Here is a 115,343-nt window from a genome sequence, read left to right as displayed (position 1 = left end):
ATTTTAATAGTGTTTAAATGAAATATTTTTCTTTCTGATGTAAAATTTAGTCGAACTAAAGAATGAGGAGGCGGATTTAATACTATGTCCCAACAAATGCTTAAAAAAGTTCTCAGAGAAAAAAAACAAAGAATGACAGCCCAAAGGGAATTAATTCTTAAGGTTTTTCTCGAATCCAATGGAAAATTAATGAGTCTTGATGATGTGTATATGCAAATTAGAAGAAGAAAAAATCACAAAACCAGTAAAATGACTATAAAACGTGGAATAGAACTTTTGGAAGAACTTGGAATAATAAGAAAAATAGATTTTGATGATGGTGTTGTTAGGTATGAATTAATTGATGATGTAACAGATGAAGTAAATGCAATTTTCATATGTGAAAATTGTGGGAAAGCAGTAAAAATGGAAGTAAGTAAAGAAGCAATAAAAAATCTTTTACCTAAAAAAGATATTGAAATCAAAGATTTTGAATTAAAGATTTATGGTATTTGTACAGAATGTCAGGTATAAAATAAAAGGAGGCCCGCGAAGGGCCTTTTATTTTTATGTTATTAATTAAGCGGATTTACGCATTTTTGCTCTAATTACACAATCATCTATTGTAACTTCGCCTTTTATAACTCCCTCTGCAAATAACTTACAATTTGCATAACCACAAGCACCACAATTCATATTTGGTAAATCATTTAATACTTCTTTTTCATTCCTATATACAATTTCTGTATTTTCAATTTCATTTAATATATCTTCACGTTTTACAAGTTTTTCCATTATATATCCCATAATAAATATTGCAGGAATTGTTAAAGCATATCTTGTTAAAGCGAAAGGCAATCCAAGGAAGCTTGATTCAACCATGAACATAACAACCTTAACTACTGCCCATGAACTAATAATTATAACTAAATTAGCAATACTTGCTCCTTTTAAGAATAAAGCCTGTGCAACTGGAAATGCTGCATATATAGGACCGGCTGAAATTGCACCTGTAAACATTGATAACAACTTTCCTTTAAATCCAGATTCTTCACCGAAATGTCTCATTATAACTTCTGATGGTACCCATACAGTAATCAATGAGGAGATTATAAGAATAGGTGGCATAACCTCAACCATTTCAATTAGAAATCCTTTTGTCATTTCTAACCCTTTAAAGAAAATTTCTGGTTTTACAAAAAATGCAATTCCATACAAAACGATACTTACAAAGATTAATTTATTATTTTTAATTAAATCCAATATCTTCTTCATAATATCACCGCCATTCCTGTAGCAATTAATATAGCAGCAACAAAACTAAGCCATAATCTATGCAATGTAAATTTCTTTCCAAAATATTTAATTTCAATTGGCATAGTAGCGAATCCAACCATAGTTAATGTTGTGATAAATGCTGCAATTGCTGTTAAATTTGCTCCACTTTGGTAGAGAGATTTAGAAAGCGGGAATGCAATAAATGCTGGTATTATAGTTAAAGCACCTATAACTGCACCATATATTGTGCTTAAAAACTCGTTTGAATTTCCCAATAACTGTTTAATTAATTCCGGTGGCAATATAGCCAATACTAAACCTACTAAAGCCATAACTCCAATAATTTCAATAAAAGTTTTTACCAACAAATTTTTTGATAATACTAAACTTTCCTTTGTTTTATCTTTACTCTTAAAAATAGACCAACCTAAAAATGAAACGGCTATTCCATATAATACAATGGTATTCACTGTATCAACCTCCTACTTCTTTGTTTTTTTTATTCATACCCTATTATAGACAATATAAAAAAATAAAACCGTGATTTTAAACACGGTTTTATTTTAGAGATTTAATATTCAACAACTTGACATGATTTCTATCAATAATTTTAATATAACCTTCATTTTCTAATTCTTTTATCTTTTTTGATACCACTTCACGAACACTGCCGATATCATTTGCTATTTGCTGCTTTGATTTAAAATAAATAATATCAGATTTTTGCTGTTTATGTAATAATAGGAAATATCGAATTAAACGCTCCTTTATTGATTTTATAATTAGAATATCCACAATATTAGAAAGATTTAATAATTTCTTGGAGATTTCATTTAAATACAATATAAGAAAAGTCTCATTTTCTTTAAATAACTTCAAAACACCTTCTTTTGATATTTCAAAGACTTCAGAATCCTTTTCCGCAACAATATATGATGGATAATTTTCATCAGAAAAAATTAGTCCCTCACCAAAACTTTCATTCTCTTTCAAGTATTTTAAAACCTGTTCATTACCGTCTGGAGCATATTTTACAACTTTCAATTTACCGGATAATATAATACTAATTTGTTCTAATTTTTCATTTGGTGAATGTAAAACGTGATTTTTTTTGATTTTAAGAGTACGACCGTACTTTTTTAATATCTCACTGTTTTCACCAAAAACATTTTGAAAAAATTCACTTCTCACTTTTTTCCTCCTATATAAAAATTTTATGCTTTAGAATCAAGAATTTTTCCCCAGGTTACACCACCTGTATAAACCAGATGTCCATTTGGATCATATGAAGTAAAATAGCGAACATACACCTGAGCCATCTTTCCTTTAAACATAGCTTCCTTAATAATTTCTCGTGCATGTTCTGATTCATGAGATTTTATAAATAAAAAAGAAGCATTTTCACTAACCGGTGTTGGGTATTGAAATGAAACAGCTGAATCAGGCGAATCATCCTGAAGATAAACAACAGATTCCGAAGTTTCTGGAAAATTATTTTTTGATATTTTATTATTAATATTCCTATTAACAACATGCTCATTTGAATTGGAAATACCCTTTTTATTTTTTTGAGATTTTATACCCTGCTCATTGATATTTCTGTCTATGCGTTCCAATTCTTTTTCGGCTTCTGAAATATTACCTATTTTTATCATTGAACTGATTTTTCCAAGTTTAAACAACAAAGCATTATCCTTATTGTTTATAGCTTCAATAAGGATTTTTCTTAACTTACTCTCAAGATATTTCTCTTTAAATTCAGTAGGAGAATAATAATTATTAACATTAATACGCATAAAATCACCTACATATTCATTATACACCTTTTTAAATTATTGAAAATTCTATCATTATATTTTTCCATTAGAATAATAATTTTCCTACCAAACTAAATTCTTATATTCTTAACCCTTTTTTAAAAAAATAATGTTTTAATTTATAGTGGAGGTGAAACTATGACAAAATTTGTTGATACCACATTACGTGACGGCCAGCAATCAATAATTGCGACTCGAATGAAAACCTCTGAATTTGAGCCTGTTTTAAAAGATTTTGATACAGTAGGTTTTCATTCAATGGAGGTATGGGGCGGTGCAACATACGACTCATGTATAAGATATCTAAACGAAGATCCATGGGAAAGACTAAAAACAATAAGAAAAAAGTTAAAAAACACGCAAATACAGATGTTATTAAGAGGACAAAATATTGTTGGATATAGAAATTATGCTGATGATGTAGTTGAATTATTTATAAACAAAGTAGCGGATTATGGTATGGACATAATAAGAGTATTTGATGCTTTAAATGATATAAGAAACTTAAAAAAGAGTATAGAAGTTGCTAAAAAGAGGAATATACATGTTCAGGGTGCAATATCTTATACAATAAGTCCTGTTCATAATCTTGAATTTTATTTAAACTATGCAAAAGAATTAATAGATCACGGTGTTGATTCAATAGTTATAAAAGATATGGCTGGATTATTAACTCCTAAAATGGCGTATGATTTAGTAAAAGAATTAAAGAGAAAATACAATGTACCAATAGAATTGCATTCTCATAATACGGCAGGTATGGCTTCTATTGCATATCAAGCAGCAATTGATGCTGGTGTTGATTTAATAGATACAGCATTAAGCCCATTTGCAAATGCAAGTTCTCAACCGGCAGTTGAACCATTTAACTTTGCATTAGGAGAACCGCTTGATTCCGATAAACTTTATGATCTCGCGCATTATTTCTGGAAAGTAAGGGAAAATCATATAGAAGACGATATGCGAATGGTATCAATTGACTCAAGAATATTAAAGGCACAAATTCCAGGCGGAATGTTTTCAAACCTTGTATCCCAATTAAAAGCTCAAAAAATGTTGCATTTATTAGATGAAGTATTAGAAGAAGTTCCAAGAGTGCGAAAAGATCTTGGATATCCACCACTTGTAACTCCTACAAGTCAAATAGTTGGTGTTCAGGCAGTTTTAAATGTTATGTATAAAGAACGATATAAGTCAATTACAAAAGAGGTTAAAAATTACCTAAAAGGAATGTATGGAAGACCACCTGCACCAGTAGATGAAGAACTTTTAAAGAAAGCACTTGGAAACGAAAAACCAATAGACTGCAGACCAGCAGATTTATTAAAACCTGAAATAGAAAAAGCAAGAAATGAAATATGTGTTTTAGCTGAAACAGATGAAGATTTATTGACATATATCCTATTTGGTGAAGTAGGAAAGAAATATCTAAAAGACAAATATGAAAAAGAAATACAGGTTGATTTCGAACTTGTTGAAGAAACAGAAGATTTTGTTGAAGATGAAAGTATATATCCTGTATGATATAATAAACTCCCGGATTTTTCCGGGAGTTTTGTTTAATTTACAGTAATACCTAAAGCTTCTATTTCTTCCTTTGGCATAGGATATATATCTTTTATTCTAATTTTTATAAATTTTCCTGATTTGGTTTTGTATAAAATAACATCACCTATTTTTAACCTATTATAATAATATTCTTGCATGTTTTGTATAGCTTTATTATAATCAGTAATAGATTCAAAGTCATAATATGAAGCAATATAAACTTCACTAACATCATTATTATTAGGATATATTTGATAATAGAGATTATTTCGTAAACTAATTCCTGCATAAAATCTCAGTTCTCTGGTGTTATTCATATCAAAATCAATTTCATTTATATCTATTAAATATGGATTATTATATTTTAATTTTTCTTTTAATGTTTGATCAGATATTGAATAAGAATAAATAGTATTTACTTTTAATTCCTTAATATCATTAGTGAAAATACCATTATCTGAAATTTCATAATCTAATTTTATTATTCTATTGATATGCATATTTACATTTAATTCAATTGTGTCTTTTGATAAATCTGTCAATAAACCATTAAATGCATCGTTTAAAGAAAAATAATTTTCATATGAATAAGCATCGATAAATAGATCTTTATGGACTTCTGGAAGTGCAGTTTCGATTTTTCCTATATTTTTTTCTGTTTCCTCAGAAGCGAATTCATGATAAGCTGTTTCATATTCAAATTCGTTATTTGAGATTTTAATATAATTTTTTACAATGGGATATATTGTACCTCCACTATAAGAGTTTGGATAAAAAAAGATTCCTCCGTAATTGGTAACCACAGATGTCTGTGTATCAATATCTATTTCGGGAATTATTTTAACCTTAAATTTTTTATATAAAATAGGTGTATTTTCCCATTGTCTTATTATTGTTTTAAATAAGTATTTTCCTGAATCTAGTTTTGTTACTTTAAAATGTTGATTTTCAAAAGGGTACCACTCGAATTTTCTTACAGACCAGAAATACCATGGATCTTTTGTACCAAATAATTGTCCGTATGTTCCATCTAATTGTTTAAATCTTAAATTATTACTATTATATAATTTTAATGAATAATAATCTTTTGGATAATATATCCATATACCAAATTTATTTACATCTGTATAAGGGCTTTTTTCTTTCTTTAATAATACATATGATTCAAATCTGTTATCTTCTTTGTTTTCCTCAGTTAAATCCATTTCCATTATTAAATATTGAATATCAGGAGGAGTAACCTTATTTAAAGTATAAATATCAAATTTTACCCAATCTCCATTAGCTGAAAAATCAGGCTCTTCATATGAATATTTAAATCCATCGGGTAAAGAAAATTCTATAAATTTATCTATAACATTTATTTTATACAATCCACTTTCTTTATTATCGTATATAGCATTAATATAATAAATAGGCATTTCTTTTGAAGGATTATTATCAACAAAAATTTTTTGAGTTGTTTTTCCAATGAATTTAAGGTTTTTTCCATCACCACTTTTGTAAATTTTATATATAGCATTTTTTGAGAATTCCCAGTACAAAGTGATTATATTTTTTTCTTCGTCATAACGAGCTGTAATATTGGAAATTTTTTCTAAATATGGTTTATCAAATAAAGAATTTATTTCTATTATTAATCCTAATTCAGATTTTTTTATAATAAACGTTATATCTTTTTCTGTTGAAGGTAATATTTCTAAACCAAAGGATCTTTTAATATTTTTAAGTTCTTGACCATTTGTTAATGTAGCATCAACAGTGATATCCCATACTCCAGGATACAAATCTTTTTCAATATGTTCAAAGTTTTCAAGATTCATAACAAAATTATTTATTGGTGAAGAATCTAAAGTTCCTGAAATTTCCATATTTTTTAAGATAAATTCGTCTGCAACGTCATTTTTGAAATTTATACTTAATTTACCCATTGCAAATTTTGTATTAATAACTACTTGATTTTCTCCATATTTTAAGAATATATTTTTTTCTCCATAAAAAATTATTTGTTCATTATCATAAGCTGTAATTTTTAAAGTGTAATTATCAGATTTTAGTTGTAAATTTTCAATTTTTATATCATTACTCAAGAAGTTTTGAGTATATAAAATATTTCCATCTTTAATTATATTAAATTTGATATTTGTTATATTTATATTTTCCTCAAATCCTTTTGTTGAAAGATTTAAATTTGAATTTATATGTACATATAAATTCATTGAGTTTTCTTGCATATTTTTTACACAGGAAGAAAATAATATTATGAATCCCAAAAGAATGGCGAATAGTATTCTTTTTTTCATTTATAATCCCTCCACTCGTTTTTAATATATTTTTATTCCTAAATTTTTTATTTCATCTATAGTCATAGGATAAAAATCTTCAAATTCAATTTTTATATATTTTCCTGAATAAGTTTTATACATTATAACTAATCCTTTTTCAACTGTAATAGAACTATAATTTTCCTTATTCATAGATAATGTAGATTCTGAAAAGTTAGTAATTGAATTTATACCAATGGTTTTAGAACTATAAATTTCCTCGATATCATCACTTGATGGGTTAAATTCAACAGTGTTATATAAAGGAAAATAGTATAAATATAATTCTTCAATCTTATTTTTATCAAAATCAATTAAATTTGGTTCTAGTAAATATTCATTATATTTTAATTTTTCCCTTAAGATATCATTTCTTATCCAAACAGTATTTGCTTTTATTTCTTTTATATCATTTTTAAATATTCCATCATCCGATATTTCATATTTTAGCTTTACTATTCTATTTATATACATAGGAACATGAAATTCAATAGTATTTTTAGAAAGTGTATTGACAATATTTTCTATTGTATAGTTTTGGGTAAAAAATTGATTAGGAGAAATTTCTACAAATAAATCTTTATTTATTGAGGGTAATAAATATTCTAAATTTCCTATAGCACTTTCTGTTTCTGGAGATGCAAAATCATAATATTCTATATTGTATTCAATAATATTTTTAGTATTTTGATAATTTGAATATTTAACAGAAGGAATGTTTCCACACCAACATGCTATTGAAGAATTAGGATTATCTTGAATAAATATACCGCCGAAATTTAGATTGACATCTGTAAAGGTGTTAATATTAAGCTCAGGTTCCAAAATAATCTTTATTTTTTTGTTTTTAATTTGACTGTCTTCCCATTGCCTAATTATAGTTTTGAATTTATATTTGTTTTTGTCTAATTGAACAACATTATTAAAATAAAAGGGCTTATTTTTTTCTTTCCAAATTGACCAAATCCATCCTGGATCTTTTGTTCCAAATAATTGAGCATAAATTCCATCAGCTCTTTTAATTCTAAAGTTGTTAATATTGGAATTTCTTTCTGCATAATAATTTTCAGGATAATATATCCAGGCATAATATAAAGTTACGTCATCAAAGTTATCATATCCTTTTTTTAAAACAATAGCAGATTCAAATCTCGAATCGTTAGAATTTTTATTGTTTAGATCTAAGGTGAGTATTAAATAATCACTTTTTGGAGTGATCTTATTTAAAGTGTATATTTCGAATTTCAACCAAATTCCTTTATCTGGCGGTAAAGGATTGTCATATGAAATTTTAAAACCTTCAGGTAAAATGTATTTTTTCAATAAAAGCGAAGCATCAAATTTGTATAGTCCACTTTCTTTATTATCGTATATTGCATTTATATAATAATAGACATTTTCTTTAGATGGGGAATGATCTATAAAAAAATTTTTTTTTGTTTTGCCAATAAAAGTAAGATTAGAATCTGTAGAACCTTTATAAATTTTAAAAATTGCATTGTCTGGAAAATCCCATGTAAGAATTAAGGTATTAGAAGTTGAATCATAAGTAGCTGATATATTTTTAATTTTTTTTAAATAAGGATTTGAATGAATGGATGCGAAAATATTAGAAGATTCAGGTTGAGAATTAACTTGAGGAGTAGTTTTTTTATTTTGATTAATACAAGAAGTGAAGAATAAAAGTAATGTTAAAAGAACTAGTAAAAATAGATACTTTTTATAAATCACCAAAATACCCCCTTTTTAAAATGTAGCATATCAATATTGTGAAAAATATCTTATTTTTTGATAACCTTTTTATATTTTATCATTGAAAAAAAATTATTTCAAGATTTGCAAAGTAAAAATATATATAATAATAAATTTTATTTATTTTAACAAAAATATAATGATAATGGTTATATAAAAAAAACCTCTCAGAATATCTGAGAGGTTAATATAATAATTTTTGAATTTTGTTAATTAATGTATTCTTTTTTCCATTTCTACCTGTTTTAAAAATACATTGAAGTTGAATTTTTTTAGTATTTTGTTTAAAGGATCATCTTCTGGAAGAGATACCATAGTTACGTCTTTGAATTTTAAATCAGCGAATCTATTTAAAAGGTCTTTTACAATATCCTCATATTTTGTTTCATCAACCAAAGGTGCAACATCTACAATAAACGCCCCTTTTGATGTCATTCCCCAAACAACATAACCAATTGAAAAGCCTTTTGAAGTGATTTTTTCCATTTGGTATCTATCATAGGAAAGATCTAAAGTTTTAGGCTCTCTTTGCCAATTTGGTTTTCTTCCAATATAATGCAAAGCTTCAACTGCCCTATCATGAATCCATTTATGATCAACAATAGAATATCCAAATTTAATCTCATCAGTTTTTTCTAAATAACGTATGAAGCTTTCCAAAACGCGTTTTTCTTTAAAACCATGTTTAGCATAAAACTTTTTTGCGCTTGTTTCAGTATCTACAACCTCAAGTGTAACTTTAGAAATGCCTTTCCATTTCATTTTTTCAAGTGTATAGTATAAAAGCTCAGAACCGTAGCCTTTTAATCTGTATTCCTTTAAAAAACCAAAAGCATCGATTCTTCCCCTTGCTCCTCTAATTGAAACCAATGAAAATCCAATGGGTTTTTCGTCCTCAAATACTATATAAGAGTCATCAAGAGAAATTGAATTTTCTCTTATATCAAGCTCAAATGAGGTTAATGTCCAATTGACAGGTACTTCATAATCTGCAAAAGTTTTATTTACAAGATCGACAATTATTCCTTTTGAAACTTCACTGGCTTTTTTGAAATCCATAAAGATCCCTCCTTCCCCTACATTATAATTATAGCACAATTTTTTAATCTAAAAAAGTAAAGGTATTTTATTTTAAAAAAGGTATTTAAATTATGATATAATACAATGTTATTAAAACTAACTAATTTAAGGAAAGGGTGAGATAATTGAAAAAACTGTTTTTGTTTATTTTCATTTTAATGATAGTATCTTTGTTTTCTTTTCCACAAAAATATATATTACTTTTTGGTAATCCACATTCGCATACTGCATTTTCTGATGGTGCAGTAAACACTACACCAGCAGATGCATATAAATATGCAAGAGATATTGCCAAACTTGATTTTCATGCTGTTACAGACCATGCTTATTATTTTGAAGCATTATATAATGGTGAAGATAAATTTTTAGTAATGAAAAGAATGGCGGAAGAAAATACGACAAAAAATTTTATTGCACTTGCTGGATTTGAGTGGACTGCTGGTAGTGGGCATATTAATGTATATGGGTCAAAAGAGTGGACAAGTAGAAATATTGATACCACAATAGAAGAATTTTATAAGTGGCTAATAAATGAAAAAGCTTTGGCCCAATTTAATCACCCAATATCGATGTTTGGTACATTTAAAAAATTTGAATATTATCCTGAAGCAGATAATTATTTAAATCTTGTTGAAGTTGGAAATGGAAATTGGTCAAAAAACGATACAATTACACCTGAAATGTTTTCAAATTATATTGTAGCCTTGAAAAAAGGCTGGCATCTTGGCGCTACAATTGGACAGGACAATCATAAAGCAAATTGGGGAACTGCTAATGATTCAAGAACAGGAGTATGGGTATTATCCAGAAGTAAAGACGGTTTATTAAAAGCAATGTGGAATAGGAAAACATATGGAACTGAAGATAAGAATGCAAAAATATGGGTAGAAACAGATAATGCTGAAATGGGAGATATATATTATTATGATAAAATGCCCGGGGAAATATCCTTGAAAATTGAATATGAAGATGAAAATTCTCTTTCAGAATTAAAGGTATATACTCCAGATAAAATTTATGAATTATCACCTAATGGGAATAAGATTAATGAAGTTGTAAAAATAAAGGTAACCTCACCATATTTCTGGCTTTTTGTATACTTTAAACAGATGGATGGTGATGAAATAGTATCATCGCCAATATGGTACGAACCAGAAAATAGAATTAGAATTTTCAATGTTCCTGATATAAAATTATATAGAAATTCGGAAAATACATTGAATCTTTATTTTTATAATACAGGAAATAATGTAGAAAATTCTCCGGTAAAAATAAAAATTAATGATAATATAGTTTTTGAAAAAGATTTAATTTTGAAACCATATGAAAAATCTTTGATTCCATTGTCTTTTAAAACACCTGATATATCAAACGCAAAAATGGAGATCTATATAAATAATTTATTATGGTACAGCAAGGAGGTAAATTTATTAAATCAAGATACAATTTCTGTAATAAATGTCGAGATAAGTAAGTTAGAAAATTCATATAAAGTAATAAACGAGATTAACGATTCATCAAAAGCAATAATTATAAATGCCAAAAGCATAAATAATGAAGAAATATTAAAAAGATTATCAGAAATCGCTACAAAGAGACGAATAGGTATTATTCTTGATGAAAAGAATAAATACGTTCTTTCATTAATTCCATCTCGTTTTACTGTAACTGATGAAAAAATAGAAAATATAAAGGTTAATTATATTTATTATAATGAAGCATGGAGAATTTTATATAAAAATAAAGAAAGAGGTTTTGTATTAAATAAAAATTTTGTGATATTTCCTGGTAATCCATTTTTAAATGATGAAAATCTAACTTTTGTAAAAAAGCTATTGAGAATCCAATAAAGAAAAACAACCCCGTTGTAAGGGGTTGTTTTTCTTTTATAATCGATATTTTAGAAACTTTTATATTATAATATTTTTATCCTGGACAAATCAATATAATAAAAAGAATATTTTTCTATATTCTCGAATAAAACGGATTTAACGACGTTATGTTTATTTAAGTTTAAAAAAGAAACTTTTTCTTTTTAAAACGAGTTATTAAAATAAGCCTAAAATAAGGTAAAATTTAATCTAGAGTTAAAAAATAATTCAATAGTATTTCGGGGGGATAATATATGAAAATAGTTGGAAAGGTTGCGAAAAGAATAGAAGCTCATGAAAAAGCATATGGCGAAGCCAAATATACACCTGATTTATATTTAGATAGAATGATTTATGCAGGTGTTGTTTATTCAAATGTTCCTCATGGTATCTTAAAAAGTATTGATATATCTGAGGCTGAAAACGTTTCCGGGATAATAAAAGTGGCAACATATAAAGATGTACCGGGAACAAACAAATTTGGAGTTTTAATAAAGGATATGTGGTTTTTGGTTCCTATTGGGGAGAAAATACGTTTTGAACATGATGCTATTGCATTAATTGCAGGTGAGACAAAAGAAGCTGTAGAAGAAGCTATTAAAAAAGTAAAGTTTGAAATTGAAGAATTACAGCCGGTACTTACTATAGAAGAATCCATAAAAGATGAAATAAAAGTACATGATCCTGAATCCAATATAGCATTTCATAAGAAAATAAGACGTGGAGAAATAGATAAAGCATTTGAAAATGCTGATCTTGTAATTGAAAGAGAATTCAGAACAGATTATCAGGAACAGGCATATCTTGAAACACAGGGAGCGGTAGCATATTATGATGGTGAAATAATGAAAATATATGCCTCGATGCAATGTCCTTTCTATGTTCAGGAAGACGTTTCTGAAATACTCGACATTCCATTTAATAAAGTAGATGTAATTCAAATGGAAACTGGCGGCGGTTTTGGTGGAAAAGAAGATGTTCCATCATATATTGCTTCGAAGGCAGCTTTGCTTTCATATTTAACAAAAAGGCCTGTGAAGTTAATATATTCCAGAGAACACGATATAAAAGAAACAAGTAAAAGACATCCATCAAAATCTCATTATAAAGTAGCGTTTAAGAAAGATGGAACTTTACTTGGAGTAAAGGTTGAATCTTATCTTGATATGGGAGCATATTCAACATTATCGCCAATAGTAATGTATCGAACGCTTACACATGCAGCTGGAGCATACAAAGTTCCAAATGTACATGTAGATGTTTATGGTGTATATACAAATAAAGTTCCATGTGGTGCATTTAGAGGATTTGGTTCACCACAGGTATTATTTGCTATAGAAAGAGTAATGGATGAAGCAGCGGAAAAATTAAATATAGATCCGTGGGAAATACGTTATAAAAATGCTCTTGAAGTTGGTGCGGAAACATCAACAGGTCATAAATTAGAATTTTCTGTTGGAGCTAAAAAAACACTGGAAAATATTAAAAAACTATCAAATTATGAAGAGCTAAAAAAGGAAGTTGAAGAATTTAATAAAACAAATAAAATAAAAAAACGTGGGTTGGGATGGTCTCATATTATATACGGGGTTAGTCTTGGTGCTGGCGGGCAACATCTTGATGCATCAAATTCAGAAGTTCATGTATTTCCAGACGGAACAATAAACATAATGTTTGGGGGTACTGAAATTGGTCAGGGTTCTAAAACGGCAATATCAATGATTGTTTCTGAGATATTAGGGCAAAAACTTGAAAAAATAAAAGTATTGCAGACAGATACATTTATTGTTCAGGATAGTGGTCCAACAGTTGCTTCAAGAACAACAATATTTAGTGGTAATGCAGCAAAAGATGCTGCAGAAAAGATTAAAAACAACATACTTGAGTTTTTATCTGATAAATTTGATGTTGAAAAATCTGATATAGAAATTAATCTTGGGTATTATAAAATAAAGGATAAAAACTTTACCTTTGATGAAATTGCTAAAATGGCCAATGATGCCAATGTAAAGCTCAATGAATCGGGCTGGTTTAAGTCACCTAAACTTCATTTTGATATGGAAAATGGAGTTGGCGAGGCATATGTTACTTATACTTATTCTACACAATTATCCCTTGTTGAAGTTGATACATTAACAGGAAAGATTGATGTAAAAAAGATGTGGATTTCCCACGATATAGGAAAAGCAATAAATTATGACGGAGTAATTGGACAGATTCAAGGCGGAGCTGTTCAGGGTATGGGGCATGCTATTATGGAAGAAATAAAGCAAAAAGAAGGAAAAATTATAACAGATAACTTTAATAATTATATAATTCCAACAATAAAGGATATACCTGAAATTGTTGCTGATGTTGTAGAAGAAGAATTTCCATATGGGCCGTTTGGGGCTAAAGGTATAGGAGAGCCTTCATTGATGACAGCACCACCTTCAATAGCAAATGCGGTTGCGCATGCAACAGGTAAAAAAATAACAAAAATTCCAATATCTATGGAAGATATAATATAAAACTCAGGGGGGTAATAGTATGAAAAAAGTGCCTATAGTAGGACCTACATATGAAGAAATGCTACATCCAGAAAAAATCGATCCAGAGATTAGACAGAGAGCTATTGAAATGAAAGAAAAGGATCCGCTTCATCCAATTAACCTTTTTAATATATCCTGGAAGGATGAAAACAATGAAATTAGATATTTTGTTATGCCAAAAGAATTAACAGGTGTTGAAGCAAATATTATAGTGCTATATGCAAAAGATTTTCCATCAGGAAGTCATAAGGTTGGAGCAACATATTCTGTATTGATGGAAAAAACAATTACACATGAAGTTGATCCATCAATACATAAATTGGTATGGCCATCAACAGGAAATTATGGAATAGGTGGAGCATTTGTAAGTTCAAGAATGAACTATGATTCTCTTGTATTATTGCCTGAAGAAATGAGTCAGGAAAGATTTGATATTATCAGAAAGTATGGTTCAGACGTTATTCCAACACCAGGTTGTGAATCAAACGTTAAAGAGATATATGATAAATCCAAAGAACTATACGAACAGGATCCAGAACATATTAGAATATTGAACCAGTTTGAAGCATTTGGGAACTACAGATTTCATTACTATGTAACAGGTAATACAATGATAGAAACAGTTAGAAGATATCATATAGGTAATGAAAGAATTGCAGCAATTGTATTGGGAGTAGGTTCTGCGGGAACAATTGCCAGTGGAGATAGAGTAAAACAGGAATTTCCTGAAGTTAAGGTTGTAGCTATGGAACCTGTACAATGTCCAACAATTTCATTAAATGGATATGGCGGACATGATATTCAGGGAATTGGGGATAAACACGTTACATGGATTCATAATGTAATGAATAATGATGCGGTAGTACTTGTTGACGATATAGACAGTAAAAAGATGCTTCAGGTATTAACAGATGAAGAAGGTAAAAAATTCCTTAAGGAATTTGTAGATCCAGAAATGGTTGAATATATTTCAGATAAATTTGGTATATCAGGTGTTGCTAATGTTATCGGTGCAATAAAAATGGCTAAATTCTATAATTTAAAATCAGATGATAATATCTTTGTTGTTGCAACAGATAATATAGATAGATATCATTCAGTTATGGAACAGATGACAAAAACATATGGAAAATTGGATAGAGCTGAAGCAAAATCAAGAGTGGAAAGAATATTCCTTTATCAGGAAACATCAGGTATCTTCGAAGGAGACAAGTATAACAGAGAAAGATGGCATAATCTAAAATACTATACATGGATAGAACAACAGGGAAAAACGCTTGAAGAATTAAATGCACAAAAGGAACAGGCATATTGGGAAGAACATCAGAGAAAAGTAAAAGAAATGGATAAAATGCTTGAACAATATAGGGAAGAACATAAAGCAACTTTAAGAAAGGTGTGGCTTGACGAATGAGAAAGTTATTCAAAAATATTTCATATCTTGCCACTTTTGATAATAAAGATACTGAAATTGAAAACGCCTATATTCTTGTTGAAGATAATGTGATAAAAGATATAGGTAGCGGGAACTTCGATGAGGAAGTTGATGAAATTATTGATTGTAAAGATATGCTTATAATGCCAGGTTTTGTAAATACGCATCATCACTTATATCAAACATTAACAAGAAATGTAAAAGGAGCACAAAATGCAAAACTTTTTGACTGGCTTGTATTTTTATATGAACGCTGGAAAAATATAGATAGAGAAGGATTCTACATCAGCTCAATAATTGGTAATTATGAAATGATGAAAACAGGTGTAACAACCACTACAGACCATTTATATCTTTATCCATATGGATTAAATGAGGCATTTGATGCTGAAGTGGAAGGGGCTATAAAAACTGGTATTAGGTTCCATCCTACAAGAGGAAGTATGTCAATGAGTAAAAAAGATGGTGGACTGCCACCTGATAGTGTTGTTCAAACAGAAAAAGAAATCATAAAAGAAAGCATTAGGGTAATAGAAAAATATCATGATTCATCAAAATACTCAATGTTACGAGTAGCACTTGCTCCATGTTCTCCATTTTCAGTAACAGCAGATTTAATGAGAGAAACAGTAAAAATTGCCGATGAATATGACGTATTAATCCATACACATGTTGCAGAAACACTTGATGAAGAGAATTATTGTATAGAACGTTTTGGTAAAAGACCAGTAGATTACATGGAAGAACTTGGATGGTTAAATCCAAGAGCATGGTTTGCACATCTTGTATGGTTAAACGAAAGCGATATAGATAAATTGGCAAAAAATGATGTTGGAATGGCTCATTGTCCATCATCAAATATGAGATTGGGTTCGGGCATTGCACCAGTTACAGAAATGAAAGATAAAATACGCATAGGGATTGCAGTAGACGGAAGCGCAAGTAATGATACAAATAATATGATAGCAGAGGTTAGAAATGCATTGTTGCTTCAAAGAGTAAAATATGGTGCGGATGCTTTAACAGTAAGAGAAGCGTTAAAGATGGGAACAATGGGCGGAGCAAGAGTGTTAAGAATGGATGATTATATAGGAAGTCTTGAAATCGGAAAAGCTGCCGACTTTATAGGTTTTAACCTTAATAGACTTGAGTTTGCAGGAGGCCTTGATGATCCACTTGGTGCAGTGTTAATGTGTGATGGAAAACAGGTAGATCTTTCAGTAATCAATGGTAAAATTAGAATAAAAGATGGAGAAATATTAGATGAAGAACTTCCGAAAATTATAGAAAAACATAACGAAATATCTAAAAGAGTTATAAATAGTCTTTGATAAAGAAAACCCCCGTTAGACGGGGGTTTTTCAATAATTTTTCATTTCTTTTAATACGTTAAGAAGAAATTCCCATACCCTTTGTGTTGAAGAAATACTCAATTTTTCTTCAGGTGTATGAGCACCATAAATATTTGGTCCAAATGAAATCATGTCCACATCTTTCATTTTTCCGGATAAAATACCGCATTCAAGTCCAGCATGAATAGCTGTTATTTCCGGTTCTTTTCCGTACATATCTTTATAAACCTTTTTCATTAATTCTCTAATTTTAGAATCTTTTTTATATTCCCATGCAGGATATGGAGCATTTGTTGTAATTTTAGAGCCATTTAACTTTGCTATAATTTCAGCTTTATTATGAATAAGATCTCTTAATGTCTCAACAGAACTTCTTGTGGCGCTTGTAAATTCAATTCTATTATCGAAAGTTTTAACAACGCCAAGATTACTTGAGCTTTCTACAAGACCTTCTATTGCTTTACTCATTGATTGAATTCCGTCATGAACAAGCATTAAAATATTTATAGCTTTCTCAAACGAATCTTTTGTCATAACTTTATTATAATGCTCAATTTCATTTACAGATAATTCAACATCAGGATCTGTAATAGAAAATTCATTTTTAAATACATTTTTCCAATAATCTATAATTTCAATTAATTTTGTTTTATCTTTTGCAAGAATTTTTGCAGTAGCTTCCCTTGGGATGGCATTGCTCTTATCTCCACCATCAATTGAAATACCATAAACTTCTATTTTTTTATTTAAATCATATAAAACTCTTCCAAGAAGTTTATTTGCATTTCCTCTTTGTTTTATTATTTCCATTCCTGAATGGCCACCCTGAAGACCAAAAACTTTTATTTCATATGATTTAAAACCTGATGGTGCATCCATAAATTCAATAGGTAATGTAATTATATCCCTTAAACCACCAGCACAGCTTACGTAAAAGATTCCTTCTTCTTCAGAATCGATATTTAATAATACCTTTCCTTTTAATAATTCTGGATCTAAAGCATTAGCTCCGCCCATTCCTGTTTCTTCTTCAGTTGTCATCAACACTTCAATATACGGATGTTCAATGTCGTCAGAATCAAGTATTGCAAGCGCATAAGCTACAGCAATTCCATTATCAGCACCTAAAGTGGTATTTGTAGCTTTTATGAAATCACCATCTATTTGAAGTTTTAAAGGATCCTTTGAGAAATCATGATTACTATCAGAAGTTTTTTCACATACCATATCTATATGTCCCTGTATAATAACTCCAGGAACATTTTCATAGCCAGGGGTTGCAGGTTTTTTAATAATTACATTTAATGCATCATCCTGAATATATTCAAGATTTCTTTCTTTTGCAAATTTAACAAGATAATCGCTAATGGCTTTTTCATTACCAGAACATCTTGGAATCATACTTATTTCTTCAAAAAATTTAAAAACTTTTTCAGGTTTTAATCCGTCTAAAACGCCCATTGTAATTCCCTCCTGTTTAAAAATTTGCCATTAAATATGCATAGATTTTTGTATCTGCAATTAGATGTTCTATCTTTATATATTCATTTGGTTGATGTGCAGTGTGATCCATGGTTCCCCATACAAGAGCAGGTAATCCTGCTTCTCTTAAAATGGCAGCACATGTTCCGCCACCGATTCCGCCAACTGTTGCATCAATATTTCTTAATTCTTTAATAGCTTCTTTTAATTTCAATACAGATGGATGATCCGCTGGAGTTGGATCAGGAGCCTTTTCCATTTGTGGTGTTTCAATATGAATCTTTACACCGAATTTTTCTTCGTATTTTTTCTTTATATTTTCCACATCTGCAAGTATTTCATTTAAATCGTATTGAGGTAAAATTCTGCAATCAAAATACATTATATCTGTTCCTGGAATAGTATTTATATTATCCACATTATGTTCTTTTTTGGTAGGTTCAAATGTTGAAAACGGAATATTAAATAAAGGATCTTTTGCGACATATTTTTCATGTAAAAATTCATCTAATTCTTTTGCAAAGTATATTGCAGCTCTATGAGCGTTTTTAGCAACAGTTGGTGCAGAAGCATGAGCCTGTTTTCCTTCTGTAACTATTTTTAACCATAATATGGATTTTTCTGCAATTTCTATAAAAGAACCTTCAGGATTACCTGAATCAGGTACGTAATACCAGTCATTTTTATCAAAAATTCCCTGTTTAACAAGATATTTTATACCATAATCGCTACCTGTTTCTTCATCTGAAACAAAAACAAGAGCAATATTGTTTTTAGGTCTAATATTTAAATCCATTAATGTTTTTAAACCGTGAAGAGTTGCAACAAGTGAGCTTCCGTTATCTTCTGCACCTCTTCCGTATATTTTTCCATCTTTAATTACTGGATCAAATGGATCATGATCCCACAATGAAAGATCCCCTTCAGGCACTTTATCCATATGTGTAATAAACCATATAGTTCTTTCTGGTGAAGTTCCCTTATAAATAGCTACAATATTAGGTCTGAAACCATATTCCACAATATCATCTGGTGCGTCATAACGTTTTATTTCATCAAATTTCATTGTTTTTAAATATGATTCAAGCCATTCAGCAACTTCTTTTTCCCCGGGGCCACCTGCACGGGGATTTACGGAATTTATAGATATAAAACGTTTTGAAGTTTCAATAATTTCATCTTTATTTTTTTCTACATGTTCAAGAATTTTCTCTTTCATAATGCTAACCTCCTTTAAGGATATATATGATAATTAAATTATATCATAAAAAATCAGGAAGTTAGCACACCGAATTTTATTATCTACTTGCACCAAAAAACATTCCACTTAAAAAGGGGATTAACTATTTTTGTTAAAATAATATTACATAATTAATATGATTACTGGATTTAGAAAATTATTCGGATTTTGGAATGTGTTTTTATTATATTGTCATTTATAAAAGTAATATTTATGTTATAATTCTTAGTGAGCTCATAATTAAGGAGGGAAAAATATAAACAAAGAATTACTTGGTGGATTATTTGAAAAATTTTTAAATAAAAGTGATGTTGGAATTGCAATTTTAAAAGATAAAAAGTACATATATGTAAATGAAAAAATGACGGAATTAGCAAAAAGATTCCAGGTAGATTTGCAGCAAATCCCTCCCATTTGCTCTCAAAATGCGTTTGATATGTTTATAGAAAAATTTCCTAATTTCAAAAAATTTATGCCGATTTTTCAGGTTTTAACATATTTTAAGGATAATAAGAACGAAATGGATTTTTCATATCTTGAAGAGATAGAGAATACTTTATATGAAATAGGTTTTCGTGGAATTATATATAATAATGAGGCCTATTCTGTTATATATGTTGCTGATATTACACGTGATATCATTTTGTATAATAAAAAATATCTTGAAGTTGCTGAGAAATTAAGACGAGAAACTTTATCGCTTTTTTCTCCACAAAGTTTTGATAGTATGAAATTATACAATAAGATTTTTGAAACATTAAGAGAAGAAGGAATTATTGATTCTCTTGTAATTGCAACATTAAAAGATAATAAAATATATATTGATTTTGGCTATATTGAAAATATTGAATATAGCAATAAAATATTTCCACGAGATAATAAGAGTTTGACTAATTTTGTAATTGATAAAGCCCAGAAGATATACATACCAAATTCTGTGAAATTTAAACTTCCTGAAGGATATGAAATTTATCATGTAACAGATCCAAAGGTATATAGCGTATATGGGGTTCCATTAAAAAAAGAAAATAAGGTTTTTGGAGCTATATTGTATGAAAAAGTGGGTGAAGATTCATTTACAAAAAATGAAATTCGTTTAATGGATGAAATAACTAATATAATAGATGCTATTATAATCTTTAAAGATTTATACAATCAATTAAATGAAGAGAGAAAAAAATATTATGAGGCATCTATCAGGGATTACTTAACAGGAGCATATAATAGAGCATTTTTTGAAGGGTATTTTAAAAAACTTTGTGAAAAATCAAAAAGATATAATGAAATATTTTCTATAGCATTTATTGATATAAATGATTTTAAATTGATTAATGATAGATATGGGCATAATGTTGGAGATTTAATATTAAAAGAATTTGCCAGAATTGTTCATGAAACCATTAGAGGATCTGATATTTTTGCAAGATATGGTGGTGATGAATTTGTAATAATATTTCCAAATACAAATAAAAAAGATGCCACTTTAATTATGAAAAGAATCGAAATGAAAACGTTAAAAATAAAAGAAAATATAAGTTTTTCGTATGGAATAATTGAAGTATCACATGAATTAAGTCCTGAGGAAAATTTGAAGCTGGTTGATGATTTAATGTATAAAATGAAAAGAAATAAAAAATCCTGCGATTAATTCGCAGGATTCATTTTTTCAATATATCTTTTGAATGTTTCTTCTAATTTTTCATGTGAAACACTTTCGACAATTTCACCGTTCACAAAAATTGCTCCACCTGTTTTTGTTCCGGCAATTCCTATATCAGCGTGTTTAGCTTCTCCCGGGCCATTTACTACACACCCCATTACAGCTATATTTATTTCTTTGTCTATATCTTTGGTCCATTCTTTAACTTTCAAAGCAAGTTCTTCAACGTTGATTTCTGTTCTTGCACATGTTGGACATGCAATTACTCTTGGTCCTTTTTTAAATCCCAATAATGTTAATAATTTTCTTGCAACACCGACTTCTTTTTCCGGATCGCCTGCAATTGAAATTCTTATTGTATCGCCAATATAATTTAATAACAAAGCACCAAGTCCAGCTGAAGAAAGAATTACAGCATCCTCATAAATTCCAGCTTCTGTAATACCTATATGAATAGGATATTGAACCTTTTCAGCAAGACATTTATTTGCTAAGAAATTTTCTTTTGCATCAGTAGATTTGATGGAAATAACAATATCATCAAAACCTATTTTTTCCAGTATTCTTACTTCTTCAAGAGCACTTTCTGCTAATGCCCTATATCTTGGGACAAGGTTTTCATATTTTTTCTTTATAGAACCTGAATTTGCACCAACTCTTATAGGAATTCCATATTCTTTTGCAACTTTTGCAACCTCTTTTACTTTCCATTCTGCGCCAATATTACCCGGGTTAATCCTTACTTTTGAAGCACCAGCTTTTATAGCTTCAATTGCTACTTTGTAATCGAAGTGAATATCTGCTACCAGAGGTACATTGGAATTTTCGCATAATTTTTTAAATGAAGGTATATCATCAAGTGTTCTTACAGAAACTCTTACTATTTCAGCTCCTGCATTTGATAATCTAATTATTTGTCTTAATGTGGATTCGAAATCTAAAGTGTCTGTATTTGTCATTGATTGTATAACAATGGGATTATCTCCACCTATTTTAACATTTCCAACAGTTACTACTTTTTTTGAAAACATAAAAACACCTCTCGTATTCAAAGATTCTTGTTTAATTTCACCATATTATGGCTAAAAATTAATTTATAAGTTTATTTGAAAAATCTTGATATGTCATTAAAAGTAATAAAAATAAATAATATCATTAAGAGTATAAAACCAATAGTGTGAATTGTAGCTTCCACCTTTGGATTTGTTCTTTTTCCGGTAATCATTTCATATATAGAAAATACTATCCTTCCGCCATCTAAGGCAGGTATAGGCAATAAATTAACAATACCAAGGTTCAAGGTGATTAATGCAATTAGAGAAATCAAAGCTTCAGGACCGGCTTTGGCAGCTTGACCAACAACTCCAGCTATTCCGACAGGCCCCATAACTTCACTGGTTTTAACCTTGCCAGTAAATAATTGTCCAATCATATCAACCATAGCCTTTAACAATGTATTTGCCCATTGAATTGAAGTAGTAATAACCTCAAAACCTTTTGGTCTCCATTTATCAAAATCAAATTTTAAAACCATTGGCTCCTGTAAAATCTGTATAAATGCATCTTTAGAAATTTTTATATTTGTTTTTTGATTGTTTCTTAATACAGTTATATTCAGGTCTTTATTTTCTTTTCCTGTGTAATTTTCTACTATTTTCCCATTTTTTATTCTGATTAATTCAGTTCCAGGTTCAAGAGTTATTTTAGAAAGTGCATCTATAAGATTAATACCATTTTTTATTTCAATGCCGTTTATACTTGTAATTCTATCTCCTGCTCTAAAAGGTTCAATATCTTTATTTATTTCATTTGAAAATGAGGCAAAGTATACACCTATAGCATATCTTTCAGGAATAATAGAATAAGTTACTATTTTTCCTTCTATAGTATTTCCATCATCTAATTTCAAAATTAAACGGTCATTTTTTTCCAGATTAGGCAAAATGTCCTTTATTTCATTTGCAGAATGTGTATTGAATTCCAGAATTTTTTTATTAGTTAATTCGATATTGTTTGTATCAGGTTTAAATGCGATAACATATTCAGGTATTGTTTTTTCAGGTTTTACAGTAATTTCTACAGGTATATTATTTCTCAAAACTTCAAGTTTTACAGGTTTTCCTTCTTTTATGGTAAAGCTTAAAATAGAACTGTCAAAAACAAGATTTCCATTTACTTTATGAATTACATCACCAGCTTCAAGACCGCTATAAAATGCCGGAGAATCAGGTATTACTTCTGCAATTTTAACTTCGTTAAATCCATATATCATTCCAGAAAAGGCTAAGATTATATATCCAAGTAATATTGAAAATGCCGGGCCAGCAAAAGCAATGAGAAATTTCTGCCATGGTTTTTTATTATAAAATAAAGATGGATCGTCAGAAATTTTATCAGTATCTTCCATTTCTTCACCGGCAATTTTTACATATCCGCCAAGAGGAATTAGATTAAATTTAAATTCTGTTTCTTTACCTTTTATACTAAATAACTTTGGTCCCATTCCTATTGCAAATTCTTCTACTTTGGTTTTGAACAATTTTGCAAATAAAAAATGTCCTAATTCATGAAAAAAGACTACAATTGTTATTACCACTAAAAACCAGAAAATAGTTGCCATTGAAACACCTCCGTCAATAAATCCTTTTATAAATATTTTACCATATGTATGTGTTAAATTATGAAGGTATATTGTTTCTAATATGTTATATTGTTTTTTTATAATTTTTGTCAATAATTATATATTTTTTGTATATCATAATATGATATAATAATAAAAGCGAAGTTTTTTGGAGGGAATATATGGACGAAAGAATTTTTGACCCACAGGAAAAGCCAGAAGAAAGTACAATAATAAATTTAAGACCACAATTTTTAGATGAATATATTGGTCAGGAAAAAGTAAAAGAAAAATTAAAAATAACCATTGATGCGGCTAAAGAAAGAAAAGAGCCGTTGGATCATATTTTACTTGCAGGGCCACCTGGTCTTGGTAAAACAACTCTTGCAAATGTAATAGCAAATGAAATGGGAGCTAATATACAGATAACAAGTGGTCCTGTTCTTGAACGCGCTGGCGATTTAGCAGCTATTTTAACCAATTTACAAAATGGAGATGTGTTATTTATAGATGAAATTCATAGAATAAACAGATCAGTTGAAGAAATCTTATATTCTGCTATGGAAGATTTTCAGCTTGATATTGTTATAGGCAAAGGACCAGGTGCCAGGTCAATAAGAATAGATTTAAATCATTTCACACTTATTGGTGCAACAACTCGAACAGGATTAATTGCTGCGCCATTAAGAAGTAGATTTGGAATAATTATGGAAATGAATTTTTATCCACCGCATGAATTAAAGGAAATAATCATAAGAAGTGCGAATTTATTAAATGTAAAGATTACCGATGATGCCGCCTTATTAATTGCGGAACGTTCGAGAGGAACACCAAGGATTGCAAATAGATTATTAAAGCGTGTTAGAGATTATGCTCAAATTAATAATGGTGGATTAATAGATGTCGATACTGCAGAAAAAACAATGACACTTCTTGAAATTGACAAAGAAGGTCTTGACGAAATGGATAGAAAGATATTAAATACCATTATTGATTTTTATAATGGTGGTCCGGTTGGATTGAAGGCGCTTGCAGCCTCGTTAGGAATAGAAGCTGATAGTATCAGTGAGGTATATGAGCCATATTTATTACAAAAAGGATTTTTGGTAAGAACACATAGAGGCAGGATGATAACAGAAAAAGCTTTAAAACATTTAGGAATTGAAAAGTCAAATAAAAATTTATATTCGTTATGGGGGAATTAATATGGAATTTATAAAATCAAATCTTGATTTTGTAAATGAAAAGATAAAAGAATCAGCTGAAAGATCAAATAGACAATTTGACGAAATTAGATTGGTGGCAGTTTCTAAAACATTTCCAGTTGATTATATTAAAGCAGCATATGAATATGGAATAAAGAATTTTGGAGAAAACAAAGCTCAGGAATTAAGAGCAAAACATCAGGAATTAGAGGGTTATGATATAACATGGCATTTTATAGGAAGAATTCAAACAAATAAAGTTAAATATATAGTTCCAATTGCTGAATATATACATTCTGTGTATCGTGAGAAGGAATTAAAGGAAATTGATAAAATAGCTAAAAAACACAATAAAATTCAAAAGATATTGATAGAGGTAAACGTTTCTGGAGAAGAAACAAAAGGTGGTATTGTTCCAGAAGAAGTTGAAGAATTTATAAAAATGGCGATGCATTATGAAAATTTAGAAGTTGTGGGTTTAATGACAATGGCACCATATACAGATGATAAAGGGCTCATAAAAAATATCTTCGATAAATTGAGAGAATTAAGAGATAAATTAAATGTAAAATATGAAAAAATTACTGAATTATCAATGGGTATGAGCAATGATTATGAAATTGCTGTAGAAAGTGGCACAACAATGGTGAGAATTGGATCTCTTATATTTGGAAAACGAAATTATACAACAGGAGGTTGATAAAATGTTCATATTAGGGAATCTTTTTTATGGTATAGCAAATGTTTTAAGAATAGTAATAAACTTTTTTGAAATATCTATAGTTATATCTTCTATTTTTTCATTTATATCCTTTAATTATCATAATCCTATTAGAAATTTTTTCGATCAGGTTTCTGAACTTATAAATAGACCTGTAAGAAGGTTATTTGGTGGGAGATTGGTTGTTGGAATGTTTGATTTTACACCATTTGTGTCAATATTAATTTTAATATTACTCGATAGCTTTTTGGTTAATACGCTTTTTGACCTTGCTCGAGTTTTGAGGTGATAATCTTGAAAGGAATTTTATTTTTTAATCCTATAAAAGCAAAAAAACAGGAAATAATAGACAATTATCTTCATGTTTTTGAAGAAAATGATATTGAAATTTTAAAGGTAATGCCAGCAGGTTCTGCACTTCCTGATAATACTCTTTATCAGGAATCTGATGTTTTTATTGTCTTGGGAGGAGATGGAACTGTTTTAAGAGTTGCAGAATTATCTGCTGAATATTCTGTACCTATAGTTGGGATAAATCTTGGAACATTGGGATTTTTAACTGCATATGATAGCACAGAAATGGAACAGGCTGCTAAAGACATAGCTTCTAACAATTTGCATTATTCAGATAGATTTTTGCTTGAATGCTATGTTGGAGGAAAGAAAATATTATCTTTAAACGATATAACCATTCAGAAAAGTCAGCCTATTGGAACAGTTGATCTTGAAATATTAATAAAAGGAGAAAGCGTTTTAAATTATTCTGGAGATGGAGTTATTATTTCAACTCCAACAGGTTCTACGGGTTATGCTTTGTCCATGGGCGGACCGGTAATTGAGCACTCATTAAATCTTATAACTATAAATCCTTTAGCTTCACATTCTTTAAATATAAGACCGTTGGTAATTTCTCCTGATAATTATGTTGAAATAATGATTCATCATATTGATGCGGGTAATGCATATGTAACTGTTGATGGCGATATAGTTCATAGAATTGAAAGTGGAATGGCTGTATTAGTTTCATCATCTGATAAGAAAGTAACTCTTGCACAGAAAAATGATTATTCATTTTTTAAAGTATTAATAAATAAATTAGGCTTTGGTAGGAGATTGATATGATAGATTTATTACCAGAAGAAACAAAGAATATAATAATTTCATATCATAACGAAATTTTAAAAATGGGCAGAATTGTCCAGGGAATGTTTTTAAAGTTCAAAGATGCTTTTTTTGAAAAAAATATGAAGTTATCAAAAGAAATTATAGAACAGGATGCGCGTGTTGATTTTGTAGAAGCACGCCTTGAATATAAGGCTATGGAGATTATAGCAACCAATAATCTTTATGGAAAATCATTAAAAATTGTTTTTTTAGGCAATAAAATAATAGGAATCCTTGAAAGCATGGCAGATATGTGTGAAACAATGGCTAAAAATAATGTGGATCTTTTAAAATTACCGAATTCTATAAATCCATATCAATTTGAAGATCTCTTTGAAATTTCTCAGGGAATGTTAGGTGATGCGTTAAAATTATTTTCAAATGTTATAGAAGACGGGAATGTTCTTGGAGAGTCATTTGAACTTGCTAAAGAAATTTGTAATACCGATAATGAAATAGATAGTTTGTATGAAGCGTTTAAAAGAAATTTAATGTTGAAAGTTTCAAAAGATAATTTTAGATCTATTATGGCACATATTGAAATACTTTCAAATATAGAAAAGTTTTCTGATTTAAGTGCTAACATTGCAGAGTATACAATATTTATATTGACCGGGGATAGATATAAATGTACAAAAGAAGGATTTGATATATTTTATTCAATGGGGGAATAGATAAATGACAAAATTGCTGAAATACATATCCAAAGAGTTTATATCCCCTTTTTTAATGGGACTTGTTGGATTTATCGTATTTGTAAGTGTTGAATTATTGTATCAATTATCAGATATAATTGTAAGAAATAAAGTTGGAATTGATAAATTGTTTATATTAATCTCTTTCCATATTCCATATTTTCTTGTGATGGGTATTCCCGTGGGAATACTTTTTTCTATATTCTGGGTTTTATCAAGGTTATCTAATGATAATGAAATTATAGCTTTACAGTCCTTGGGTATCCCATCAAAAAAGATAATATTACCTTTTCTGGTGTTATCGTTTATTCTTTCAATTTTTACTTTTGCGTTATACGATACAATAGTTCCAAAATCAAATATGAAAGCAAAAGAAGCTATTTCAAAGTATGTGTATAAAAGTGCTCAAGCAAACATAGAGATGAATAAATTCGTTGAGGTTGAAAGAAATAAAAAGTATTTATACGTAAGGAAAATAGATAAAGATAAGGGTATTTTGTATGGAATATTATTATATGAGGTGGATTATTCTAAAACAACGGTTTTTCATGCAGAAAAGGCATTTAAGGATAAAGATACCTGGTATATGGAAAATGGAAGAATTTTTAGATTAACAGATGATGGACTTTTAAAACTTGATATTACATTTAAAAAATTAAAATTGGATATATCAAAGGATGTTGAAGAATATCTGAGATTTTCAAAAAGTCCAAATGATATGACAACAAAAGAATTAAAGCACAAAATTGAAATAACCCAAAGACTTGGTGGAGATCCATCAGCTTTAATTGTTGGTTATCAGGAAAAATTTTCTAATTCAGTTGCGCCAATGGTTATAGCGCTTCTTGGAGTAGCGCTTTCATTATTTATAAACCTGAAAAGTAAATCGTGGAGTGTTATTTCAACATTTATACTTGTTGTATTATATCAGGGGTCTGGTGCATGGTTAAGTGCTTTGGGAAAGGAGAAGATTATAAATCCATATCTTGCACCGTGGCTGCCTAATATATTTTTTGGTATAGTTGGAATTGTATTATTTATATTACTTGATACAAGAGCAGCATATAAATTAATTGAACCTTTAAAAAGAATAATTGGTGTTGGTATTGTAGTGGTATTTCTTGCAAATTACGGATATTCTGAAAAGGTATTTATTGATTCCGAGAATATCACTATAGATGGAACAAAGATTACATTTGAAGGAAGTACAACTATAAAATACAAAGATTCAATTATTAAAGCTCCAAGAGGATATGGGTTTCTTAATGATAAAAATCAAATTCAAAACGCATATTTATTGGATAATGTTACATATATTCAGGGCAAAAGAACCATAGAAGCGTCTCAAATGGAAGTTAATTTTGAAAGTAAAGATGTAATTTTAAATCATACATATTCAATAGAATCATTTAAAAATGAAAAAAAAAAGAATGTAAAAATACGCGTATGGTCTGAAATTTCAAAAAAGAAAACAGATGATGATGTTGTATTTTCCGAAAGAGTAAAGATGACAACATGTAAGGAATGTATTACATATTACTTTAAATCTTCTCATGTAACAATCTATCCTGATCAATTTCTTATTGCGCGTGACGTTACACTTGAATTTTTTGGTATTCCAGTTTTTTATTTTCCTTTCTATTTTCAAAGTTTAGCTGAAGAACAGAAAGCTCCATTTTTGGCTGCTTTTGCATTTAAAAATGATTCAATTACTATTACAGTAAAAATTAATCACACATTTCCAGACAAATCTATACTATCTTATTCACAGGAATATTCAAGAAATACAAAAGAAAATACAGTTTCACAAAAAATGAGTTATACATATTCAATTCCTATGATTCTTGGAACACTTGCGTTTTCAAATAGTATTTCAAATTCAAGCATTTCAGATTTGAAATTTTCATTAACAAAAAAATTGGAAAACCTTACTTATTCTGCACAGGTTATTCATAGTTTTTCAAACAATTCAGATGCATTTTCTCTGTCTTTAAAGGATATAAAAACAGATTTAGGTAAGTTTTCATTATATTCAGCGTATTCATGGAGAAATAGAAATTTAAGTTCTGTAACTTTTTTAAAACTTACAACACCTTCACTGGAAAAAAAATATAAAAAAAGTTATTTTAAGTTAAATTCTACTCGTCTATATATTACTGGACCTGCAACTAAATTATCGGATTCGTGGGATAAAAAGAAAATAAGTATAAATACATCTACAAATTCAAAAATATACAATGGTTCTCTAAAAAATGAAATAAAAACATCTTTTTCAGCTCTATATGAAAGAGATAATTTAAGAAGTTTGAATTTATATTTAAAAGATGCAATATACAATAAAATTACACCTATAAAATATTCAAATGATTTTTTTTATAATAATTGGTTTTCAATAGACTCATCTCTTTCTCCTGAGATGAGAATGTCATTTAAACATATATATCCTGATAGAATATACAATTATTTTACCTATGGGACAAAAGGTAACTTTAAAATTAGAGCTTTTGTTTTTCAATATGGTGTTTCAGATTATCAATATTATAGAGTTTTAGTTAATGAACCGAAATGGATTTCCACTCCCGCTACGCATACAAACAAATTAACCGATTTTGTTGGTATCGATGCATCGTGGGATATATTAGATGTAAAAAACTCTTTTGATGGAAGATATAATAGAACTTTTGATTTTATGAAAGAAAATAGAGAAGATAGATTTATTGCGCATTTTTTTACAACAAAATATAATTTAAAATATAGTATTTTAGAATTTGAAAATAATACAAAAACATCTCTGGAAAAAGAAAATTTTGAATTTATTACGACAAATTTCAATGGTTTTTTAAAGATTGCAATTTTAAAGCATAAATATGAATTTGAATACAATCACAAAGATGAAGAATTACCTATAATAAAGATAGAAAATAACGATATAATAACCTTTGGTAAAAATAAAATAGAAATATTTTATGATTATTATTTTAAAAAAGAAGATTGGAAAGAAACAATTCCTCAAATAAAATCAAAATATCTTTTTTACGATAAATATGGTGGAAAATATAAAGGGAATTTAAATTTATTTAATGATTATAACAATATTCATTACGATTTGAGCTACAAAGCCAAAGATGCGTCTAAAAGTCTTACGACTTCAATAGATTATGATATTGAAAATCAATATTTAAAAACTGGAATAGGTTATGATACAGCGACTAAATATGATTGGGCGAAGATTTCGTTTACATATGATATAAAAAATAACGAATGGACATTTTCGCAGTTTGAAATTAATAAAAAGATCATATGTTGGTCAATATACTTAAAGGGAGATTTACAATTATTGCCAGAATTTTCATTTAAACAATTTGAATTAAAGTTCTTTATTGCAGATATACCTGAGAAATCATTTGGATATACCGAAGAAAAAGGTGTAGATATAAATATGTTCTAATTCTGGAGGGAAAACAATGGGAAAAATGGAAGATATGGATATAATTAGCGAAAAAATAAAAAAATGTAAAGGGTGTTCTTTAAGTTTATCAAGAAATAATGTAGTAGTAGGTGAAGGGAGTTTAGATACACCTATAATGTTTGTTGGTGAAGGTCCTGGTGCAAATGAAGATTTACAGGGAAGACCATTTGTAGGAAGAGCAGGGAATTTACTTGATAAATTGTTAAAAGAAGTGGCAAAGATAAATAGAGAAGATTTATATATTACCAATGTGGTAAAATGTAGGCCACCTAAAAACAGAGTGCCCACAGGCGAAGAAATGGAAAAATGCAGTCATTTTCTCCTTGCGCAGGTTATGACAATAAAACCAAAAATTATAGTTGCGTTAGGTTCTACAGCATTAAATTATTTTTTGAAGCAAACAGTTCCCATTACAAAACATAGAGGAAGATTCAAAGAATGGTATGGCGATATATATATATTCCCAACATTTCACCCAAGCTATCTTCTTAGAAATAGGAGTGAAAAAGAAGGATCTCCATTGTTTTATGCAAAAATTGATATGCAGGCGATAGGTTATATGTACAAACAGTTGAAAAATAATCCAGATTTAGATACAAAAAAGCTGGTAACAACGGTTGAAAAAGGCGTAATTGCAGCAGAAAATAAAATAAACAAAGGATGATAAAATGTATAAAAAACCAATAGGTTTTGTAGAAACACCTGAATTAATAGCAGAATTAATGGTTAAATTAACCGGCAAAAATAAAAACTCCCTTACCCTGGATACTGGATGCGGAAGGGGAGTTTTTTTAAAAAAATTACAGGAGTATGGATTTAATAATGTATATGGAATAGAGATGAATAAAGAATTTTATAAATTATGCAAAGAAAAATATCCACAATATGAAATATTAGCAGAAAATTTTCTTACAAAAAACTTTAAAGAAAGATTTGATCTTATTATGGGTAATCCACCTTATGTACATTATAGTGATTTACCAAAGAGATTATCCAAACAAATAAAAAAGATTGCAAAAAATGCTGAAGCGGATATTTATTATGCATTTATTATAAAATCAATAGAGTTATTAAAAGAAGAAGGAGAACTTATATATATAGTTCCATACCATTTCTTTTTTAACACACATGCGGCATATTTAAGAAATTTTATGATAAAAAACGGATCTTTTGAGATTATAATAGATCTTGGAGAAATAAGGTTATTTTCAAAAAATCCTGAAACAATTATATTTAAATATAAAAAAGGAATATTTGAAAAAAAAATAAAAGTATTAAATATCAAAAACCAGCAAATAAATGATATAAATAAAATTAGATCAGATATTGAAAAAGTTCTGGAAGAAAAAAAAAGCAGTGAGCTTTTTGAATATTATGAATTACCGCCATTTAAAAAAAATACTGTATGGTCAACATCAGAAATGCGAAAATGGGATATTCAAGAATATAAATTATTAAAAGATATAGCAAAAATAGGTGTAGGATTTGTATCTGGATATAAAAAAGCTTTCTATATTTCTGAAAATGAGTATCAAAAAATGGATAACTCATCAAAAGAACTCATAAAACCGTTTATAAAAGCTAAAAATTGCGATAGATATATAGTAAATGGTTTTCATAGATATATATTTATAGATAAAAGCATTGAAGAAAAAATTTTGAAAGAAAAGTATCCAGAAGTATACATAAGATTATTAAAACACAAAAAAGAAATGTCAGAAAGGTTTTTGCCAGGGAGAACAAAATGGTATCAATGGCAGGCGGCAAGAAACTATAAATTTTTAATGGAAAATCCAGGTAAAAGAATATATGTTCCAGCATTAGATAGAAAACCATATAATCGTTTTAGTTTTTCAGAAGAAAGTTATTTCCCTTCAGGAGATGTATTGTTTATTCAACCGTATTTAGAAAAAGATATATATTTTCTTTTAGGATATTTAAATTCGCTATTTTTTAGAGAGTATTATATATCCTATGGCGGGAAGCGTGGCGGAAGAATGTCTTTTACACAAAAATTGCTTGAAAATATAAAAATACCTGAATTTGATTTAACAATACAAGATGAAATTTCTCATATTACTAAAGAAATAATAAGATTGAAAAAACAGAAAAAGGAAACAAAAATATATGAAGAACAAATAGAAGAAGTTATAAAGAAGAATATAAAAAAGATATATGTATAAAAAAAATCCGGATCATAAGATCCGGATTTTTTGGCGGGGACGACGGGACTCGAACCCGCGGCCACCGGTGTGACAGACCGGCATGCTAACCAACTGCACCACGTCCCCAAGCTTTCCGGATATATTATACCGAAAGAAATATTACAAATCCAGTCCTGATTGGTTTCTAAATAGTGACATGTTTTTTAGTAATATTTTAATGATGAAAACCTTGAAAATAAATAATATTCATATAATAAGAAGAGAACTTTTAAAAATAAAGTCTTTTGTAATGTTTAAAATTAACATAGATGCTTGATTTTAACAAAAAAATGTGGTAAAATTGCCTTGAAATACGTTTATATCAATACATAGGGGGTGCATGTATGAACAAAAAGGAACTCGTTAGTGCATTAGCTGAAAAATTATCCGTTACAAAGAAAGAAGCAGCTTTATTTGTTGATTCATTTGTAGACGTTGTGTCAGAAGCTTTATCAAAAGGCGACAACGTAAAAATCGTTGGATTCGGTACTTTTGAAGTTGTAGAAAGAAAACCAAGAAAAGGTGTTAACCCACAAACAAAGGAAACTATTGAAATTCCTGGTGGAAAAGTACCTAAATTCAAAGCTGGTAAAGAATTAAAAGCAAAAGTAAAATAATTTAAACGGAGCCCATTCTGGCTCCGTTTAAATTTATGATAATAATCCATATTTATAAAATTAAGATACTGGAGGAATTGTATGAACTTGATTTATATTGGTATTGGAGGATTTTTAGGAGCAATATCGAGGTATCTTGTATCAAAATATGTAAATACAGCATTTCCATTTTCAAATATGCCTTATGGAACATTAATGGTAAATTTAATAGGTGCATTTGTTTTGAGTTTTTTAATGTCGCTGAGTATATACAGACTTGAACTACCTAAAAATTTTATGTTATTTTTCACCACAGGGTTTATAGGCTCTTTTACCACATTCTCAACATTTATGTATGAAACAATAGTTTTAAGTGAAGAAGGGTTTAATGTATATTCATTATTGTATCTATCAATAAGCGTGTTTTTAGGTCTTTTATTTGCATTTCTTGGCTATGCATTGGGGAGGTTGGGAACATGAAATTTTTAAGAATTTATCTTGGTGAAGGTGATCATTGCGATGGAACCCCTGTATATAAACATATAGTAAAATTATGTTATGACCATGGAATTAAAGGAGTTACTGTTTTAAAAGGGATAATGGGTTTTGGAGAAAAACATCATGTACATAGAGTTGATTTTTTTACATTAAGTGAAGATTTGCCAATAGTAGTTGAAATAGTAGATTCCAGCGATAAAATAGAAAAGATAATTGAAGAAGTAAAAAAATGTAATTTTGATGGGTTAGTTGTATATTGGGATGTTGAAAGCATAAGAATAGAAAAAAACAAGTAATAATATAAAATCAAAGCAGGAAGGGGATTTTAAATGTTAGCAGAAAAACTAACTAATAAAATAATATCAAATGTGAATGAAGTAATAAAAGGAAAAGATGAAAAAATAAAATATGTATTAGCAACGTTTTTTAGTGAAGGACATGTTTTATTAGAAGATGTTCCAGGAACAGGAAAAACAATACTTGCAAGAGCAATTGCAAAATCATTTAATCTTGATTTTAAAAGGGTTCAATTTACACCGGACTTACTTCCAAACGATTTAATAGGTTTATATATATTCGATAAAAATAAAAATGAATTTGTCTTAAAAAAAGGTCCTATTTTTACCAATATATTACTTGGTGATGAAATAAACAGAGCAACGCCAAGAACACAATCAGCATTGCTTGAATCACTTGCTGAAAATCAGGTGTCTATAGATGGAATAACCCACAAACTTGAAAAACATTTTTTTGTAATTGCCACGCAAAACCCAATTGAGTTCGAAGGAACATTTCCATTACCAGAAGCACAGGTAGATAGATTTATGATTAGATTATCCTTAGGATATCCTGATCCTCAATATGAAGTTGAAATGTTAAATTCGCAGGAAAAAGAACATCCTATAAATCATATAGAAAGTGTATCTTCTGCTGAAGAATTATCAGAAGTGAAAAAAGAAGTAAATAATGTACTTGTTTCCGATGAAATAAAAGAATATATTATTGAAATAGTTAATAGAACAAGAAATCACAAAGATATAAAGGTAGGTGCCAGTCCAAGAGGTTCTATTGCTTTAATGAAATTATCAAAAAGCGTTGCTGCAATAGAAGGAAGGGATTTTGTTATTCCAGATGATGTAAAAAACATAGCAAAATATGTTTTGGCACATAGAATAATTCTCAAAGCAGAAGCAAAAATAAAAAAAGTATCACCATATGACTTAATAAGCGATATATTAGAAGAAGTAAGAGTTATAAGGTGATATAAGTGAGATATAAAATAAAAGGTCTCGTCTGGTACTCTGTTATAGGGGTAACAATAAATATATTTTATTTTAGCAATTATACATTGCTATTGTTGGCATTATTGGGATATATCTGGTATGATTTTTTTAGAAAAAAAGCAATTATTGAGAATATAGAAATAGAATATAAATTAGAATATGAAAAGGCATTTATTGATGAAATCTTTGAATACAGAATATATTTAAAAAACAATTCTAATGATGGTATTTTATTACTTGTCTCACCATCGAACTTACTTCAGAGAATTCGACCATTAAATCAAAAGGTTTATCTTGAACCAGGTGAAAGAAAAAAACTGATTTTTAATATATCCTTTGGGACAAGAGGAATTAAAGATATAGGAAGAATTAGCATTAAATACAATACTTCATTGGGTTTTGAATTCTGGAAAACAAAAATCGTTGAAAAAAAGGTTGAAGTTTTGCCGGAATTTATATATTCTGAGTTTAACAAAGAAAGTTTGAAAAAGTTATTGCCAGCTCAAAAATCTAATATAAGAGTATTGGAAGACGTTACTTATGTTGAAAATATTGATGAATACAATAATGAACCATTAAATAGAATAAATTGGAAAATTTCGGCAAAATATGACAGGTTAATGGTAAAAAAATATGCACATACATCAACAGGACAGGTATATATGTTTGTTGATTTAAATTTGCCAGATGGTATTCCGAAAGAAAATATCTTCTGGAAAAATGAAAGGAAAGTATATGAAGAGTATGCATTAAAGGCGACCGCAAGTATTGTAAAATATCAAAAAGAAAAATATCAGGACCTTAACCTTGTTATATTGGGAAAAGAAATAAAAAAAATATCTTCAAACGATTGGGTTGAATATTTTGATACAATAGCTTCAGCATATGGGGATAATAATAGTGATATAAACCTTGAAAAAGTACTTGAATCAGAAATTCCGTATCTCACATTTGAAGATACAGTAATAATAATATCAATACATTTAACCGATGAAATAATTCCATATTTAATAAAAATGCGTTCAAAAGTTTCAAAAGTCATTGTGCTGGTTATGCCATATGGTTTTAGAGTTGAAACCGAAGGGAAACTGGATGTAAATAATCAGGAGATTTTCAGGGTTGAAGCTATTGAATTGGAGAAAAAAGCAATATTACTTGAAGAAAATCATATAATTGTTAGGTTAGTTTCGCCAGATGATTCATTAACAGAAGTCTTTTCAAGTATTTGAGGTGATGGGGTTGGATAAAAAAGTTCGCAATTTATTTGAGCAATTAGTTATAATTTCTCTTTTGCCGCTTAATGCAATAGACTTTATAGCCCTTTTTATAGTTACTCAAATTTATACATTATTATTTAAAAAGTTTAAAAAGATGAATATGCCGTATTACATAGCCTTTCTCGCATTATTTCTGGTATTTGGAACTGCATTTTCCATTGAAATGGCTTTAGATAGGAGCCCTTTTTTTGCATATAATGTTACATTGATAATTATAGTGAATTATTTTCTTCCAGAAGAAAGAAAGGATTTATTTAGATATATTTATGTATACATAATAGCAGCAGTAATTCTAAGAAATACAATTAATCATATTCTTGTGGGAGCTGTATTGTTGTATTTCTTATATGAACTATTAAAAGAAGAAAAAAACAAGAAATTATATATAACACTTTTTGCTATATTTTTTGTATTTTCATTTGTGTCCTTTCAAACAAGTATAAATCCATTTAAAGATTTTAGTCTCTTTATGGATAAAAAATATTATAAAACATATGAAAATGAGAATAATATAGAAAATAATAAAATAAATGTTGAAGATGAAAATACTGAAAAAAAAGAAAGGGTCAAAAGATTATTTAAAGAATCAGAAACAAATCCAATATACACAAGGGTATATAAACCACAGGAAACCATGACACAAAAGGAAAAATTATTTTTAGGAGTATTAGTGTTAGGGGTAATATCAAGTTTGGTAATTGCATATTATTCTTATAAATATATGACAAAAAAAGATAAAAAACGTTTATACATTTCTCTTGCTTTATTTTTTATTATTACATTTATGGGATTAAATACAATAGCGCATCTTAAACCTTTACAATATAAATTAGAAACACCAGAATTCTTTACATCAAATATTGAAAAACAAATTTCAAAAGAACCAACTGCAATAAATCGTGAAGATAATGCGATAGCAGCAAATTCAACACAAACTACATATAATGGAAAAGCAGAAATTTTAATACTAAAAATTGCATACCTAATAATAAAATTCTCAAGATATGTTTATTTAATAAATATATTAATACTGGCGTATTTTATTTATAAAATACTTAAAAAAGATAAAGATAGCAAGAAAGAAGATCTTAAATTTAAAGAATTAAAAAATGAGAAATTTAAGGAAGATAAATTTGATGAGAAAGATATACCCTATTTAATTGATAAAGGATATATATACATAAGAAAAAGATTCTTCGAAAAATTTCAGCATCTTACTCCATATGAATTGCTAAGAAAAGTAGATTCACCAGAAGAGTTCAAAAAATTAACAGATTTATTTATATTAAAAGAATATGGTAACAAAGATTATAATCTGTCTAAAAAAGAAATTATAAATCTTATAAATAGCTCTATAGAACACTTTAAAACCCAGGAGATTTAATCCTGGGTTTTAATTTATCATAATGCAATATAATATTACAATAACATAATAGTTCGGAAACCGAATTGCATAGATTTAGGAATAGAATAAAATTGAAAATATATTTAATACATTCTTTTTAAAGGAGAGGGAGAGTATGAAAATTATAAAAGGATATCTTGACAGAAGATTAAACAACATGTTTGAAAGAATTTCTGAAAACAACGTTGATAACTTAGTAGAAAACTTTAAAGAAGAAGCATTAGAGGTTTATACAAGAAACAATTATATTCTTTAAAAAAGAAGCCCGGAATTTCCGGGCTTCTTTTTTAAATTTAGATAGAGTGCTTTCCAGGAATTTTTGCAAAAAGTCTGGTTTTTTCAACATGATCAAGCGCTAAAATCCATCTTGTAAATCTTTCTATTCCAATTCCACATCCGGCAGAATGTTTTAACAAACCAGCTTTTGCAACTTCCAGATAATCCTGGAAAGCCTCTGGTGGAGTTCCCTTTAACTCCATTCTTTTTAGAATCTGTTTGTATTCATGCTCCCTCTCCCCACCGGATATAGCTTCTTCATAACCTTCAGGGTAAATCAAATCAAAATCCAATAAAACATCAGGTCTTTCAGGATCCTGTTTATCATAGAATTCTCTTTCTAAAAGTGGAATATCGATCATCCAGAATGGTTCAGTTGCTTCAAGAGAAGCTCTTTTCTCATAGTCCTCGCCATATTTTTCCTTTAATTCCTTTACGGTATAACGTTTAAAAGGTTTTTCAGGAACTTTCAAAGAAGGATGATACTTTTCAATAATTTCAGGATATTTTTCTTTTATTGTTTTTATTGTATGGATAATGGCATCTTCCATTACATCAAATACAACTTCTCTTGGTGTTTCTAACATTTCCATATCTATTTGTACAAAATCAAATAGATGCCTTCCCGAATCCATTTTGTCCTCTGTTTCCAATCTAACGTTTGGTGAAACAATATAAATCTTTTTGTGAACAAGAACAGCAACCTGCTTGTGTAAAATCATAGATTTTGTAACTGAATACTTTTGTCCATAATATTCAAATTCAGCTTCAAAATGTGGATGGTTTAGCGGATCGGTAATAGGTGAAACAGTTACAGGCAATAATTCCACAAATCCTTTTTCATCCAATACATGTCTAATTCCTTTTAAAATTTCGCTTTGAATAAGTGTAGCGTCTTTAAATACAGGATTTTCCATATATTCCTTTACCAATGATACCGTGTCAACCTTTCTTTCCATACTTTCTTTCATCATAATACCCTCTCCCTTCAAATGTAATTTTATAAAAATCTCTCCCTCTCATTAAATTTAAATAGATAATAAAAAACCGGCGCTGGTAAAATCCAGCGCCGGTGAATTGATAGCAAACGACAGCTTACCTCGCGTTCCACCAACGCTGGTTGATATTATTATTATTGAAATTATTAACTTTTATTATTATTGTTCTTATCGTCATACCTAACACCACCTGAAAAAAAAATATATATTAAATTTTTTCTTATTATACTACATTTTTTTTACAATGTCAACTACCTGGTTAATAAATGTATTCGGATTGTTCTTTTAAATAACGAGCAATTATATCTACTTCATAATTAACAAAATCATTCGTGTTTAAAAATTTCAAATTTGTATTTTGATATGTATGTTCTATTATTTGTATTTCAAAGGTATCTAATTCTTTTTTTGCAATTGTCAAACTTATTCCATTTATTGTAATAGCCCCTTTTGTTGCAATAGCCCATTTTTCTTGAGGAATTTTAAATTTCATCCAAAATGTATTTGAAGATTTTCTTAAACCTAAAAATTTTGTTATTCCATCAACGTGACCGGTAACAATATGTCCCCCAACAAAATCAGATAATCTTAAAGCTCTTTCAAGATTGACAATTTTATTATTATAATATCTTAGATTTGTTTTTCTATATGTTTCTTCCCCAATTGAAAAATAAAGCCTGTTATCATCTGTTTTTTCAACAGTTAAACATACACCGTTAATTGAAATGCTTTCCCCTAATTGAATATCTTTGAAAGGATTATTTATAATAAGTTTATTATTTATAATTTTCATTTTTGCTAAATGCTGTATTATTCCTGTAAACATGGTATCAGCTCCCAATAAAGGTTATTCTCAAAAATTTTATTTTCTACAGGTTTAAACCTGATGGAATTTTCTATTTTATCAATTTTTAAATTATTAAAAGGAGATATACCATTTCCAATAATTTTAGGTGCATAAAAAACATGAATTTTATCAACAAGATTATATTTTAGAAATAAAGATAAAATTGTTGCACCGCCTTCAACTAAAATACTATCAATTTTTCTTTCAAATAATATTTTTAAAATTTGATGTATGTTTGTTTCATTTACTATTTCTGTATTTTTGTATTTTATTTCTTTTTTTGAATTTGAGAATATTATATTTTGCCCTTTTTCCATAAAAATATTTAATTTTTTACCATAAAATTTTCCCTCTTTATCCAGAATAATTCTTATGGGATTTCTTCCTTTTTTTATTCTACAGGTTAATTTTGGATTATCCTTTATTAAAGTATTAGCTCCAATTAAAATTGATGAATAGTAAATTCTTAATTTATGTACAAAATTTCTTGACATATTATTTGATATCCATTTTGAATCAAATTTTTCTGAAGCAATGAAACCATCCATTGTCATAGCAAATTTTAAAGCAATAAAAGGTCTTTTTTTAGTTATATATGTAATAAAAATTTCATTTAATTTTTTGATTTCACTTTCTAAAATGCCATATTTAACTTTTATGCCGTGTTCTTTTAATATTTTTATTCCATTTCCATTTACCATTGGATTTGGATCAAGCATACCTATATAAACCTCTTTAAATCCTTCCTTTACCAGTCTGTTTGCACAGGGAGGAGTTTTTCCAAAATGAGAACATGGTTCAAGAGTTACATACATTGTGGCTCCTTTTAAATCGATATTTCTTTTTTTAGCATTTTCAATAGCTACAACTTCTGCATGTCTTCCGCCATAATATTCATGATAACCTTTTGATATAATTTTTCCGTTTTTTACTATAATAGCTCCCACCAAGGGATTTGGATTCACCTTTCCTATTCCTTTTTTTGCTTCATTTATAGCCAGTTGCATAAAATATTCATGATTCATATTTTTACACCTTCAATTTCTTGTTGAGATTTGCCATTTCCAAAGCAGCCATTGCGGCTTCAAAACCTTTATTTCCAGCTTTTGCACCTGATCTATCCATACTCTGTTCCAGAGTTTCTGAAGTTATTATTCCAAAGGTAATTGGTATATCTGATATTAAATTTAAATGAGCAATTCCTTTTGAAACTTCATTGGCAACAACTTCGAAATGATATGTTTCTCCTCTAATTACAACCCCTAAAGCTATAATAGCATCATAATTTTTGTTTGTTAGTTTTTTTGCAATAAATGGAATTTCAAAAGAACCCGGGGCTTTGAAAATATCTATATTGCTTTCTTTTACATTATGCCTTTTTAATGCGTCCAGAGCCCCCTCTAATAATCTTTCAGAAAAAAATGAGTTAAACCTTGAAATTACAATAGCAATTTTTAAATCTTTTCCATCAAAAATACCTTCAAAAATTTTCATAGTTATATTACCTCCTCAATTGAAAGATTATGATTCATTTTTATTTTCTTGATTTTTAAATAGAATTTATTTTCTGGCGTTACTTCGCCTAAATGTTGTATTGTATTTATCACATTGATACCATATTTTTTTAATTGATTGACTTTATCAGGATTATTTGTCATTAAAATAATGTTTTTAATGTTTAATGATTTTAAAATTTGTGCTGCTATTGCATAATCTCTATTATCTGCTGGCATACCAATTTTTTCATTTGCTTCTACTGTATCCATACCCTTATCCTGTAATTCATAAGCTTTTATTTTATTTGTGATTCCTATATTTCTACCTTCCTGTCTTAAATAAATTATTAAACCAGAGCCGTTTTCCTGTATTTTTTTCATTGCAAGATGCAATTGACTTCCACAATCGCATTTTCTTGAAGTTAACACATCACCAGTAACGCATTCGGAATGTATTCTGACTAATAAAGGTGTGTTTTTTAAATTACCTGTATATATTGCAAAATGTTCTTTTTCATCAAAATTATTTTTAAAACCTATAATTTTAAAAGAGCCAAATTGTGTAGGAAGATTTGCTTCAGAAATTGGAGTTACATATAAATTGCTTTTAAATACTTCAACGGCTATATCTTCTACAGAAATTATGGGGATTTTAAACTTTTGAGATAATGATTTTATATAATTAAAATTATGGGAATTTCCATTTTCATCTAAAATTTCAATTAATATAGAAAAAGGTTTAAAACCCAATAATTTCATTAATTCAATAGAACTTTCTGTATGTCCTTTTCTCTTATTTAATCCGATACTTCCTAATAACTGAATATGACCTGGATATTTATAATCGTTTATTGTGGTATTTTCAGAGATAGATTTTATAGTTTTTGCACGTTCTTTTGAAGAAATACCGGTTATTGTTTTTTTATGATCAATACTAATAAAATAATTGGTATTAAGTATATCAGCATTATTAGAAGGAAGTTTAAAAAAACCTCTTTGTAAAAGCTCTTTTTCTTCAGCTGCTAAACATAATAATCCTCTACCATTGGATATTAAAAAATTAATAATATCCTTGTTTGCCATTTCTGCTGGAAATACAAAATCAGCTTCATTTTCCTTTTTTTTATCCCAGAGGATTATAGGTTTGTTTGAAAAAAATGTTTTTGTAAGAATTTCCTTATCCATGTAAAAACCTCCTTATAATAAAATAAAAGCCCTGGATATCTCCAGGGCCTGATTTTATATATATTACATATATAAACATAAACGCAAATTTATGCATTTATGTCTATATAAATATATTGTTCTCTCCTCCCATCCAGACTTTCACTGTCGGCTCCGGAATTTCACCGGATCAGTCCGAAGACTCGCGGGCTTTAACCGCCGGTCGGGAATTTCACCCTGCCCCGGAGAGTATTAACTTTTCTTAATTATATCACATTTTTATAAAAAAATAACAAAAAAATAAAAACGTATTCCCAACAAATGAATCATTGATAATAAAAGCAATATATTTTGCAGCAATGAGAATAACAGAAAAATGAACTACTAATAGCTTATAACCAACTATAATTATTTTAAGCTCAGTGATGAGGAAACGAGACTTTTTGATGTGTTTTTAAGAAATTGCGTTCAATCGATATTAATTAATATATTTTCTTTAGGGGACTAAAACTATTTTTCCACCAATTGGACTACAAAATTTACAAAACTTACAGAAGTTTGGTTCTTCAATATTATAACTACCGATTTCTAATATTTTAATTTTTTTATTCTTATTTTTCATCAATTTCACCTCCTTATCAAAATATTTTTTCTAAAATATATATATCTTTTAATTTTTTATTTATATAAAATATTAGCCATAATGAAATAATAATTATTATTCCATAAGAATACTTTGAGGAGAAAATTATATAGCTTTCATTTAATCCCACTCTTAATATATTCAATATATGAGTAATTGGATTCAAAAATAGTAAACTTTTTACTATTATATTTTGAGTTTTTATTTGGTAATAAATAGGGGAAATTATTATTAAAATATAACTCACAAGAGGCATTATCCCCATTAATGTATAATAATTTCTCACTTTTAATCCAATTGTTATGGAGATTAGAATTAAAAAGATATTTCCTATTAATAACGGTACCAAGGTACTTAAAAATTTTTCTGTATTATTTGATATCATGAAAATATAAGATATTCCAAAAATTGGTAGCGTTAACAAAAAATATGTTATCCCCATCGATATTACTATTACAGTCTTTGAAACAGAAAAAATTGTATATAATTCAATAACTTCAGTTTGCATTAAGTTTGAAACTCTCAAAGAAAGTATTCCAAAATATGTTCCTATCATCATTGAAACCATAAATCCGCTAATTAAATAATCTATATTTGAATTCTTATTTAATAAAACAATTATTAAATAAGAAAAAGGTATTAATATCATACTTACAAATATTTGAAATTTAAACATTCTCATTCCTTTAAATTCTAATTCTATTCCTGTTTTTATTTGATTAAATATTTTTAACAAGTTCATACACTCCTTTTTCAAAGGATGGGTATTCAATTTTTAAATATTTTATATAATTATCTTTTTTTATTTTTTCAAGAAAACTCAAAGCTTCTGATAACTCAGAAAAGAATAAAGAATAATTATGTTCATTTGAATTATATACAATATTTTCTCTTCTAATAAGATTTTCTATTTTTTCTATATTTTTAACTGATATATTTAATTCAACAGGTGTTTTTACTTTTGTATTTATTTCTTCAATCTTACCTTTATATATAATTTCACCATTTGTGATTATAATTACTTTATCAGCCAAATTTTTTATTTCATTCATATCATGACTTGCTAGTAATATTCCTTTTCCCTTTCTGTATTTTTTTATTAAATCCCATATTTTTTCTTTGTTTATTATATCAACCATTGAAGTGGGTTCATCCAATATTACCACATCAGGTTCCTGTGAAAAAGCTAATGCAATCATAATTAGTTTTTTTTGACCACCTGAAAGTGTATAATTGTATTCTTTTTTTATTTTATCTAATCCTGTTTCATAAAGTATTTTTTCTACTTTATAACTTACTTCATGCGAATTTAACCCTTCTAATTTTAAAGGTATTTTTATACTTTCTTCAACTGTAAGTGATGGAAAGAAAATCGGTAATTGCGGTACATATGCAATTTTTTTCACTCTATCATTTATAATAATGTTTCCTGAAGTTGGTTTCAATAATTTTAAAATCTGTCTTATTAATGTTGTTTTTCCTGCTCCATTTGGACCAATTAATCCAATAATTTCATTTGTTTTTAAACTAAAATTTATATTATTATTTGCTCTTACTCCATTTGGATATGTTTTGCTTATTTTTTCTACTTTTAATAATTCTTCCATTTGTTATACCTCCAGAGGATAATTGCTTATAACATAAGCTTTTATCAGCGTTTGAATATTTTTATCTAGATAGGCTTTTTTACAAACACCTTTTTTATTATTTCCACCCATCCATCTACATCCTCCATAACAAATTGGTGCATAATTGCAATTTTCTATGCATTCAGGTTCATAACTTATATTTTCATACCACTTAGAATTATTAATTTTTAAATTACTATTTTCATCTATATATCCTTCTTTAACTTCGTAAAAAGTTCCAGGACATGAATATATATTTAAATTTTCATCAACAGCGAAAGATAAATCAAGAGACACAGAACATGGGCCTCCAACAAATTCTTTATCTATTTTAAAGCCGAATTTTGCCGCTTGAAGATATAAATTCGCAATTTTGCTTTCTAATTCTAAATTTATTTTTCTTTCATGTCCATACCTTCTTATTTCTTTTTGGGATGAAAATATAGGTGAAAATGATAAACTTGATATTTTTTTATTGATTTTTTCTTTTTTTAAATATTTTAAAAATTCTTTTGCATTATTTATATTATTTTCATTTATATTCATTCTAAGAGTTATTTCACCTTCAAAGTATTTAGTTAATAATACAAAATTATTAAAAACAATATCAAAACTTCCCGTATCATTTAATAATCTCAACTTATCATGAGATTTTTTGTTGCCATCAATAGTTACTTGAATTCCGTCAATCCTTTTATTTAAGTAAATTATTCTTTCTTTTGTTAATAATGAACCATTTGTTATAAGTTGAATGTAAACTTTTAATTTTTTATTTTTTTCTAAATTTCTTAAATCATCAATAATTAAAGGAATAATCTCATAATTTAAAAGAGGTTCTCCACCAAACAAAACTATTGCCATTGAAGATACGTTATTTTTCTCAATTGTATTTGTTAAATATTTGTATAGAATTTTCCATTTTTCTTTTGTTAAATAAGAAAATTCCTTTTTATTATTTATATCTTGATAACAATATGTACATTCAAAATTACATCTTTCAGTTAATGATATAAAAACAGAAAATAAATCTTTTGTATATTTATTTTTTTGAAGTACATATTTCATACGTTTTTTTTCAATTTGTTTGTCTTTTATTAGAAAATCTAATTTATATAATTCATTTTTTTCATCTACTAAGATATTATTAGATTTTTCATTTGAAATAAAAATTTTTTCATATAAATCTTTTTCTAAAGAAATCAAATTTCTTGTTAATGTATTAAAAATGACTATATTATCATTTATTGGAGTATATATATTATAAAATGATGTGTAATATTTTATTATAATCACCTCCTAATATTTTTATCTTTTTTAAACAATTAAAATCTATATATTTTGGGGATATCTTTTAAACCTGGATCCAGGTAAAAGAAATTATTTAGTTAATACTTTTTTACCCCATATTGGACTACAAAATGAACAAAATCCACAAAAATTAGGTTCTTCAACATTGTATGTTCCTATTTCTAAAATTTTAAATTTTTTAATGGTTTTCATTTTATAACCTCCTTGCTCTTTTATATTTAATAAGTTATAATAGTAATTAAGTTTCTGGCACCAGAATAATCCAGCCGGCTGAAAAGATTTAAAGTTTTGATATAATATCTATGCAGATATAAAAAGAGAAAAATAGATTGTTTATTATTTAAAAAATTCAATTTGAGGATTTAAAGAACGAGTTGAATATTTTTTATCCACCTCATCTCCAGAAAAGATTATTGAATTTAAAATTATCATTATGCCTATTATTAAAATGATTTTTTTCACTATTTCACCTCCGGTGAAAAATTATACCAGTTTCCATTTGACTTTCAAGTGTTTTTTTTAAAATAAAAATCCGCTATTTATCAGTGTTTCAGAAGTTGATTTTCGTTACAGTTTAATTAATTCATGTAACACATGATTTTCTCACAAACTTACCAAATTTTTTTAAAATTTTTTATATTCAGGATTCTGGCGATTTTTTATTTATGTGTTTATGTTACAAACAAATGTTAAGAACAAAGTCCCCGGGTTTTAAAAATTCGATAGTAACAACATAATTAAAACACAGTGTCCTGGAGGTTAAAAATGGATTTTTCTATAAAAGATATTCTGAATATAGTTGAATATGGTTATTTTTCAAGAACGGTTATTAATTACATTTATCCATATATTATTGATGAATCTTTGAAATTCTATCTGCTATTATTAAAATCAATATGGAATGAAGATTTAGACAAAGCTTTATTTTATGCAAATAAAGTTATTTCAACAACAACAACAACAACAACAATGTTAAAAGAATTAGCAAGATTTGAAAAAATAGATATATTATTAAAACAAAATAAATTTGAGGAATCAAAAAAAGAATATATGAAATTAAAAAAAGGTATTAAAAATCTTTCTGAAAATGCAAGAAATATAATTTTTCCAGGATTAAAATATCTTGTTTCAATATATGAAGAAAATTATGATTGTATACGATTATGGAGTAAAAATTACGAAGAAAGTTACGTTGAAAAATCAATAATAAAATATTCAAAAGCGCGAAAAGAAATAAAAAAAGAAAATTATAATAAAGCATATAAATTATTTATAGAAGGATATAATCTTGCAAAGAAATTTCCACATCCAACAATGATATGTTCTGGTTTAAATAATGCAGCATGGTGGATAATGAATGAAGGTAAAGAGAAAGATTTGATTGCAGCTAATTTACTTGAATATTATATTGGCTATTATTTCGAAGATTTAAATTATACCTATAACTGGTTTGATACTATTTTTGAAGTAAAAAAGATTAATAATGATATGCGTATTTCTGAAATATGTAATATAGTAAATGAACTAAAAAAGATTTTTCCTGAAGTAAATCTCGATAAGAAATTTAATAGAAGCTTTTATTCAAAAGAATTTGAAAAAGAAATAAAGAAGAATTTTAAAGAAAATACTATTAAATTTAGAAAACAAAAAGAAGTAAATATTCCAATATTATTCTTTTCAACATATACAGCATTAATAGAAAAACCATTTTTTACAAAGAGTCATATTTTAAAATTGATTTTTGAAGGTAATAAAGATAAAATCATTAAATTCTTCTCTGCTAATTATGAAAAGATGTATTTCTTTAACGTCATGATGAGTGATTTTGATTTGAAGAAAGCCGAAAGAAGATTATTGAATTCTGAAGATGTTGAAGATGCGGAATATAATATTTCACCATTTTATTTAGCAAGAAAAAAACTCATCACTGAGCTTTTTAAGAAAACAAAGAACTTTAAGGAATTTGTTTTTAATTATTTTAAGCTCAGTGATGAGGAAATGAGAATATTTGATGTGTTTTTAAGAAATTGCGTTCGATACGATATTAAATGGCCCGTTACTCCTTATCCAAAAGGTAAGGTTCGTGATTTTGCTCTTAAATATGGTTTAGGTTATAAGCGTGTTGCTCTTGGTTATTACTCTTTTGAAGATGATGAAAGAGTTTTGATTGATGATATTATTGAAAGGTTTTTAAAATAACCCTTCCAGAAATCTGGAAGGGTTATTTTAATTCACTTTCGATGGACTTTCAAAGTTCGTTTTTATAAACCATACATTGATTTTTACTCCATCTATTTCTTCTATTTCATGTTTGAAATCCTCTATTGCTTCTGAATATATCACAAGCCAGCCTTCTTTTAAGCCACTTCTTTTTAAATATTCTACTAATTGTTTTTTTGCCAGTTGAAATTTTCTCGGACCAGGATTCCTTTTTATTTCTATTAAATATTTTTCTTCTTTATATCTTACCAATAAGTCTATTCTTCCTCCTCCTACTTCTACCTCCGTTAATACTTCTCCTCCCAATTCTTCCATATATGTGCTCAAGAATATATCAAGATTATATTGATATACTCCTTCATATAGTTTCTTTCCTTTGAACATTACCGCTCCTCTTTTGTTTATGTATTCTATGTATTTTTTCATTAATTCGTTTATTTTTAATTTTCCTTCTTTTGTAAAGTATTTTGATAGATTTTCATATATGTTTATTATGTAATCTTTTTCTCCGTTTATTTTTGGCTTAAAATGATTATATAATTTTTTGTAGTATAACGGTACTTTTACACAACATTTCCCTTCACAATCATCTATTACTCCATGTAAATACAGAAATTTTATTCTTTCATCACTTATATCAAATTCAACGCTTTCTGGTTCAAATAGTATCTGCATTACTATTTCTTTTTCTTCGTGTGCTTTTGATATTATATTTTCCATATTTTTGTCTATGTATTTTTTTATATAGTCATATAATGTTTTTTCAAAATGCTTTTCTGTTATTATCTTTTTTCCTTTTGCTTTTTTTACCACTAAATCATATGCAAGACCATTGGTTAGTCCAGGTTGCCCTGCTGCGTTATGCCATATTAATTCTTTTACCTTTTCATCAAATAATTGTCCTGTTTCTTTTTCGTGTTGTGAGAGTAAGTCATATACCTGTTCTTTTGTAAAGTATGGTACTTCCATATGTTCTGCTATATTAAATGGACTGGCGTTGTCTTCTAATACTCCGCTTAAATAGCTTACACTGATTAATATTACACTTCTGAGTTTATATATTTCCTTTTTATGATATACACTTCTTATTACATGTAAAAATTCATTTATTATCTCCTCATTTAATCTTTCAAATTCATCTATCATTAAAATTATCTCTCTTCCAAATTTTTTATATAATTCTTTTAGTAATATTCTTATATTATCTATATTTTTGGGGATTTGTAATTCTATTTTTTCATTATATCTATATTCAATATCATCAATTATATCCATCACTAATGTTTCAAGAAAATCTTCTTTATCTTTTTCTCCATAACTTTCAAATGAAATAAATATTGTTAAATACTCATCTTTTATTTTTTCTACAATATCTCTTAATAATGTGGTTTTCCCGCTCTGTCTCGGTGCAGACACTGTAAAATATCTCCAGTTTTCTATATGATTAAGCGCTTCTTCCATTATATCCGGTCTTTCCACATAATAGCATGTTTTCTTATCAACTGGTCCTGACGTACAAAATGTTCTCATCGTTCCACCTCCTATTCTTCAATTATACCATATCAAAATAAAATGAGGCTTTCGCCTCATTTGATTAATTCCAGCAATTTTCTTTACTTATTCAAACATAGAAACTTCTTCAATGTTTTTTAATTTTATTATTTTATCTCCTATCTCATCAAAACTATCTTCGTGAGTTATTATAAAACATATTTTATCTTTTAATTCCTCTTTTATTATCCTTTTTATTGTTTCTTTTGTTTCTTTATCTATATGCACTGTTGCTTCATCGAATATGAATATATCTGCTCCTTTTGCCAGTGCTCGAGCTATTGCAATTAATTGTTTCTGTCCTCCTGATAAATTTTGCCCATTATTTGTTATCATATGATTATCCTTCAATGGAAATTTTTCTATTAATTTTTCCAAATTGCTTTTCTTCAATATTTCTTTGTATTTTTCTTCTTTTATCTCTTTTGATGAATACATTATGTTATTCTTTATTGTATCGTTAAATAGGAATATTTTCTGCGATACTATTCCAAACCTTTCTCTCAATGATTTTATATCTATTTCTTTTTGATTTTTTTCATTTATTATTATTCTTCCTTTATATCCATCATATATCCCCAATAGCAATTTCATCAATGTTGTTTTTCCTGACCCATTTGGTCCTTTTATTATTATTTTTTCCCCTTTTTTTACTTCCAGATTTATACCTTTCAATACTTTTGTTTTTCCATCATATGAAAATTCTATATCTTCCATCTTTATTTTTTTTATCTCTTCTGTCAATTCTTCACCATTTATATTTTTTTCTTCTTCTGTTAATTCCTCCATTATTTCCTTTACTCTTTTTAATGAATTCACTGCCGGCTGTATTGTTAATGTTGTTGTTCCTAGCTGTATTACAGGTGCATATAATTTTCCTATATAGTTTGCAAAGGCTATATATCCTCCTATTGTAAATCCTGAAAAAATTATGTCTTTTCCAGCATATAATAGTACTATTACACCTGCTATTGCACTTATTAATGTTAACAATTCCATTCCTATTGAGTATAATATTCCCTGTTTTATCGCTGTTTTTACAAATTCTTTGTTATAATCTATATTCTTTTTGGTTTCTTTCTCTTCTATATTTAAATTTTTAACTTCTTCTATTCCACTTATACTTTCCTCTAATTTCCCACTCATTTTTGCGCCTTTTTCCATCAATTCCATTGAAATTTTTGATATATTTCCCATAAATTTACTTGTTACTATATAATATAACGGCATTATTGCCAGCGCGATTAATGTCAGTTTTATATTATATTTCATCAATATATATAACACTATTATAAATTCTATTATACTTATCAATATTTTAAATGTTTGTTGTGAAAATAATATCTGTAATTTATCAGTTTCTCCAACTCTTGCCATTATATATCCCGTTTCTTTTCCTTCAAAAAAAGTCATTGGTAATTTTAATACCCTTTTTAATAGATCCTTTTTTATTTCAAATATTATACTCTGACTGCTGATTATAAATATTTTTGAGGTTATATAATTCAATATACTCTTTAATACGTATATCACTATTAATGTCATACAAACCTTTTTTAAATATTCATAATCACCTGTCAGTATCCCATTATCCATCGCTTCTTTGTAGTATTTTGCTGGCATTATTGATACATACGATAATATTATCATCATTATCATCGATATCATCAATCTTCCTCTATGTCCTTTTGTGTATTTATAGAGAAATTTTATGTTTTCCATTTCTTTCCTCCTGATTATCAAATTCATTTCTAAATTTTTTCTTTGTTAAGAATAAGTGGTGTTAAGTATATTATTCCTATTATTAGTAATATTCCCAATAGTATGTAATACCATTCAGACATTATAAGTACTTCTTTTATTTTTTCGCCTTTAAAAGCAAAAAAATAAATTAATAAAAATAGTACTATTCTTATTATAAATGGATTATCCAGAATCATAAGACTAATTCCCATAATGGCACTTATTACTGTCATTCCTACAGGTATTGTAAGAATTAATGTAATTAAATCAGAAACTGTTGGATATATCCCTGCAGCAAATGGATTTATTATCATCCCTATTGCTATAAGTAAAATTTCTATACCTATTGTAAATATAAATAAAGCTATGATTTTACCTGCAAACACCTCTTTTATATCAAGTGGGGAAGATAATAAATATAAAAGATTCTTATTCTTTTTTTCCTCATTAAAAGCTATCCATCCAAATATATATGGAATAAAAAAAGAAACTAATACACATACAGTAAAATATGGATTGTATATATGTTTTTTTCCTGAATGTATTGTTACTGCCCATATTATCATTGCTATAAAAAATAAATTTCTTTCTTTCTTTTTACGAAAAAATGTTTTTAATTCTTTTTCAATTATAGCCCACATTTTCTTCATCCTCCCTGACAATTGAGATATACATGTCTTCAAGTGTTGTTTTTTCGTCTTCTATTCTTTTTACATCAATTCCTTCTTTTCTGAATATTTCCAATATTTTATCAAGCTTTTCTTCTGGTATAATTGTTGTTTTTTCATCAGATAGATTTATGTTGTTTTCTCTTATTATTCTTTCAGGTATTTTTTGACTAACTATAATTTTTACTTTATCTTCTATTTTTAATGCTTTTTTCATTTCTTTTAATGTTCCATCAACTATTACTTTCCCTTTCCTGAGAAATATTATTCTCGTACAGATCCTTTCTATATCAAATAAATCATGTGATGTTATTATCAATGATTTATCAGTTCCTTTAAAACCTTTCAAAAAATCCACTATATCTCTCCTGGCTTCAGGATCAAGGTTTGATGTGGGTTCATCCATTATTACTAATTCAGGATCATGCGATAATGAATTTAATATTGCAACCTTTTGCCTCATTCCTGCCGAAAGATTTTTTATCAATGTTTTTTTCTTTTCTGTTAATTTCCATCTATCAATTAAATTCCAAATTTCATTATTGTTCTTCTTATATACTTTTTGCCAGAATTTTATGTTCTCTTCTATTGTTAAATCATCATATAATCCCGGTGTATCAAGCACCATACCTATTTTATTCCTTTCTAATTTTTTTATGTTTTTTATGTTTTTTCCAAAGATTTCTATTTCGCCTTCTGTCGGTTTTAATAATCCAAGTATTAATTTTATTAATGTGGTTTTCCCGGCGCCATTGGGACCTATTATACCTATTATTTCTCCTCTTTTTACTGAAAAATGTATGTCTTTTAATGCCTCTGTCCCGCTATAATATCTCTTCTTTACTCCTTTGAATTTTATTATTTCCATATATATCCTCTCCTCTTATTTTAGTATTATCCAGAATAATGTTAATATAATTATAATAACTATAAAATGTTTCAACTGACTTTTTAAATAATATTTCAGTGTCCCTTCTTCATATTCCATTTTTATTCTGAAAATATAATATATTATCACAGCAGTAATAATGATAAGAAATACACTTAACTCCATTTAATCACCTTCTTTACATAATATTTTTCCATTTAATTTTTTAGTTATTTTTGTTTCTATTGCTCTACATTCAAAACAACCAAATCTATATATACATTCTTTACATTTATCTATTTTTCCAAGATGTAATTCCCAATATTTATCTATTTTGTTTTCTAAAAATATTTCTTTAAGAATATTTTCATTTTCTGTAATATCTCCAATTATTTCATTTTCCATTGATGGGCAGGGCAATATTTTTCCTTCTGCATTCAAGGTTATGGTTCCATTCAAACACGGATGATAATAATAATTATTCCAGAAAATTTCGGGAGTTATTCTCATAAATGAATGATTCATAAAACTCTTATTATTTTCATCTAAAAGTTCTGAAATATATATTTTTGTTTTATACTTATTTATTATAATTTCCAGCGTATCTTTAATTTCAAATTCGGGTATTTCATCACTATCCTGTACAAAAGTTAATTCAAAATTTTTCGTATATTTTTTTATATAATTTAACGTTTCCATAAATGAAGAAATATTTTTTTCGTTTTCTTTATCAAAGATATCACTTGTAGAAAATATGATATAGAAATTTATTTTTTTGTATATTTCTTTTTCTAATTCTAATATTTTATTATCTCTAATATGCATCCAATGAAGTAAAATCCAGATTTCTGGTCTTTTTTCATTATTTAAACATATATCTAATAAGTCTTCTGTATTTATATAAGGAAGAGGATTCCCTCCATAAAATATTATGTTATGAACATTTAAATTTAACAATTTATTTAGAAATGTTTTATATATTTTTGAATCAATAGAATTTATATTTGAACTTTTGGTACATACAAAACACGGATAACTTTTCAAGGAAAAACAAAATTTGCAATTTAAATCACAATCTGATGGTATTTGGATATAGCATTTTTGAATTATAGGTGGTAATTTCTGCATACCTTGTGGAGGTAAAATCGTACCTTTACGATTTTTCTCTTCATATATAAAATTATCATAAAATTCTCCCATTGTTTCTTCTTTGATTTTTTCTATGACTTCATATGTATAGGATGATTTTACATTTTCAACTTTAGTGCCATTTTCTAGCTGTACTAAAACGTCAGTCCAAGTTTTCTCTAATTCTATCATATTTCCATCTTTTAAGTCGTAAATTAAACCTTTATTTTCTTTTCCGACAACTAAAATATAATCTTTGTTTAATTTAAAATATTTATTCTTCATATATACACCCCACATTGTTTATATTTTGAAAACTTTATTAAATCAAATATATTAACTCCTTCCTCCAGTAAATTCCAAATCTCTTCGAAAGATTTTTTTATTCCTTCTTTGACATTTTCACAAATATCCGGTGGATCTTTTTTAAATTCTCCATTTCCAGCTAATAGTGCAAAACAAAGAGGACATAATCTTGACACAGGACATATTAAACATTCTGATTTTAACTTTTTATTGTATTTTTTCACGATTTCTTCTATTTTTGAATAATCCAACCAGTTTTCAACATTGCCAATAGGGAAATCATAATTAATTTTTTCACAGCAATGTAAATCTCCAGAAGGTGAAATTGCTATTTTTTCTCCTGGAACACATGTTCCTGTAAACGGAAGAAAAGAAGGTCTAATTTCATATAAATTTACATTTATATTTCTATTGAGTATCGCAAAATACGATAACCCAAATAATAAAGATAAAAATTTATCATTTTCATTTTTTTTAATTTTATGGAAGTATAAATTTTTGAGTTTTCTCATTTGAGAAAAGAATTTTTCTTTTTTTTCTTTTGAGTATTGGTTATACCAATTAGTATAAGAACTTCCTATCATATTAAGTCTGATAAGTCTTTCTGATAAATTACTATTGTCAAAAAAATCCTTCATTTTAAATAAATCTGTTCCATAATCATAACAGGCAATTATAGAACAATATTTTTTATAATAGAAAGGATACTTTTCTTTTATTTTTAATAAATTATTATACACAATTTCAAATGTTCCATTTTGATTTGAAAATACTCGTAATCTATCATGTTCTTCTTTAAAACCATTAAGACTAAAAGCAAGAGAAACTTCATTTTCAGCAAGAAACTTTATTATTTCATCGTTTAATATAGTTCCATTTGTTGTGATAGTAAAATGACATTTGTATTTTTTATTTTTTATATACATTATTGTTTTTTTTATCAAATCAAAATTAATTAAAGGTTCTCCACCATAAAAACCAATAGCTGGAATAAAATATGGGTTTATTTTTTGTGTATTCGAAATATCAGAAAAATATTTATCAATAGCTTTTTTAGCAATATTATAATCCATATATACATTATTATGTGTCCTCATGTTAGAATATTCTCCAGAATATGCACAATATTTACATCTAAGATTACAATCTTCAGTAACAATAAAAAATAATTCTTTACTTCCTTTGTTTTTGATATAATTTTTAATGTTTTTAACATTAATTTTTTTATTATCATAAAAATACTTTTTTCGATAATTACTTTGTAATTTTTTAATATCATTTTTTGACTTTACAAATATAACATTTCCTGTAATATCATCATAAAAATATTCATTTCCTTTTTTTGTTTTAAAAAAAAATCCTTTCATTATTTCACCTCTCGTGTATATTGTTTTCATATTATATGAATAATCAAATTGTTTTTTAAAAAGCCCCCAGGCAATATAAAATATTATTAAAATTTAGTATCTTAATCCATAGCAGCAATATTCCCAGAAATTCCCGCAGCTGCATCCATTACAGGAATTATTGGGGAATCAGTTTGGCATCCTATGCTGCAAATTACTCCACATCCTATAATACATAATAACCCTTCATCTTTGTTATTATCATTAATTATTTTCATAGAAATCAACTCCTCTTTTATAATGATGTTTGTTCTGCTTTAGCATATGTTGCTACACCCATCGCATCTAAAAGCGGTGTAAGAGTATCCAAAGTGCAAATAACAATACATGTACCAGAACAAACAACGAAACATTTTAAACTTTCATTTTTTTCATCATTAACTATTTTCATTATATCTCCTCCAATAAATTATTATTTAGCCCGGGGGATAAATAAAAAGATATACATAATTTATTAGATATGTAATATCAATTCATTCGATTTACTATTAACCTCAAACCTTTTCACTTAAAAATCTCAATTTGGATACGAAGATTGGTTAAATCTATTTTATATTCATCATATTTCCAGCAAAAACAATGTTAGCTGACATTAGTAGTAAAATAACAAATAAGGTTATTATTTTTTTGTTTCCTTACATGATTTTTTCTTATTTTTCTTTCCATTTTTTCTATTTTCTTCTTCTTTTTTCGGTTTTACTTCCTGTAATATTTTTATTTAATCTTTACTTTATTTTCTCTCTATTTTTGAAGAGATTAATAAAAATTATAGTGTCAATTATATAAATGTTTTGTTTACAGGATTTTCACAACATCTTATAAGTATTTTTCAATGTTTATTGATTTTATAATTTTTATAAAATCTGGCACGAGAAAAATTCAGCCGGCTGAGAAATGAAAATTTTTTGATTATAGAATTTGCTCAGTTATATTTAAATAATATTTCTAACCATGCACAAGTGTAATTCAAAATTATTTTTGAAATTTATTTAGGCATTATGTGATTTATTTAATAATACTAAAGATAATATTGTGAATTTTATAGCTTAATAATTCAAGATAAAACCCAATAAATGGATAATTTTTATATTATATTATTGTATAATTAAAAGATATTATTTTCACTTATTTAATTCACAATAATTTTAGCAGAAAAAAAAAAAAAAGATGTCAATATATAATGTAAAATTCCAGTAAAATTTCAATTAATTTTTATTTTGACAAATTCGATAAATTTACATAATTATTATATCATCTGATATATTTTTATTGTTATTTTTTTTGTTTAATTCAAAGGACAATAATCATTAATTTATTTTATGATTTTTATAAAAAATGCCCTGATTATTAGAAAATAAATTTTCTTCCGGGGTTCATTTCAAATTTCATTCTTTCATCTTATTTTTTTATTTTATCCTTTCCAACACGACTTGCAAGTGTTTTTTCAAAAATAAAAATTCGCTATTTATCAATATTTTAGAAGGTTTATTTTATGCAAATAAAGTTATTTCGACAACAACAATGTTAAGAGAATTAGCAAGGGAGGATAAGATTATTAAATTCTTCTCTGCTAATTATGAGAAGATGTATTTTTTTTAATGTTATGATAAGTGATTTTGATTTGAAGAAAGCTGAAAGAAGATTATTGAATTCTGAAGATGTTGAAGATGCGGAATATAATATTTCACCATTTTATTTAGCAAGAAAAAAACTCATCACTGAGCTTTTTAAGAAACCAAAGAACTTTAAGGAATTTGTTTTTAATTATTTTAAGCTCAGTGATGAGGAAACGAGACTTTTTGATGTGTTTTTAAGAAATTGCGTTCGATACGATATTAAATGGCCCATTACTCCTTATCCAAAAGGTAAGGTTCGTGATTTTGCTCTTAAATATGGTTTAGGTTATAAGCGTGTTGCTCTTGGTTATTACTCTTTTGAAGATGATGAAAGAGTTTTGATTGATGATATTATTGAGGGATTTTTAAAATAGTTCTTCCAGAATTTCTGGAAGAACTATTTTAATTTATTTTCTATAAATTATATATTAAATTTACATAATTTCTGTTTTTAAATAGAATAATATAATTATAAATTATGATATAATGAAGATGCATAAAATTATGAGAGGAGACTGATAATGCAAGAGTTTGAAGGGCTTGAAAGTTTATTTCAAAATAATATTAGAGATTTAAAAGAAGTACCTGTTGATACATTTGCATATATTGGAGATGCTGTTTTAAATCTATATTTTATTAATTATATAATAGATAATGGAAGAAAAAAAGCAGGGCGTTTGCATAATGAAACCAAAAATTATATAAGCGCTTCTGCTCAATCAAAAATTGTAGATCAATTAAAAGACGTTTTTACTGAAGAAGAATTTGATATATATAAAAGAGGATTAAATTCAAAGGGTGCAAAAAAGAGAGGAAATGATCCTGAATACAGAAAAGCAACGGCTTTTGAAACGGTAATAGGCTATCTGTTCTTGAAAAAGGATTATATTAGATTAAACGATATACTTGAAAAATCAAAAAAATTATTAAAGGAGAGAGAATAAAATGTATGTTTATGGAAGAAATGTATTGAAGGAAATAATAAAAGCAAAGTATCCCGTTAAGAATATATTTTTTACTGATAGCAAAAAAGTGGATAAAACACTAAACGATTTAATTAATCTTGCAGAAAAAAACAAGTATCCTTATTCTTTTGCGCCTGATAAGGTATTGCAGAAAATGTCAGGAATATCAAAACATCAGGGCGTTGTTATAGATATTGGAAAAGAATTTAGATATGCGGATGAGGAGATACTTGAAACATTAAGAGAAGATGCCACAATAGTTATACTTGATCAATTACAGGATCCACACAATTTTGGAGCAATAATTAGATCTTCAATAGCGGCAGATGCTGATTTAATAGTAATTCCAAAGGATAATTCCGTTGAAGTTACTCCGACAGTTATAAAAGTATCTGTGGGATTGGCTTTTAGGATTCCAATATTGAAAGTAACCAATTTATCAAGGTTTATTGAGGAAATAAAAAAGCAGGGATATTGGGTTTATGGTGCAGATATGAGTAATAATGTATATTATAAAACCGATTTAACAGGAAAGGTTGCTCTTGTTATGGGAAATGAAGGAAGTGGAATAAGGGAAAAGGTAAAATCAAAATGTGATGCATTAATTTCAATTCCAATGGCAAATGATGTAGATTCCCTAAATGTTTCAGTAAGTGCTGGAATATTATTGTTTGAAATATATAAACAAAAGAGGGGCGAGTAATATGGCAATAATTAAATTGCCACAATCGGTAATAATGAAAATAGCTGCTGGAGAAGTAGTAACAGGTACCTTTGCAGTTGTAAAGGAATTATTTGAAAATTCAATTGATGCACATGCAGATGAAATTACTGTTGAAATACAGGATGGAGGAAAAACATATATAAAAATTTCAGATAATGGAATAGGAATGTCGGAAGATGAGATATTATTGGCAGTTCAACCACATACCACAAGCAAAATAAAGGATGTTGAAGATTTATATTCAATACATACATATGGGTTTAGAGGAGAAGCTCTGGCAGCAATATCAAGGGTTTCCAGAATGAAAATAACTTCAAGAAGAAAAAGTGATGAAATAGCTACAGCAGTAGAATTTGTTGGTTCTGAGCCTATTAATGTAAAAAAAGTAATGGCACCGTATGGTACAACAATAGAAGTAAAAGATCTCTTTTTTAATCTTCCAGCACGAAGAAAATTTTTAAAATCTTCTGCTGTTGAAGGAAGAATGGTAACTGAAATAATAGAAAAATTTATATTTGCCACAAATGTAGGAATTAAGTTTATAAAAGACAAAAAGAACATTTATAATATACAGAAAGATACACCGCTTATACAAAAAATAAATACTGTTTTTCCGGAAACAAAAGAGGAAGATTTTTTTGAATTAAATTTTGAAGAAAACTGGTATAAAATAAAAGGATATATATCACATCCAAGGGTTACAAGGAACAACAGAAGCGCACAAATATTCTTTGTCAATAATAGATATATACGTTCAGGAGAGTTGTTCGCAGTTTTTGAAGCAGGATATGGCGAAATGCTCGAATCAAGAAGACATCCATATGGAATTGTGTTTTTTGAGATTGATCCATCTGAAGTTGATGTCAATGTTCATCCTCAAAAATTAGAAGTAAAGATTTCAGAATCAAAGATATTATATAATGCATTTAAGCGGCTTGTAAGGCAAACACTTCTTAATGAAACAAAATTTAAAATGCAGATTTCTATTGAAAAGCATGAAGAAAATAACCTAAATTCAGATATTGAAAATAATCAAATAAATTTAAATCAGAATATAATTAATTATGAGAAGGAAAACAAAAATGAATACGCTTTAAAAGAAGAAACAATTGAATATAAGACATTTAATATAAAACGGGAAAATACCGAAAAACCAGGATTAAATATGAATTATGAAAGAACTAATCCAATTAAAAATTTAATATCACCTGAAAGGATAAAAAAAGAAAGCATAATTGAGCATAGCTCAAAAAATAATATTTCAGAAAATAGGAATTATGTAGAAGAAACAAAGGATTTTTCTCAGTATAGGATATTAGGATTGCTTGCTAATAGATATATTCTTTTGGAGGTTAAGGATGCCTTATATTTTATAGATTTTCATGCAGCACATGAAAGGGTTATTTATGAGGATTTAAAAAAAGAGTTTATTGAAAATGGAAATATAACAACGCAATTTATGATGATACCTATAAAATTGAATTTAGATGCTGTGAGAAAGGACATATTGGAAAATAATATTGAAAGGGTTAGAAAGCTTGGTTTTGAAATTTCAAAAATTAATGAAGATTACTATATAAAAGGAATGCCTTCTAACATTAAAATAAACGAGCCAGAAAAAACAGTTATAGAAATTCTTGATGAGTTAAGACTTGAAGGTATAGAAAATGAAAAAAAGATTTTTGATAATGTTATAGCAACTATGTCATGTAGAGCAGCAGTAAAAACGGGTGATGATCCTGTGGGTTTGGAAACATTAATTTCTAAAATAATAGAATACAACATTTTAACCTGTCCTCACGGAAGACCAATTGCAATGGAATTGAAAATAAAAAAAATAGACGATTTTTTTGAAAGAACATAATAAAAAAACAAATCTGCCTCAAATGGCAGATTTGTTTTTTATTAAGAATGAAATTTTTCTTTTTGCAGTATCATCTATTTCCAATTTTGAAATATCTGTAATAGGTTTAGAAAGAACGATTTTTTCTGCAGTTTTTTTCCCTATTCCAGGAATTGCAGATAATTCATTTATATTTGCATTATTAATATCAAAAGGATACTTTAATGCTGTAATAGAACGCGCACCATGGTCTATTACAATGGCATCAGTTTTTTCGAAAATATTGAAGTTCCCAATAATACCTGTTTTAATAGGATAAGTTCCAATTTGCCTTCCAAATGAAATCTTTCCTCTTATTTCCTCTATAATTACATTTTTTAAAATACTACCCATAGGGAAAACCTTTTTCAACATCTCATGATTATATGATTCCATATATTCCTTGAATTTTCTAAATTCCTTTTTATGTTGTTTCGGTTTTTCTTTAAATAGTAAAGTGCCTGGAAAAGCCATTGCCTGGCGAACGTTGATTCTTCGTACAAGCAAATCTTCTTTCATTATGCGTTCAAGATATCTTTTATTTATTTCAAAGGTTTCTTTTGTCTCACCAATTAAACCAAATAACAGATTAATGCCCGGGAGAAGTTTAGGAATACCGTTTTCATCTCTAATTCCGCCCACTTCGTTAACAATTCTTATGGCTTCAATAGATTCCTCTGGAAAAATATCCACTCTATTTTTTCTTACCACATTTTCATCAAAAGATTCAACGCCAAAAGAAAGAATATCACCAGCAGTATTGTATTTAACTATAATCTCCAACAATTTTTTAATATCGTTTTTGTGTTTTATTATATAAGCGGGATTTGCATTATCTGTATGCAATATCTCAGCAAACTTAACAGCTTCGCTATATAATTCCTGGAATAATGGTATATTTGGTTTTCCATTATTAAGTTTTGAACCATATGCAAGAAAGTTTGCAGCCCTTCCAAACCTGAAGTTTTTAACACCAACATCTGCAATAGCCTTCATTTCAATTAATAAATCTTCAAGAGGCCTTTCCCTATATTTACCACTAATTAAAGGTTCTGTACAAAAAGAACAAAAACCATTAGTTCTTTCGCAACCACGTGAAAGATCCATTTCTGCAATAATGTCAGGATATCTTGGATGTTGTTTTAAAATTTGTGCCCCTAAAGGAGCTATTTTCGAGATTAAATCATAATCTGATTTATCGTTTAAATTATAATCATCGGAAACAGGATAAACATATAAAAACTTTTCTATATCACCATTTACAATAAAGTCAACATTATCAGGATTAACCGGGATAGCTGCTTTTCCGCCTTTTAATGTATAGCCTTTTACAATAGAGCCACCTAAAACCTTTAAAGGTTCTCTATTTTTCGAAAAAAGTTTGTCTATTTCAGTTAATGAAATGGGGGTTCCGCCCATATAATGTCCAGGAACAGTAACACCGCCTATTATTATTAAGTATTCATAGTGATTAAAAGATTGCCATAAATCTTTATCTCTTACCTGATCAATTGTGTAATAATCAACATCAATTTCGTGATAATATAATGCTCCAGCTGCATATCTAACATATGGAGAAACATATGGCGGAACACCTAAAATTGCTGGTTCATCAACATAACCGTCAATAATTACAGCTTTCAATTTAATTCCCCTTTCATAATCTTTGTGATTTTATTATACCAAAAATTATCTATAATTTTTAGTTAACATATCGAACCTTTTTATTTAACATATAAATGTTAATATTATTTCGTACAAAAATATTTCGCGTACGAAATAAATTGTTTTTTATAAATAGTGAGGTGATGAAATGGATGAAAGAAGCTCTGCTATAGAGGTAATAAAGCTTATCAAAGAAATAAAGGAGTTGCTGAGAAAAGCTATGACTACACAATTTGAAAACATGGAAATAACATCTTCCCAATGGATGATATTAGGGATACTAATGAAGAACGGGAGAATGAAAATAGGTGATTTGAGCAAAGAAGTTGGATTATCAAATAGTACGGTAACCGGTATTATAGACAGGTTGGAAAAACGAAATTTTGTCAAAAGAGTGAGGGATTCAAAGGATCGGCGGGTTATATATATTGAATTAACGGAAGAATTTGAAAAAAATAAAAAAGGATTAAATCTAAGTATGGATAATAAACTCAATGAATTTTTGGAAAATGTATCAGAAACTGAATTAAAAAAGGTTATAGACGGGCTTGGAATATTAAAAGATGTTTTAACAAAAAATCTGAAAGGAGATGATGAAAATAATTAAACTAATGAAATTTATGAAACCATATACTGTGTTATTAATATTATCTATAGGCTTGCTCTTTATTCAAGCTACAAGCGATCTTTCATTGCCTGATTATATGTCAAATATAGTTAATGTTGGTATTCAAAAAAGCGGCATTACAGAAACTATACCGGAAGTTATAAGAGCTACTGAAATGAAAAGATTATTTTTGTTTATGAATAAAGATGAGAAAAAAAGCATATTAAATGGTTATGAATATATAAAAACAGGCAGTGAAGAGGCAAAAAATTATATAGATGAATATCCAATACTTGAAAAAGAATCAGTTTATATTTTAAAGGAGAATGAAAATACAGAAGGATTTGAAAAAATATTTTCAAGGGCTTTTTTTGCAGTTCAGGCAATAGAAAAAGGTGAAACAGAAGGCCTTAAAATAAATAAAAATAGCAAAGTAGATATATTTAAATTACTTATATTTTTACCAGAAAAACAAAGAATAGATTTTGCTGATAATATATATGAAAAATTCAGTAAATTAGGGGATTCAATGATAAGTCAGTCATTGGCAATGGCCATAAAAAATGAATATGAAAAAGTTGGAATAGATTTATATCAGAGACAAAAAAGCTATATTTTAACAACAGGAAGCATAATGCTTTTAATAGCTTTGATAAGTGTAACAAGTGCAGTAATAGTTGGTTTTTTTGCATCTAAAACGGCAGCAGGAATGGCAAGGGATTTAAGAAAAGCCATATTTTCAAAGGTAGAAAACTTTGCAGGAGAGGAATTTGACAAGTTTTCCACTGCATCATTAATAACAAGGACAACAAATGATATAACACAAATACAAAATTTAATGGTTATTTTAATAAGAATAGTGTTTTACGCGCCTATACTTGGTATTGGTGGAGTATTTAGAGCACTTGATAAAAGTCCTTCCATGTCATGGATAATTGGTGTAGCAGTAGCCGGAATACTTACATTGATTATATCAATATTCAGCGTAGCATTTCCAAAATTCAAATTAATACAGAAATTAGTTGATAAAATAAATTTAATTGCCAGAGAAAACCTTTCAGGTATTATGGTTATAAGAGCATTTAACACACAGGAACATGAGAAAAAGAGATTTGATAAAGCAAATGTTGAACTTACAAAGACTTCATTATTTGTAAATAGATTAATGGCTGTAATGATGCCAGCAATGATGCTTGTTATGAATATTACAATGATACTTATAGTTTGGGTAGGAGCACATCAAATAGACAATTTCAATCTTCAAGTTGGAGATATGATGGCATTTATGCAGTATTCAATGCAGATAATCTTTTCATTCATAATGATGTCTATGATATTCATATTATTCCCAAGAGCTTCTGTATCTGCAAATAGAATAGCAGAAGTACTTGCTATGGAACCATCAATAACAGATCCAGAAAAACCAAAACACTTTAAAAAGCCATTTAAAGGAATTGTTGAATTCAAAAATGTATTCTTTAAATATCCTGGTGGTGAAGATTATGCTTTAAAGGATATATCTTTTAAAGCAGAACCTGGAAAGACAACTGCTATAATTGGTTCAACAGGTTCCGGTAAATCTACGCTGGTAAATTTAATTCCACGAATATATGATGTAACAGAGGGTGAAGTATTAATAGATGGAATAAACGTAAAAGAAGTTACACAAAAAGAATTACGAGAACACATAGGATATGTCCCACAAAAAACAACGTTATTTAGCGGCACCATAGAATCCAATATAAAATATGGAAATGAAAACCTTACTGATGAAGAAATGAAAAAGGTTGCCGATATAGCAGAAGCATTGGAGTTTATAGAAAAACTTCCAGAAGGTTTTAAAACAGATGTGTCACAGGCAGGTAAAAACTTTTCTGGCGGTCAGAAACAACGTTTATCCATTGCAAGGGCACTTGCAAAAAAGCCTGAAATATTTATATTTGACGATAGTTTTTCAGCGCTTGACTTTAAAACAGATTTATCAATAAGGAGAAAATTAAGAGAATACACCAAGGATAGTACAATAATCATAGTTGCCCAGAGAATTTCCACAATAATAAATGCTGATCAAATTATAGTTATAGATGAAGGAAAGATTGTTGGAATAGGAACTCATAATGAATTAATGAAGAGCTGTGAAACATATAGAGAAATAGCCTATTCACAGCTATCAGAGGAGGAATTGGCATGAGCGCACGAAGAGGAGGCCCAATGGGCGGTGGTCCTGGAATGAAAGGACCTGTTGAAAAAGCCAAGGACTTTAAAGGTACAATGAAGAGATTAATGCAATATTTAAAAGTATATAAATGGTCATTTATAACAGTTATTGTATTTGCAATGGCAAGTGCAACGTTTTCAATAGTTGGTCCTAAAATTCTTGGTAAAGCTACAACAAAGATATTTGAAGGTATAATTGGAAAAATAATGGGAAAAACCGAAGGAATAGACTTTGCATATATATCAAATATAATATTAATTTTAAGTGGATTGTATATTTTAAGTGCAATTTTTGGATATATTCAGGGCTGGATAATGTCTGGTATTTCAATGAAGGTTAGCTATAATTTAAGAAAAGAAATAATGGAAAAAATACACAGAATGCCATTAAAATACTTTGACGGGACAAATCACGGTGAAGTGCTTTCAAGAATAACCAATGACGTTGATACAGTAAGTAGAACATTAAATCAAAGTATTTCACAATTAATTATATCTTCCACCATGATAATTGGTGTTATTGTAATGATGCTTTCAATAAGCTGGATGATGACTTTAATTGCTTTATTTATACTTCCATTATCAGGATTTTTAATGATGACAGTAATAAAACATTCTCAGAAATTTTTCAAAAAAAGACAGGAATATCTTGGACATGTTAATGGACATGTTGAAGAAATGTATGGCGGTCATACAATAGTAAGGGTGTTTAATGGAGAAGAAAAAAGCATAAAAAAGTTTGAAAATTTAAGCGATCAATTATACGATTCTGATTGGAAATCCCAATTCCTCTCCAGTATGATGATGCCAATAATGAATTTTATAGGAAATCTTGGATATGTTGTAGTTGCAGTGGTTGGTGGATGGTTTGCTGCAAAAAGATTAATAGAAGTTGGGGATATACAGGCATTTATACAATATATGAGATCATTTACACAACCTATTGCACAATTGGCAAATATATCAAACATTTTCCAGCAAACTGCAGCAGCTGCAGAACGTGTATTTGAATTTTTAGATGAAGAAGAGGAAATAGAAGATGTTGAAAATCCTGTTGATGTTTCGCAGATAAAAGGTAAGGTTGAATTTAGAAATGTGCGTTTTGGATATAACCCAGATAAAATAATTATTAAAAACTTCTCTGAAATAATTCAACCTGGACAAACAATAGCCATTGTTGGTCCAACTGGTGCAGGTAAAACAACGCTTGTAAAATTGTTAATGAGATTTTATGATGTAAATGACGGTGCAATATTAATAGACGATATAGATATAAGAAAATTCAAAAGAAATGATTTAAGATCATTATTTGGAATGGTATTACAGGACACATGGCTTTCAAATACAACTATAATGGAAAATATAAGATACGGAAGACTTGACGCAACAGATGAAGAAGTAATAGAAGCTGCAAAAATGGCACATGTGGATTCATTTGTTCATGCATTGCCCGGTGGATATAACATGGTTATAAACGAAGAAATAAATAATATATCTCAAGGTGAAAAACAATTAATTACCATAGCAAGAGCCTTTTTAGCAAATCCTAAAATACTTATACTTGATGAAGCAACAAGTTCTGTTGATACAAGAACAGAATTAAAGGTTCAACAGGCAATGGAAAAATTAATGAAAGGAAGAACGAGTTTTGTTATTGCGCATAGATTATCAACAATAAAAAATGCAGATCTTATAATAGTAATGAATGAAGGTGACGTTGTAGAACAGGGAACACATGAAGAATTACTAAAGAAAAACGGATTTTATGCAAATCTTTATAACTCTCAGTTTGAAGTTGTGGAAAATTAATAAAATCTAGAAAATCCCGGAATCTTACAAAGTAGGATTCCGGGATTTTGATTAATTATTTTTAATCTGAAATGGGTAAATTAACCATCTTCCTCGGGGTTTCCAAGCAATTAGTTTTTTTCTTGAAATCATTTTTCGAATATTTTCCTGTGTTTTTCCTGATAAATTTGAATATTCTTCAACAGTAACCAATTTTTCTTTATTTTCAGAACATATTAACTTATCATATGTTTCTATTATAGCATCTCTTATAATTTTTGAAAGTTTTTTGGTGTCCTCCTTTTTAAAATGATTATCAATTTGTTCAGGAGTAAAAGATGTGGGTGAACTTTTAAAAATTTCTCTTATTCCTTTTTCTGCAGATTCAAGAGCTAAAATATAATTATTTCTGTCCTTTTCCTTTTCACCTTTTAAAACAATATTTAAATATCCATTTGCTATAAGTAAAAAATTTAAAAGGATTCTGCCAATACGACCATTACCATCTTCAAAAGGATGTATAGATTCAAAAAAAACATGTACTCTTGCAGAGGCTTCTGCAATAGGATGATTAGAAAATGCATATTTTGAGTAATTACACCATAACCTTATCCAATCGGCTATATCATACATAGGAGGATTGATTTTTGCGCCGGTAATTTTTATAGGACCATTTCTAAAATTTCCCAGTTTATCATAATTTTTAATAATATTTTCAAATAACATTCTATGTGTGTTTTTTACGAAGGTTAAACATGGAATTTCTTCATTTGTTCGAGACAATTCAATAGCCATGTTGTAATAATATCTTGCTGTTCTAAAATAATTTGAAACTTCACTACCAGATTTGTATTTTCCTGAAATTGCTGAATCAAGTTCATCTTCGTCTACAAATATTCCTTCAATCATTATTGAATTTCTGGTTTCAGAACCAAGCATATATAACCATTCATTGTTTGGGATTTTAATTACTTGAAGTGAAAAAAGTTTTTTTCTAAATTCAATTAAGTTATCTTTTGCCATGTTACACCTCTGTTTTGTCCTGTTTTAAAAAGGGAGTTATTTTTATTATACACTATAATCTGCTTTTTTTCAATATTATAATGAAAAAAGAAAGTTGTCCTGTTTGATCAAAAAAATAAAAACAGGACAACTTTGATTTTTTTCAATTAACAAAGAGTTTTTTAACTTAAGTATGATATAATTCTTTGAGAATAATAACGAAGATAGGAGAAGATTTTATGTCAGAAATAACAAAACGAGCATTAGCCGCATCATTAAAGAAATTAATGAAAGAAAAACCATTATCTAAAATTACAGTCAATGATATTGTAAAAGATTGTGGAGTAAATAGAAGAACTTTATATTATTATTTCCATGATATTTATGAATTACTTGAATGGATGTTTATTACAGAAGTAGGCGAAGCAATAGGAGAAAATAAAACTTATGAAACATGGCAAAAAGGATATTTAAGTATTTTAAACTATTTAAGGGAAAATAAGAAAATAGTATTAAATGCATATAATTCCATAGATAGAAACCGCCTTGAAGACCATCTTTATGATTATGTGGCGAAATTAATATATGATGTGGTAGAAGAGCTTTCAAAGGATATAAATGTTCCTGAAAATCTAAAAAAAGACATAGTAAAATTCTATGAAATAGCATTAACAGGTATTATTATAGACTGGATAAAAAACAAAATGGAAGAAGATCCACAAATTCTAACAGATAAAGTAAGCAAGATAATTGAAGGAGATATATCAAGATCGCTAAGAAAATTTGAAAAAAAAGCCCCTTAAAAGGGGCCATTATTTTATATCAATCCTTCTAAAGAGGTATCTTTAAGAAGTTTCTTTACAAAGAATTCTCCAGGTAATGGTTTATTTCCATATAGAGTTTTTGTTGCGTTTATTACATGTCTAATATCGTATTTACTTGGATAAATTTCTGGAACTTCCTTATCAAGATTTAATAATTTATATACTGCAATAACAGCTGAACGAACTGAATATTCCACAGTAAATACACAGTCGTCTTTGATTTCAACAAATTGTCCGAGGAATGCAAGGTTAACACTACCTTCTGGAACAACTTCTGGTCTGTCACCTTTTACTCTTGGCATAAACTGACTTGTAATATGTGGCATCATTGCAGGAATAACAATAGCGCTGTCAACAATTTCTTCCATTAATTCTCCTTCTACACCAATGTGATACAACAATTCTCTTAATAATTCTTCACCTGTACATTCACTCATCTTTTTCTTTATATAATCTCCTTCATTATCTGCAAATAAACCATATGCCCACATTACCAATACATCGTCTGGCTGATTTGCAAAATGAGGTTGTCTACTAAATGTGAAACTCATACCCCAGTTTGAATCTTTTATAGTAATAATTCCTCCAGTTACAACCCTTCCTGAATAAGGATCTCTATTTGTAATTTCTTTAATTACATCAGCCATTTTTGAGTCTTTGAAAGTAACTGTAAATGATTCCCATTTTGTTTTATCTATATTTTCATAGAACACTTCTGGTCTTCCAAATGCAGGATCCTTTGCTGCGATATTTTTCCATAAACTCCAAACAGGTCCTAATTCTCTGTTTAGTTCAGGTGCTTTATCCATGCTACCCAAAGTGGAATTTTCTGTCATGGAACCGTTAATTACAAATACAAGATCATCTCTTGTTGTTTTTATAACCTGTTCTTTTCCATCTTTTACAATATGAATACCTGTAACAACCTTTTCCTTTTCATTGATTTCAATATCGAGGTCTGTAACTAAAGTATTGTTTTCAAATTTTACACCATGATCCTTTAACCATTTTACCAATGGTAAAACGAATGAATCATATTGATTGTATCTTGAGAATAAGATATTTCTTAATTCTGTCATTCCAGGTAATAAATGAATAAATCTTTCCATGTATCTTTTCATTTCAACAACGCTGTGCCATGGTTGGAATGCGAACATTGAACGCCATAATAACCACATATTTGTTTCAAGATAATCTGGTGTAAAGAATTGTTCAACAGTTAAATCTCCTAAATCTTCTTCTTTTGCTAAAAATAATTTTGTTAATTGTTTTATATGATGTTCCTTTAATCCAAGTGTGGAAGTATCAACTTTTTCACCGCGATTTTGAATAACTCTTTTAGCTGCTACGTTAGGATCCCAATCGTTGATTTCTTTCATATCATCAAGTACTGTTCTTTCAGGATCTTCAAGTGTTGGAATATCTCCAAATAAATCCCATGTACATTCGTAATGTTCTTCCATTTCTCTACCGCCACGAATAATATAACCGTCTTCGAAGTTTCCAGCTCCGTCTAATGCACCACCATTTACATTTTTTCTTTCAAAAATAGTAATATTCTTTCCATCCATATGTCCATCTCTTATTAAATAAAATGCTGCTGCTAAAGTTGCAATTCCTGAACCAACTAAATATGCTTTTTTGTTTTCAATACCTTCTGGTTTTTTAGGATGATACTTTAAATGATAACTGCCCATTTTACTCACTCCCTTTATCTAAAAATTCGATGCAATAAAAGTATATAACTTTTTATTTGATTTGTAAATTACCAAAATTCGCTATTTGTGCAAATTTGCAACAAATTTGGTGATTTGTGAAGAAAAGAAAAGGTGAAAATTATAATTAATATTATATGTAAATTAGACATAAAAAGTCATACTTATTAAAACTTTAAAAGCAAAAAATGTGTTTTTTACCAAAACGTAATTATTCATAAACAAATATAAAAAACAAATGTAATATAATAATATAAGAATATGAGAATAAATTCATAATATAATTTTAGAGTTAATTTTTGAGAGGTGAAATTCATGAATGGAAATATAATCTATACTGAACCAGAAAAATGTACGTTATGTTATAACTGCATTAGAGTGTGTCCAGTTCATGCAAATAAAGTATATGATGACTATGTAGAACCAGATTCCGATTTATGTATAAAATGTGGACAATGTATATTATCTTGTGAATCACAAGCACGTAGATATAGAAAGGATATTGATATATTTGAAGATTTTAAGAATAAAAACGAATATCTTGTTGCGATAATTGCACCTGCATATGTTGGTGATTTGGAAAATACCACACCTAATCAATATGCAGCAGCATTAAAAAAATTGGGTTTTAATGAAGTTCATGAAGTAGCGTTTGGTGCAGAATTAACAACATTGGAAGTGTTAAAAGAAATGGAAGAAAAGAAACCAGAATATGTTATTATGAGCCCATGTCCATCTTTAATAAATTATCTTGAGAAATGGCAACCGGATTTATTACAGTATTTTTCAGAATCATATAGTCCAATGTTGAGTACTGCAGCATTTGTGAAAAAAGAAAAACCAAATGCTAAGGTTGTATTTATTAGTCCATGTACAGCTAAAAAAAGTGAAATTGAACATGAAAGCATAAAGGGATTAGTTGATATTGTATTAACTTTTGAAGAAATAAATGAATTATTTGAAAAAAACAATATAAAACCTTCAATGTTAGAAGAAGAATTATTTGATGGATATCAACCAAATTATGCAACTTTATTCCCTGTAAGTGGTGGTTTGACAAAAACAGCTGCAAGTTATTTAAAAAACAAAAAAATTGATGATATAATGCTTGAAGAAGATGTTCTTGTAATTGAAGGAAAAGAACGTTCGATTCCGTTTTTTAAAGATTTTGAAAAGAATATAAAAGCCGGTAAAAAAGATGTAACGCCAAAATTTATCGATATACTTTTTTGCGAAGGATGTATAGACGGTCCAGCAACAAGAAAAGATATACCTTTATTTGAAAAAAGAGCGAAGATTATAAAATATACAAAAGACAGATTGGTGAAAAATAAGTTTTTAACCAAAGATGGAAAGCAAGTAGCTCAGAAAACAATTTCTTTAAAAGATACAAAGAAAATATATGAAGAAATGAATTTAAAAAGATATTTCAAAGCAAAACCTGTGAATTATAAAGAACCGCCAGAATCATTTATTGTGAAAATATTAGAAAAAACAAATAGACTTAATGATGAGAGAAATTGTACGGCTTGTGGATATGAAACATGTCGTGAAAGAGCAAAGGCAGTTTATAATGGATTAATGCCAGAAGATTTATGTATTATATACATAATGGAAGAAGCCGAAGAGTTATTAGATAAAATTAGAAAACAAAGAGCAAAAAGCAATGAAATGCTGGAAAGTGTATCTTCTATTTTAAGTGAAGTAAGTGTAGTTGTTGATGAAGTGACTGAACAAGCTGTTTCCTTAAATACAAAAGCTGAAGAAATTACAGAAATTAGTATTAAAGGAAAAGACGTTGTTTCAGAATTAGAAGGGAAAAATAATATTATAGAAAATAATATAGGAGATATAACCGAAAAACTTAATAGACTAACTGATAAAACAAAACAGCTTGTACCAATCCTTGATATGATAAATAAAATAGCAAATCAAACAGGTTTGTTGGCATTAAATGCATCAATAGAGGCTGCAAGAGTAGGTGAGGCTGGAAAAGGATTTTCGGTTATCGCTGTTGAAATAAGTGAGCTTGCAAATACTACAAAAGAATATTCCAATAATATTAATGAAACAATTAATGAAATGAAAGAAGTTGTAGAAATGGTAAATCAAGGAATTGGAAATATGATTGAACAAATAAAAGATGAAAGTTCTATGGTTCAAAATACAACAGACCAATTTGAAAAAATAAATGAAAAAATCAATATATTATCTGAAGATATACAAAAGGTATCAGCTTCTGCCGAGGAAATGAATGCAAGTGTAAATGAAATGGAAACGACTATAAAGAAAATCTTAAAATCTTCTGTGGAAGAATAAATATATAACAAATAAAGGGGCTGTTCATTCAAAAGCCCCTTTATTTGTTATAATTGAAGTGTATGTGATTTAAAGTTATACGGGGTGAAAATATGAAAGTAGGGATAATGGGAATAGGGACGTATATTCCTGAAAATTATATGACAGCAGAAGAAATAGCAGAAAAAAGTGGAATACCGGTTGATGTAATAAAAGAAAAATTTGGAGTGATAAAGAAACCAATACCAGGTCCAGAAGATACAACAAGTTATATGGGAATACAGGCAGCATTAAAAGCAATTAAAGATGCTGAGATTTCTCCAGAAGAAATAGACCTGGTAATCTGGAATGGAGGACAACATAAGGATTATCCAAATTGGTTAGCAGGACTAAAAGTAGCAAATGATATAGGGGCAGTTAATGCATGGTCATTTGATATGGAAGCAATGTGTGGTTCGATGATGGCAGGAATGGAAGTTGCGAAATCAATGATGATAGCAAATGAGGATATAAATACAGTACTTTTGGTGAGCGGATATAGAAATGGAGATTTAATAGATTATAGAGTAAAAGAGACATCATTCATGTTTGACCTTGGAGCAGGCGGAGCAGCAATGGTATTAAGGAAAGATTATAATCGCAATATAATACTCAGTACAGCATTTAAAGGTGATGGTTCATTTGCAGAGGATTGTGTAATAGAAGTCGGGGGAAGCAAGAAATGGCCAATGGAAAAAGAAGATGTAAAAAGAATGCATTTTGTAGTGAGAGATATAGAGAATTTTAAGGAAAAACTAAAAGAAAAAACAATGCCAAATTTTTATTATGTAATAGACAAATCTCTTGAAAAGGCAGAATTAACAAGAAAAGATATAAATTACCTTGCAATACTACATTTTAAAAGATCAGCACATTTAGGAGTATTGGAAGAATTAGGATTAAAAGAAGAACAGAGTACATATTTAGAAGAGTATGGACATATGGGGCAAAATGATCAGATATTATCAATAGAATTGGGATTGAAAACAGGAAAGATAAAGGAAGGGGATAATATAGTAATGGTAGGAGCTGGGCTTGGATTTGTCTGGGCTGCTGCTGTTGTGAAATGGGGAGAAGCTAATAAATAAAAGTAGGCTGTAAAAGTTTTTACAGCCTACTTTTATTTATTATTTCTTTTTTAACTTTTTTCCTCTAAAAATCTTTAAGTATATAGGTAATGAGATTTCTCTACGTTTAAATAAAGACGGGTTGGATAATAACCAGCTTTTATAACGTATAGGTTTTTCATATGCTTCAACATTTGTCAAATGCAGTAAAGCATAGATTCTCAATAAAAATCCGGCAAATATTAATAATTGTATTCCATGATATTTGTCGCCAAGTATATAAAATGTTTTATCCTTTAAAATATTTCCAAAAAAACCACCTATATTTGAAGCTATAATTGCTGTAACTCCTGAAGTTAAAGCATATGCAGCAACATAATTTTCAGCAGGTTCTGAAATGGTTTCAAGTAATAGATTGAAAAATGTAAGGTTTATAGCAGCCCACGCAAATGCTGAAAACACACTATCAAGCAATAATAAACTTCTATAATTATAATCTGTCATAACAAAATATAATAATGGTGCAATAGTTGCAAGAGAAATTCCAATCATAAGTATGCTCTTATTCCCATATCTATCGCTTAATTTTCCATAAAATGGATATAATACTAATGAAATTATTCCGGTTATAACACTCATTTTACCGAGAAATGTTGTATTAATGTGTAATATAGCAACCTGGAAATATGAAAAATATGGTCTTGTTAATTCTATTGCAAATGTCCATATTCCAACAAATACAAGAAACGTTTGAAATTTTTTATCCTGAAAGGCTTTTTTTATTTTTAATTCATTTTGTGAAGTTTCGCAGATTTCTGGAATCTTATGAAAGGCAAGGAGGATTATTGTTATTACAGCAAATAAGGCCATAATAGAGGTTACCAGCAAAATTCCCATTTTTTCATTTGGAAAATCAAGAAATTGGGAATAAAGGTAAGTGGCTAAGATACCTATTGCTGAGGCAAAAACATTTCGCATTCCAAAATATTTTCCTCTATCTTCGAAAGGTACTAACTCCCGCATAGCTGCTGTCCATATATTACTGATAAACGTTCCAAAAAAAGCATATAATATCATGATCATTACAAATATATGAGAATTTCTTATATTTAATAAAACTATTATAGGCAGCAATACAAGAGATCCTCTTCCTATTATGGAAACTATAATTAAACTCTTTTTTCGAGTTCCAAATAATTTATAGATTAAAGGTGTAAAAACCTGAAACATTTGTGCAAATACAGGGAAAGAAGATATTATCGAAATTTGAAAAGGTGAAGCGTTAAAATAAAGAGCTATGGAGATTATAATGAACGTTTGTGTTGCTACAAAGAAGGCATTAAATGCCATAGCCTCTAATACGGATAATTTCAAGGTTGTAGAAAGTTTTTTCATCCCCATCACCACCATGTATTATTTCTTATCTTGATTATAACATGATATTTCTTAAAGAAATATGTATTTCTTTGCAAAATGAAAACGAGAAAAATATATTTTTATTATAAGAAAATCTCCCGAATTTAATCGGGAGATTTAAAAAGATTTTATATTACCAGAAAAGGTTATTTTTTTATATAAATTTTTATAGAGTTAGGAGGATCATCTTGATTTTTTATAAATAAGTATGATTTGTTATTATATCTTTTTAAGAGATATTGTGTAGTTGGAAATGTTGAATTTAAAGGTGGAAGAATGTTATATGATTTTTCTTTTTTTGTATTTAAATTAATTTCAAAAAGTTTATATTCATTTGAATCTTTTAAAATTCCAAGAATATACATTTTATTGTCTAAAACAGAAATGAATTTTAAACTAAACCAATGATATTTTTTATCAGAATCGTTGGATTTGAACCAACCACTAGAATTAAATCTTTTTCCATCAATTGAATAAATCTTTTTTAAAGAATCGTTTTTTATTTGGTATAAATTATATTTTTCTGAATATATATCATGGCAAAAAATATAAACTTCATCATTATTTTTAATTATGTTTAAAGGTACATCTTCGATTTTTATTGTTTTTTCAGATATAAGAACATCATTTTTTTTGGTATATTTATAGATACCATATTTTTTACCTATACGATAAATTGGTTTGCTAATTATCCAGAAAGAATTTTTGAAATATACAAAACCACCATTTGCATAGTCAAATTCAATTTTGTTTAAGAAAGGTAAAAATTCAACTTTATTATTTTCTATTTTCCAAATTCCTTTGCTACCTTTATAGTATAAAATATTATTATCAAAAGTTAGTGATCCAAGGATAATTCCATGGTTTTCTGTAGTTTCAAAAGTTTTAGTATCTAAATATATATAATCAATATTTTTTGATAGAATATTTAATTTTGAGACTAGCAATTGTTCCTTATTTTTTTCTGAATTAAAGATTGGTGTGACATAATATAAATAACCATTTTCATCAGCGGTAAAATTGCCTTTGTTTAAGTAAACAATATTTTTATTTTCAGGGTAAATAGGGAATTGAACATCAATTTTTTTATAGGTATTATTTAATGGTGTTTTGAATATAAAGTAAAAAAATAATATTCCAACTAAAACCAATCCTACTAAAAAAAGAAAAGTTTTTTTCATATTTATACCCCCTTATATTTGAATTACTTATTATAATATTCTTTAAACTTCATGCTATACCATTTATCATCTTCAATTACATTATCATTTAAACCAAGTTTGCTATATTCTTTCATTTTCTGTTTATTATCAATGATTTCGTATGCCAATATTAAATTTAATAATGAATTATTATAATGGTCCCTTAAAAGAAAAGTTTCCGGTGAATTTATTTTTTCAGCTGGAAGATTAAATAAAGCATTTTTGTCTTTTTCAAAAATTGATTTTAATTTTTCAATAAGTGAAGATGTTTCATTTTTAAGGTCAAGTTCTTTATAGAATTTTATAAGATCTATTATATCCCAACCTGATAATTTTCTATTTTTAATAAATGATTTTATATATGAAATGGCTTTTTGGTTTGACCATTCTTTGTTTTTGTATTTTTCAATAAATAAATTTTTTGTTAGCCATAAATAGTCTGGAGAATAATCAATATAATCAATATATTGTATGATTTTCTTATCATATTTAAAGTGAAAAAATCTTCCGGCGGAAGCATATATTCCGTCATTGGCTGCAACGTAAAATTCAGAACTAATTGGAAGAAATACTATACTATGAACAGTTTCATATTTACATATAGGTTCATCATTTTCATTATTTGCTATAAGGTCTCTTAATATTTCAATAATATTTTTTACTGTGAGATAATTATAAGATTTTATGTAATTTTCTGCTTTATTTTTTCTTGAAATTGATCCTTTGTAAATTCCATTTTTGTTTTTTAGTAAAACAAAATGATTTGTAGAAACAATATAATTATCATTTTTTCTTACTTTTAAGTTATTGCTATCAAATTCAAAAACTACAGCTTCTTTGTCATGTTTACTTCCTATCATCAAATTGTTTCCAATAGTTCGTTTATTGTTTTTTAATATGACTTCAACATCTTTGATATCTTTTGCATTTTCCATAATCATTCTATATAATATACCAGTAGGTATTCCGGAGGAACTTTGATATTTTGATTCTGATGTCATTGAACCAAGTGAAATCCCTCTTTCGTTCATTCCGGATAATACACCAATTAGTCCTGGCCACGTGAGAGAAATAAAATTATATCCGTTTTGTGGCTGATATACAAATAAAACATTTTTATCCCATAGTTTATCTGATAAAAAATAATCCAGGTTTCTTCCATGCAATATTTCCCCATTTTTTGTTTTTTTGCCAAAAACAGCAATATTTGTGCATCCATATAGATTAAAAAGTTCATCATATATATTCATTAAGAATATTGAATCCAGTGAAGTATTACTTCCTTTTGCAATTGCAGCCATTTCTGTTTTATATTCTTTTGGTATCTTTCTAAAATAATTTTTCATTGTATATCGTATAATAAGTTTTTCAAATATCGTTTTATTTTTCAATTCATTTTCAAGAAGCTTTTCCATATTATTAATTTCATTTCGTAGAGCTAAACCATGTTGGTAACCAATATCTTGAGGTTCTCCTGATAAATATAAAATTTTCAAATTTCCAATTTTTTCTGTTTTATACTCTGCAGTAGTTATATTTTTTATTGGATATTTCAAAGGTGTGAAAATATACACAATATATAGCAAAGTAATAAAAAATACAATAAATAATGAATACAAAAATTTTTTCATATAAAAACTCCTCCAAACAAAAAGTTTATGTTCAGATTAATTATATCATTATTTTATTTTTTTCAAAAATAAAATTTTTATTAATATAAGCCTCCTAATATGACTTATTAGGAGGCTTATAATACATATCACAAAACAATATCTTTTACTTTTTTTATAACCTCTGTTGGCGTTCTACCAAAAACCCTTATCATAGCTTCTTTTCCGAAAAATCCATCATCCCATACAAAATCTATAGGAGAATTAGTTTCATTATATATATTTGATAAACCATAAGGTATAGAATGTCCTTCTTTTGACTGTATTTCAACAGGTTCATTATTTCTATCAAGGTAATAAGTTTTATATCCAAGTTCTTTTGCTTTTTCTATATATATTTTTTCATAGCGTATATTCATGGCAGATCTTATCCATGGGAAGTATTTCATTGTTGCAATTACTGCCCTTGCCATATGGCTTTTTCCAAAAAAAGCAGGTTCATGAATGAAATTAATCTCATTTTCCAGTTTGTGTATTCTTCCAGGAAATTTCCCAACTTCATTTTCATTTGAAGCAAATGGAAGTGCATAAACAATATTTTGACCTACTTCTGGAATAGTATACTTTCCAAGTTCTATTATTTGTGGTTTTATCTTCCATAATTCCTCTATTATATATCCTTTATGTGCTTCGTATAATAAATTTTCCGTTTGAACAAATTTGATTGAATTTAAAACAAGTTTATCCATATAATTTAAAGAAGCAATAATGGCTTCTTCAACACTATATTTCATATATATATGAGCGGAAATTAATGATGAGAAAACACAGCCTGTTCCATGTAAGGATTTTTCATATCTTTTTGAAAAGAAAGTTTTATTTTTATAAATAACCTCGATTTTCTCAGAATTTTTATGTCCGCCTGTTATAATTGTTTCGCATAATGGATTTGTTAATTGAAATTCTTCTGAATTCATAATTATTAAATCCACATATTTTGAACCTTCATTTACTTCTTCTGGAGAAATGATGTTGAAGTTTGTAGAGGTTTTGATTATGGGATTCCATATAATTTTAGCTTCTGGATATTTTTCTCTTAGTAATTTTATTTGTTCTGCATTTGCCATTCCTGCTTTAATTATAGAAATATTTTTGAATAATTCAAATTCTTCAAAAGAACTTCTAAATTCGATTTTTTTAAATATCTCTGTGTTTTGGATTGTATAAGCGGATATAACAGAAATAGGATTTATCTTAAATAATTTCATTATAGATATATCTTGAGTTATTCCGGCACCACCTGATGGATCGAAAGCTGAGAAAATAAGCATTATAACGCCTCCTATTCTATAAAAATACTTTCTTCTTTTTCTAAAAACTCTTCTGTAATTCTCATTGCACATAGCGGACCACACATTGAACACATATTATTTTCCATTCCCTTTCTTGAACTATAGAAATTCAAAGCTTTTTCCTTATCAATTGCTATTTCAAATTGCTTTTCCCAGTTAAATTCTTTTCTTGCATGACTCATTTGATTATCTATGTTCATATGTTTTCTATTTTTTGCTATATCAGCGGAATGTGCAGCGATTTTTGTTGCAATAACACCTTCTTTTATATCTTCAAGAGTGGGGAGTCTTAAATGTTCAGCTGGAGTTACAGCGCAGAGAAAATCTGCGCCTTTAGCTGCAGCAATAGCGCCGCCAATTGCAGAGGTTATATGATCATATCCAGGTGCAATATCTGTAGTAATTGGGCCAAGAACATAAAAAGGTGCTCTATCACAAATCTTTTTTTGAAGAATAACATTTGCTTCAATTTCATCAATAGGCATATGCCCCGGTCCTTCAACCATTACCTGTACCCCGGCATTTCGAGCTCTTTTTACCAGTTCTCCAAGTCTTAATAATTCTTCAAATTGCAAATCATCAGTAGCATCATGAAGAGAACCCGGCCTCATTCCATCGCCGAGACTAATAGTAACATCATATTCCCTACATATCTCAAGTACTTCATCAAAATACTCATAAAATGGATTTTCTTTGTGATTTTTAATCATCCAGCCAACTATTATTGAACCGCCACGCGATACTATTTTTGTTATTCTTCTGGAGTTTCTCAACTTTTCTATGGTAGTTCTTGTAATACCGGCATGAATAGTCATAAAATCAACACCGGCTTTTGCGTGATCTCGAACCATCTGTATAAAATCATCTGCATCAAAATCTATTACACGTTTTTTATTCTGGACAGCTTTTGTTGCTGCGTCATAAACAGGAACAGTTCCAACCATAATATTTGAATTACGTATTATTTCATCACGAATATATGAAAGATTACCCCATGTAGACAGATCCATTATAGAATCTGCGCCAAATTTCTCAGCAATTTTCAATTTTTCAATTTCTTCTTTGACGCTTGAATATCCCTGAGAAGTTCCGAGGTTAATATTAACCTTGGTTTTTAAACCTTCTCCTATAGCTCTAATATTATCAAATTTATGATTCTTATTAACCGGTAAAACCGCATATCCTTTTTCAATTTTATTTCGTAATTCTTCTGGTGAAATTCCTTCATATTCTGCCGCGATAACCATTTCTTCTGTAATAATTCCAGCTTTTGCAAATTCCAATTGTGTCATTTAAATTCCTCCTTAAAACCAATTTACCGTTGTTGGATTATAATTTCTTGTTTTGATATAATTCATAAATTCTTTTACTGTTCTGGTATCTTCAATTTCAAATTGTTTTGTTGAATCTTTGTATAATGTATATCCTCCAACATTTGTTGTTGATCCTGCTGACATTTTTGTGGCAATGCCCAGTATTGCATTTCTAAATTTTATGCTTTCTCGAGTGGAGATATTTATATGTACTCGAGGGAAAATTAATTTTAAAGCAAGAATATAATGGATAAGTTTTTTATCAGAAATACTATAAAATTTATCTTTTACATTAAAAGCTGTTCTAATTCTTGGAAAAGATATCGAATATTCTACATTAGGATAATTCTTTAAAAGATAATCCATATGGTATGCCATCATTATAATTTCAAACTCCGGTTCATAAAGCCCTAATAAAGCTCCTATATTTATTTCTCTTACCCCAGCTTTTATGGCTTCTTCAACAGTATTAAGCCTTTTTTTGAAATCTTTTTTTGGACCAAATAAATGAACTTCTCTATATTTTTCCGGAGAATAGGTTTCCTGATACAATGTAACCCCTACAAGACCTGCTGTGACTAATTTCTCGTATTTTTCCCGGGTTAAAGAATATGTTTCTATAGAAATTTCTTTGAAAAAGTTTTTCAATATTTTTATGGTATTATATAAATACTCAAAATTAGAATTTACAGGATCTTCTCCAGTTAATATTAGAACGTGGTCAATTCCCTCGTGGTTTAAGTATAAGGCTTCCTGTTCTATTTCTTTATATGATAATTTCAATCGATGTATTTTATTAGAAGCCTTAAATCCACAATATGTGCAACCATTTATACAATAATTTGAAATGTAAAGTGGAGCATATAAAAATATAACATCACCAAAGAATTTTCTATTATTTTTTATTACTTTCTTCGCCATTGTTCGAAGATCATTATTTTGAAGCAATCCATATATGTCATTTACAGAAAAAAATTCTTTATTTAGATTAATATTATATTTGTTCTTTCTGGCTGAATTAACATAAGCAATGATTTTTTCTATGTTTTCTGAAAACATAGTTAATCTCTTCCTATATAATCGAACAATGGCGAAGATGCTTCTGCCACTTCTTTTTCTTCTGGAATTCCGGCCAGATAAGCCAGTCTTCCAGCCTGAGCTGCTAAAGAAAAGGCTTTTACCATTTTTACAGGATCTTCCGCAATTGAAACAGCAGTATTTGCAAGTACAGCATGACATCCAATTTCCATTGCTTCAGAAACATGAGATGGTTTTCCAATTCCAGCGTCAATAATAATTTTCGCATCAAATTCATTTAGAAGAATTTTTACAAGTTCTTTTGTAGTAAAGCCTTTATTTGTTCCTATAGGAGAACCAAGAGGCATTAAAACCTCAGCGCCATTTTCAATCATTTTTCTTGCATCATATAAATCAGGACACATATAAGGGAAAACCTTAAAACCTTTTTCTGTTAATAATTTACAGGCTTTTATAGTTTCCTGATTATCAGGCATTAAATACTTTGAATCATTTATAATTTCAATCTTTATCCAGTCTGTATTCATTAATTCTTTACCAGCCTGTGCAATTAAAAGAGCTTCTTCAGCGTTCCTTGCACCTGAAGTGTTTACCATAATTTTTTTTGCACTAATATAATCCAGAATACTTTCATTTAAACTTCCGTATGATGCTCTTCTCATTGCAACAGTGACAACCTCAATTTTTGCTTCTTCAATAGCTTTTTTCATAATAGAATAATCCTTAAATTTTCCTGTGCCCATAAAAAATAGATTATTTATTTCCTCATTATAAAATTTAATATCAACCACCTCCTACAACAGTAATAATTTCAATTTTATCCTTTTCCGAAATTTGAGAATCAGGATAACTTTTTTTTGAAACAATGGCTCCGTTTTTAATTACGACAATTGGTTTGTTATGAAGGGATAATTCTTCAACTAAATCTTTTATATTGGTGCTTTTACAGACCTTTTCTTTTCCATTTATAAATACCTTCAAAAAATCACCTCCTGATATAAAAAAATCTCCTGCACGAAGCAGGAGATTGATTTTTTATACTCTCTGCTCCGCTCCTTTCGCCGGTATTATCCGGATCAAGTTATGAGGGTCAGAGGTTTCCACCTCACTCTCAGCTGCGGTATCAGCAGCTCCCCTGCGGATCATAAATATTCACTTTTCATTTTGATTATATCATTAATTTTTTTAATTTTCAAGAATTTATTCAGTATAATCATAATTATGTTTAATGAGAGCAATATGAATATGATATAATAAATAAAACCAATTTTGAGGTGATTATATGTCAATAGAAATTGAAAGAAAATATATTATTTCTAATGATGAAAGTGAAGAATTAATAAAAAAGGCTATAAAGAAAATAGGTATTGTTCAATGGTATATTCGTGATGATATTAATGAAATAGAAAGATATAGGCTTTCAATAATAAAAAATAATAAAGATTATGATTACAAATGGACATACGCATATAAAGCAAATACAAAAATTGCACATGAAAAAATAGAAAAAGAAAGAGTAGAAAAACCACAGGAATTGGAAAATCTGATAAAATATAAAATGGTAGCAAAAATAAGATATATGATAAATGATAATCCAGAAATTGTTGTTGATGAATTTGTTGATTTTAATAAAATAAGGTATAATATAGAGGAAAAATTTTTACTTGAAATAGAAATGAAAGAAGAAAAAAAATATAAAAAAGAAGATTTTGAAGAAGTACTAAAAAAATTTGATATTGAAACGATAAAAGATGTTACTGAGGACTTTAAATATTATAATAATAGAATAGCAGTAGTTGCAAAAAATATTATCCTCAATGAGATTATTGAAAAAATAAAAGAAAAGTTATAATGTTATCGTACACACAAAACCGTGGATAGTACTGTAACAAAATACATAAAACTTTTTAGTTTTTGTAACTTCACAAAAAAATCACAACATTTTAATTGAAAATTAAAAAGACCTGAGGTAAAATACACTTGGTATTTTTAAAAATTCTGAAAGGAGGAATACAAATTATATGCCAACGATAAATCAACTTGTTAGACATGGAAGAAAACAACTAAAGAAAAAGTCAAAATCTCCAGCATTACAGAGCAATCCTCAAAAAAGAGGTGTATGTGTAAGGGTTTCAACAATGACACCTAAGAAACCTAACTCAGCTTTGAGAAAAATTGCAAGGGTTAGACTTTCAAACGGAATTGAAGTTACAGCATATATTCCAGGTGAAGGTCATAACTTACAGGAACACTCCAATGTATTAATAAGAGGCGGAAGGGTTAAAGACTTGCCAGGTGTTAGATATAAGATTATCAGAGGTACATTGGATGCAGCTGGTGTTGAAGGAAGAAAACAGAGCAGAAGTAAATACGGCGCAAAAAGACCTAAGAAGTAAGGAGGTAAGTAAATGAGAAGAAGAAGAGCACCAAAGAGACCGGTTACACCAGATCCAATATATAATGATGTATTGGTATCAAAATTGGTTGTTAGGGTAATGAAAGATGGTAAAAAAACAGTTGCACAGTCTATAGTATACGGTGCATTTGATATAATAAAAGAAAAATTGGAAAAAGATCCTTTAGAAGTATATCATCAAGCAGTACAAAATGTAAGACCATTAATTGAAGTAAGACCAAGAAGGGTTGGAGGAGCTACATATCAAGTTCCATTTGAAGTACCAGAGGAAAGGGCTATCTCTTTAGCTTTAAGATGGATTGTTAAAGCTGCAAGAGATAAATCAGGAAGACCAATGAAAGAAAAATTAGCTCAAGAATTAATAGATGCTTATAATGGTGTTGGAGCAGCAGTTAAGAAGAGAGACGACGTACACAAAATGGCTGAAGCTAATAAAGCATTTGCTCATTACCGCTGGTAATTTATTGAGGAGGGATTGTTTTGAAAGAGCGGTTATATGCCTTAAATAAAACAAGAAATATTGGAATTATTGCACATATTGATGCTGGTAAAACAACAACAACAGAAAGAATATTGTTTTATACAGGTAAAAAACATAAAATAGGGTCCGTTGATGACGGTACAGCAACAATGGACTGGATGGAACAGGAAAAAGAAAGAGGTATCACAATTACCTCAGCAGCTACAACATGTTTCTGGAGAGATCACAGGATTAACATCATTGATACACCCGGACACGTGGACTTTACAGTTGAAGTTGAAAGGGCATTAAGGGTATTAGATGGTGCTGTTGTTATATTTGACGCACAGGTTGGTGTTGAACCTCAGTCAGAAACAGTTTGGAGACAGGCTGATAGATATAATGTTCCAAGGGTTGCATACATGAACAAAATGGATAAACTTGGGGCAGATTTTTATAATGCAGTTCAAACAATGATTGACAAATTAGGAACAAACCCATTACCTTTACAGATTCCTATAGGAGCAGAATCTGATTTTGAAGGTGTTGTTGATCTTGTAAAAATGAAAGCAATATATTGGGTTAGTGAAGATGGATCAAAATTTGAATACAGAGATATTCCAGAGGATTTAGTTGCTAAAGCAGATCAATACAGAGAAGATTTAATAACAGCTATTTCAGAATATGATGAAGAAATAATGGAATTATTCTTTGAAGGAGAAGATATTCCAGAAGATAAAATAAAAGCTGCAATAAGAAAAGGAACAATTGAAGGTGCATTTGTTCCAGTAGTATGTGGAACATCATTTAAAAACAAAGGTGTTCAACCTGTATTAGATGCAATTGTTGATTACTTACCTTCACCGCTTGATTTACCGCCTGTAAAAGCATATGATGCAAGAACAGGTGAATTTGTAAGAGAACTTGAACCAGATGAAAATGGACCATTTGTTGCTCTTGCATTTAAAATCATGGTGGATCCATATGTTGGTAAGCTCACATTTGCAAGGGTATATTCAGGAAAATTACAAAAAGGAAGCTATGTTTTAAATACAACAAAGGGTAAGAAAGAAAGAGTTTCAAGATTAATGTTCATGCATTCAGATCAAAGAGAAGAAGTAGATTACATCAGAGCTGGTGATATTGTAGCTATAATAGGTTTAAAGAATACAATTACAGGTGATACATTAACAGAAGAAGGACAGGATATTGTATTGGAAAAATTGGAATTCCCAGAACCAGTTATCTCATTGGCAATTGAACCAGAAACAAAAAATGATGAAGCTAAATTAACTAAAGCATTACAAGCATTAACAGAAGAAGATCCAAGTTTAAATGTTAAACTTGATCACGAAACAGGTGAAACAATACTTTCAGGTATGGGTGAATTACACCTTGAAATTATAGTAGATAGGTTAAAGAGAGAATTTAAAGTTGGAGTTAAAGTTGGTCAACCACAGGTTGCATATAGAGAAACAATTAGAGGAACAGCTGATGTTGAAACTAAATACATCAGACAATCTGGTGGTAGAGGTCAATACGGTCACGTTAAAATTAAAATTGAACCTATTGAAAATACAAAAGTATTGGAATTTGAAGATAAAATCGTTGGAGGTATTATTCCAAAAGAATATATTCCAGCAGTTGAAGCGGGTATAAAAGAAGCTATGCAATCAGGTGTGTTAGCTGGATACCCAATGGTTGGTATAAAGGCTACATTGTACGATGGTTCATACCACGAAGTTGACTCTTCAGAAATGGCATTTAAGATTGCAGGTTCTATGGCATTAAAAGATGCTGCTAAAAAAGCAAATCCTGTATTATTAGAACCAATCATGAAAGTTGATATTACAACACCTGAAGAATACATGGGTGACATTATAGCTGACTTAAACTCAAGAAGAGGAAGAATTGAAGGTTTTGAAAATGTGGGAAATACAAGCACAAGATTAATTCACGCTTTAGTTCCACTTTCAGAATTATTCGGTTATGCAACAGTATTGAGATCATTGTCTCAGGGAAGAGCAACACAATCAATTCAATTCTCACATTATGATGAAGTTCCAGCTTCAGTAGCTGAAAAAATAATGAATAAATAATCTTATTAAATAGCATCACAAAACATAGAGGAGGGACAAAAAATGGCAAAAGAAAAGTTCGTCAGAAGCAAACCACATATGAATATTGGTACAATCGGACATATCGACCACGGTAAAACAACATTAACAGCAGCTATTACAAAATCATTAGCTTTAAAAGGATACGCAGACTTCACACCATTTGAACAAATCGATAAAGCTCCAGAAGAAAAACAGAGAGGTATTACAATCAATATTGCACACGTTGAATACGAAACAGATCACAGACACTATGCACATATCGACTGTCCAGGTCACGCTGACTACATCAAAAATATGATCACAGGTGCTGCACAGATGGATGGTGCTATCTTAGTTGTAGCAGCAACAGACGGTGTTATGCCACAAACAAGAGAACACGTTCTCTTATCAAGACAGGTTAACGTTCCAGCTATCGTTGTATTCATCAACAAAACAGATATGGTTGATGACGAAGAAATCATCGAATTAGTTGAAATGGAAGTAAGAGAATTATTAAATCAGTACGAATTCCCAGGAGACGAAGTTCCTGTAATCAAAGGTTCAGCTTTAAAAGCATTAGAAGCAGATTCACAGGACGATCCATGGGTACAGAAAATCTACGAATTAATGGATGCAGTAGACAGCTACTTCCCAGAACCACAGAGACCAGTAGATCAGCCATTCCTTATGCCTGTTGAAGACGTATTCTCAATCACAGGTAGGGGTACAGTTGTTACAGGAAGAATCGAAAGAGGAGCTATTCACCCAGGTGACGAAGTAGAAATCGTTGGTATGACAGATGAAATTAAGAAAACAGTTGTAACTGGTGTTGAAATGTTCAGAAAATTATTAGACGAAGGTATCGCTGGTGACAACGTAGGATGTTTGTTAAGAGGTATTGACAAAGACGAAGTATGGAGAGGTCAGGTATTAGCAAAACCAGGTTCAATCACACCTCATAAGAAATTCAAAGCACAAATCTACGTATTAAAGAAAGAAGAAGGAGGAAGACACACTCCATTCAAGAAAGGTTACAGACCACAATTCTACATCAGAACAGCTGACGTTACAGGTACATTGTTAGAATTCGAAGGCGGAGCAGAAATGGTTATGCCAGGAGATAACATTGTAACAACAGTAGAATTAATCTACCCTGTAGCATTAGAAAAGAACATGAGATTTGCTGTTCGTGAAGGTGGAAGAACAGTTGGAGCAGGTGTTGTTACAGAAATAGTAGAATAATAAAATCTTTTTGCAAAGTTTTTATTATAAAATATAAAATCGGGGAGCTTCCACGCTCCCTTTGCTAAATGCTTAAAGGAGGGTCAGTATGGCAAAAAAGTTGATTAAAATAAGATTAAAATCATATGATCATAGATTATTAGATGAATCAGCACAAAAAATAATAGATGCAGTTAAAAATAGCAGTGCAAAGGTTTCAGGACCTATTCCACTACCAACAGAAAAAACAATTTACAGTGTTATAAGATCACCACATAAATACAACTATTCAAGAGAACAATTTGAAAAAAGAGTACATAAAAGAGTTATTTACATCTACGATGCAACACAGGAAACAGTAACAGAATTATTAAAAATTCAGTTACCATCAGGTGTATCAGTAGATATGAAGGCTTAATTTTAATGATCGGGCTCTGGAGGTGAAGTTAGCATGAAAGGTATTTTAGGAAGAAAAGTAGGTATGACAAGAGTTTATAAAGATGGTAAAGCCATCCCGGTCACAGTTATAAAAGCTGGACCATGTGTAGTAGTGCAGAAAAAGACAGAAGAAAAAGATGGTTATAAAGCTATTCAGGTTGGTTTTGAAGAAGTAAAAGAATACAAAGTAAACAAACCAAAGCTTGGAATCTTCAAAAAAGCAGGCGTAAAACCAATGAGAGTTCTTAAAGAATTCAAAGTTGATGACGTAGATGCATATGAAATTGGTCAGACAATTGATGTATCAATTTTTGAAGAAGGAGAAAAAGTAGATGTAACAGGTTGGTCAAAAGGTAGAGGTTACGCTGGTGTAATTAAAAGATGGAATTTTGGTGGAGGAAGAAAAACGCACGGTTCTAAATTCCATAGAGCTTTAGGTTCAACAGGTAACCACACAGAACCAGCAAAAGTATTCAAAGGTAAAAAGATGTTCGGACATTACGGAAATGAAAGAATTACAGTATTAAACTCAGAAGTCGTAAAAATAGATAAAGAAAACAACCTTATAGCAGTTAAAGGTGGAGTTCCAGGTGCGAGGGGTGGATTGTTAATAATCAGAGAAGCAATCAAAAAGTAAGCCCCGAAAATGAAGAACGAGGAGGTAAGAAGAAATGGCTCAGTTAGACCTTTATTCAGTTAAAGGTGAAAAGATAGGTACAATTGATGTAAAAGATTCAATATTTGCAATTGAACCAAACACAGACTTGTTATACAGATATGTAGATATGCAGTTAGCAAATAGAAGAAGAGGAACCGCTTCAACAAAAACAAGAGCAGAAGTTAGAGGTGGCGGAAGAAAACCTTGGTCACAGAAACATACAGGAAGAGCAAGGGCAGGATCAATAAGGTCACCATTATGGAGACACGGTGGAGTTACATTTGGACCAAAACCAAGAGATTGGTCAAAAAAATTAACAAAGAAAATGAAAAGATTAGCATTAAAATCAGCATTAAGTGTAAGGGTAAAAGAAAATAATCTTATTGTAATAGATGACTTGACATTTGAAAAACCAAGAACAAAATCTATGAAAGAAGTATTAAAGAACTTCGGATTTGAAAACACAAAAACATTAATAGTATTACCTTGGAAAAAAGATGGATATATTAATGTAAAATTATCAGCAAAAAATATTCCAACAGTAAAGGTTATAATTGCTGATAACCCAAATCAGGGTAAAGATGGTAAAAAAGTGAATGTAGATGGATTAAATGTATTCGACATAATAAACAACGAAAAAGTAATCCTTACAAAAGATACAGTAGCAAAGATCGAGGAGGTGCTCGGCTGATGGTTAAAAAAGAATTTAATTATGACGTTGTTATAAGGCCGGTCCTCACAGAAAAAACATACTTATTAATGGGCGAGGGCAAATATACATTTGAAGTAGCTAAAGATGCAACAAAGCCTGAAATAAAAAAAGCTGTTGAGGAATTATTTAATGTAAAGGTTGAAAAGGTTTATACAATGAATGTAAAACCAAAACCAAAGAGATTGGGAAGATTTGAAGGTAAAACAAGATCATGGAAAAAAGCTATTGTTAAGTTAGCTGAAGGATATGTAATAAAAGAGCTTCAAGGTAATTTATAAGGAGAGGTGAGCTGAAATGGGTCTTAAAAAGTTTAAGCCAATAACTCCTTCCAGGAGATTTATGATAATCACAGATTTCTCAGAAATTACAAAGGATACCCCAGAAAAATCATTGATAAAGCCTCTCAAAAAAACTGGTGGTAGAAACTCTTATGGAAGAGTTACCATGAGACATAGAGGTGGCGGACACAAAAGAAGATACAGGGTTATTGACTTCAAAAGAGATAAATTTGGGGTACCTGCAAAAGTTGTATCTATAGAATACGATCCAAACAGAAGCGCAAGAATTGCATTATTAGTATATGCAGATGGTGAAAAGAGATATATTCTTGCTCCAAAAGGAGTTAAGGTTGGAGAAACATTAGTTTCAGGACCAGATGCAGAAATTAAGCCAGGTAATGCATTGCCATTAGAAAATATTCCTGTGGGTACAATAGTTCATAATATAGAATTTGAACCTGGAAAAGGTGCAAAGATTGCAAGATCAGCAGGAACATATGCACAATTAATGGCAAAAGAAGGAAAATACGCATTATTAAGAATGCCTTCAAGTGAATTAAGAAAAGTTCACATTAAAGGTATGGCAACAATAGGTATGGTTGGAAATGAAGATCATATAAACGAAGTATTCGGTAAAGCAGGTAGAACAAGATGGTTAGGAAGAAGACCACACGTTAGAGGTATGGCTATGAACCCAGTTGATCACCCAATGGGTGGTGGTGAAGGTGCAAGTAAAGGTCATATTCCAAGAAGTCCTTGGGGAACACCTGCAAAAGGATACAAAACAAGACGTGGAAAGAGAAAATCAGATAAATTTATTGTAAGAAGAAGAAAAAAGTAACCTAGGGGGTGCTGTTAGTGAGTAGATCTTTAAAGAAAGGGCCTTATGTACACCCAAGTCTGTTGAAAAAGATAAGAGAAATGAATGAAAAAGGAGAAAAGAAAGTAATAAAGACTTGGAGCAGAGCTTCAATGATATTACCAGAAATGATAGGACATACAATTGCTGTACATAATGGAATGAAACATATACCTGTTTATATAACAGAACACATGATTGGACATAGATTAGGTGAATTTGCACCAACAAGAAGATTTGGTGGTCACGCTGATAAAAAGGCTAAAAAAGGCAAGGTGAAATGAGGAGGGACGTAATCATGGCTGTATCAAGAGTTCAAGATGGTAAAAGGTTAAAAAGGTCAGTTTATCATAGATTAAGAAAAGAAGCTGAAGCAGCACAGCCAAAAATTGAAGCAAAAGCAACAGCAAAATACTTAAGAATATCTCCTAAAAAAGCAAGATCAGTAATAAATGCAATAAGAGGAAAAAATGTTGATGAAGCATTACAGATATTAATGTTCAGCCCTAAAAAAGCTGCAAGATTAACATATAAAGTATTAGTATCTGCTATTGCTAATGCAGAAAACAATTTTGGCTTAAATGCAGACGATTTATATGTTGCAGAAGTATATGTAAATGATGGTCCAAGAATGAAAAGACTTTGGCCAAGAGGAAGAGGAAGAGCTGATATTCTTTTAAAGAGAATGTCACACATTACCGTTGTTGTTAGAGACAGACAAAAAGAAAAAGAGTTAAAATCTCAGAAGTGAGGTGGAATATCCGTGGGTCAAAAAGTACATCCATATGGTTTCAGGTTAGGAATATCAAAACCATGGAAAGCAAACTGGTTTAGTGAAGATAATTATGCAGAATATTTAAAAGAAGATTTAAAAATAAGAGATTACATAAAACAAAAATATTATGAAGCAGGAATTGGAGATATATTAATTGAAAGACCTTCTTCAACACAAATAAACATAACAATAAAAGCAGTAAGAGTTGGAATAATTATTGGAAGAAAAGGTGCAGAAATTCAGGCATTGAAAAAAGAAATTGAAGGCATGGTAAATGATAGAAACGTAAGAATTAACATAGACGAAATTAGAAATCCTCAAACAAACGCTGTATTAATTGCAGAAAACATTGCTGGCCAGATTGTTAAAAGGGCATCATATAAGAGAGCAATGAAAAGAGCAATTTCAGCAGCATTAAAAAGAGGAGCAAAAGGAATTAAAATAATGGTTTCAGGAAGATTAAACGGTGCTGAAATCGCAAGAACTGAATGGTATATGGAAGGAAGATTACCTTTACAAACATTGAGATCAGACATTGATTACGGAACTGCTGAAGCACAAACATTATCTGGAACTATCGGAATAAAAGTTTGGGTTTATAAAGGCGACACTCAGTTATGAACTAAAGGAGGGCGTGATGTAAATGTTAATGCCAAAAAGATATAAATATAGAAAAATACAAAGAGGTACAATGAAAGGTAAAGCCAAAGGCGGAACATTAGTTGACTTTGGCGAATGGGGTTTAAAAGCATTAGAACCAGCAATGATTACTTCACAACAAATAGAAGCATGTAGGTTAGCAATGGTTAGAACATTAAAAAGAAACGGTAAAATATGGATTAAAATATTCCCTGATAAACCAATTACATCAAAAGGAATTGGAACAAGAATGGGAAAAGGTAAAGGTGACGTAGAAGGATGGGTAGCAGTAGTAAAACCAGGAAAGGTTTTATTTGAAATTGCTGGAACATCTGAAGAATTAGCAAAAGAAGCATTAGAATACGCAGCAACAAAATTACCAATCAAGACAAAAATAGTACCCAGGTACCATATAAGGGGGGAAGCAAAATGAAGAAACAAGTAGCTGAATTAATCAACTTAACAGATGAAGAATTAAAAACAAAATTAGAAGAAGCAAAGAAAAAATTATTTGAAATGAGATTCCAACACGAATTAGGTCAGATAAAAAATACTGCTTCCATAAAAATGGTAAGAAGAGACATAGCAAGAATAAAAACAATTCTCAGACAAAGGGAATTGGGTATAAGGAGGTAATGAGTAATGCCTAAAAAAACATTAATAGGCGAAGTTGTTAGCGACAAAATGGATAAAACAGTTGTTGTTAAAGTTGAAAGAAGAATAAAACATCCTATATATAAAAAGTTCGTTAAGAAATCAAAGAAATTCCATGCTCATGATGAAAACAATGAATGTGGTATTGGAGATATAGTAGAAATAGAAGAATCAAGACCATATTCAAAAACAAAAACATGGAAAGTTGTAAGAATTGTTGAAAAGAACATTTTTGCGGAAAAAAATAATGAAACACCCGAAACAGTGGAAGAAGTTGGGGGTGACGCATAATGATACAGACTGAGTCATATTTAAGAGCTGCAGATAATTCTGGAGCAAAAGTATTAAGAGTAATAAGAGTATTAGGTGGATTTCATAAATCAGTAGGAACAGTAGGCGACGTTGTAGTATGTTCAGTAAGAGAAGCTATTCCTCACACAGACATAAAAAAAGGTCAGGTTGTAAAAGCTGTAATAGTTAGAACAAAAAAAGAAATCAGAAGAAAAGATGGTTCACATATTAGATTCGATGAAAATGCAGCTGTTTTAATAGATAAAAACAATATGCCTGTTGGAACACGTGTGTTTGGACCAATTGCTAGAGAAGTAAGAGAAGCAGGTTACACAAAAATAGCATCTCTTGCACAAGAAGTATGGTGAGGTGAGAGCATGAAAGTAAAAAAAGGCGATTTAGTAAGAGTAATATCTGGTAAAGATAAAGGTAAAGAAGGTAAAGTTTTAAGAGTAATGCCTAAATTAAATAAAATTATTGTAGAAAATGTAAATATTGTAAAGAAACATCAGAGACCAACACAGCAGTTAAGAGAAGGTGGAATTATCGAACAACCAGCACCAATATATGCAAATAAAGTAATGGTTGTTTGTCCAAACTGCGGAAAACCAACAAGAGTTGGTTACAGGGTTCTCGAAGAAGGCAAAAAGGTTAGAGTTTGCAGAAAATGTAACGAAATCATAGATAAGGTTTAATGAGGGAGGAATAGATAATGAGATACGAATTTATACCTTTAAAAGATAAATATGAAAAAGAAGTAGTTCCAGCCCTCATGAAAGAATTTGGATACAAAAACATTCATGAAGTACCAAAAATCGTAAAAATTGTTGTGAATATGGGTATTGGTGAGGGCTCAAGAAACGCTGATGTAGTTGAAAAACACGCTCAGGAATTATCAATAATTACAGGCCAAAAAGCTGTAGTTACAAGAGCAAAAAAGAGTGTTGCTAACTTCAAATTAAGAGAAGGAATGCCTATTGGTGCAAAAGTAACATTAAGAAGCATGAAAATGTACAACTTCCTCTACAAATTAATTAATATAATTTTCCCAAAATTAAGGGACTTCAGAGGTATGAATCCAAATAGCTTTGATGGAAGAGGAAATTACACATTTGGGTTAACAGAACAATTAGTTTTCCCAGAATTAAAACCAGACCAGGTAAAAAGAGTACAGGGTATGGATATTACTATTGTTACAACTGCAAAGACAGATGAGGAAGCAAGAAAACTCCTTCAATTAATGGGCTTCCCTTTCAAGAGAGATTAAGGAGGAGGTAAATAATGGCAAAAAAATCAATGGTTGCAAGATGGAAAAAACCAAAAAAATATAAGACAAGAGAATATTCAAGATGTATAGTTTGTGGAAGACCAAGAGCTGTATATAGAGAATTCGGTTTATGTAGAGTATGTTTCAGAAAATTAGCCTTGGAAGGAAAATTACCAGGCGTTAAAAAGGCAAGTTGGTAAGGAGGGAATCTTAATGTGGAGTGATCCCGTAGCAGATATGCTTACAAGAATAAGAAATGCAAACCTTGTTATGAAAGAAAGTGTAGAAGTTCCAGCATCAAACTTAAAGAGAAATATAGCTGAAATATTAAAAAGAGAAGGTTATATTGCAGATTATAAATTTATCGAAGATGGAAAACAGGGTATATTAAAAATACAGTTAAAATACAAAGGTGACAGAAAGAACAGACAAAGAGTAATTCAGAGCATAATAAGAGTATCAAAACCAGGTAGAAGAGTATATGTATCAAAAGATAAAATTCCAGTTGTAAAAGGTGGAATGGGAATATCAATAATCTCAACTTCAAAAGGTGTTCTTACCGACAAAGAAGCAAGAGAACTCGGAGTCGGTGGAGAATTAATTTGTTACGTTTGGTAGGAGGTGCTGAATAAATGTCACGTATATCAAAAAATCCAATAGATATACCAAATGGGGTAGAAGTGACAGTAAACGAAAAAGAAATTAAAGTAAAAGGCCCTAAAGGTGAATTAACACAGGAATATTTACCATATGTAAAATTCGTAATTGAAGATAATAAAATAAAAGTAGAAGGTAATGAATCAGCAATGAAAAGAAAAAGTGATGCAAAGAAAATCAATATGTTCCAGGGTACATATGCATCACTTGTTAAAAATATGATTAAAGGTGTAACAGAAGGATTCACAAAAGAATTAGAAATTATTGGTATTGGATACAGAGCAAAATTACAGGGTTCAACATTAGTATTAGAACTTGGTTACTCACATCCAATAGAATATATTCCACCAGAAGGAATAACAATTGAAGTACCAGCACCAAATAAAGTAATTGTAAAAGGAATTGACAAATACTTAGTTGGTGAAGTTGCAGCAAAAATTAAGAGATTTAGAAAACCAAATGTATACTCTGGAAAAGGTATCAAATATGTTGGCGAGGTAATCATTAGAAAACAAGGTAAGAAAGTTTAAGGGAGGCTGACCAGATGATTAAACCCACACCAAGAAAAAAATTAAGAAGAAAAAGACATTTAAGGGTTAGAAGAAAAGTTTTTGGAACTCCTGAAAGACCAAGAATGGTAGTTTTCAAAAGCAATAAACATATTTATGTTCAAATTATAGATGATACAAAAGGACATACATTGGCAGCTGCTTCTACTTTAGATAAAGAATTAAATCTTGAAAAGACATGGAACATTGATGCAGCAAAAGAAGTAGGAAAATTAGTTGCTAAAAGAGCAAAAGAAAAAGGTATTGCTAAAGTAGCATTTGACAGAGGCGGCTTCAAATATCACGGAAAAGTAAAAGCATTAGCAGATGCTGCACGTGAAGCAGGTCTCGAGTTTTAAGGAGGTGTTGACAGATAATGGCCTTAGATAAAAATTTAATGGCTTCAGCAGCTGCTGAAGAATTTGAAGAAAGAATAATAGAAATTAGAAGAGTTACAAAAGTTACAACTGGTGGTAAAAATATATCATTCAGGGTTGTAGCTGTAGTAGGTAACAGAAATGGTAAAGTTGGAGTAGGAAGTGGAAATGCAAGAGAAGTTCCACAAGCAATAAGAAAAGCAATTCAAAATGCAAAGAAAAATATGATAGAAGTTCCTGTAAAAAATGGAACAATCCCACATGAAGTATTTGGAAGACAGGATGCTTCAAAAGTGCTTTTAAAACCAGCTGGACCTGGTACAGGTATTATTGCTTCTGCAGCAGTTCGTGCAGTTGTTGAATTAGCAGGAGTACACAATATCCTTTCAAAAGCATTGGGTTCAACAACATCAATTAATTTAGCAAAAGCTACATTAAACGGATTGAAAGAATTAAAATCACCAAAAGAATATGCAGAACTCAGAGATTTGAGTGTAACAAAGGTATTCCAGGGTGCCCATAAGGAGGGATAATAAATGGCTAAGTTAAAAATAAAATTAGTAAGAGGAAGAGCGGGTAAGAATTACAGACAACTCGCCACCTTAGATGCCTTAGGATTGAGAAAGACAAATCAGGTAGTAGTAAAAGAAGATAGACCAGAAATAAGAGGAATGATAAGAAAAGTTCAACATCTTGTAACAGTTGAAGAAATTGAAGAATGAGGGGGTAGCAAAGATGTCTCTTAAAATATCTGATTTAAGACCCGCCGAAGGATCAAGAAAAGTAGCAAAGAGAACCGGAAGAGGATGGAGCTCTGGGTTAGGAAAAACTGGAGGTAAAGGACACAAAGGTCAAAAATCAAGAGGTAAAGGTAAAGTAAGACCAAGTTTTGAAGGTGGTCAAACACCATTATTCAGAAGAATTCCAAAATACGGATTTACAAATGCACCTTTCAAAAAGGTATATGCAATAGTAAATGTATCAGTTTTAGAAAACAGATTTGAAGCAAATGAAGAAGTTACACCAGAAAAATTACTTGAAAAAGGAATATTAAAGAAGTTAAATGATGGTGTAAAAATTCTCGGAAATGGAGAATTAACAAAACCATTAACAGTAAAAGCACATGCATTTAGTAAAAAAGCACAGGAAAAAATAGTATCAGCCGGCGGTAAGGTCGAGGTGATCGAATAATGAAAGATGCATTTAAAAATATGTGGAAGATCCCGGAACTCCGGGATCGTATTATATTTACATTGTTAGCACTTATTGCATTCAGGGTTGGTATTTATATACCTATTCCTGGAATAGATTTAGCAAGATGGGAAAGCTTTTTAGCTGGACTTGGAACATCATCACAGGGATTAATAAGTTTTTTTGATATATTTGCTGGTGGTGCTTTAAAACAATTTTCTATATTTGTTTTAAGTGTTACACCATATATTAATGCATCGATTATATTACAGTTATTGTCATCTGTAATACCAAGTTTGAAAGAAATGTTGAAAGAAGGGGAAGAGGGAAGGAAAAAGTTTGGAAAGTTAACAAGACAGGTAACATTAGGTCTTGCTATCCTTCAAGGTTTATTCCTCTCTATGGGTGTTTCTGCTTATAGAGCAGCAAATTTAAATTATTTTGTATTCTTAATTGTTTCAACAATTTCTATTGTTGCAGGTACAATGTTCTTATTATGGTTAGGTGAAATGATAACAGAAAAAGGTATAGGTAATGGTATTTCTGTATTGATCTTTGCAGGTATTGTTGCAAGATATCCACAGTACATAGCAAGTGGTTTTGTTGGAAGATTAAGCGTATTTGAATGGATAGTACTTATAATTATTGCAATTGCAGTTGTAATTGGTACAATTTACTTACAGACATCAGAAAGAAGAATAAACGTTCAATATGCAAAAAGAGTTGTAGGAAACAAGATTTATGGTGGAGCATCAACATACATACCAATAAAGGTTAATGGTGGAGGAGTTTTACCAATTATCTTTGCTTCAGCAATTATGACATTACCATCAATGCTTGCAACAGCAACAGGTGCAGGTTGGGTAAGCAAATGGTTTGGTTATGGAACACCATTATATCTTGTATTATATGCAATTTTAATATTCTTCTTTGCATATTTCTATAATTCAGTTGTTATTGATCCAAACGACATTTCAGAAAACATCAAAAAATATGGTGGATTTATACCAGGAATTAGACCTGGAAAACCAACATCAGATTACATAACAAAAACAATGATGAGAGTTACATTTATTGGTGCAGTATTCCTTGTAATTATCTCATTATTACCATACTTAATCAGAAGTGCAGCAGGTGTAAATATCTGGATTGGTGGAACTTCAGCACTTATTTCAGTTGGGGTTGCCCTTGATATAATGCAGCAGATTGAAGCACACATGATCACAAGACAGTATGAAGGATTTATGAAGAAGGGGAAACTCCGCGGGAGGAGATAATAATGTCTAAATTAAACCTTTTATTCTTTGGACCTCCGGGAGCTGGAAAAGGAACCATAGCTAAAGAGGTTTCAAAAAAATATGGAATTCCCCACATATCCACTGGAGATATGTTAAGAGCAGAAGTTGCTTCTGGTAGCGAGCTTGGTAATAAAGTAAAAGAAATTCTTGAAAAAGGCCAGCTTGTATCAGATGAAATAATGCTCGAAGTAATTAAAAACAGATTACAGCAAAAAGATGTAGAAAAGGGATTTATTCTTGATGGATTTCCGCGAACATTACCGCAGGCAGAAGGATTGGAAAAATTACTTGAAGAAATAAAAAATCCAATTACTGCATCATTATATTTCGAAGTAGATGTAGAAACAGTTGTAAAAAGGATTACAAACAGAAGAATCTGTCCAAAATGCGGTAAAATCTACAATCTTATCACATTAAAACCTAAAGTTGATAATATCTGTGATGAATGTGGAACGCAGTTAATCCAGAGAGATGATGATAAAGAAGATGTAGTAAGAGATAGATACAAAGTTTATATGGAAAAAACATATCCTGTAATACAATTTTATATGAAAAATAACAATTTCTTTACGATTGACGGCAGTGGTACGGTAGAAATAGTTACAAAAAAAGTGTTTAATATATTGGAAGGGATAGTATGATATTAATAAAAACTAATTCAGAAGTAGATAAAATGAGGCGAGCTGGAAGGCAGCTCGCTATCCTCTTTGAGAAAATAAAGGATTTAGTTGTTGAGGGATCCAGCGCATATGAGGTAGAAAAATTTGTAAATAGCTATATGAAAGAAAAAGGATTTATTCCTACATTTAAAGGTTATGCAGGTTTTCCATATGCAACATGTATTTCTGTAAATGAAGAAATCGTTCACGGATTCCCTACAAAAGAAAAAGTATTTAAAAATGGAGATATAGTTTCAATTGATATGGGACTTACATTAGACGGATACATAGCAGATGCCGCAAGAACGTTTATAATCGGAGAAGTTCCAGAAGAAGTGAGAAAGCTCGTTGAAGTTACAGAAAAATCATTCTGGCTTGGAATTGAGCAGGCAAGACCTGGAAACAGGATAGGCGATATAGGTAACGCGATACAAACATATGTAGAGTCTCAGGGATTTTCAATAATAAAAGAGTATGTAGGACATGGTGTAGGTCGAAAATTACATGAAGATCCACAAATTCCTAATTATGGTGTAAAAGGAAAAGGACCATTAATTAGAAAAAACATGACATTTGCTATTGAACCTATGGTTTCTATGGGAGATTGGCGAGTAAAAGTGCTTGATGATGGTTGGACAGCAGTAACAGCAGATGGCTCATTATCTGCACATTATGAAAACAGTCTTGTAGTAACAGAAAATGGTCCTGAAGTATTAACAAAATTAGATTAAGGCCCGAGAGGTGATTATCGTGGCAAAAAAAGATGATGTTATTGTAATGGAAGGTCATATTGTTGAGTCATTACCAAATGCTACTTTTAGAGTGGAATTGGATAATGGTCATAAAATATTGGCACATATTTCTGGAAAAATGAGAAAAAACTTTATAAGATTAGTTCCAGGAGATAGAGTGATAGTTGAAGTATCAATATATGATTTAAACAGAGGAAGAATAATAAGAAGAGAAAGAATAAAGAAAAATCCAAGCAGCGAGGAGGAATGAGCAAATGAAGGTAAGAGCCTCAGTTAAAAAAAGATGTGAACACTGTAGAGTTATCAGAAGAAAAGGAAGAGTTTGGGTAATTTGTTCAAAGAATCCTAAACACAACCAAAGACAGGGATAATTTTTAAAGGAGGGAAAGTTGAATGCCACGTATTTTGGGTGTTGAAGTACCAAACAACAAGAAGTTATTCATTGCTCTTACATATATTTATGGTATAGGAAGACACAGAGCAATGGAAATATTAGAATCAACAGGAATTGATCCTGACAAAAGAGCAAAAGAATTAACAGATGATGAAATCAGTAAAATTACACATTTCATCAACGAACATTACCTTGTTGAAGGTGAATTAAGACAGGAAATTCAGAAAAATATTTCAAGATTAATCGAAATCGGATCATACAGAGGTTACAGACATAAGAATGGATTACCAGTAAGAGGACAAAAAACACATTCAAATGCAAGAACCAGAAAAGGTCCAAGACCTTCAAAAATCGGTAAGAAAAAGTAATAAGGAGGTTTAGCAATGGCTAGAAGATCAGCACAAAAGAAAAAGAAGATATCTCTTGAAAAAGCAGTTGTGCATATTCAATCAACATTCAATAACACAATTATCACTTTAACAGATCCAGCAGGAAATACATTATTCTGGGCAAGTGGAGGAACAGCTGGTTTTTCAGGAACAAAGAAAGGAACACCATATGCATCACAGTTAGCAGCAGATAAAGTTGCAAAAGAAGCTTTAAAATATGGTGTAAAAAGACTTGATGTATATGTAAAAGGACCAGGAGCTGGAAGAGAATCAGCAATAAGAACCTTACAAGCAGCAGGATTGGCAATTGAAAATATAAAAGATAAAACTCCAATACCTCATAACGGTTGTAGACCAAAGAAAAGAAAAAGAATGTAAGGCCAAAGAGGAGGGAATGTAATGGCAAGATATATAGGATCTCTTTGTAAACTTTGTAGAAGAGAAGGATTTAAATTATACTTAAAAGGCGAAAGATGTTATACAGATAAATGTGCAATTGCAAAAAGACCATACGCACCAGGTCAGCACGGAAAACAGGCTAAAAAACCAACACAATATGGAATGCAATTAAGATCAAAGCAGGCTTTAAAAAGAATTTATGGTGTATTAGAAAGACAATTCAGAAGATACTTTGAAGAAGCATCAAGAAAAGAAGGTAACACAGGAGAAAACTTAATGAGAGTTTTAGAAACAAGACTTGACAATGTTGTATATCAAATGGGTTTTGCAGTAAACAGAAGAACAGCAAGACAATTAGTAAGACATGGTCACTTCCTTGTAAATGGTAAAAAAGTTGATATACCATCATACAGAGTTAGACCAGGAGATGTAATTGAAGTAAAAGAAAAGAGCAGATCAGCATTACCAATTAAACAGGGAATCGAATTAGCTCAAAAGGCAAACAGAAAGTTAGACTGGATAGAAGTAGATTACAATGCATTTAAAGGAACATTCTTAAGATTACCAACATTAGACGAAATGGATGTACCAGTAGACTTACAGGCTATTATCGAGCTTTACTCAAAATAATAGTTGTTTGTATGATGATCGCAACAACGCGCCTAACAAAAAGAAAGGGGGTGCACTCCAATTTAGGAAAGCTAAATTGGGGGTAATGAATGGAATTTGTAAAACCGGAAAAGATGATATTAGAAACATTAGAAGAATCAGAAGAATTAGAATACAAATATGGAAGATTTGTCCTGTCGCCTCTTGAAAGAGGATATGCGGTTACCATAGGTAACGCATTAAGAAGAGTATTATTATCCTCAATACCAGGGCTTGCAATAACAAGCATAAGAATTCCTGGTAAATTACACGAATTTGATGTAATTGAAGGCGTACAGGAAGATATACTTGAAATAACAGTTAACCTTAAAAAAGTTGAATTAAAAGTTGTAGATTTTGATAACATTGGAAATTTAAAAGAACCAATAGTTTTAAGAATAGAAAAAATGGGACCAGCAGAAATTAAAGCAGGAGACATAATTACACCACCAGGTATTGAAATTGCAAATCCTGATTTTAAAATTGCAACAATGAATGCAAACAAAAAATTTGAAATGGAATTATATGCAACAGTAGGAAAAGGATTTGTATCAACATCAGAAATGGATCTTTCAAAGGACATTGAAATGATTTATATAGATGGTGTATATAGTCCTGTAATTAGAGTTAATTATCTCACAGAAAAAGTTCGTGTTGGAAAAAGAACAGACTATGATAAATTAATACTTGAAGTATGGACAAAAAAATCTATAGATCCGAAAGAAGCATTGGTAAAAGCCACAAAAATATTAATTGAACACTTTAATATAATCTACTCATCATGGAGAGAAGAGATAGATTTAACAGAAGCTGAAGCTATTCCAGAATCAATGGAAACAAATGTTTCAGAAGAAATTGCTGGTCAGGAAGTAGAAGAAGAATTTAAAAATGTAAGTCTTGAAGTTCTTGAAACAAGAATAGACGAGCTCGATTTAAGCAAAAGAGCAAAAAATTGTTTAAAGAGAGAAAAAATCAATACAGTAAGAGACATATTAAAGAAGGATCCAGATGAATTAATGAAAATCAAAAACTTCGGTAAAAAATCTTTAGATGAAATTAGAAAGGAATTAAAAGAGAAATTCCAGTTGGATTATGACGAGATCCAGAAGGGAGGAGCCTAATAACCATGAGACATAGAGTAAAGGTAAATAAATTAAGCAGATACGCTTCACATAGGAAAGCATTATTAAAAAACTTAGCAAGAGAAGTATTTGAACACGGTAGCATCATTACTACAACAGCAAAAGCAAAGGCAGTAAGACCATTAGTAGAAAAAATCTTAACAAAAGCAAAAGAAGCAAAAACAACAGATAACAAAGATAGAAGTGTTGCATTAAGAAGACAGATTAACAGATACTTCAACGACAGAAGATTCACAAACAAAGTTGTTGATGAAATCGCTCCAAAATTCGAAAATAGAAATGGCGGATACACAAGAATCTTAAAGATTGGATACAGAAGAGGAGATGCAGCAGAATTATCATTATTACAATTAGTAGAAAGCATTGAAAATAAAGAAGAAGAAAAAGCAGAATAATATAAAAAATACCGGGCAGTTACTGCCCGGTATTTTTTATTAAATTATAGTTTTCTTACCATTATTGAAAAGATAAAAACTATTAGAAGACCGGTAATAGGAATTAAGTAACTATATAAAATAGAAAAATCTCCCACGAAACCCATAAGAGTTGTAATAATAGACGCACCAATTCCTATACTTAAAGAAACAATTCCGGAAACAAGGCCGACTTCCCTATGAGATAAGTGAGAATTCAAAAATTTTTGTGTAACAGGAAAAATTGGTCCAAGCATAATTCCTAATATTGAAAAAGCATATGGAGAAAAAGACTTTATTGAAATCATAATAATTAAAGTAATTGCTGAAAACAATGAAAAAATAGTTGTAAGAGTAAAATTAAATTTCTTATACAATGTATCAGTTAGTAATCTTCCAATTGTAAAAAATACCCAGAATAAGCTAATAAAAATCGAAGCTGAATCCTTTGGGATATTAAATTGATCAGTAAAAAGATTACCAGCCCATGTGACAGCTCCAATTTCCACACCGGAATACATAATAAAAATTACCAGGATATATATGATAAATTTATTTTTTAAGACTGAAAGAGCTTCAGTAAATTTAAAAGCTTTATATTTTACGTTTTCTGGAACCTTTTTCAAAATAATAAAAAAGAAAATAAATAGAAATACAAATTCATAAATATAAAAAGGAAATTTATAATTAATATTATTTCTTAAAATAAAAGATATAATCAAAGGACCTGTTATTCCGCCGAAACCAAAAAAAGCATGTAACAATCCATATTTTTGAAATTCTTCAGGCAAATGATCAAACATAGAAATTAAAGATAAAATAGTTTGTCCCATAGAAGCACCTATAAAAAACATAGAAAAAATCAATGTATAAATATCTTTTGAAATAATAAATAAAAAAACACCGAGAATTTCAAAAATAATGCCTAAAAGGAGGCTATTTCTTAAACCTAATATTGCTATTATAAAAGCTCCTATAATAGAAACACTCATATTTCCTATAGTTCTCGCCAGAGGTAAAAAAGAAGAAAACCCTATTGTTAAAGAATAATTATCCTGCAAAGTAGTCATTAATGGGGGTATGGAATTTACAATAATAGCAAGAAAAAATATATTAAAAAAAATAAAAAATTGTAGTTTTTTATCTGACATAAAATCCTCCTTTGAAATTGTTGATATTTTAAGGTATAATTAAACAGGATAAGGTTTTATAATAGAAACCAATATTAATTATATCAAAAAATGGAGGAAAAGTATGAAAAAAACATATAGTATATTAATTATGATAATACTTGTGATGTTATCAGGTTGTTCTCTTTTTGATTTTAATAAAGAAAAAGCGCAACAAGATAAAATTGCAAAAATAATAGAAAAAGAACAAAAACTCAATATAATTATAGAAAAGAATAAATATATAGCTTTTAAAGAAAAACAAATTCCGATAAATCTAGAAATAAAGGATTTAAAGAATTTAAATCCTGAAAATTACGTTGATAAAATTGAAATAAATTCTGATTCTACTAATGCAACAGCAACATTGGAAGGTAGTTTATTGCATCTAAAAAATTTTACAAAGGCTGGAACATATACATTAACCTTTTATCATAGTGATATATCAACAGATTTAAATATAGAAATACTTCCAGCAACACCCATAAATTTAAAAGTAGAATTGGATAAAAAAATATTTATTGCCAATAAAAAAGTTGAAATACCATTAAAAATTTATTTTATAGATAAATATGGAAATAGCATAGTAAAAAAAATAAAGGAAATAAAATTATATCCAGTAGTAAAATACGATATTGAACATATCTCTGAGGGATCTTATATGTTAAATTTGTATAATTTAACCAGACCAGGAAAATATATATTTTCCATGTTCATTAATGGGAATAAAAAGGACATAGAATTTTCCGTAATTCCAGATATAATAAAACAAATTAGCTTTGACAATAGCATCGTTAAAGTTGCCACATATTCAGAAAATAAAAAAGATTTTATAATACAAAAAATAAAATATAAGTTATACGACAGATACGGAAATTTAATACCTGGAATAAAAAATTTAGGATATAAAATAATTTCTGACAATATATATACTCCAAAAATAAAAATAAATTACGATGAAAATTATATAGAAGTAATAGGTGGTGTATATCCTGGAATATATAAAGTAGAATTTTACAATGGTAATTACAAATTAAACGGTGAATTAAAAATAGAAGTAAAACCATTTCCGAGAAAAATTATAATATTAAATAAAAAAATAGGAAAAAATTTCTCGGTGGAATTTTCTGTATACGATGGAAATTCAAATTTTGCACAAAATATAAAAATTGAAAAAATAAAAGTATTTTATTCAAATACTATAAAAGAAAAAGAATTTTCCAGTAGTGAACTAAAAAAACACCTGCGGTTAAAAGGGAATATATATACTTTTAATACTATACTTGATGATTATCCAACAAAAATTGAATTATACATAAAATCCAAAGATTTTAATACTATAAATATATTCACAATTTCTTTAAAATAAGGAGGGATTCTTTTATGAAAAAAGGTTTAATAACGGGAATGATTTTATTATTGATGATTTCAGTTTTCTCAGCAACGTTTTATAACCCATTGGGGCCAACATTATTACCAGCAGCAGGATTGTATATAGATGGAGTACCGGGTTTAAAAACAGATTATTGGAGAACAATAGATCAAGCTCAAACATTAATGTTAAAGCAACAGGCAGATTTCATCATATTACCTGTTGCACTTGGAATTGAGATGGTGAATAAAGGCGCAAAATATAAACTTGCAGGAGTATCGTTATGGAAAACATTTTATCTAATTTCCTCAGAAAAGATTACAAATGTTGATGAATTAAAAGGAAAAAGAATAGTTACATTGCATGGCCCAGGCCAAACAGCAGATGTGATATTGAAAATATTAAAAAAAAGCAAAAACATGGACTTTGAAATTGTATATGTTACAAGTGGTCCGGAAATAATACAAATGCTTGCAGCTGGAAAAGAAAAGATAGCTGTTCTTCCAGAACCATTTGTATCACTTGCAGAAATAAAAACAAAAGGCAAGGTTAAGGCGCAGCTTGACTTTCAAAAAGTATATGCTGACATATTCAATTTAAAAGAAGAAAAATTACCAATAGCGGGAATATTTGTATCCGAAAAAATAATAAATAACGATATGAAGATGGTAAAAAAAGTATTAAATGAATACGAATGTTCAGCAAATGTATTCTATAAAAACAGCTTTGATGAAGCAATAAAATTCGTTTTTGATACAATGAAAACAATGCCGGAACCAGTATTAAGAAAAGCAGCAACAAGATCAGAAATATATTACTCAAAAAATATAAAAGAAATAACAGACTTATACATGAAAAATCTCTTTGAATATGGGGCAATATCAAAAATACCAGAAGACTTATATTTAATATATTAGGTGAAATATATGGATAAAAAATTTCTGGAAGAATTTAAAAAATTATATGACATTGTTCAAAGAAATATAGAAAAATGTCCATGGATAAGTTCTATAAATACAGAATATATGCTTAACGAAACGGAATCTGAAATTAATGAAATAAGAGAAGCCATAAAAAATGAAGATATTGAAAATCTTGAAGAAGAAATTGGAGATCTCATATATGATGCATTTCTCGTTTTAAAAATTGCAGAACGTGATTATAATGTTTCATCTGAAAAAATCATAAATGGAGTAGTAAATAAAATATCCAATAGAAAACCCTGGTTATTCTGGGATAAACCAATAACAAAAGAAGAAGCGTCAAAAATCTGGAAAGAACGAAAAGAAGCAGAAAAAAGAGAAAAAAATAAAAAACTTTAACACCAGATTGTTACAAAAGTTATGATATAATATTTATTGAAAACGTTATATAAACGGAGGAAAAGAATGAAAATAGGAATAATTGGTTCAGGAAGTTGGGGAACAGCTATTTCTAAAGTATTATTAAACAATGGACATGAAGTTTTAATATGGACAAGAGAAGAAAACGTCTTTAATGCTTTAAAAAACGGAGAAAATCCTTATTATCTTCCAGGAATTTCAATACCAAAAAACATAAAGCCTTCTATGGATTTAAAAGAAGTTATAGAAAATTCGGAAATTATTGTAATGGCAGTGCCAACGCAGGCAGTAAGAGAAGTAGCAAATAACTTCAAAAGTTATTATAACGGACAAATCATAGTAAATCTTGCAAAGGGATTAGAAATAAAAACACAGGAAAGAATAAGCGAAATTTTAAAGGATATACTTACAGATTTAAAATACGTAGTTTTAAGTGGCCCAAGTCATGCTGAAGAAGTAGCAAGAGATGTTCCAACAAGCGTTGTAGCTGCTTCTGAAAATCTGGAATATGCTGAAAAGGTTCAAGAAATATTTAGCAATGCATCATTCAGAGTATATTCTCAAACAGATGTAATAGGTGTTGAACTTGGTGGTTCTATAAAAAACGTAATAGCAATAGCAGCAGGGGTTATTGATGGCATAGGTGGTTGGGATAATGCAAAAGCTGCATTAATAACAAGAGGGCTTACAGAAATAATCCGTTATGGTGAAAAAAAAGGTGCTAAAAAAGAAACCTTTATGGGACTTGCTGGCCTTGGAGATTTGATAGTTACATGTAATAGTCAGCATAGTAGAAATAGATATGTCGGCGAAATGATAGGAAGAGGCAAAAAATTAAATGAAATCATTGAAAACATGAATATGGTTGCTGAAGGTGTATATACCTGTAAAGCGTTATATGAAGAAATAAAAGAATTACAAATAGAAATGCCAATAGTGGAAAAAACATATGAAGTATTATATCTAAACAAAAATCCACAAAAGGCAATACATGAATTAATGAGAAGGGAATTAAAAAGAGAAGAATTCTGATTTTGAATTTTTCGTAAATTTTCTTTCGATAAGGAGGGAGAAACACATGGAAAAGATGGTATATTTTTACGGTGGAGGAATTGCAGAAGGTAGCGCAAAAATGAAAAACTTACTTGGAGGTAAAGGTGCTAACCTTGCTGAAATGGCAAGATTAGGATTACCAGTACCTGCAGGTTTTACAATTACAACAGAAGTTTGTGACTATTACTGGAAACACGATAGAAAATTCCCTGAAACACTTGAAGCAGAAGTAGATAAAGCAATGAAAAAATTAGAAGAAGTTTCAGGAAAGAAATTTGGTGACAAAGATAATCCATTATTAGTATCTGTTAGATCAGGTGCTGCAGTTTCAATGCCAGGTATGATGGATACAATCTTAAATTTAGGTTTAAACGATGAAACAGTAGAAGCATTAGCAAAAAATACAGGTAACCCAAGATTTGCATATGATGCATACAGAAGATTCATGCAAATGTTTGGTGATGTTGCTTTAGGAATTCCACATCACGATTTTGAAGAAGCATTAAACAAAGTAAAAGAAGAAAAAGGTGTAAAATTAGACATCGAATTAGAAGCAGAAGACTTCAAAAAAGTTGTAGAATTATACAAAGAAATCTATAGAAAAGCAGGAAAAGAATTCCCACAAGATCCTAAAAAACAATTATGGATTGCTATAGAAGCTGTATTTGGTAGCTGGATGAATGAAAGGGCAATAAAATATAGAGCTATCAATGGAATTAAAGAAGGAGAATTATTAGGAACAGCTGTTAACGTTGTTATGATGGTATTTGGTAACATGGGTGAAGATAGTGGAACAGGAGTATGTTTCACAAGAGATCCTAATACAGGTGAAAAAGTAAAATACGGTGAATACTTGCCAAATGCACAGGGTGAAGACGTTGTTGCTGGTATCAGAACACCATACCCACTTGAAAAATTAAACGAAATGATGCCTGATGTATATAAACAATTAACAGAAATAATGGACAAATTAGAACTTCACTATAAAGACATGCAGGATATCGAATTTACAGTAGAAAAAGGAAAATTATACTTCTTACAGACAAGAACTGGTAAAAGAACAGCTAAAGCAGCAGTAAAAATCGCTGTTGACTTAGTAAAAGAAGGATTAATTGATAAAGCTACAGCAGTTATGAGAGTAGCTCCTGATCAAATCGACAAATTATTACATCCTGCATTTGATGAAGAAGAAATCAAAAAAGCACAGGAAATTGGAGAAGGATTACCAGCATCACCAGGAGCAGCAACAGGTAAAGTTGTATTCAGCGCTGATGATGCAGAAAAATTAGCAAAAGAAGGAACACCAGTTATCCTTGTAAGACCTGAAACAAGTCCAGAAGATGTTGGAGGTATGAACGCAGCTGAAGGTATCTTAACAGCAACAGGTGGTATGACATCACACGCAGCAGTTGTTGCAAGAGGTATGGGTAAACCAGCTATCGTTGGTGCTGGAGAAATTGTAATCGATGAAGAAGCAAAAGAATTTGAAGCAAGAGGAGTTAAAGTAAAAGAAGGAGACTGGATCTCAATTGATGGTACAACAGGTAAAGTTTACCTCGGTAAAGTAAAAACAATAAAACCAAAAGGATTAGAAGGAGAAGTTGCTGAATTATTAGAATTCGCAGATGAAATAAGAGTATTAGGAGTAAGAGCTAATGCTGATATTCCAAGAGATGCAACAGTTGCAAGAAACTTCGGAGCGGAAGGTATTGGATTATGTAGAACAGAACACATGTTCTTTGAAGGCGACAGAATCCAGAAAATGAGAAGAATGATCGTATCAAAAACAGTAGAACAAAGAGAAGCAGCATTAGAAGAATTATTACCATTACAGAAAGAAGACTTCAAGGGATTATTTGAAGCTATGGAAGGATTCCCTGTTACAATCAGATTATTGGATCCACCACTTCACGAATTCCTTCCAAACGACGAAGAACAGATGAAAGAATTAGCTCCACAATTAGGAGTAAGTGTAGAAGAATTAAAAGAAATCGTAGAAAACTTACACGAATTCAACCCAATGATGGGACACAGAGGTGTAAGATTAGCTATAACATATCCTGAAATTGCAGTAATGCAAACAAAAGCTATAATCCTTGCTGCAATTGAAATGGTAAAAGAAGGTAAAAAAGTTAAACCAGAAATCATGATTCCATTAGTAGGAACAGTAAAAGAATTAGAATACCTTGACAAAATCGTAAGAGAAACAGCAGACAAATTAATCGAAGAAGCAGGAGTAGATCTTGAATACAAAGTTGGTACAATGATCGAAGTTCCAAGAGGAGCTGTAACAGCAGACGAAATTGCTAAAGTTGCTGAATTCTTCAGCTTTGGTACAAACGACTTAACACAGATGACATTAGGTTTCTCAAGAGACGATTACGGAAAATACATCAACGATTACATCGAAAAAGGAATCTACGAAAAAGATCCATTCAAACACGTTGATCAAACAGGTGTAGGTAGAATGGTTAAAATTGCAAAAGATTACGGTAGATCAGTAAATCCAGAATTAAAATTAGGTGTTTGTGGTGAACACGGAGGAGATCCAGAATCAATCGAATTCTTCCACAAAACACAGCTTGACTATGTAAGTTGTTCACCATACAGAGTTCCAATTGCAAGATTAGCAGCAGCACAGGCAGCTGTTAAATTCAAGAGAGGAAAATTTGTAAACTACGCTGACTAATAAAAAATCAACACCGGGAGAGATTAAATTCTCCCGGTGTTTTTTAATTTTTATCCAACAAATTCTTCCAATTGTTTTGCAGCTATCATACCCTCTCTTATAGCATGCCAGGCTCCCATTGCATTATAAAGTTGCATTCTTATCATAATAAATATAGTTGTCATAGAATACAATTTTCCTACATCATTTAATTTAATTCCTCTATAAACAATATAAAAATAAAACAATGTTGAAATAAAACGTCTTGAAGTATTTGAATATAATAAATCGATTATATATAGCTTTCTTAATCTCTTCCAGTAATCTTTTACATAATTATTATAAGAAACCATTTCATGATCTATAGCATTAAAAAGAGCACTTTCAAATTTTCCTGCAAACATATCTGAAACATATTCCTTTACTTCCAATTCCAGATCATTTAATTTTTTGCTTCTTGGATAATAATAGGCATTTGAACCCAATAATAATAAAATTAATATTATAGAAAATAAAATGGAAGCCAGACCCGAATAATAATCAAGAACAAAAATAGTGCTCATATAAATAAACAACTTGAAAAAATAAACAAGGCCACCCATAGTTGCATAATTAGAAAGTGTATTTGCAACCTTTTCTACTGTTCTTAACGAAAGTTCTGCATATTGTGCAGGCGTTTTTTTAATAAAATCCTGAAAATTCTTATTAATAATAGTTTTATACGTATATATTCCTGCATCGTGCATATATCCTCCCTTAAAATACGAAACATATGCTTTGCTTATACCAAATGTAATATGTCCTATAATAACCAGAAAGAAAAATATAATTGAATAAAAATAAAATTTATCATTCTTTTCAATGGCAAAATTTATAATATCCTTACTGATTACAGCAGAATAAGAAATTGCAATTGAAGATAAAATACCGCAAATATTAAGTATAGTTATTTCCACATAACGTTTTTTATTGGATTTCATAATCCATTTTATCAGCGTTTTCATTCTTCTTCCTCCTTCTGAATTTTTCAGTAAGCTCATTTTCCGCCTTGAAAAATTTCTTTAAAAGACTATTTTCAGAAAAATTATGGAATTTATCCTTTTCCACAATCTTACCATCCTGTAAAACAGCAAATTCTTCAGTTAAGGATAAAATGCTGAATCTATGAGAAATTAAAAGCAAAGTCTTATCTTTTATAAAATTCCTGATATTTTCTATAACCTCTTTTTCCACTAATTTATCAACACCTTCAAGCGGTTCATCGAGAATAAGAAATTCTGGATCTTTTAATAACAATCGTGTAAGCGCTATTCTTGTTCTTTCTCCTCCTGAAATGGCAACACCTTTACTGCCAAGTTGCGTTTCAAGACCATTTCTTTTTTCAAGAAACTTCTTTAAGCCTGATCTTTCAAGTGCTTCTAATAATTCTTTATCAGTTGCTGATGGTTTTGCTATTAAAAGATTTTCCCTTAATGTTCTGTTGAAAATATGCGCATTCTGACTCAATACACCAATTCTTCTATACCATTCCTCATCTGGAATATCTTTTAAATCATTATTCTCTATTAATATTCTCCCTTTTTGTGGTGTTAAAAATTTCAACAACAATCGTATAATAGTAGTTTTTCCTTCACCACTTGAACCTACAAGAGCAATTTTTTCTCCTTTATTTATTTGAATATTAAAATTATCAAGAATCACTGTCTCATTATATTTATATTCAACATTTTCAAAAGATATAAACATATTATGCAACCTCCTTTAAATATTTATTATAAGCAGTTTTTGCCTTTTCAACCATCCAGGATATATAATCCATATCATCTAAATAAAGAGAAAAATAATCATTAAAATAGTCGATATACATCATTATAGCTAAAGCATTTCCTGCCTGCATATTTCCTGAAAAAATCATAAAACCTAAATATAATAACGAAATGGGTTTTAATAAAACACTTATTATTTCATAGGTAACAGCATATTTTAATTCCACATTTCCATATGCAATATAAGAACGTTTTAAATTTTTATAAGCATCAATTACCCATTTTAAAGGTATTTCAAAACTTCTAAAACTCTTTATCTCCTGATATCCATTTAAAACATCTTCCACAACAGCGGCAACATTATATTCACTATCATTCATAAATTTAGAAGCCTTTGACGCTTCTTTCATCTTCTTATTTGCACTGAAAGTTAAAAAAATTGCGCCTATAATCGTTAAAACTCCTATAACTATATTTTGAACGAAAATAATAACAGTAAATGCTACAAGCAACAAAGGCAATAATGCAAATAAAAGAGTGAATGAATCATAAAAAAACCTATATGCATATCTAAAATCAAAAATCTTATCCATCTCTTTTGCAGGAGAAATATTATCTTTTTTCTTAAGAACATTTTTAATAGAAACCTGATAAAAATAAGCAGGTATAGAAACATCATTTAAAGATGTTCGGAACAATCCTTCTCCTTCACCTATTAAATCCCTTAGTATATAAACAATTATAAACAATTTCAGGTTAATCCATACTGTTTCACTTCCAAGAGAATTTACCAATTTACCAAAAATCATCGGTATAAAAAGATTTATAATTTCTCTTGAAACATATAAAAGATCAAGAAATACTTTTTGATAAAAAAGCTTTTTTGGTAATAATCTGTGAAAATCAAAAAAATACTTATAAAATTCTTTCATAAACTTATCACCCCCGAAAGTTAAATTGGCAACAAAAAAAACCCCGACAACGCGGGGTTAAAAATTGACAAAAAAATCACATACCTTTTTTCAAAAACAAAGGCAAAGTTCTCCCGTTGTCGTATTTATTTTTATTAACTTTTAAATTGATAATATCTCTCTTCTTCTCATCTGTGGATACCTCCTGTAAAAAAGTTTTCTAAAATATTCACATAAATGAATTAACCTGAAATTAACAAATAGAATATACCAGAAAAAAATGAAGATTTTTTTTCTGGATTGTAAAAAATCATCTCAAGCGCTGTCTTAAAATCAATAAATCAATTCTTC

General features: G+C 29.1%; 120 protein-coding genes, 1 tRNA gene and 2 riboswitches. Of the genes, 74 read left to right on the top strand and 47 right to left on the bottom strand.

All coding sequences use genetic code 11. The features are described from left to right. Positions 1 to 96: 96 nt before the first annotated feature. Positions 97 to 513 carry a Fur family transcriptional regulator gene (locus XO11_RS04760; protein ID WP_041638506.1) on the top strand — a complete coding sequence of 139 codons (417 nt, stop codon included), beginning with the start codon at positions 97 to 99 and terminating at the stop codon, positions 511 to 513. 45 nt (positions 514 to 558) lie between these two features. On the opposite strand, the gene XO11_RS04755 is transcribed toward XO11_RS04760, so the two are convergent. The 4 genes from XO11_RS04755 to XO11_RS04740 all read right to left on the bottom strand — a co-directional run bounded on the left by XO11_RS04755 (position 559) and on the right by XO11_RS04740 (position 3,053). Further along, the gene (locus tag XO11_RS04755) at positions 559 to 1,254 is read right to left on the bottom strand and encodes a permease (protein WP_014296451.1); all 696 of its coding nucleotides are present in this window, start codon (positions 1,252 to 1,254) and stop codon (positions 559 to 561) included. Next, positions 1,251 to 1,727: a permease gene (locus XO11_RS04750; RefSeq protein WP_014296450.1), complete on the bottom strand. Its 477-nt coding sequence runs from the start codon at positions 1,725 to 1,727 to the stop codon at positions 1,251 to 1,253. The genes XO11_RS04755 and XO11_RS04750 overlap by 4 nt, the downstream gene beginning before the upstream one ends. An 88-nt stretch (positions 1,728 to 1,815) precedes the next feature. Next, on the bottom strand, positions 1,816 to 2,448 hold the full coding sequence (locus tag XO11_RS10720) for a Crp/Fnr family transcriptional regulator (protein WP_014296449.1): 633 nt from the start codon (positions 2,446 to 2,448) through the stop codon (positions 1,816 to 1,818). A gap of 23 nt (positions 2,449 to 2,471) precedes the next feature. Next, positions 2,472 to 3,053: a hypothetical protein gene (locus XO11_RS04740; RefSeq protein ID WP_014296448.1), complete on the bottom strand. Its 582-nt coding sequence runs from the start codon at positions 3,051 to 3,053 to the stop codon at positions 2,472 to 2,474. A 159-nt stretch (positions 3,054 to 3,212) separates the two neighbouring features. Between XO11_RS04740 and XO11_RS04735 the strand changes: the two genes are divergently transcribed. After that, complete coding sequence (locus XO11_RS04735; RefSeq protein WP_014296447.1) at positions 3,213 to 4,598, top strand: pyruvate carboxylase subunit B; 1,386 nt, start codon at positions 3,213 to 3,215, stop codon at positions 4,596 to 4,598. 35 nt (positions 4,599 to 4,633) lie between these two features. Here the strand turns inward: XO11_RS04735 and XO11_RS04730 are convergent, their stop codons facing one another. The 3 genes from XO11_RS04730 to XO11_RS04720 form a co-directional block, all read right to left on the bottom strand. Then, entirely contained in the window at positions 4,634 to 6,925 is a 2,292-nt protein-coding gene (locus tag XO11_RS04730; RefSeq protein WP_175418236.1) for a hypothetical protein, read from the bottom strand. Between the two features lie 21 nt (positions 6,926 to 6,946). Then, entirely contained in the window at positions 6,947 to 8,677 is a 1,731-nt protein-coding gene (locus XO11_RS04725) for a hypothetical protein (RefSeq protein WP_175418235.1), read from the bottom strand. A 234-nt stretch (positions 8,678 to 8,911) separates the two neighbouring features. Continuing rightward, on the bottom strand, positions 8,912 to 9,757 hold the full coding sequence (locus tag XO11_RS04720; protein WP_014296446.1) for a GNAT family N-acetyltransferase: 846 nt from the start codon (positions 9,755 to 9,757) through the stop codon (positions 8,912 to 8,914). A 179-nt stretch (positions 9,758 to 9,936) separates the two neighbouring features. Between XO11_RS04720 and XO11_RS04715 the strand changes: the two genes are divergently transcribed. The 4 genes from XO11_RS04715 (at position 9,937) to XO11_RS04700 (ending at position 16,946) form a co-directional block, all read left to right on the top strand. Next, positions 9,937 to 11,628 carry a CehA/McbA family metallohydrolase gene (locus XO11_RS04715; protein WP_217671844.1) on the top strand — a complete coding sequence of 564 codons (1,692 nt, stop codon included), beginning with the start codon at positions 9,937 to 9,939 and terminating at the stop codon, positions 11,626 to 11,628. A 275-nt stretch (positions 11,629 to 11,903) separates the two neighbouring features. Next, a complete protein-coding gene (locus XO11_RS04710) occupies positions 11,904 to 14,159 on the top strand; it encodes a xanthine dehydrogenase family protein molybdopterin-binding subunit (RefSeq protein ID WP_175418233.1) in 2,256 nt (751 codons plus the stop codon). A 19-nt stretch (positions 14,160 to 14,178) separates the two neighbouring features. Next, positions 14,179 to 15,594 carry a pyridoxal-phosphate dependent enzyme gene (locus XO11_RS04705; protein ID WP_014296443.1) on the top strand — a complete coding sequence of 472 codons (1,416 nt, stop codon included), beginning with the start codon at positions 14,179 to 14,181 and terminating at the stop codon, positions 15,592 to 15,594. After that, a complete protein-coding gene (locus XO11_RS04700; protein WP_014296442.1) occupies positions 15,591 to 16,946 on the top strand; it encodes an 8-oxoguanine deaminase in 1,356 nt (451 codons plus the stop codon). Before XO11_RS04705 ends, XO11_RS04700 begins: the two co-directional genes overlap by 4 nt. A 30-nt stretch (positions 16,947 to 16,976) precedes the next feature. Here XO11_RS04700 and XO11_RS04695 read toward each other — a convergent pair whose 3' ends face one another. Further along, positions 16,977 to 18,428, bottom strand: coding sequence for an aminoacyl-histidine dipeptidase (locus XO11_RS04695; RefSeq protein WP_175418232.1), 1,452 nt, complete (start codon positions 18,426 to 18,428; stop codon positions 16,977 to 16,979). Positions 18,429 to 18,444: 16 nt separating this feature from the next. Beyond that, positions 18,445 to 19,668, bottom strand: coding sequence for a M20 family metallo-hydrolase (locus tag XO11_RS04690; RefSeq protein WP_014296440.1), 1,224 nt, complete (start codon positions 19,666 to 19,668; stop codon positions 18,445 to 18,447). A 382-nt stretch (positions 19,669 to 20,050) separates the two neighbouring features. Here XO11_RS04690 and XO11_RS04685 point away from each other — a divergent pair, with 382 nt between their 5' ends. Next, entirely contained in the window at positions 20,051 to 21,337 is a 1,287-nt protein-coding gene (locus XO11_RS04685; protein WP_014296439.1) for a GGDEF domain-containing protein, read from the top strand. Here the strand turns inward: XO11_RS04685 and ispG are convergent. Together ispG and XO11_RS04675 are read right to left on the bottom strand one after the other, a co-directional pair. Beyond that, the gene (gene ispG / locus XO11_RS04680) at positions 21,334 to 22,380 is read right to left on the bottom strand and encodes a flavodoxin-dependent (E)-4-hydroxy-3-methylbut-2-enyl-diphosphate synthase (protein WP_014296438.1); all 1,047 of its coding nucleotides are present in this window, start codon (positions 22,378 to 22,380) and stop codon (positions 21,334 to 21,336) included. The two genes, XO11_RS04685 and ispG, sit on opposite strands and share 4 nt — an antisense overlap. Positions 22,381 to 22,451: 71 nt before the next feature. Continuing rightward, positions 22,452 to 23,969, bottom strand: coding sequence for a site-2 protease family protein (locus XO11_RS04675; protein ID WP_050899156.1), 1,518 nt, complete (start codon positions 23,967 to 23,969; stop codon positions 22,452 to 22,454). A gap of 182 nt (positions 23,970 to 24,151) precedes the next feature. On the opposite strand from XO11_RS04675, the gene ruvB reads away from it, so the two are divergent. Genes ruvB through XO11_RS04635 form a run of 8 tightly spaced genes read left to right on the top strand, consistent with a single transcriptional unit; the run spans position 24,152 to position 33,406 of the window. Next, positions 24,152 to 25,174 (top strand): Holliday junction branch migration DNA helicase RuvB, encoded by a 1,023-nt coding sequence (gene ruvB, locus XO11_RS04670; RefSeq protein WP_175418231.1) that lies wholly within the window; start codon positions 24,152 to 24,154, stop codon positions 25,172 to 25,174. 1 nt (position 25,175) lies between these two features. Beyond that, on the top strand, positions 25,176 to 25,874 hold the full coding sequence (locus XO11_RS04665) for a YggS family pyridoxal phosphate-dependent enzyme (RefSeq protein ID WP_175418230.1): 699 nt from the start codon (positions 25,176 to 25,178) through the stop codon (positions 25,872 to 25,874). Between the two features lie 4 nt (positions 25,875 to 25,878). Continuing rightward, positions 25,879 to 26,184 (top strand): YggT family protein, encoded by a 306-nt coding sequence (locus XO11_RS04660; protein ID WP_014296434.1) that lies wholly within the window; start codon positions 25,879 to 25,881, stop codon positions 26,182 to 26,184. Positions 26,185 to 26,189: 5 nt separating this feature from the next. Further along, a complete protein-coding gene (locus tag XO11_RS04655) occupies positions 26,190 to 27,017 on the top strand; it encodes an NAD(+)/NADH kinase (RefSeq protein WP_014296433.1) in 828 nt (275 codons plus the stop codon). Continuing rightward, the gene (locus XO11_RS04650) at positions 27,014 to 27,733 is read left to right on the top strand and encodes a DUF47 family protein (protein ID WP_014296432.1); all 720 of its coding nucleotides are present in this window, start codon (positions 27,014 to 27,016) and stop codon (positions 27,731 to 27,733) included. The genes XO11_RS04655 and XO11_RS04650 overlap by 4 nt, the downstream gene beginning before the upstream one ends. A 4-nt stretch (positions 27,734 to 27,737) precedes the next feature. Further along, complete coding sequence (locus XO11_RS04645) at positions 27,738 to 31,202, top strand: LptF/LptG family permease (RefSeq protein WP_014296431.1); 3,465 nt, start codon at positions 27,738 to 27,740, stop codon at positions 31,200 to 31,202. Positions 31,203 to 31,218: 16 nt separating this feature from the next. Further along, positions 31,219 to 31,887: a uracil-DNA glycosylase family protein gene (locus tag XO11_RS04640; protein ID WP_175418229.1), complete on the top strand. Its 669-nt coding sequence runs from the start codon at positions 31,219 to 31,221 to the stop codon at positions 31,885 to 31,887. A 4-nt stretch (positions 31,888 to 31,891) separates the two neighbouring features. Beyond that, complete coding sequence (locus XO11_RS04635; protein WP_175418228.1) at positions 31,892 to 33,406, top strand: class I SAM-dependent methyltransferase; 1,515 nt, start codon at positions 31,892 to 31,894, stop codon at positions 33,404 to 33,406. 31 nt (positions 33,407 to 33,437) lie between these two features. On the opposite strand, the gene XO11_RS04630 is transcribed toward XO11_RS04635, so the two are convergent. Beyond that, a tRNA-Asp gene (locus tag XO11_RS04630) sits at positions 33,438 to 33,514 on the bottom strand. 257 nt (positions 33,515 to 33,771) lie between these two features. Here XO11_RS04630 and XO11_RS04625 point away from each other — a divergent pair. From XO11_RS04625 to XO11_RS04595, 7 genes are all read left to right on the top strand, one after another. Then, entirely contained in the window at positions 33,772 to 34,044 is a 273-nt protein-coding gene (locus tag XO11_RS04625; RefSeq protein ID WP_014296428.1) for an HU family DNA-binding protein, read from the top strand. Positions 34,045 to 34,125: 81 nt separating this feature from the next. Beyond that, positions 34,126 to 34,503: a fluoride efflux transporter CrcB gene (gene crcB, locus XO11_RS04620; protein ID WP_014296427.1), complete on the top strand. Its 378-nt coding sequence runs from the start codon at positions 34,126 to 34,128 to the stop codon at positions 34,501 to 34,503. Next, the gene (locus XO11_RS04615) at positions 34,500 to 34,817 is read left to right on the top strand and encodes a DUF190 domain-containing protein (RefSeq protein WP_014296426.1); all 318 of its coding nucleotides are present in this window, start codon (positions 34,500 to 34,502) and stop codon (positions 34,815 to 34,817) included. The genes crcB and XO11_RS04615 overlap by 4 nt, the downstream gene beginning before the upstream one ends. Before the next feature lie 33 nt (positions 34,818 to 34,850). Beyond that, entirely contained in the window at positions 34,851 to 35,783 is a 933-nt protein-coding gene (locus XO11_RS04610) for a MoxR family ATPase (protein ID WP_014296425.1), read from the top strand. A gap of 5 nt (positions 35,784 to 35,788) precedes the next feature. Further along, positions 35,789 to 37,033, top strand: a complete 1,245-nt coding sequence (locus tag XO11_RS10715; RefSeq protein ID WP_175418227.1) for a DUF58 domain-containing protein — start codon at positions 35,789 to 35,791, stop codon at positions 37,031 to 37,033. Positions 37,034 to 37,043: 10 nt separating this feature from the next. Beyond that, the gene (locus XO11_RS04600; RefSeq protein ID WP_175418226.1) at positions 37,044 to 38,465 is read left to right on the top strand and encodes a hypothetical protein; all 1,422 of its coding nucleotides are present in this window, start codon (positions 37,044 to 37,046) and stop codon (positions 38,463 to 38,465) included. Between the two features lie 136 nt (positions 38,466 to 38,601). Next, the gene (locus tag XO11_RS04595; protein ID WP_156865397.1) at positions 38,602 to 38,742 is read left to right on the top strand and encodes a hypothetical protein; all 141 of its coding nucleotides are present in this window, start codon (positions 38,602 to 38,604) and stop codon (positions 38,740 to 38,742) included. A gap of 37 nt (positions 38,743 to 38,779) precedes the next feature. Here the strand turns inward: XO11_RS04595 and XO11_RS04590 are convergent, their stop codons facing one another. The 11 genes from XO11_RS04590 to XO11_RS10600 form a co-directional block, all read right to left on the bottom strand. Then, complete coding sequence (locus XO11_RS04590; RefSeq protein WP_254873302.1) at positions 38,780 to 39,733, bottom strand: asparagine synthetase A; 954 nt, start codon at positions 39,731 to 39,733, stop codon at positions 38,780 to 38,782. A gap of 286 nt (positions 39,734 to 40,019) precedes the next feature. After that, complete coding sequence (locus tag XO11_RS04585) at positions 40,020 to 40,586, bottom strand: riboflavin synthase (RefSeq protein WP_075780440.1); 567 nt, start codon at positions 40,584 to 40,586, stop codon at positions 40,020 to 40,022. Then, complete coding sequence (gene ribD, locus XO11_RS04580) at positions 40,571 to 41,632, bottom strand: bifunctional diaminohydroxyphosphoribosylaminopyrimidine deaminase/5-amino-6-(5-phosphoribosylamino)uracil reductase RibD (RefSeq protein WP_175418225.1); 1,062 nt, start codon at positions 41,630 to 41,632, stop codon at positions 40,571 to 40,573. The genes XO11_RS04585 and ribD overlap by 16 nt, the downstream gene beginning before the upstream one ends. A 4-nt stretch (positions 41,633 to 41,636) precedes the next feature. Further along, positions 41,637 to 42,101, bottom strand: a complete 465-nt coding sequence (ribE, locus tag XO11_RS04575; RefSeq protein ID WP_175418224.1) for a 6,7-dimethyl-8-ribityllumazine synthase — start codon at positions 42,099 to 42,101, stop codon at positions 41,637 to 41,639. Between the two features lie 2 nt (positions 42,102 to 42,103). Further along, the gene (locus tag XO11_RS04570) at positions 42,104 to 43,288 is read right to left on the bottom strand and encodes a bifunctional 3,4-dihydroxy-2-butanone-4-phosphate synthase/GTP cyclohydrolase II (protein WP_175418223.1); all 1,185 of its coding nucleotides are present in this window, start codon (positions 43,286 to 43,288) and stop codon (positions 42,104 to 42,106) included. Between the two features lie 117 nt (positions 43,289 to 43,405). Next, positions 43,406 to 43,521, bottom strand: a riboswitch (FMN riboswitch). A gap of 242 nt (positions 43,522 to 43,763) precedes the next feature. Beyond that, positions 43,764 to 43,889 carry a hypothetical protein gene (locus XO11_RS10610; protein WP_014296416.1) on the bottom strand — a complete coding sequence of 42 codons (126 nt, stop codon included), beginning with the start codon at positions 43,887 to 43,889 and terminating at the stop codon, positions 43,764 to 43,766. 16 nt (positions 43,890 to 43,905) lie between these two features. Then, a complete protein-coding gene (locus XO11_RS04565; protein ID WP_014296415.1) occupies positions 43,906 to 44,646 on the bottom strand; it encodes a hypothetical protein in 741 nt (246 codons plus the stop codon). Beyond that, entirely contained in the window at positions 44,630 to 45,517 is an 888-nt protein-coding gene (locus XO11_RS04560) for an ABC transporter ATP-binding protein (protein WP_014296414.1), read from the bottom strand. Before XO11_RS04560 ends, XO11_RS04565 begins: the two co-directional genes overlap by 17 nt. Positions 45,518 to 45,520: 3 nt before the next feature. Then, positions 45,521 to 46,831, bottom strand: coding sequence for a radical SAM protein (locus XO11_RS04555; RefSeq protein WP_175418222.1), 1,311 nt, complete (start codon positions 46,829 to 46,831; stop codon positions 45,521 to 45,523). A gap of 84 nt (positions 46,832 to 46,915) precedes the next feature. Then, on the bottom strand, positions 46,916 to 47,038 hold the full coding sequence (locus XO11_RS10605) for a hypothetical protein (protein WP_014296413.1): 123 nt from the start codon (positions 47,036 to 47,038) through the stop codon (positions 46,916 to 46,918). 144 nt (positions 47,039 to 47,182) lie between these two features. Next, a complete protein-coding gene (locus XO11_RS10600; RefSeq protein ID WP_014296412.1) occupies positions 47,183 to 47,308 on the bottom strand; it encodes a hypothetical protein in 126 nt (41 codons plus the stop codon). Between the two features lie 303 nt (positions 47,309 to 47,611). On the opposite strand from XO11_RS10600, the gene XO11_RS04550 reads away from it, so the two are divergent. Continuing rightward, positions 47,612 to 49,045 (top strand): hypothetical protein, encoded by a 1,434-nt coding sequence (locus XO11_RS04550; protein ID WP_175418221.1) that lies wholly within the window; start codon positions 47,612 to 47,614, stop codon positions 49,043 to 49,045. Positions 49,046 to 49,072: 27 nt separating this feature from the next. Here the strand turns inward: XO11_RS04550 and XO11_RS04545 are convergent, their stop codons facing one another. The 9 genes from XO11_RS04545 to XO11_RS04505 all read right to left on the bottom strand — a co-directional run bounded on the left by XO11_RS04545 (position 49,073) and on the right by XO11_RS04505 (position 57,127). Then, entirely contained in the window at positions 49,073 to 50,596 is a 1,524-nt protein-coding gene (locus tag XO11_RS04545) for an AAA-like domain-containing protein (RefSeq protein ID WP_175418220.1), read from the bottom strand. A gap of 87 nt (positions 50,597 to 50,683) precedes the next feature. Continuing rightward, complete coding sequence (locus tag XO11_RS04540) at positions 50,684 to 52,339, bottom strand: ABC transporter ATP-binding protein (RefSeq protein ID WP_175418219.1); 1,656 nt, start codon at positions 52,337 to 52,339, stop codon at positions 50,684 to 50,686. 29 nt (positions 52,340 to 52,368) lie between these two features. After that, positions 52,369 to 53,001 (bottom strand): ABC transporter permease, encoded by a 633-nt coding sequence (locus XO11_RS04535; RefSeq protein WP_014296408.1) that lies wholly within the window; start codon positions 52,999 to 53,001, stop codon positions 52,369 to 52,371. Beyond that, positions 52,985 to 53,896 (bottom strand): ABC transporter ATP-binding protein, encoded by a 912-nt coding sequence (locus XO11_RS04530; RefSeq protein WP_014296407.1) that lies wholly within the window; start codon positions 53,894 to 53,896, stop codon positions 52,985 to 52,987. Before XO11_RS04530 ends, XO11_RS04535 begins: the two co-directional genes overlap by 17 nt. A 15-nt stretch (positions 53,897 to 53,911) precedes the next feature. Further along, complete coding sequence (locus XO11_RS04525) at positions 53,912 to 54,082, bottom strand: hypothetical protein (protein WP_014296406.1); 171 nt, start codon at positions 54,080 to 54,082, stop codon at positions 53,912 to 53,914. After that, complete coding sequence (locus tag XO11_RS04520) at positions 54,083 to 55,309, bottom strand: 4Fe-4S cluster-binding domain-containing protein (RefSeq protein WP_014296405.1); 1,227 nt, start codon at positions 55,307 to 55,309, stop codon at positions 54,083 to 54,085. Then, positions 55,306 to 56,697: a radical SAM protein gene (locus XO11_RS04515; protein WP_014296404.1), complete on the bottom strand. Its 1,392-nt coding sequence runs from the start codon at positions 56,695 to 56,697 to the stop codon at positions 55,306 to 55,308. Before XO11_RS04515 ends, XO11_RS04520 begins: the two co-directional genes overlap by 4 nt. 101 nt (positions 56,698 to 56,798) lie before the next feature. Beyond that, positions 56,799 to 56,954, bottom strand: a complete 156-nt coding sequence (locus XO11_RS04510; RefSeq protein ID WP_014296403.1) for a hypothetical protein — start codon at positions 56,952 to 56,954, stop codon at positions 56,799 to 56,801. 17 nt (positions 56,955 to 56,971) lie between these two features. Further along, positions 56,972 to 57,127, bottom strand: coding sequence for a huazacin family RiPP peptide (locus XO11_RS04505; protein ID WP_014296402.1), 156 nt, complete (start codon positions 57,125 to 57,127; stop codon positions 56,972 to 56,974). A 1,185-nt stretch (positions 57,128 to 58,312) separates the two neighbouring features. On the opposite strand from XO11_RS04505, the gene XO11_RS04500 reads away from it, so the two are divergent. The 4 genes from XO11_RS04500 to mutL all read left to right on the top strand — a co-directional run bounded on the left by XO11_RS04500 (position 58,313) and on the right by mutL (position 61,905). Continuing rightward, the gene (locus tag XO11_RS04500) at positions 58,313 to 58,726 is read left to right on the top strand and encodes a hypothetical protein (protein WP_254873301.1); all 414 of its coding nucleotides are present in this window, start codon (positions 58,313 to 58,315) and stop codon (positions 58,724 to 58,726) included. A 147-nt stretch (positions 58,727 to 58,873) separates the two neighbouring features. Continuing rightward, entirely contained in the window at positions 58,874 to 59,296 is a 423-nt protein-coding gene (locus XO11_RS04495) for a Mini-ribonuclease 3 (RefSeq protein WP_014296395.1), read from the top strand. A 1-nt stretch (position 59,297) separates the two neighbouring features. Then, a complete protein-coding gene (gene rlmB / locus XO11_RS04490) occupies positions 59,298 to 60,020 on the top strand; it encodes a 23S rRNA (guanosine(2251)-2'-O)-methyltransferase RlmB (RefSeq protein WP_014296394.1) in 723 nt (240 codons plus the stop codon). A gap of 1 nt (position 60,021) precedes the next feature. Beyond that, on the top strand, positions 60,022 to 61,905 hold the full coding sequence (gene mutL, locus XO11_RS04485) for a DNA mismatch repair endonuclease MutL (protein WP_014296393.1): 1,884 nt from the start codon (positions 60,022 to 60,024) through the stop codon (positions 61,903 to 61,905). Positions 61,906 to 61,923: 18 nt separating this feature from the next. On the opposite strand, the gene XO11_RS04480 is transcribed toward mutL, so the two are convergent. Beyond that, positions 61,924 to 63,567 (bottom strand): radical SAM protein, encoded by a 1,644-nt coding sequence (locus XO11_RS04480; RefSeq protein WP_075780432.1) that lies wholly within the window; start codon positions 63,565 to 63,567, stop codon positions 61,924 to 61,926. A gap of 169 nt (positions 63,568 to 63,736) precedes the next feature. Here XO11_RS04480 and XO11_RS04475 point away from each other — a divergent pair, with 169 nt between their 5' ends. The 3 genes from XO11_RS04475 to XO11_RS04465 are packed head-to-tail and all read left to right on the top strand — an operon-like array spanning position 63,737 to position 68,221. Beyond that, positions 63,737 to 64,195, top strand: coding sequence for a MarR family winged helix-turn-helix transcriptional regulator (locus tag XO11_RS04475; protein ID WP_014296390.1), 459 nt, complete (start codon positions 63,737 to 63,739; stop codon positions 64,193 to 64,195). After that, positions 64,188 to 66,386, top strand: coding sequence for an ABC transporter ATP-binding protein (locus tag XO11_RS04470; protein ID WP_175418245.1), 2,199 nt, complete (start codon positions 64,188 to 64,190; stop codon positions 66,384 to 66,386). The genes XO11_RS04475 and XO11_RS04470 overlap by 8 nt, the downstream gene beginning before the upstream one ends. Then, positions 66,383 to 68,221: an ABC transporter ATP-binding protein gene (locus XO11_RS04465; protein WP_014296388.1), complete on the top strand. Its 1,839-nt coding sequence runs from the start codon at positions 66,383 to 66,385 to the stop codon at positions 68,219 to 68,221. The genes XO11_RS04470 and XO11_RS04465 overlap by 4 nt, the downstream gene beginning before the upstream one ends. A 51-nt stretch (positions 68,222 to 68,272) precedes the next feature. Here XO11_RS04465 and XO11_RS04460 read toward each other — a convergent pair whose 3' ends face one another. Beyond that, the gene (locus tag XO11_RS04460; protein ID WP_014296387.1) at positions 68,273 to 69,223 is read right to left on the bottom strand and encodes a Fic family protein; all 951 of its coding nucleotides are present in this window, start codon (positions 69,221 to 69,223) and stop codon (positions 68,273 to 68,275) included. 218 nt (positions 69,224 to 69,441) lie between these two features. Between XO11_RS04460 and XO11_RS04455 the strand changes: the two genes are divergently transcribed. Continuing rightward, complete coding sequence (locus XO11_RS04455) at positions 69,442 to 70,005, top strand: TetR/AcrR family transcriptional regulator C-terminal domain-containing protein (protein ID WP_175418218.1); 564 nt, start codon at positions 69,442 to 69,444, stop codon at positions 70,003 to 70,005. Between the two features lie 14 nt (positions 70,006 to 70,019). Here the strand turns inward: XO11_RS04455 and XO11_RS04450 are convergent, their stop codons facing one another. Then, on the bottom strand, positions 70,020 to 71,723 hold the full coding sequence (locus tag XO11_RS04450; RefSeq protein ID WP_014296385.1) for an oleate hydratase: 1,704 nt from the start codon (positions 71,721 to 71,723) through the stop codon (positions 70,020 to 70,022). A gap of 333 nt (positions 71,724 to 72,056) precedes the next feature. Here XO11_RS04450 and XO11_RS04445 point away from each other — a divergent pair, with 333 nt between their 5' ends. Further along, positions 72,057 to 74,060, top strand: a complete 2,004-nt coding sequence (locus XO11_RS04445) for a [Fe-Fe] hydrogenase large subunit C-terminal domain-containing protein (RefSeq protein WP_175418217.1) — start codon at positions 72,057 to 72,059, stop codon at positions 74,058 to 74,060. 92 nt (positions 74,061 to 74,152) lie between these two features. Continuing rightward, the gene (locus XO11_RS04440; RefSeq protein WP_175418216.1) at positions 74,153 to 75,166 is read left to right on the top strand and encodes a 3-oxoacyl-ACP synthase; all 1,014 of its coding nucleotides are present in this window, start codon (positions 74,153 to 74,155) and stop codon (positions 75,164 to 75,166) included. 39 nt (positions 75,167 to 75,205) lie between these two features. On the opposite strand, the gene XO11_RS04435 is transcribed toward XO11_RS04440, so the two are convergent. The 8 genes from XO11_RS04435 to thiS all read right to left on the bottom strand — a co-directional run bounded on the left by XO11_RS04435 (position 75,206) and on the right by thiS (position 84,057). After that, complete coding sequence (locus XO11_RS04435) at positions 75,206 to 76,540, bottom strand: MFS transporter (protein ID WP_014296382.1); 1,335 nt, start codon at positions 76,538 to 76,540, stop codon at positions 75,206 to 75,208. A gap of 167 nt (positions 76,541 to 76,707) precedes the next feature. Beyond that, positions 76,708 to 77,742, bottom strand: coding sequence for a hypothetical protein (locus XO11_RS04430; RefSeq protein ID WP_014296381.1), 1,035 nt, complete (start codon positions 77,740 to 77,742; stop codon positions 76,708 to 76,710). Between the two features lie 23 nt (positions 77,743 to 77,765). Next, positions 77,766 to 79,394, bottom strand: coding sequence for a C45 family peptidase (locus XO11_RS04425; protein ID WP_175418215.1), 1,629 nt, complete (start codon positions 79,392 to 79,394; stop codon positions 77,766 to 77,768). Positions 79,395 to 79,522: 128 nt separating this feature from the next. Further along, positions 79,523 to 80,704 (bottom strand): thiamine-phosphate synthase family protein, encoded by a 1,182-nt coding sequence (locus tag XO11_RS04420; protein WP_014296379.1) that lies wholly within the window; start codon positions 80,702 to 80,704, stop codon positions 79,523 to 79,525. Positions 80,705 to 80,715: 11 nt separating this feature from the next. Continuing rightward, positions 80,716 to 82,017: a phosphomethylpyrimidine synthase ThiC gene (gene thiC / locus XO11_RS04415; protein ID WP_014296378.1), complete on the bottom strand. Its 1,302-nt coding sequence runs from the start codon at positions 82,015 to 82,017 to the stop codon at positions 80,716 to 80,718. A gap of 12 nt (positions 82,018 to 82,029) precedes the next feature. Next, a complete protein-coding gene (gene thiH / locus XO11_RS04410) occupies positions 82,030 to 83,097 on the bottom strand; it encodes a 2-iminoacetate synthase ThiH (protein ID WP_014296377.1) in 1,068 nt (355 codons plus the stop codon). A 2-nt stretch (positions 83,098 to 83,099) separates the two neighbouring features. Beyond that, positions 83,100 to 83,867 (bottom strand): thiazole synthase, encoded by a 768-nt coding sequence (locus XO11_RS04405; protein ID WP_014296376.1) that lies wholly within the window; start codon positions 83,865 to 83,867, stop codon positions 83,100 to 83,102. Next, a complete protein-coding gene (thiS, locus tag XO11_RS04400) occupies positions 83,860 to 84,057 on the bottom strand; it encodes a sulfur carrier protein ThiS (RefSeq protein WP_014296375.1) in 198 nt (65 codons plus the stop codon). The genes XO11_RS04405 and thiS overlap by 8 nt, the downstream gene beginning before the upstream one ends. 55 nt (positions 84,058 to 84,112) lie before the next feature. Beyond that, a riboswitch (TPP riboswitch) is annotated at positions 84,113 to 84,223 on the bottom strand. A gap of 135 nt (positions 84,224 to 84,358) precedes the next feature. Here thiS and XO11_RS04395 point away from each other — a divergent pair. The 36 genes from XO11_RS04395 (at position 84,359) to rplQ (ending at position 104,692) form a co-directional block, all read left to right on the top strand. Then, positions 84,359 to 84,928, top strand: coding sequence for a hypothetical protein (locus XO11_RS04395; protein ID WP_014296374.1), 570 nt, complete (start codon positions 84,359 to 84,361; stop codon positions 84,926 to 84,928). Positions 84,929 to 85,097: 169 nt separating this feature from the next. Continuing rightward, positions 85,098 to 85,472, top strand: coding sequence for a 30S ribosomal protein S12 (gene rpsL, locus XO11_RS04390; RefSeq protein WP_014296373.1), 375 nt, complete (start codon positions 85,098 to 85,100; stop codon positions 85,470 to 85,472). A gap of 12 nt (positions 85,473 to 85,484) precedes the next feature. Further along, complete coding sequence (gene rpsG, locus XO11_RS04385; RefSeq protein WP_014296372.1) at positions 85,485 to 85,952, top strand: 30S ribosomal protein S7; 468 nt, start codon at positions 85,485 to 85,487, stop codon at positions 85,950 to 85,952. A gap of 20 nt (positions 85,953 to 85,972) precedes the next feature. Next, positions 85,973 to 88,051 carry an elongation factor G gene (fusA, locus tag XO11_RS04380; protein WP_014296371.1) on the top strand — a complete coding sequence of 693 codons (2,079 nt, stop codon included), beginning with the start codon at positions 85,973 to 85,975 and terminating at the stop codon, positions 88,049 to 88,051. A gap of 42 nt (positions 88,052 to 88,093) precedes the next feature. Beyond that, complete coding sequence (gene tuf / locus XO11_RS04375; RefSeq protein WP_014296370.1) at positions 88,094 to 89,293, top strand: elongation factor Tu; 1,200 nt, start codon at positions 88,094 to 88,096, stop codon at positions 89,291 to 89,293. An 88-nt stretch (positions 89,294 to 89,381) separates the two neighbouring features. After that, a complete protein-coding gene (gene rpsJ / locus XO11_RS04370) occupies positions 89,382 to 89,690 on the top strand; it encodes a 30S ribosomal protein S10 (protein ID WP_014296369.1) in 309 nt (102 codons plus the stop codon). Positions 89,691 to 89,723: 33 nt separating this feature from the next. Next, positions 89,724 to 90,347, top strand: coding sequence for a 50S ribosomal protein L3 (gene rplC, locus XO11_RS04365; protein ID WP_014296368.1), 624 nt, complete (start codon positions 89,724 to 89,726; stop codon positions 90,345 to 90,347). Positions 90,348 to 90,381: 34 nt separating this feature from the next. Further along, entirely contained in the window at positions 90,382 to 91,059 is a 678-nt protein-coding gene (rplD, locus tag XO11_RS04360; RefSeq protein WP_175418214.1) for a 50S ribosomal protein L4, read from the top strand. Next, the gene (rplW, locus tag XO11_RS04355; protein WP_014296366.1) at positions 91,059 to 91,358 is read left to right on the top strand and encodes a 50S ribosomal protein L23; all 300 of its coding nucleotides are present in this window, start codon (positions 91,059 to 91,061) and stop codon (positions 91,356 to 91,358) included. The genes rplD and rplW overlap by 1 nt, the downstream gene beginning before the upstream one ends. Before the next feature lie 16 nt (positions 91,359 to 91,374). Then, positions 91,375 to 92,199, top strand: coding sequence for a 50S ribosomal protein L2 (gene rplB / locus XO11_RS04350; protein ID WP_014296365.1), 825 nt, complete (start codon positions 91,375 to 91,377; stop codon positions 92,197 to 92,199). Positions 92,200 to 92,216: 17 nt separating this feature from the next. Beyond that, positions 92,217 to 92,501: a 30S ribosomal protein S19 gene (gene rpsS, locus XO11_RS04345; protein WP_014296364.1), complete on the top strand. Its 285-nt coding sequence runs from the start codon at positions 92,217 to 92,219 to the stop codon at positions 92,499 to 92,501. A gap of 14 nt (positions 92,502 to 92,515) precedes the next feature. Continuing rightward, complete coding sequence (gene rplV / locus XO11_RS04340) at positions 92,516 to 92,968, top strand: 50S ribosomal protein L22 (protein WP_014296363.1); 453 nt, start codon at positions 92,516 to 92,518, stop codon at positions 92,966 to 92,968. A gap of 12 nt (positions 92,969 to 92,980) precedes the next feature. Continuing rightward, complete coding sequence (gene rpsC, locus XO11_RS04335; protein ID WP_014296362.1) at positions 92,981 to 93,613, top strand: 30S ribosomal protein S3; 633 nt, start codon at positions 92,981 to 92,983, stop codon at positions 93,611 to 93,613. A 22-nt stretch (positions 93,614 to 93,635) separates the two neighbouring features. Beyond that, on the top strand, positions 93,636 to 94,064 hold the full coding sequence (gene rplP, locus XO11_RS04330) for a 50S ribosomal protein L16 (RefSeq protein ID WP_014296361.1): 429 nt from the start codon (positions 93,636 to 93,638) through the stop codon (positions 94,062 to 94,064). Further along, positions 94,061 to 94,267 (top strand): 50S ribosomal protein L29, encoded by a 207-nt coding sequence (gene rpmC, locus XO11_RS04325; RefSeq protein WP_014296360.1) that lies wholly within the window; start codon positions 94,061 to 94,063, stop codon positions 94,265 to 94,267. Before rplP ends, rpmC begins: the two co-directional genes overlap by 4 nt. A 6-nt stretch (positions 94,268 to 94,273) precedes the next feature. Further along, the gene (gene rpsQ, locus XO11_RS04320; RefSeq protein ID WP_014296359.1) at positions 94,274 to 94,576 is read left to right on the top strand and encodes a 30S ribosomal protein S17; all 303 of its coding nucleotides are present in this window, start codon (positions 94,274 to 94,276) and stop codon (positions 94,574 to 94,576) included. Continuing rightward, positions 94,576 to 94,944, top strand: a complete 369-nt coding sequence (gene rplN, locus XO11_RS04315) for a 50S ribosomal protein L14 (protein WP_014296358.1) — start codon at positions 94,576 to 94,578, stop codon at positions 94,942 to 94,944. Before rpsQ ends, rplN begins: the two co-directional genes overlap by 1 nt. Before the next feature lie 9 nt (positions 94,945 to 94,953). Further along, positions 94,954 to 95,271, top strand: coding sequence for a 50S ribosomal protein L24 (gene rplX, locus XO11_RS04310; protein WP_014296357.1), 318 nt, complete (start codon positions 94,954 to 94,956; stop codon positions 95,269 to 95,271). A 17-nt stretch (positions 95,272 to 95,288) separates the two neighbouring features. Continuing rightward, complete coding sequence (rplE, locus tag XO11_RS04305; protein ID WP_014296356.1) at positions 95,289 to 95,843, top strand: 50S ribosomal protein L5; 555 nt, start codon at positions 95,289 to 95,291, stop codon at positions 95,841 to 95,843. Between the two features lie 14 nt (positions 95,844 to 95,857). Beyond that, positions 95,858 to 96,043: a type Z 30S ribosomal protein S14 gene (locus XO11_RS04300; protein ID WP_014296355.1), complete on the top strand. Its 186-nt coding sequence runs from the start codon at positions 95,858 to 95,860 to the stop codon at positions 96,041 to 96,043. Positions 96,044 to 96,056: 13 nt separating this feature from the next. Next, complete coding sequence (rpsH, locus tag XO11_RS04295) at positions 96,057 to 96,461, top strand: 30S ribosomal protein S8 (protein WP_014296354.1); 405 nt, start codon at positions 96,057 to 96,059, stop codon at positions 96,459 to 96,461. 14 nt (positions 96,462 to 96,475) lie between these two features. Next, complete coding sequence (rplF, locus tag XO11_RS04290; protein ID WP_014296353.1) at positions 96,476 to 97,030, top strand: 50S ribosomal protein L6; 555 nt, start codon at positions 96,476 to 96,478, stop codon at positions 97,028 to 97,030. A gap of 14 nt (positions 97,031 to 97,044) precedes the next feature. Beyond that, on the top strand, positions 97,045 to 97,407 hold the full coding sequence (gene rplR, locus XO11_RS04285) for a 50S ribosomal protein L18 (protein ID WP_014296352.1): 363 nt from the start codon (positions 97,045 to 97,047) through the stop codon (positions 97,405 to 97,407). Positions 97,408 to 97,445: 38 nt separating this feature from the next. Next, positions 97,446 to 97,958 carry a 30S ribosomal protein S5 gene (gene rpsE / locus XO11_RS04280; protein ID WP_041638849.1) on the top strand — a complete coding sequence of 171 codons (513 nt, stop codon included), beginning with the start codon at positions 97,446 to 97,448 and terminating at the stop codon, positions 97,956 to 97,958. 3 nt (positions 97,959 to 97,961) lie between these two features. Further along, a complete protein-coding gene (gene rpmD, locus XO11_RS04275) occupies positions 97,962 to 98,147 on the top strand; it encodes a 50S ribosomal protein L30 (protein WP_014296350.1) in 186 nt (61 codons plus the stop codon). A gap of 13 nt (positions 98,148 to 98,160) precedes the next feature. Next, complete coding sequence (rplO, locus tag XO11_RS04270; RefSeq protein ID WP_014296349.1) at positions 98,161 to 98,616, top strand: 50S ribosomal protein L15; 456 nt, start codon at positions 98,161 to 98,163, stop codon at positions 98,614 to 98,616. Continuing rightward, positions 98,616 to 99,893, top strand: a complete 1,278-nt coding sequence (secY, locus tag XO11_RS04265; RefSeq protein ID WP_014296348.1) for a preprotein translocase subunit SecY — start codon at positions 98,616 to 98,618, stop codon at positions 99,891 to 99,893. The genes rplO and secY overlap by 1 nt, the downstream gene beginning before the upstream one ends. A gap of 2 nt (positions 99,894 to 99,895) precedes the next feature. Then, positions 99,896 to 100,555 carry an adenylate kinase gene (locus XO11_RS04260; RefSeq protein WP_014296347.1) on the top strand — a complete coding sequence of 220 codons (660 nt, stop codon included), beginning with the start codon at positions 99,896 to 99,898 and terminating at the stop codon, positions 100,553 to 100,555. Further along, positions 100,552 to 101,304 (top strand): type I methionyl aminopeptidase, encoded by a 753-nt coding sequence (map, locus tag XO11_RS04255; protein ID WP_014296346.1) that lies wholly within the window; start codon positions 100,552 to 100,554, stop codon positions 101,302 to 101,304. The genes XO11_RS04260 and map overlap by 4 nt, the downstream gene beginning before the upstream one ends. A 19-nt stretch (positions 101,305 to 101,323) precedes the next feature. Continuing rightward, positions 101,324 to 101,575: a translation initiation factor IF-1 gene (gene infA, locus XO11_RS04250; RefSeq protein WP_014296345.1), complete on the top strand. Its 252-nt coding sequence runs from the start codon at positions 101,324 to 101,326 to the stop codon at positions 101,573 to 101,575. Between the two features lie 4 nt (positions 101,576 to 101,579). Then, positions 101,580 to 101,696 (top strand): 50S ribosomal protein L36, encoded by a 117-nt coding sequence (gene rpmJ / locus XO11_RS04245; protein ID WP_014296344.1) that lies wholly within the window; start codon positions 101,580 to 101,582, stop codon positions 101,694 to 101,696. 22 nt (positions 101,697 to 101,718) lie between these two features. Beyond that, positions 101,719 to 102,087 carry a 30S ribosomal protein S13 gene (gene rpsM / locus XO11_RS04240; RefSeq protein ID WP_014296343.1) on the top strand — a complete coding sequence of 123 codons (369 nt, stop codon included), beginning with the start codon at positions 101,719 to 101,721 and terminating at the stop codon, positions 102,085 to 102,087. A gap of 15 nt (positions 102,088 to 102,102) precedes the next feature. Beyond that, a complete protein-coding gene (gene rpsK, locus XO11_RS04235; RefSeq protein ID WP_014296342.1) occupies positions 102,103 to 102,486 on the top strand; it encodes a 30S ribosomal protein S11 in 384 nt (127 codons plus the stop codon). A 21-nt stretch (positions 102,487 to 102,507) separates the two neighbouring features. Then, positions 102,508 to 103,137, top strand: coding sequence for a 30S ribosomal protein S4 (rpsD, locus tag XO11_RS04230; protein WP_014296341.1), 630 nt, complete (start codon positions 102,508 to 102,510; stop codon positions 103,135 to 103,137). 89 nt (positions 103,138 to 103,226) lie between these two features. After that, positions 103,227 to 104,276, top strand: coding sequence for a DNA-directed RNA polymerase subunit alpha (locus tag XO11_RS04225; protein WP_014296340.1), 1,050 nt, complete (start codon positions 103,227 to 103,229; stop codon positions 104,274 to 104,276). Between the two features lie 5 nt (positions 104,277 to 104,281). After that, positions 104,282 to 104,692, top strand: coding sequence for a 50S ribosomal protein L17 (rplQ, locus tag XO11_RS04220; RefSeq protein WP_014296339.1), 411 nt, complete (start codon positions 104,282 to 104,284; stop codon positions 104,690 to 104,692). A gap of 44 nt (positions 104,693 to 104,736) precedes the next feature. Here rplQ and XO11_RS04215 read toward each other — a convergent pair whose 3' ends face one another. Further along, complete coding sequence (locus XO11_RS04215) at positions 104,737 to 105,861, bottom strand: sugar MFS transporter (RefSeq protein ID WP_014296338.1); 1,125 nt, start codon at positions 105,859 to 105,861, stop codon at positions 104,737 to 104,739. 103 nt (positions 105,862 to 105,964) lie between these two features. On the opposite strand from XO11_RS04215, the gene XO11_RS04210 reads away from it, so the two are divergent. The 5 genes from XO11_RS04210 to ppdK are packed head-to-tail and all read left to right on the top strand — an operon-like array spanning position 105,965 to position 112,336. Then, positions 105,965 to 107,248, top strand: a complete 1,284-nt coding sequence (locus XO11_RS04210) for a hypothetical protein (RefSeq protein WP_175418213.1) — start codon at positions 105,965 to 105,967, stop codon at positions 107,246 to 107,248. Positions 107,249 to 107,262: 14 nt separating this feature from the next. Further along, on the top strand, positions 107,263 to 108,168 hold the full coding sequence (locus tag XO11_RS04205) for an ABC transporter substrate-binding protein (RefSeq protein WP_075780429.1): 906 nt from the start codon (positions 107,263 to 107,265) through the stop codon (positions 108,166 to 108,168). A gap of 9 nt (positions 108,169 to 108,177) precedes the next feature. Continuing rightward, positions 108,178 to 108,573: a MazG nucleotide pyrophosphohydrolase domain-containing protein gene (locus XO11_RS04200; RefSeq protein ID WP_014296335.1), complete on the top strand. Its 396-nt coding sequence runs from the start codon at positions 108,178 to 108,180 to the stop codon at positions 108,571 to 108,573. A gap of 36 nt (positions 108,574 to 108,609) precedes the next feature. After that, on the top strand, positions 108,610 to 109,626 hold the full coding sequence (locus tag XO11_RS04195) for an NAD(P)H-dependent glycerol-3-phosphate dehydrogenase (RefSeq protein ID WP_255370590.1): 1,017 nt from the start codon (positions 108,610 to 108,612) through the stop codon (positions 109,624 to 109,626). A 46-nt stretch (positions 109,627 to 109,672) separates the two neighbouring features. Beyond that, positions 109,673 to 112,336 (top strand): pyruvate, phosphate dikinase, encoded by a 2,664-nt coding sequence (gene ppdK / locus XO11_RS04190; protein ID WP_014296333.1) that lies wholly within the window; start codon positions 109,673 to 109,675, stop codon positions 112,334 to 112,336. A gap of 50 nt (positions 112,337 to 112,386) precedes the next feature. On the opposite strand, the gene XO11_RS04185 is transcribed toward ppdK, so the two are convergent. The 3 genes from XO11_RS04185 to XO11_RS04175 are packed head-to-tail and all read right to left on the bottom strand — an operon-like array spanning position 112,387 to position 115,013. Further along, the gene (locus tag XO11_RS04185; RefSeq protein ID WP_175418212.1) at positions 112,387 to 113,319 is read right to left on the bottom strand and encodes an ABC transporter ATP-binding protein; all 933 of its coding nucleotides are present in this window, start codon (positions 113,317 to 113,319) and stop codon (positions 112,387 to 112,389) included. Next, positions 113,282 to 114,061, bottom strand: a complete 780-nt coding sequence (locus XO11_RS04180) for an ATP-binding cassette domain-containing protein (protein ID WP_175418211.1) — start codon at positions 114,059 to 114,061, stop codon at positions 113,282 to 113,284. Before XO11_RS04180 ends, XO11_RS04185 begins: the two co-directional genes overlap by 38 nt. 1 nt (position 114,062) lies before the next feature. After that, positions 114,063 to 115,013 (bottom strand): ABC transporter transmembrane domain-containing protein, encoded by a 951-nt coding sequence (locus XO11_RS04175; RefSeq protein ID WP_014296330.1) that lies wholly within the window; start codon positions 115,011 to 115,013, stop codon positions 114,063 to 114,065. Between the last annotated feature and the right edge of the window lie 330 nt (positions 115,014 to 115,343).

The organism is Marinitoga sp. 1138 (assembly GCF_013363265.1).
In the GTDB taxonomy this organism is placed as follows: Bacteria; Thermotogota; Thermotogae; order Petrotogales; family Petrotogaceae; genus Marinitoga; species Marinitoga piezophila.
Note: the sequence above shows the minus strand (reverse complement) of the source record. Positions and strands in the feature narration are given on the sequence as shown.

What these genes read in the sequence shown, in the direction of transcription:
- XO11_RS04640 (WP_175418229.1), top strand. Translation starts at nt 31,219, where the DNA reads ATGGGAAAAATGGAAGATATGGATATAATTAGCGAAAAAATAAAAAAA.
- rplD (WP_175418214.1), top strand. Translation starts at nt 90,382, where the DNA reads ATGGCTCAGTTAGACCTTTATTCAGTTAAAGGTGAAAAGATAGGTACA.
- rplV (WP_014296363.1), top strand. Translation starts at nt 92,516, where the DNA reads ATGGCTGTATCAAGAGTTCAAGATGGTAAAAGGTTAAAAAGGTCAGTT.
- crcB (WP_014296427.1), top strand. Translation starts at nt 34,126, where the DNA reads ATGAACTTGATTTATATTGGTATTGGAGGATTTTTAGGAGCAATATCG.
- XO11_RS04660 (WP_014296434.1), top strand. Translation starts at nt 25,879, where the DNA reads ATGTTCATATTAGGGAATCTTTTTTATGGTATAGCAAATGTTTTAAGA.
- rplB (WP_014296365.1), top strand. Translation starts at nt 91,375, where the DNA reads ATGGGTCTTAAAAAGTTTAAGCCAATAACTCCTTCCAGGAGATTTATG.
- XO11_RS04755 (WP_014296451.1), bottom strand. Translation starts at nt 1,254, where the DNA reads ATGAAGAAGATATTGGATTTAATTAAAAATAATAAATTAATCTTTGTA.
- rplW (WP_014296366.1), top strand. Translation starts at nt 91,059, where the DNA reads ATGGTTAAAAAAGAATTTAATTATGACGTTGTTATAAGGCCGGTCCTC.
- mutL (WP_014296393.1), top strand. Translation starts at nt 60,022, where the DNA reads ATGGCAATAATTAAATTGCCACAATCGGTAATAATGAAAATAGCTGCT.
- XO11_RS04540 (WP_175418219.1), bottom strand. Translation starts at nt 52,339, where the DNA reads ATGGAAAACATAAAATTTCTCTATAAATACACAAAAGGACATAGAGGA.
- XO11_RS04700 (WP_014296442.1), top strand. Translation starts at nt 15,591, where the DNA reads ATGAGAAAGTTATTCAAAAATATTTCATATCTTGCCACTTTTGATAAT.
- rpmJ (WP_014296344.1), top strand. Translation starts at nt 101,580, where the DNA reads ATGAAGGTAAGAGCCTCAGTTAAAAAAAGATGTGAACACTGTAGAGTT.
- XO11_RS04525 (WP_014296406.1), bottom strand. Translation starts at nt 54,082, where the DNA reads ATGGAGTTAAGTGTATTTCTTATCATTATTACTGCTGTGATAATATAT.
- rpsE (WP_041638849.1), top strand. Translation starts at nt 97,446, where the DNA reads ATGGCTTCAGCAGCTGCTGAAGAATTTGAAGAAAGAATAATAGAAATT.
- XO11_RS04665 (WP_175418230.1), top strand. Translation starts at nt 25,176, where the DNA reads ATGGAATTTATAAAATCAAATCTTGATTTTGTAAATGAAAAGATAAAA.
- ribD (WP_175418225.1), bottom strand. Translation starts at nt 41,632, where the DNA reads ATGAATCATGAATATTTTATGCAACTGGCTATAAATGAAGCAAAAAAA.
- rpsL (WP_014296373.1), top strand. Translation starts at nt 85,098, where the DNA reads ATGCCAACGATAAATCAACTTGTTAGACATGGAAGAAAACAACTAAAG.
- XO11_RS04420 (WP_014296379.1), bottom strand. Translation starts at nt 80,704, where the DNA reads ATGCTTATTTTCTCAGCTTTCGATCCATCAGGTGGTGCCGGAATAACT.
- XO11_RS04210 (WP_175418213.1), top strand. Translation starts at nt 105,965, where the DNA reads ATGAAAAAAACATATAGTATATTAATTATGATAATACTTGTGATGTTA.
- XO11_RS04515 (WP_014296404.1), bottom strand. Translation starts at nt 56,697, where the DNA reads ATGAAAGGATTTTTTTTTAAAACAAAAAAAGGAAATGAATATTTTTAT.
- rplE (WP_014296356.1), top strand. Translation starts at nt 95,289, where the DNA reads ATGAGATACGAATTTATACCTTTAAAAGATAAATATGAAAAAGAAGTA.
- XO11_RS04545 (WP_175418220.1), bottom strand. Translation starts at nt 50,596, where the DNA reads ATGAGAACATTTTGTACGTCAGGACCAGTTGATAAGAAAACATGCTAT.
- XO11_RS04510 (WP_014296403.1), bottom strand. Translation starts at nt 56,954, where the DNA reads ATGAAAATAATTAATGATAATAACAAAGATGAAGGGTTATTATGTATT.
- XO11_RS04430 (WP_014296381.1), bottom strand. Translation starts at nt 77,742, where the DNA reads ATGAAAAAAACTTTTCTTTTTTTAGTAGGATTGGTTTTAGTTGGAATA.
- XO11_RS04395 (WP_014296374.1), top strand. Translation starts at nt 84,359, where the DNA reads ATGTCAATAGAAATTGAAAGAAAATATATTATTTCTAATGATGAAAGT.
- rpsJ (WP_014296369.1), top strand. Translation starts at nt 89,382, where the DNA reads ATGGCAAAAAAGTTGATTAAAATAAGATTAAAATCATATGATCATAGA.
- XO11_RS04595 (WP_156865397.1), top strand. Translation starts at nt 38,602, where the DNA reads ATGAAAATTATAAAAGGATATCTTGACAGAAGATTAAACAACATGTTT.
- XO11_RS04550 (WP_175418221.1), top strand. Translation starts at nt 47,612, where the DNA reads ATGGATTTTTCTATAAAAGATATTCTGAATATAGTTGAATATGGTTAT.
- XO11_RS04645 (WP_014296431.1), top strand. Translation starts at nt 27,738, where the DNA reads ATGACAAAATTGCTGAAATACATATCCAAAGAGTTTATATCCCCTTTT.
- rplQ (WP_014296339.1), top strand. Translation starts at nt 104,282, where the DNA reads ATGAGACATAGAGTAAAGGTAAATAAATTAAGCAGATACGCTTCACAT.
- rpsD (WP_014296341.1), top strand. Translation starts at nt 102,508, where the DNA reads ATGGCAAGATATATAGGATCTCTTTGTAAACTTTGTAGAAGAGAAGGA.
- XO11_RS04710 (WP_175418233.1), top strand. Translation starts at nt 11,904, where the DNA reads ATGAAAATAGTTGGAAAGGTTGCGAAAAGAATAGAAGCTCATGAAAAA.
- rplX (WP_014296357.1), top strand. Translation starts at nt 94,954, where the DNA reads ATGAAAGTAAAAAAAGGCGATTTAGTAAGAGTAATATCTGGTAAAGAT.
- rpsH (WP_014296354.1), top strand. Translation starts at nt 96,057, where the DNA reads ATGTGGAGTGATCCCGTAGCAGATATGCTTACAAGAATAAGAAATGCA.
- XO11_RS04260 (WP_014296347.1), top strand. Translation starts at nt 99,896, where the DNA reads ATGTCTAAATTAAACCTTTTATTCTTTGGACCTCCGGGAGCTGGAAAA.
- XO11_RS04440 (WP_175418216.1), top strand. Translation starts at nt 74,153, where the DNA reads ATGAAAGTAGGGATAATGGGAATAGGGACGTATATTCCTGAAAATTAT.
- XO11_RS04720 (WP_014296446.1), bottom strand. Translation starts at nt 9,757, where the DNA reads ATGGATTTCAAAAAAGCCAGTGAAGTTTCAAAAGGAATAATTGTCGAT.
- XO11_RS04625 (WP_014296428.1), top strand. Translation starts at nt 33,772, where the DNA reads ATGAACAAAAAGGAACTCGTTAGTGCATTAGCTGAAAAATTATCCGTT.
- rpsK (WP_014296342.1), top strand. Translation starts at nt 102,103, where the DNA reads ATGGCTAGAAGATCAGCACAAAAGAAAAAGAAGATATCTCTTGAAAAA.
- XO11_RS04465 (WP_014296388.1), top strand. Translation starts at nt 66,383, where the DNA reads ATGAGCGCACGAAGAGGAGGCCCAATGGGCGGTGGTCCTGGAATGAAA.
- XO11_RS04500 (WP_254873301.1), top strand. Translation starts at nt 58,313, where the DNA reads ATGAGAAGATGTATTTTTTTTAATGTTATGATAAGTGATTTTGATTTG.
- map (WP_014296346.1), top strand. Translation starts at nt 100,552, where the DNA reads ATGATATTAATAAAAACTAATTCAGAAGTAGATAAAATGAGGCGAGCT.
- tuf (WP_014296370.1), top strand. Translation starts at nt 88,094, where the DNA reads ATGGCAAAAGAAAAGTTCGTCAGAAGCAAACCACATATGAATATTGGT.
- XO11_RS04455 (WP_175418218.1), top strand. Translation starts at nt 69,442, where the DNA reads ATGTCAGAAATAACAAAACGAGCATTAGCCGCATCATTAAAGAAATTA.
- XO11_RS04715 (WP_217671844.1), top strand. Translation starts at nt 9,937, where the DNA reads ATGATAGTATCTTTGTTTTCTTTTCCACAAAAATATATATTACTTTTT.
- rlmB (WP_014296394.1), top strand. Translation starts at nt 59,298, where the DNA reads ATGTATGTTTATGGAAGAAATGTATTGAAGGAAATAATAAAAGCAAAG.
- XO11_RS04635 (WP_175418228.1), top strand. Translation starts at nt 31,892, where the DNA reads ATGTATAAAAAACCAATAGGTTTTGTAGAAACACCTGAATTAATAGCA.
- XO11_RS04610 (WP_014296425.1), top strand. Translation starts at nt 34,851, where the DNA reads ATGTTAGCAGAAAAACTAACTAATAAAATAATATCAAATGTGAATGAA.
- XO11_RS10610 (WP_014296416.1), bottom strand. Translation starts at nt 43,889, where the DNA reads ATGAAAAATAAGAATAAAAAAATTAAAATATTAGAAATCGGTAGTTAT.
- XO11_RS04185 (WP_175418212.1), bottom strand. Translation starts at nt 113,319, where the DNA reads ATGAAAACGCTGATAAAATGGATTATGAAATCCAATAAAAAACGTTAT.
- rplP (WP_014296361.1), top strand. Translation starts at nt 93,636, where the DNA reads ATGTTAATGCCAAAAAGATATAAATATAGAAAAATACAAAGAGGTACA.
- XO11_RS04760 (WP_041638506.1), top strand. Translation starts at nt 97, where the DNA reads ATGCTTAAAAAAGTTCTCAGAGAAAAAAAACAAAGAATGACAGCCCAA.
- XO11_RS04675 (WP_050899156.1), bottom strand. Translation starts at nt 23,969, where the DNA reads ATGGCAACTATTTTCTGGTTTTTAGTGGTAATAACAATTGTAGTCTTT.
- XO11_RS04200 (WP_014296335.1), top strand. Translation starts at nt 108,178, where the DNA reads ATGGATAAAAAATTTCTGGAAGAATTTAAAAAATTATATGACATTGTT.
- XO11_RS04685 (WP_014296439.1), top strand. Translation starts at nt 20,051, where the DNA reads ATGACGGAATTAGCAAAAAGATTCCAGGTAGATTTGCAGCAAATCCCT.
- XO11_RS04735 (WP_014296447.1), top strand. Translation starts at nt 3,213, where the DNA reads ATGACAAAATTTGTTGATACCACATTACGTGACGGCCAGCAATCAATA.
- rpmC (WP_014296360.1), top strand. Translation starts at nt 94,061, where the DNA reads ATGAAGAAACAAGTAGCTGAATTAATCAACTTAACAGATGAAGAATTA.
- XO11_RS04475 (WP_014296390.1), top strand. Translation starts at nt 63,737, where the DNA reads ATGGATGAAAGAAGCTCTGCTATAGAGGTAATAAAGCTTATCAAAGAA.
- XO11_RS04690 (WP_014296440.1), bottom strand. Translation starts at nt 19,668, where the DNA reads ATGAAAGAGAAAATTCTTGAACATGTAGAAAAAAATAAAGATGAAATT.
- ruvB (WP_175418231.1), top strand. Translation starts at nt 24,152, where the DNA reads ATGGACGAAAGAATTTTTGACCCACAGGAAAAGCCAGAAGAAAGTACA.
- rpsM (WP_014296343.1), top strand. Translation starts at nt 101,719, where the DNA reads ATGCCACGTATTTTGGGTGTTGAAGTACCAAACAACAAGAAGTTATTC.
- XO11_RS04530 (WP_014296407.1), bottom strand. Translation starts at nt 53,896, where the DNA reads ATGGAAATAATAAAATTCAAAGGAGTAAAGAAGAGATATTATAGCGGG.
- ppdK (WP_014296333.1), top strand. Translation starts at nt 109,673, where the DNA reads ATGGAAAAGATGGTATATTTTTACGGTGGAGGAATTGCAGAAGGTAGC.
- rplR (WP_014296352.1), top strand. Translation starts at nt 97,045, where the DNA reads ATGATTAAACCCACACCAAGAAAAAAATTAAGAAGAAAAAGACATTTA.
- XO11_RS04615 (WP_014296426.1), top strand. Translation starts at nt 34,500, where the DNA reads ATGAAATTTTTAAGAATTTATCTTGGTGAAGGTGATCATTGCGATGGA.
- XO11_RS04705 (WP_014296443.1), top strand. Translation starts at nt 14,179, where the DNA reads ATGAAAAAAGTGCCTATAGTAGGACCTACATATGAAGAAATGCTACAT.
- rplF (WP_014296353.1), top strand. Translation starts at nt 96,476, where the DNA reads ATGTCACGTATATCAAAAAATCCAATAGATATACCAAATGGGGTAGAA.
- XO11_RS04590 (WP_254873302.1), bottom strand. Translation starts at nt 39,733, where the DNA reads ATGAAAGAAAGTATGGAAAGAAAGGTTGACACGGTATCATTGGTAAAG.
- XO11_RS04450 (WP_014296385.1), bottom strand. Translation starts at nt 71,723, where the DNA reads ATGGGCAGTTATCATTTAAAGTATCATCCTAAAAAACCAGAAGGTATT.
- XO11_RS04570 (WP_175418223.1), bottom strand. Translation starts at nt 43,288, where the DNA reads ATGGATAAGGAAATTCTTACAAAAACATTTTTTTCAAACAAACCTATA.
- XO11_RS04425 (WP_175418215.1), bottom strand. Translation starts at nt 79,394, where the DNA reads ATGAAAAAATTTTTGTATTCATTATTTATTGTATTTTTTATTACTTTG.
- XO11_RS04695 (WP_175418232.1), bottom strand. Translation starts at nt 18,428, where the DNA reads ATGGGCGTTTTAGACGGATTAAAACCTGAAAAAGTTTTTAAATTTTTT.
- thiC (WP_014296378.1), bottom strand. Translation starts at nt 82,017, where the DNA reads ATGACACAATTGGAATTTGCAAAAGCTGGAATTATTACAGAAGAAATG.
- XO11_RS04225 (WP_014296340.1), top strand. Translation starts at nt 103,227, where the DNA reads ATGGAATTTGTAAAACCGGAAAAGATGATATTAGAAACATTAGAAGAA.
- XO11_RS04175 (WP_014296330.1), bottom strand. Translation starts at nt 115,013, where the DNA reads ATGAAAGAATTTTATAAGTATTTTTTTGATTTTCACAGATTATTACCA.
- rplC (WP_014296368.1), top strand. Translation starts at nt 89,724, where the DNA reads ATGAAAGGTATTTTAGGAAGAAAAGTAGGTATGACAAGAGTTTATAAA.
- XO11_RS04730 (WP_175418236.1), bottom strand. Translation starts at nt 6,925, where the DNA reads ATGAAAAAAAGAATACTATTCGCCATTCTTTTGGGATTCATAATATTA.
- rplN (WP_014296358.1), top strand. Translation starts at nt 94,576, where the DNA reads ATGATACAGACTGAGTCATATTTAAGAGCTGCAGATAATTCTGGAGCA.
- XO11_RS04180 (WP_175418211.1), bottom strand. Translation starts at nt 114,061, where the DNA reads ATGTTTATATCTTTTGAAAATGTTGAATATAAATATAATGAGACAGTG.
- secY (WP_014296348.1), top strand. Translation starts at nt 98,616, where the DNA reads ATGAAAGATGCATTTAAAAATATGTGGAAGATCCCGGAACTCCGGGAT.
- ispG (WP_014296438.1), bottom strand. Translation starts at nt 22,380, where the DNA reads ATGTTTTCAAAAAAAGTAGTAACTGTTGGAAATGTTAAAATAGGTGGA.
- XO11_RS04215 (WP_014296338.1), bottom strand. Translation starts at nt 105,861, where the DNA reads ATGTCAGATAAAAAACTACAATTTTTTATTTTTTTTAATATATTTTTT.
- XO11_RS10605 (WP_014296413.1), bottom strand. Translation starts at nt 47,038, where the DNA reads ATGAAAACCATTAAAAAATTTAAAATTTTAGAAATAGGAACATACAAT.
- XO11_RS04205 (WP_075780429.1), top strand. Translation starts at nt 107,263, where the DNA reads ATGAAAAAAGGTTTAATAACGGGAATGATTTTATTATTGATGATTTCA.
- XO11_RS04560 (WP_014296414.1), bottom strand. Translation starts at nt 45,517, where the DNA reads ATGGAAGAATTATTAAAAGTAGAAAAAATAAGCAAAACATATCCAAAT.
- XO11_RS04740 (WP_014296448.1), bottom strand. Translation starts at nt 3,053, where the DNA reads ATGCGTATTAATGTTAATAATTATTATTCTCCTACTGAATTTAAAGAG.
- XO11_RS04520 (WP_014296405.1), bottom strand. Translation starts at nt 55,309, where the DNA reads ATGAAGAATAAATATTTTAAATTAAACAAAGATTATATTTTAGTTGTC.
- rpsQ (WP_014296359.1), top strand. Translation starts at nt 94,274, where the DNA reads ATGCCTAAAAAAACATTAATAGGCGAAGTTGTTAGCGACAAAATGGAT.
- XO11_RS04445 (WP_175418217.1), top strand. Translation starts at nt 72,057, where the DNA reads ATGAATGGAAATATAATCTATACTGAACCAGAAAAATGTACGTTATGT.
- XO11_RS04460 (WP_014296387.1), bottom strand. Translation starts at nt 69,223, where the DNA reads ATGGCAAAAGATAACTTAATTGAATTTAGAAAAAAACTTTTTTCACTT.
- XO11_RS04535 (WP_014296408.1), bottom strand. Translation starts at nt 53,001, where the DNA reads ATGTGGGCTATAATTGAAAAAGAATTAAAAACATTTTTTCGTAAAAAG.
- XO11_RS04435 (WP_014296382.1), bottom strand. Translation starts at nt 76,540, where the DNA reads ATGAAAAAACTTTCTACAACCTTGAAATTATCCGTATTAGAGGCTATG.
- rplO (WP_014296349.1), top strand. Translation starts at nt 98,161, where the DNA reads ATGTCTCTTAAAATATCTGATTTAAGACCCGCCGAAGGATCAAGAAAA.
- XO11_RS04300 (WP_014296355.1), top strand. Translation starts at nt 95,858, where the DNA reads ATGGCAAAAAAATCAATGGTTGCAAGATGGAAAAAACCAAAAAAATAT.
- XO11_RS04585 (WP_075780440.1), bottom strand. Translation starts at nt 40,586, where the DNA reads ATGTTTACAGGAATAATACAGCATTTAGCAAAAATGAAAATTATAAAT.
- thiH (WP_014296377.1), bottom strand. Translation starts at nt 83,097, where the DNA reads ATGTTTTCAGAAAACATAGAAAAAATCATTGCTTATGTTAATTCAGCC.
- ribE (WP_175418224.1), bottom strand. Translation starts at nt 42,101, where the DNA reads ATGAAAATTTTTGAAGGTATTTTTGATGGAAAAGATTTAAAAATTGCT.
- rpmD (WP_014296350.1), top strand. Translation starts at nt 97,962, where the DNA reads ATGGCTAAGTTAAAAATAAAATTAGTAAGAGGAAGAGCGGGTAAGAAT.
- XO11_RS04650 (WP_014296432.1), top strand. Translation starts at nt 27,014, where the DNA reads ATGATAGATTTATTACCAGAAGAAACAAAGAATATAATAATTTCATAT.
- XO11_RS04495 (WP_014296395.1), top strand. Translation starts at nt 58,874, where the DNA reads ATGCAAGAGTTTGAAGGGCTTGAAAGTTTATTTCAAAATAATATTAGA.
- XO11_RS04505 (WP_014296402.1), bottom strand. Translation starts at nt 57,127, where the DNA reads ATGAAAATAGTTAATGATGAAAAAAATGAAAGTTTAAAATGTTTCGTT.
- rpsG (WP_014296372.1), top strand. Translation starts at nt 85,485, where the DNA reads ATGAGAAGAAGAAGAGCACCAAAGAGACCGGTTACACCAGATCCAATA.